Origin of the sequence: Paraburkholderia sp. EB58 (genome assembly GCF_050436665.1) — a bacterium.
Taxonomy (GTDB): Bacteria; Pseudomonadota; Gammaproteobacteria; order Burkholderiales; family Burkholderiaceae; genus Paraburkholderia.
The window spans coordinates 56,767-153,361 of the sequence record NZ_JBNDMQ010000021.1; the positions used below are offsets into that span (position 1 = coordinate 56,767).

At 63.2% G+C, this 96,595-nt stretch carries 87 protein-coding genes, 1 pseudogene and 2 riboswitches (1 of these 90 cut by a window edge); of the genes and pseudogenes, 48 read left to right on the plus strand and 40 right to left on the minus strand.

The window, feature by feature from the left end:
• The 6 genes from P3T40_RS27215 to P3T40_RS27240 form a co-directional block, all read right to left on the minus strand.
• Positions 1-122, minus strand: partial view of an ABC transporter permease gene (locus P3T40_RS27215; protein ID WP_429270807.1) — the beginning only. It extends 805 nt beyond the left edge of the window; 122 of the gene's 927 nt are visible here — the first part of the coding sequence; the start codon lies at positions 120-122; the stop codon falls past the left edge of the window.
• Positions 115-1,230: an ABC transporter permease gene (locus P3T40_RS27220; RefSeq protein WP_429270808.1), complete on the minus strand. Its 1,116-nt coding sequence runs from the start codon at positions 1,228-1,230 to the stop codon at positions 115-117. Before P3T40_RS27220 ends, P3T40_RS27215 begins: the two co-directional genes overlap by 8 nt.
• A 36-nt stretch (positions 1,231-1,266) precedes the next feature.
• Complete coding sequence (locus tag P3T40_RS27225) at positions 1,267-2,364, minus strand: BMP family ABC transporter substrate-binding protein (protein ID WP_429270809.1); 1,098 nt, start codon at positions 2,362-2,364, stop codon at positions 1,267-1,269.
• Positions 2,365-2,391: 27 nt separating this feature from the next.
• Complete coding sequence (gene atzF, locus P3T40_RS27230; protein ID WP_429270810.1) at positions 2,392-4,260, minus strand: allophanate hydrolase; 1,869 nt, start codon at positions 4,258-4,260, stop codon at positions 2,392-2,394.
• A 429-nt stretch (positions 4,261-4,689) separates the two neighbouring features.
• Positions 4,690-5,796, minus strand: a complete 1,107-nt coding sequence (locus tag P3T40_RS27235; RefSeq protein WP_429270811.1) for an FAD-dependent oxidoreductase — start codon at positions 5,794-5,796, stop codon at positions 4,690-4,692.
• A gap of 147 nt (positions 5,797-5,943) precedes the next feature.
• Positions 5,944-7,050: a porin gene (locus tag P3T40_RS27240; RefSeq protein WP_429270812.1), complete on the minus strand. Its 1,107-nt coding sequence runs from the start codon at positions 7,048-7,050 to the stop codon at positions 5,944-5,946.
• 297 nt (positions 7,051-7,347) lie between these two features.
• On the opposite strand from P3T40_RS27240, the gene P3T40_RS27245 reads away from it, so the two are divergent.
• The 3 genes from P3T40_RS27245 to P3T40_RS27255 all read left to right on the plus strand — a co-directional run bounded on the left by P3T40_RS27245 (position 7,348) and on the right by P3T40_RS27255 (position 12,251).
• On the plus strand, positions 7,348-8,679 hold the full coding sequence (locus P3T40_RS27245; protein ID WP_429270813.1) for an AAA family ATPase: 1,332 nt from the start codon (positions 7,348-7,350) through the stop codon (positions 8,677-8,679).
• 5 nt (positions 8,680-8,684) lie between these two features.
• A complete protein-coding gene (locus P3T40_RS27250) occupies positions 8,685-10,418 on the plus strand; it encodes a cobaltochelatase CobT-related protein (protein WP_429270814.1) in 1,734 nt (577 codons plus the stop codon).
• Positions 10,419-10,625: 207 nt separating this feature from the next.
• Positions 10,626-12,251: a methyl-accepting chemotaxis protein gene (locus P3T40_RS27255; protein WP_429270815.1), complete on the plus strand. Its 1,626-nt coding sequence runs from the start codon at positions 10,626-10,628 to the stop codon at positions 12,249-12,251.
• A 179-nt stretch (positions 12,252-12,430) separates the two neighbouring features.
• On the opposite strand, the gene P3T40_RS27260 is transcribed toward P3T40_RS27255, so the two are convergent.
• Together P3T40_RS27260 and P3T40_RS27265 are read right to left on the minus strand one after the other, a co-directional pair.
• Positions 12,431-13,264, minus strand: coding sequence for a class II glutamine amidotransferase (locus P3T40_RS27260; RefSeq protein WP_429270816.1), 834 nt, complete (start codon positions 13,262-13,264; stop codon positions 12,431-12,433).
• 118 nt (positions 13,265-13,382) lie between these two features.
• Entirely contained in the window at positions 13,383-14,051 is a 669-nt protein-coding gene (locus P3T40_RS27265) for a MarC family protein (RefSeq protein WP_429270817.1), read from the minus strand.
• 416 nt (positions 14,052-14,467) lie between these two features.
• On the opposite strand from P3T40_RS27265, the gene P3T40_RS27270 reads away from it, so the two are divergent.
• Together P3T40_RS27270 and P3T40_RS27275 are read left to right on the plus strand one after the other, a co-directional pair.
• Positions 14,468-14,683, plus strand: coding sequence for a DUF3311 domain-containing protein (locus P3T40_RS27270; protein WP_429270818.1), 216 nt, complete (start codon positions 14,468-14,470; stop codon positions 14,681-14,683).
• Positions 14,680-16,161: a sodium:solute symporter family protein gene (locus tag P3T40_RS27275; RefSeq protein ID WP_429270819.1), complete on the plus strand. Its 1,482-nt coding sequence runs from the start codon at positions 14,680-14,682 to the stop codon at positions 16,159-16,161. Before P3T40_RS27270 ends, P3T40_RS27275 begins: the two co-directional genes overlap by 4 nt.
• Before the next feature lie 35 nt (positions 16,162-16,196).
• Here P3T40_RS27275 and cobM read toward each other — a convergent pair whose 3' ends face one another.
• From cobM to cbiE, 5 genes are all read right to left on the minus strand, one after another.
• Entirely contained in the window at positions 16,197-16,928 is a 732-nt protein-coding gene (gene cobM / locus P3T40_RS27280) for a precorrin-4 C(11)-methyltransferase (protein WP_429270820.1), read from the minus strand.
• Positions 16,929-16,999: 71 nt separating this feature from the next.
• On the minus strand, positions 17,000-17,725 hold the full coding sequence (locus P3T40_RS27285) for a cobalt-precorrin-6A reductase (RefSeq protein WP_429270821.1): 726 nt from the start codon (positions 17,723-17,725) through the stop codon (positions 17,000-17,002).
• 98 nt (positions 17,726-17,823) lie between these two features.
• The gene (locus tag P3T40_RS27290) at positions 17,824-18,183 is read right to left on the minus strand and encodes a type II toxin-antitoxin system VapC family toxin (protein ID WP_429270822.1); all 360 of its coding nucleotides are present in this window, start codon (positions 18,181-18,183) and stop codon (positions 17,824-17,826) included.
• 32 nt (positions 18,184-18,215) lie between these two features.
• On the minus strand, positions 18,216-18,452 hold the full coding sequence (locus P3T40_RS27295; RefSeq protein WP_429270823.1) for a type II toxin-antitoxin system Phd/YefM family antitoxin: 237 nt from the start codon (positions 18,450-18,452) through the stop codon (positions 18,216-18,218).
• Between the two features lie 82 nt (positions 18,453-18,534).
• Complete coding sequence (gene cbiE, locus P3T40_RS27300; protein WP_429270824.1) at positions 18,535-19,785, minus strand: precorrin-6y C5,15-methyltransferase (decarboxylating) subunit CbiE; 1,251 nt, start codon at positions 19,783-19,785, stop codon at positions 18,535-18,537.
• An 84-nt stretch (positions 19,786-19,869) separates the two neighbouring features.
• Positions 19,870-20,079, plus strand: a riboswitch (cobalamin riboswitch).
• Between the two features lie 118 nt (positions 20,080-20,197).
• On the opposite strand from cbiE, the gene cobG reads away from it, so the two are divergent.
• From cobG to cobJ, 4 genes are read left to right on the plus strand one after another with little or no spacing between them, the layout of a single operon-like run.
• Positions 20,198-21,709 (plus strand): precorrin-3B synthase, encoded by a 1,512-nt coding sequence (gene cobG / locus P3T40_RS27305; RefSeq protein WP_429270891.1) that lies wholly within the window; start codon positions 20,198-20,200, stop codon positions 21,707-21,709.
• Positions 21,702-22,328 carry a precorrin-8X methylmutase gene (locus P3T40_RS27310; protein ID WP_429270825.1) on the plus strand — a complete coding sequence of 209 codons (627 nt, stop codon included), beginning with the start codon at positions 21,702-21,704 and terminating at the stop codon, positions 22,326-22,328. Before cobG ends, P3T40_RS27310 begins: the two co-directional genes overlap by 8 nt.
• On the plus strand, positions 22,329-23,060 hold the full coding sequence (locus tag P3T40_RS27315) for a precorrin-2 C(20)-methyltransferase (RefSeq protein WP_429270826.1): 732 nt from the start codon (positions 22,329-22,331) through the stop codon (positions 23,058-23,060).
• Positions 23,057-24,811, plus strand: coding sequence for a precorrin-3B C(17)-methyltransferase (gene cobJ / locus P3T40_RS27320; RefSeq protein ID WP_429270892.1), 1,755 nt, complete (start codon positions 23,057-23,059; stop codon positions 24,809-24,811). Before P3T40_RS27315 ends, cobJ begins: the two co-directional genes overlap by 4 nt.
• A 44-nt stretch (positions 24,812-24,855) precedes the next feature.
• Here the strand turns inward: cobJ and P3T40_RS27325 are convergent, their stop codons facing one another.
• Positions 24,856-26,109, minus strand: a complete 1,254-nt coding sequence (locus tag P3T40_RS27325; RefSeq protein WP_429270827.1) for an MFS transporter — start codon at positions 26,107-26,109, stop codon at positions 24,856-24,858.
• A gap of 103 nt (positions 26,110-26,212) precedes the next feature.
• Between P3T40_RS27325 and P3T40_RS27330 the strand changes: the two genes are divergently transcribed.
• Both P3T40_RS27330 and P3T40_RS27335 read left to right on the plus strand, forming a co-directional pair.
• Entirely contained in the window at positions 26,213-27,097 is an 885-nt protein-coding gene (locus tag P3T40_RS27330) for a LysR substrate-binding domain-containing protein (RefSeq protein WP_429270828.1), read from the plus strand.
• Positions 27,098-27,219: 122 nt separating this feature from the next.
• Positions 27,220-28,155, plus strand: a complete 936-nt coding sequence (locus P3T40_RS27335) for a flagellar brake protein (protein ID WP_429270829.1) — start codon at positions 27,220-27,222, stop codon at positions 28,153-28,155.
• A gap of 126 nt (positions 28,156-28,281) precedes the next feature.
• Here the strand turns inward: P3T40_RS27335 and P3T40_RS27340 are convergent, their stop codons facing one another.
• From P3T40_RS27340 to cobW, 4 genes are all read right to left on the minus strand, one after another.
• A complete protein-coding gene (locus P3T40_RS27340; protein ID WP_429270893.1) occupies positions 28,282-28,848 on the minus strand; it encodes a vWA domain-containing protein in 567 nt (188 codons plus the stop codon).
• A gap of 98 nt (positions 28,849-28,946) precedes the next feature.
• Positions 28,947-30,029 (minus strand): ATP-binding protein, encoded by a 1,083-nt coding sequence (locus P3T40_RS27345; RefSeq protein WP_429270830.1) that lies wholly within the window; start codon positions 30,027-30,029, stop codon positions 28,947-28,949.
• Positions 30,026-33,844: a cobaltochelatase subunit CobN gene (gene cobN, locus P3T40_RS27350; RefSeq protein WP_429270831.1), complete on the minus strand. Its 3,819-nt coding sequence runs from the start codon at positions 33,842-33,844 to the stop codon at positions 30,026-30,028. The genes P3T40_RS27345 and cobN overlap by 4 nt, the downstream gene beginning before the upstream one ends.
• Before the next feature lie 6 nt (positions 33,845-33,850).
• Entirely contained in the window at positions 33,851-34,930 is a 1,080-nt protein-coding gene (gene cobW, locus P3T40_RS27355; protein WP_429270832.1) for a cobalamin biosynthesis protein CobW, read from the minus strand.
• Between the two features lie 135 nt (positions 34,931-35,065).
• Positions 35,066-35,333, minus strand: a riboswitch (cobalamin riboswitch).
• A gap of 156 nt (positions 35,334-35,489) precedes the next feature.
• Here cobW and P3T40_RS27360 point away from each other — a divergent pair.
• From P3T40_RS27360 to bluB, 4 genes are read left to right on the plus strand one after another with little or no spacing between them, the layout of a single operon-like run.
• Complete coding sequence (locus P3T40_RS27360; protein WP_429270833.1) at positions 35,490-35,921, plus strand: cobalamin biosynthesis protein; 432 nt, start codon at positions 35,490-35,492, stop codon at positions 35,919-35,921.
• Positions 35,918-36,520, plus strand: a complete 603-nt coding sequence (gene cobO, locus P3T40_RS27365) for a cob(I)yrinic acid a,c-diamide adenosyltransferase (RefSeq protein WP_429270834.1) — start codon at positions 35,918-35,920, stop codon at positions 36,518-36,520. Before P3T40_RS27360 ends, cobO begins: the two co-directional genes overlap by 4 nt.
• Before the next feature lie 2 nt (positions 36,521-36,522).
• A complete protein-coding gene (locus P3T40_RS27370; RefSeq protein ID WP_429270835.1) occupies positions 36,523-37,824 on the plus strand; it encodes a cobyrinate a,c-diamide synthase in 1,302 nt (433 codons plus the stop codon).
• Entirely contained in the window at positions 37,808-38,464 is a 657-nt protein-coding gene (gene bluB, locus P3T40_RS27375) for a 5,6-dimethylbenzimidazole synthase (protein WP_429270836.1), read from the plus strand. The genes P3T40_RS27370 and bluB overlap by 17 nt, the downstream gene beginning before the upstream one ends.
• Positions 38,465-38,499: 35 nt before the next feature.
• Here bluB and P3T40_RS27380 read toward each other — a convergent pair whose 3' ends face one another.
• The 8 genes from P3T40_RS27380 to P3T40_RS27415 form a co-directional block, all read right to left on the minus strand.
• Positions 38,500-39,111: a DUF4136 domain-containing protein gene (locus P3T40_RS27380; protein ID WP_429270837.1), complete on the minus strand. Its 612-nt coding sequence runs from the start codon at positions 39,109-39,111 to the stop codon at positions 38,500-38,502.
• A 34-nt stretch (positions 39,112-39,145) separates the two neighbouring features.
• Positions 39,146-41,569 (minus strand): CHASE2 domain-containing protein, encoded by a 2,424-nt coding sequence (locus P3T40_RS27385; RefSeq protein ID WP_429270838.1) that lies wholly within the window; start codon positions 41,567-41,569, stop codon positions 39,146-39,148.
• A 17-nt stretch (positions 41,570-41,586) separates the two neighbouring features.
• The gene (locus P3T40_RS27390) at positions 41,587-42,954 is read right to left on the minus strand and encodes a FecR domain-containing protein (RefSeq protein ID WP_429270894.1); all 1,368 of its coding nucleotides are present in this window, start codon (positions 42,952-42,954) and stop codon (positions 41,587-41,589) included.
• A 56-nt stretch (positions 42,955-43,010) separates the two neighbouring features.
• Complete coding sequence (locus tag P3T40_RS27395; protein ID WP_429270839.1) at positions 43,011-43,709, minus strand: response regulator transcription factor; 699 nt, start codon at positions 43,707-43,709, stop codon at positions 43,011-43,013.
• Between the two features lie 437 nt (positions 43,710-44,146).
• Positions 44,147-44,566, minus strand: coding sequence for a hypothetical protein (locus P3T40_RS27400; protein WP_429270840.1), 420 nt, complete (start codon positions 44,564-44,566; stop codon positions 44,147-44,149).
• A 240-nt stretch (positions 44,567-44,806) separates the two neighbouring features.
• On the minus strand, positions 44,807-45,316 hold the full coding sequence (locus tag P3T40_RS27405; RefSeq protein WP_429270841.1) for a DUF1697 domain-containing protein: 510 nt from the start codon (positions 45,314-45,316) through the stop codon (positions 44,807-44,809).
• Positions 45,313-48,645 carry an SNF2-related protein gene (locus tag P3T40_RS27410; protein WP_429270842.1) on the minus strand — a complete coding sequence of 1,111 codons (3,333 nt, stop codon included), beginning with the start codon at positions 48,643-48,645 and terminating at the stop codon, positions 45,313-45,315. The genes P3T40_RS27405 and P3T40_RS27410 overlap by 4 nt, the downstream gene beginning before the upstream one ends.
• A 235-nt stretch (positions 48,646-48,880) precedes the next feature.
• Positions 48,881-49,690, minus strand: coding sequence for a DeoR/GlpR family DNA-binding transcription regulator (locus P3T40_RS27415; RefSeq protein ID WP_429270843.1), 810 nt, complete (start codon positions 49,688-49,690; stop codon positions 48,881-48,883).
• Between the two features lie 259 nt (positions 49,691-49,949).
• Between P3T40_RS27415 and P3T40_RS27420 the strand changes: the two genes are divergently transcribed.
• Positions 49,950-52,430 carry a GcvT family protein gene (locus tag P3T40_RS27420; RefSeq protein WP_429270844.1) on the plus strand — a complete coding sequence of 827 codons (2,481 nt, stop codon included), beginning with the start codon at positions 49,950-49,952 and terminating at the stop codon, positions 52,428-52,430.
• A gap of 20 nt (positions 52,431-52,450) precedes the next feature.
• On the opposite strand, the gene P3T40_RS27425 is transcribed toward P3T40_RS27420, so the two are convergent.
• Together P3T40_RS27425 and P3T40_RS27430 are read right to left on the minus strand one after the other, a co-directional pair.
• The gene (locus P3T40_RS27425; protein WP_429270845.1) at positions 52,451-52,996 is read right to left on the minus strand and encodes a cytochrome b; all 546 of its coding nucleotides are present in this window, start codon (positions 52,994-52,996) and stop codon (positions 52,451-52,453) included.
• The gene (locus tag P3T40_RS27430) at positions 52,993-54,081 is read right to left on the minus strand and encodes a catalase family peroxidase (RefSeq protein WP_429270846.1); all 1,089 of its coding nucleotides are present in this window, start codon (positions 54,079-54,081) and stop codon (positions 52,993-52,995) included. The genes P3T40_RS27425 and P3T40_RS27430 overlap by 4 nt, the downstream gene beginning before the upstream one ends.
• A gap of 241 nt (positions 54,082-54,322) precedes the next feature.
• Between P3T40_RS27430 and P3T40_RS27435 the strand changes: the two genes are divergently transcribed.
• The 6 genes from P3T40_RS27435 (at position 54,323) to P3T40_RS27460 (ending at position 57,908) form a co-directional block, all read left to right on the plus strand.
• Positions 54,323-55,204 (plus strand): anti-sigma factor family protein, encoded by an 882-nt coding sequence (locus P3T40_RS27435; protein ID WP_429270847.1) that lies wholly within the window; start codon positions 54,323-54,325, stop codon positions 55,202-55,204.
• 218 nt (positions 55,205-55,422) lie between these two features.
• Positions 55,423-55,941 (plus strand): sigma-70 family RNA polymerase sigma factor, encoded by a 519-nt coding sequence (locus tag P3T40_RS27440; RefSeq protein WP_429270848.1) that lies wholly within the window; start codon positions 55,423-55,425, stop codon positions 55,939-55,941.
• Positions 55,938-56,783, plus strand: a complete 846-nt coding sequence (locus P3T40_RS27445) for an anti-sigma factor family protein (RefSeq protein ID WP_429270849.1) — start codon at positions 55,938-55,940, stop codon at positions 56,781-56,783. The genes P3T40_RS27440 and P3T40_RS27445 overlap by 4 nt, the downstream gene beginning before the upstream one ends.
• Positions 56,784-56,827: 44 nt before the next feature.
• Positions 56,828-57,082 carry a type II toxin-antitoxin system HicA family toxin gene (locus P3T40_RS27450; protein ID WP_429270850.1) on the plus strand — a complete coding sequence of 85 codons (255 nt, stop codon included), beginning with the start codon at positions 56,828-56,830 and terminating at the stop codon, positions 57,080-57,082.
• Complete coding sequence (locus P3T40_RS27455; RefSeq protein WP_429270851.1) at positions 57,079-57,411, plus strand: type II toxin-antitoxin system HicB family antitoxin; 333 nt, start codon at positions 57,079-57,081, stop codon at positions 57,409-57,411. Before P3T40_RS27450 ends, P3T40_RS27455 begins: the two co-directional genes overlap by 4 nt.
• Before the next feature lie 188 nt (positions 57,412-57,599).
• Complete coding sequence (locus P3T40_RS27460; protein ID WP_429270852.1) at positions 57,600-57,908, plus strand: hypothetical protein; 309 nt, start codon at positions 57,600-57,602, stop codon at positions 57,906-57,908.
• 294 nt (positions 57,909-58,202) lie between these two features.
• On the opposite strand, the gene P3T40_RS27465 is transcribed toward P3T40_RS27460, so the two are convergent.
• Together P3T40_RS27465 and P3T40_RS27470 are read right to left on the minus strand one after the other, a co-directional pair.
• Entirely contained in the window at positions 58,203-58,376 is a 174-nt protein-coding gene (locus P3T40_RS27465) for a hypothetical protein (protein WP_429270853.1), read from the minus strand.
• A gap of 1,205 nt (positions 58,377-59,581) precedes the next feature.
• Positions 59,582-60,558: pseudogene (locus P3T40_RS27470) on the minus strand (IS3 family transposase); the annotation flags it as partial.
• Between P3T40_RS27470 and P3T40_RS27475 the strand changes: the two are divergent.
• Genes P3T40_RS27475 through P3T40_RS27485 form a run of 3 tightly spaced genes read left to right on the plus strand, consistent with a single transcriptional unit; the run spans position 60,511 to position 62,172 of the window.
• On the plus strand, positions 60,511-61,200 hold the full coding sequence (locus P3T40_RS27475; RefSeq protein ID WP_429270854.1) for a sigma-70 family RNA polymerase sigma factor: 690 nt from the start codon (positions 60,511-60,513) through the stop codon (positions 61,198-61,200). The pseudogene P3T40_RS27470 and the gene P3T40_RS27475 overlap by 48 nt on opposite strands.
• A 4-nt stretch (positions 61,201-61,204) precedes the next feature.
• On the plus strand, positions 61,205-61,786 hold the full coding sequence (locus tag P3T40_RS27480; protein WP_429270855.1) for a tetratricopeptide repeat protein: 582 nt from the start codon (positions 61,205-61,207) through the stop codon (positions 61,784-61,786).
• Positions 61,783-62,172, plus strand: a complete 390-nt coding sequence (locus tag P3T40_RS27485; RefSeq protein ID WP_429270856.1) for a hypothetical protein — start codon at positions 61,783-61,785, stop codon at positions 62,170-62,172. The genes P3T40_RS27480 and P3T40_RS27485 overlap by 4 nt, the downstream gene beginning before the upstream one ends.
• Positions 62,173-62,312: 140 nt before the next feature.
• Here the strand turns inward: P3T40_RS27485 and P3T40_RS27490 are convergent, their stop codons facing one another.
• Positions 62,313-63,179, minus strand: coding sequence for a helix-turn-helix domain-containing protein (locus P3T40_RS27490; RefSeq protein WP_429270857.1), 867 nt, complete (start codon positions 63,177-63,179; stop codon positions 62,313-62,315).
• 196 nt (positions 63,180-63,375) lie between these two features.
• On the opposite strand from P3T40_RS27490, the gene P3T40_RS27495 reads away from it, so the two are divergent.
• Positions 63,376-64,275, plus strand: a complete 900-nt coding sequence (locus P3T40_RS27495) for an NAD(P)H-binding protein (protein ID WP_429270858.1) — start codon at positions 63,376-63,378, stop codon at positions 64,273-64,275.
• Between the two features lie 191 nt (positions 64,276-64,466).
• On the opposite strand, the gene ribA is transcribed toward P3T40_RS27495, so the two are convergent.
• Positions 64,467-65,114, minus strand: coding sequence for a GTP cyclohydrolase II (ribA, locus tag P3T40_RS27500; protein ID WP_429270859.1), 648 nt, complete (start codon positions 65,112-65,114; stop codon positions 64,467-64,469).
• A gap of 302 nt (positions 65,115-65,416) precedes the next feature.
• Between ribA and P3T40_RS27505 the strand changes: the two genes are divergently transcribed.
• Positions 65,417-65,857, plus strand: a complete 441-nt coding sequence (locus P3T40_RS27505) for a CBS domain-containing protein (protein WP_429270860.1) — start codon at positions 65,417-65,419, stop codon at positions 65,855-65,857.
• Between the two features lie 175 nt (positions 65,858-66,032).
• On the opposite strand, the gene P3T40_RS27510 is transcribed toward P3T40_RS27505, so the two are convergent.
• Both P3T40_RS27510 and P3T40_RS27515 read right to left on the minus strand, forming a co-directional pair.
• Positions 66,033-66,386 carry a DUF4148 domain-containing protein gene (locus P3T40_RS27510; protein WP_429270861.1) on the minus strand — a complete coding sequence of 118 codons (354 nt, stop codon included), beginning with the start codon at positions 66,384-66,386 and terminating at the stop codon, positions 66,033-66,035.
• 287 nt (positions 66,387-66,673) lie between these two features.
• The gene (locus tag P3T40_RS27515) at positions 66,674-67,306 is read right to left on the minus strand and encodes a DNA-3-methyladenine glycosylase (protein ID WP_429270862.1); all 633 of its coding nucleotides are present in this window, start codon (positions 67,304-67,306) and stop codon (positions 66,674-66,676) included.
• A 340-nt stretch (positions 67,307-67,646) separates the two neighbouring features.
• Here P3T40_RS27515 and P3T40_RS27520 point away from each other — a divergent pair, with 340 nt between their 5' ends.
• Entirely contained in the window at positions 67,647-68,003 is a 357-nt protein-coding gene (locus P3T40_RS27520) for a BON domain-containing protein (protein ID WP_429270863.1), read from the plus strand.
• 59 nt (positions 68,004-68,062) lie between these two features.
• Here P3T40_RS27520 and P3T40_RS27525 read toward each other — a convergent pair whose 3' ends face one another.
• Entirely contained in the window at positions 68,063-69,217 is a 1,155-nt protein-coding gene (locus P3T40_RS27525; RefSeq protein WP_429270864.1) for an acyl-CoA dehydrogenase family protein, read from the minus strand.
• Between the two features lie 207 nt (positions 69,218-69,424).
• Between P3T40_RS27525 and P3T40_RS27530 the strand changes: the two genes are divergently transcribed.
• Positions 69,425-70,507: a calcium:proton antiporter gene (locus tag P3T40_RS27530; RefSeq protein WP_429270865.1), complete on the plus strand. Its 1,083-nt coding sequence runs from the start codon at positions 69,425-69,427 to the stop codon at positions 70,505-70,507.
• A 19-nt stretch (positions 70,508-70,526) separates the two neighbouring features.
• On the opposite strand, the gene P3T40_RS27535 is transcribed toward P3T40_RS27530, so the two are convergent.
• Positions 70,527-71,402 carry a LysR substrate-binding domain-containing protein gene (locus P3T40_RS27535; RefSeq protein ID WP_429270866.1) on the minus strand — a complete coding sequence of 292 codons (876 nt, stop codon included), beginning with the start codon at positions 71,400-71,402 and terminating at the stop codon, positions 70,527-70,529.
• Between the two features lie 500 nt (positions 71,403-71,902).
• Here P3T40_RS27535 and P3T40_RS27540 point away from each other — a divergent pair, with 500 nt between their 5' ends.
• The 7 genes from P3T40_RS27540 to P3T40_RS27570 all read left to right on the plus strand — a co-directional run bounded on the left by P3T40_RS27540 (position 71,903) and on the right by P3T40_RS27570 (position 78,383).
• The gene (locus tag P3T40_RS27540) at positions 71,903-72,997 is read left to right on the plus strand and encodes an ABC transporter substrate-binding protein (protein WP_429270867.1); all 1,095 of its coding nucleotides are present in this window, start codon (positions 71,903-71,905) and stop codon (positions 72,995-72,997) included.
• Positions 72,994-73,989, plus strand: a complete 996-nt coding sequence (locus P3T40_RS27545) for an ABC transporter permease (RefSeq protein WP_429270868.1) — start codon at positions 72,994-72,996, stop codon at positions 73,987-73,989. The genes P3T40_RS27540 and P3T40_RS27545 overlap by 4 nt, the downstream gene beginning before the upstream one ends.
• Complete coding sequence (locus P3T40_RS27550) at positions 73,986-74,855, plus strand: ABC transporter permease (RefSeq protein ID WP_429270869.1); 870 nt, start codon at positions 73,986-73,988, stop codon at positions 74,853-74,855. Before P3T40_RS27545 ends, P3T40_RS27550 begins: the two co-directional genes overlap by 4 nt.
• A gap of 70 nt (positions 74,856-74,925) precedes the next feature.
• A complete protein-coding gene (locus P3T40_RS27555) occupies positions 74,926-75,999 on the plus strand; it encodes an ABC transporter ATP-binding protein (RefSeq protein WP_429270870.1) in 1,074 nt (357 codons plus the stop codon).
• Between the two features lie 74 nt (positions 76,000-76,073).
• A complete protein-coding gene (locus tag P3T40_RS27560) occupies positions 76,074-76,910 on the plus strand; it encodes a transporter substrate-binding domain-containing protein (RefSeq protein ID WP_429270871.1) in 837 nt (278 codons plus the stop codon).
• 70 nt (positions 76,911-76,980) lie between these two features.
• Positions 76,981-77,724 carry an amino acid ABC transporter permease gene (locus P3T40_RS27565; RefSeq protein ID WP_429270872.1) on the plus strand — a complete coding sequence of 248 codons (744 nt, stop codon included), beginning with the start codon at positions 76,981-76,983 and terminating at the stop codon, positions 77,722-77,724.
• Positions 77,725-77,726: 2 nt separating this feature from the next.
• Positions 77,727-78,383, plus strand: a complete 657-nt coding sequence (locus tag P3T40_RS27570) for an amino acid ABC transporter permease (protein WP_429270873.1) — start codon at positions 77,727-77,729, stop codon at positions 78,381-78,383.
• Between the two features lie 4 nt (positions 78,384-78,387).
• On the opposite strand, the gene P3T40_RS27575 is transcribed toward P3T40_RS27570, so the two are convergent.
• From P3T40_RS27575 to P3T40_RS27585, 3 genes are read right to left on the minus strand one after another with little or no spacing between them, the layout of a single operon-like run.
• Entirely contained in the window at positions 78,388-79,680 is a 1,293-nt protein-coding gene (locus P3T40_RS27575; protein ID WP_429270874.1) for a cytochrome c, read from the minus strand.
• Positions 79,681-79,694: 14 nt separating this feature from the next.
• Positions 79,695-81,986, minus strand: coding sequence for a molybdopterin cofactor-binding domain-containing protein (locus P3T40_RS27580; protein ID WP_429270875.1), 2,292 nt, complete (start codon positions 81,984-81,986; stop codon positions 79,695-79,697).
• A gap of 1 nt (position 81,987) precedes the next feature.
• Positions 81,988-82,443, minus strand: coding sequence for a (2Fe-2S)-binding protein (locus P3T40_RS27585; RefSeq protein ID WP_429270876.1), 456 nt, complete (start codon positions 82,441-82,443; stop codon positions 81,988-81,990).
• A 289-nt stretch (positions 82,444-82,732) separates the two neighbouring features.
• Between P3T40_RS27585 and P3T40_RS27590 the strand changes: the two genes are divergently transcribed.
• The 10 genes from P3T40_RS27590 (at position 82,733) to moeB (ending at position 93,261) form a co-directional block, all read left to right on the plus strand.
• A complete protein-coding gene (locus P3T40_RS27590; protein WP_429270877.1) occupies positions 82,733-83,131 on the plus strand; it encodes a hypothetical protein in 399 nt (132 codons plus the stop codon).
• A gap of 522 nt (positions 83,132-83,653) precedes the next feature.
• Positions 83,654-86,200, plus strand: a complete 2,547-nt coding sequence (aceB, locus tag P3T40_RS27595; RefSeq protein ID WP_429270878.1) for a malate synthase A — start codon at positions 83,654-83,656, stop codon at positions 86,198-86,200.
• Positions 86,201-86,240: 40 nt separating this feature from the next.
• Positions 86,241-86,504, plus strand: coding sequence for a MoaD/ThiS family protein (locus P3T40_RS27600; RefSeq protein WP_429270879.1), 264 nt, complete (start codon positions 86,241-86,243; stop codon positions 86,502-86,504).
• A gap of 41 nt (positions 86,505-86,545) precedes the next feature.
• A complete protein-coding gene (locus tag P3T40_RS27605; RefSeq protein ID WP_429270880.1) occupies positions 86,546-86,785 on the plus strand; it encodes an acyl carrier protein in 240 nt (79 codons plus the stop codon).
• A 31-nt stretch (positions 86,786-86,816) separates the two neighbouring features.
• On the plus strand, positions 86,817-87,914 hold the full coding sequence (locus tag P3T40_RS27610; protein WP_429270881.1) for an acyl-protein synthetase: 1,098 nt from the start codon (positions 86,817-86,819) through the stop codon (positions 87,912-87,914).
• Complete coding sequence (gene fabI, locus P3T40_RS27615; protein WP_429270882.1) at positions 87,911-88,678, plus strand: enoyl-ACP reductase FabI; 768 nt, start codon at positions 87,911-87,913, stop codon at positions 88,676-88,678. The genes P3T40_RS27610 and fabI overlap by 4 nt, the downstream gene beginning before the upstream one ends.
• Before the next feature lie 12 nt (positions 88,679-88,690).
• Entirely contained in the window at positions 88,691-89,470 is a 780-nt protein-coding gene (locus P3T40_RS27620) for an SDR family NAD(P)-dependent oxidoreductase (protein WP_429270883.1), read from the plus strand.
• Complete coding sequence (locus tag P3T40_RS27625) at positions 89,467-90,888, plus strand: AMP-binding protein (RefSeq protein ID WP_429270884.1); 1,422 nt, start codon at positions 89,467-89,469, stop codon at positions 90,886-90,888. The genes P3T40_RS27620 and P3T40_RS27625 overlap by 4 nt, the downstream gene beginning before the upstream one ends.
• On the plus strand, positions 90,885-92,111 hold the full coding sequence (locus P3T40_RS27630; RefSeq protein ID WP_429270885.1) for an acyl-CoA reductase: 1,227 nt from the start codon (positions 90,885-90,887) through the stop codon (positions 92,109-92,111). The genes P3T40_RS27625 and P3T40_RS27630 overlap by 4 nt, the downstream gene beginning before the upstream one ends.
• A 22-nt stretch (positions 92,112-92,133) precedes the next feature.
• Complete coding sequence (moeB, locus tag P3T40_RS27635) at positions 92,134-93,261, plus strand: molybdopterin-synthase adenylyltransferase MoeB (RefSeq protein ID WP_429270886.1); 1,128 nt, start codon at positions 92,134-92,136, stop codon at positions 93,259-93,261.
• 29 nt (positions 93,262-93,290) lie between these two features.
• On the opposite strand, the gene prpR is transcribed toward moeB, so the two are convergent.
• A complete protein-coding gene (prpR, locus tag P3T40_RS27640; protein ID WP_429270887.1) occupies positions 93,291-95,231 on the minus strand; it encodes a propionate catabolism operon regulatory protein PrpR in 1,941 nt (646 codons plus the stop codon).
• Positions 95,232-95,441: 210 nt separating this feature from the next.
• Here prpR and prpB point away from each other — a divergent pair, with 210 nt between their 5' ends.
• On the plus strand, positions 95,442-96,335 hold the full coding sequence (gene prpB / locus P3T40_RS27645) for a methylisocitrate lyase (protein ID WP_429270888.1): 894 nt from the start codon (positions 95,442-95,444) through the stop codon (positions 96,333-96,335).
• Between the two features lie 30 nt (positions 96,336-96,365).
• Positions 96,366-96,595, plus strand: a 230-nt coding sequence (locus P3T40_RS27650) for a citrate/2-methylcitrate synthase (protein WP_429270889.1), incomplete at its 3' end; no start/stop codon positions are given.

Genomic DNA, 96,595 nt, shown 5'->3' on the forward strand with positions numbered 1-96,595 from the left:
CGACCGCCCTTTTCCGTCAGGCATTCGCCGAGACTCACGAACAGATACGGCGTGCTTACACGAATCGCTCCGGCCAACAAGGAGAGCAGAAGGATCACAACCGGCGAGTGCATATCAGGCATGAGTCTTCTCCAGTTGCACCGGCACTTCGGTGACGGCCAGCGCCTGCAGTTTCACGCGCCAGGCCACGATGCGGCCGCCCAAAGCCTCCCAGGCGAGCAGGTTGGCGAACAGCAGGCCCTGCAGCACGAGCGTGGTCGCGTCAGGCAGATCCAGGCGCCGCTGCAGCAGACTGCCGCTCGCTTCAATGCCACCAATCAGGACTGCGCACAATACGATGGCCAATGGGTTTTGCCGCGCGGCGAAGGCGACCAGAATGCCGCTGTACCCATAGCCCGCCAACAGCGACGCATTCGCGCTGCCCTGCACCGCGGCCACTTCGAACATCCCCGCCAGACCCGCTGCGGCGCCGCCCATCGAACAGGCCGCCAGCGCCAGCATGCCGACCGGTAAACCGACCAGGCGCGCCGCGCGATTGCTGCCGCCCACCACGCGCATGGCGAAGCCTTTGGTGCTGTGCCTGACGAACACCCACGCGGCGATACACGCCACCACGCCCCATAGCAGACCCCAATGCACCTCCAGGCCCGGCAACGAGCCGATCGTCATCGCGTCGGGCACCGGCAGCGTGGAAGGCTTGTTCAGGCTCGCCGGATCGCGCAGCGGTCCCTCCACCAGATGCTTGAACAACGCGATTGCGATATACGACATCAGCAGGCTGCTGATCGTCTCGTTGACGCCGCGCCATTGCCGCAACGCGCCGATCGCACCAATCCAGATGCCGCCCGCGAGCATGCCGGCCACGGCCATCAGCGGCGTGGCAATGAGCCACGGCGTGCCCGCCGGCAAGCACTGCGGCACCACCGCGGCAGCCAGCCCGCCGAGTGCGAGCGCGCCTTCGCCGCCAATCACAATCAGGCCGACCTGGGCCGGCAGCGCCACGCACAACGCCGTCAACATCAGCGGGGACGCGCGCAGCAAAGTGCTTTGCCACGCAAACGACGAGCCGAACGCACCCTGAAAGATGAGCCCGATCGCATCGAGCGCCGGCGCGCCCTGCAGCAGCAGGAACAGCCAGAAAAGCAACAGCGTGCCTACCAGCGCACACACGGTAGGCAACGCTGGCAGCGCGCCAAGCATCAGCCGGGCAGAACTCGCATTAGGACGCATGGCCGCTCCTTGAAAAACCTTCGGACTGCGAACGCATCAGATCTGGCCCACCACACCCGAGACCAGGTAGTTCATGCTTTCGAGCGTGTAGTCGGTCTGGATGTGAGTGGTGCCGTCCGCGACCACCACGCCACCCTTGTTGTCCTTGATCGGCCCTTTGAAGATCACGAATTCGCCCGACATCATTTTTGCTTTCACGCCGTCCGCGTTCTGGCGCGCGTCAGGCGTCACCTTCGCGCCATAGGCCGACATCTTCACGAAGCCTTCCTTCAGGCCGCCGCGCAGCACGTTCGGTTGCGGCTTGCCGGTTTGCGCGCCTGCCACTAGCTCCTTGTACGGCGTGGCCCAGTCCCATTCCGCGCCGGTCAGATAACCTTTGGGCGCGAGCGCGGCCTGGCTCGCGTGGTAACCGCAGCTCATCGCGCCGCGCTTCTCGGCGGTTTCGATTACGACCTTCGGCCCATCGACGTGACAGGTCAGTACATCGCAGCCCTGATCGACCAGGCTGTTGGCCGATTCCGCTTCCTTGACCGGCATCGACCAGTCGCCCGTGAAAATCACGTGCGTGGTGATCGAAGGATCGACCGACTGCGCGCCGAGCGTGAAGGCGTTGATGTTGCGCAGCACCTGCGGAATGGGTTTCGCGGCAACGAAGCCAAGCTTCTTGCTCTTGCTCATATGCCCGGCGACCACGCCGTTCAGGTACTGGCATTCGTCGATATAGCCGAAATAGCTGGTGATATTCGACGGGTTGCCCTGCTTCCACAGGCCACCGCAGTGCGCGAAGCGCACGTTCGGATATTTGGCGGCCATTTTCAGCACATGCGGATCGAAGTAACCAAACGAGGTCGCAAAGATCAGGGTCGCGCCGTCCTGCTCGATCATCGCTTCCATCGACTTCTGCACCGCGATGGTCTCCGGCACGTTCTCTTCTTCGACCACCTTGACGTTGGGCAGCGTCTTGATCACGTTGGCGGCCTGGGCTTGGGCCTGGTTATACCCATAATCGCCGCGCGCGCCGACGTAGATCACCCCGACGGTCAGTTTGCTGGCAGCGAATACCGATTCGAATGGCAGCACCGCACCGAGCGTCAGCAGGCTGGCATTCTTAAGAAAGTGGCGACGATTGCTCATGGCGTATCCGGTCTCGTGTGGTTGACGTTAGGAAGAAATAGCAGCGGAGTTGGGTGCGGCCAGGCTTGCGAGGTAGGCAAGCCAACCGCCGAAGTGCGTAATGTCGAGTGCGCCTGCTGACGCCGCGATGGCCGCGGGTTCGCAGATAAAGCCCTTGACGCTGAGGCCATTGGCGAGGCGCACCGTGCCGATGCCAAGCGGTGCCGGCACTTGCGCGACGAGTGCGCCGAAGAGGCGCAGCGGCACTTGCCAGAGCTCGACCGCGATCGGCCTGTTGGGTGCTGTGGCGTCGTTTTGATGATCTGGCATCCTAACCAGTGCCGGCTTGGGCGGTGTCGTGCCGGCGAGTGCAAACAACCGATAGTCGGGCGTGGTCTGAGTGGCTTCGATGAAACGCGCCCCCGCCTCGAGCAGTTGCCCATTCAACGGCTGGCCGCGCAGATGCGCGCCGACCACGGCGAGCGTGATCGACGGTTCATCCGTCGGCAACGGGCGCTGTTGCAGGTCGGGCGCGTGCACGTCATCGAAGAAAAGCGCCTGGATCTGGGCGCCCATCACGGCCAGCCGATGGTCCGCGCCCGCCGGCGCGATCAGCGTGACGCCGGCCGGCAGGCCGTCGCTGCGCCGTACACCCGGCACCGCGAGGGCGCACAGGTCGAGCAGGTTGACGAAGTTCGTGTAGTAGCCAAGCTGGCTGTTAAGCTCGACCGGATTGGCCTTGACGGCCGCGATGGTCGGATGCGTCGGCGTGGTGGGCACGATCAACACGTCGATGTTTTCGAACACCGCCTCTGCCTCGCGCTTGAGCTCGGCGAGCCGGTATTGCGCAGTGAAGGTGTCGACCGCGCTGTACTGATCGGCCTTCTCGATCACACCGCCCACTACCGGGTCGATCGCGTCGCGATGCGTGGCGAAGAAGTCGCCCACCGCGGCGCGGCGTTCGGCGACCCACGGGCCGTCGTAGAGCAGCGCGGAGACCTGGGTGAACGGCGTGAGGTCGATCGGCGCCGGTTTGGGTGCAAGATGCTCGCGCAGTGTGACGAGCGTCGTGTGGAAAGCGTCGGCGGCGAGTGTGTCGCCGTAGAACTCGGCACGGGCCGGCACGCCGATACGCAACGGCCCTGCGCTCAAACCAAGTGGCGGGACCTGGCGCGAGAAGCTATCCAGCGGGTCGAAGCCGGCCAACTGACTCAGTACTGCCCAGGCGTCGGCCACATCGTGCGCGAAAATCGATACGCAATCGAGGCTCTGGCAGGCCGGCACCACACCACGCTTGCTGACCAGCCCAACTGAAGGCTTCAGGCCCACGAGCTCATTGAAGCCCGCTGGAACACGCCCTGAACCGGCGGTATCCGTTCCCAGCGAAAACGCCACGCAGCCTGCCGCAACGGCGACCGCCGAGCCTGAACTGGAGCCGCCCGAGACCCGTTCGGGAAACTCGACCTGGCGCACGGCGCCATAAGGCGAGCGCACGCCGACGAGGCCGGTCGCGAACTGATCCAGATTGGTCTTGCCGATCAGAATGGCGCCCGCGTCGAGCAGGCGCTGCACGACGAACGCCGACTCCGCCGGCGTGTAGGCGAACGCGGGACACGCGGCCGTGGTGGGCATGCCCGCTACGTCGATGTTGTCCTTCACCGCGAACGGCACGCCGAACAGCGGCGCGCGCTCGAACAGCGCCGCGCCCGCTTCGGCCTGCAGGGCTTCGAGTTGCGCGGCACGGGCGTAGAGATCTTCGGCGCTGACGCGATGGATCCAGACTTCGGGGCGATCGACGGCGTCGATGCGCTGCAGCGTTTCTTCGACGTATTGGGTCGGCGTGAGCGCGCCCGACGCATAGCGCGCGGCGAGCTTGCTAATCGAACAAGCGGTGCGGTTGGTACCAGTCTTAGTCATGAGTTCAATCTTGAATACAAGTTTGAACTCACATAGCAGATCTTATGCCAATTGAACGATCGTGCGCGTGTTTGAAGGCGCAGACGCTTATGCAGCGGGCATCTGCGGCGCATAGGCCTGTGCGGGCGGCGACGCGCGGTGGCGGTTTTCACTGGCCAGGCGACGGCCTATGTTTGTGCGTCATTCCCCAGAACAGGGCGAGCGTGAACCGCTACGGAACGTCCGGTGGTTATCGTCTGAGGATTCGTTCTGGGCCTCCGGCCCCAGAACAGGTCGCTGGACTGACTCGCGCTGCGGCCTCCCAGGCAAGAGTGCGCGAGTCTGGTACGCACGCGCCGAGGAAGCCGGTCGGATACGTCGTTGGGCCGACGCTGCAGCGCGCGGCGCTTGCCGCGAGCCATCTTCTGCGACCGGCCGCAGCTAACGTAGTCAGCCCTGCTCCGCGCTCGCCGCCACACGTGCCGCCAGTTTGGCGTCGTAGCTCGAATGCACATGCACGCGTTTCTGCTCCGGATACGCGTACGTATAGGCCTTGCGCAACGCCAGCGACGCCTCATGGAAGCCGGACAGAATCAGCTTCTGCTTGTTCGGATAGTTGGCGATATCGCCCACCGCAAAGATGCCGGGTCGCGAGCTTTCATAGTTCGAGGTATCGACGTCGATGCGCCCGGCGTGCAGGCTCAAGCCCCAGTTCGCGATGGGCCCAAGGTCCGCGACGAGTCCATACAGTGCGACGACATGTTCCGCCTCAATCTGTGTGGCGCCGCCCACCTGGCGGATCTCGAGCGATTCGAGCTTGCCTTCGGGCGCATGCAACCCGGCTATCGCGCCGACCATGAACGTCATCTCCCCTGCTTCAACCGCGCGCCGCATCTTCTCGACGCTCGAATCCACCGCACTGAAGCCATTGCGCCGATGCACCAGCGTCAGCTTGCCCGCAACCGTTCGCAGGGCGAGCGCCCAGTCGAGTGCGGAATCTCCGCCGCCTGCGACCACCACGGTCTTGCCGGCGAAATCGTCGAGATTGCGCACGCTGTAATGCACATGACGCCCTTCCAGCGGCACGGCCTCTTCCAGCGCGAGCCGCTGCGGGGCAAACGCGCCATTGCCGGCGGCGAGCAGGATGGCCGCCGCATCGAACTCGAGGCCCTCGCGTGTTTTCACCGTCCAGCGGCCGTCAACGCGCTGCTCGACCGTGTCGACCCGCTGGCCGAGGTGAATCGGCACATCGAAGGGCCGGCATTGCTCCAGCAGCCGCTCGACCAGTTCACGTGCGGTGCACGAGGGAATGGCGGGGATATCGTAGATGGGCTTGTCCGGGTACAGCTCGATGCATTGGCCACCCACCTCCCCGAGCGCGTCGACGATCTGGCACGACAGGCCTATCACGCCAGCCTCAAACGCGGCGAACAGTCCAACGGGACCCGCGCCGACGATCAGGACGTCGGTGCGGATCGGTAGCGTCGAGGTATGCGGTGCAAGTGGTACCTGTAGTGCCTGAGGTGCATCTGACGACGGAGCAGCTTCGGAAGTCATTCGGTGTCCCTGGTGTTGAGCATGCCTAGGCGCACATCAGCATCCATATGCGCCTATCAGCCCACCCACCATACAGACTCAACCGCATCCCGGCAACGAAGACACCACGAGCGGTGTGGACAGCGCCGCCTGCACCGCTCGCTGCACTTAGAATAGATGCATGATGCCGACGTACGCACCAGTCTGCGATTCGCCTTGCAGCGGGCTCGTGCTGCCCGTGCCTTCGCGCGGATTGGCGAGTAGCGAGAAGTTGGCCGTCTTGCTGTTGTCCACGTAGGCGACCGTGCCGTACAGGAAGGTCCGTTTGGTGAAGTTGTACGTCGTGCTGAGCGTGTACATCGCCGCGTGACCGGACGGATCGTGCTGAGCATCGCCGCCGCCATCGCCCACGTCCACGTAGAAGCCCGCTGCCGTCATCGCCCACGCCGTATTCAGGTTGTACGTCGCCCCCAGCCAGTAGTAATTGGCGCTGTCTGCGAGACCGACCGGCGTATCCGGCGCTGCGAAGTGGGTATAGCCCCCCTGAATCTTGATCGAGTCGAAGTGCACGTTCGCGCCGACGAAGTACTCGCGCGAGCTCGTGAAAATATTCGTCATCTGGCCGTTGTTGTCGCGCAGTTCATCATAGATGCCGCGCAAGTCGAGCAGCGTCGAGTGATACGAGAGCATCACGCCGTCCGAGCGGCCGAATTCGCCCGGTGCGCCGTTGTTGAAGCCGTTCGCCTGGTTGCCGAATGCATATTGGGTCTGCACATCGAAACCTGCGAACACCGGGCTGTGATACTCAATGTTGTTGCTGGTCTGCTGCCAGTTGCGGCCGCGCACGAGCGAGGCGGTCGAAAACGCCTGCTGGACCATCGGGTCGAATTCCCAGACACCGTCGCTGTCGATGAACAGGTTGCGGCCCGCCTGCAGCGTGCCCCACTCATCGCTCTTCAGGCCGGCGAACGCACGACGAGAAAACAGCCGGCCGCCGCTCGTCGTGCCGTTCTGAATCTGCAACCCCGTTTCCAACGTGAAGATGGCGTTGAGCCCGCCACCCAGATCCTCATTGCCCTTGAAACCCAGCATGCTGGTGCCCCAGTCGCCCCCTTCCGCGCTCCAGCTACTGGCGGTGACGCCGTTGCCAGTGGTGACGTGATTCACATACTGGACGCCGCCATCGATCCGGCCATACAGGATGACGCTGCTTTGTGCATGCGCCAGAGGGCTTGCCACCAGCAAGGTGGCTATCAATTGATTCCGTAGTCTCATTTGTTTTGCCCTATGCCGCCCGATCAAGGCTTGAATTATTCGGATTGCTTGAATGCTGTGAAGCAGCGACCTCAGACCGCTTCCTTTATAGCAGCGGGAAACGGCTCGAACTATAGGTGAATGAGCTATGACAGTATATTTCGTTTGGTGCAAATGTCATTTGCCTCTCACGATCTCGACGCACGTGCCGCGATGATGCGTGGCGCATGCGCCGACTTGCCTGCGCCGCGTGACGTGTCCGCGATAAGATAGGCGCTTGCTCCCAGCCGACATGGCTGAACCTGATGGCACGCTCCGATGAACGCCCCTGAATTGACCGAACTCGAACACCTTGGCCTGTACCTGCGCAACACCGATACCGGCACCGAATGGTGGCGTGTCACCGTCGCGGATAGACCACAAACCTATCGCCTCGAACACGGTATTGAACAGGCACAAGGCAACGCGTCCGTCGATATCGATCTGGTGGTGGACGCGGAGAACCTGCGCGCGAAGCTGAAGAAATGGCATCGCGAAGGTTTTGTGTTCGAGGCACGCGGCGCGGCGCCCGAAGCCGATGCGCGGCAGCGCGCTGCGTTTATGCCTGCGTTGCAACGTGCGGCAGCGGCGCGGCGCAACGCGGGGCGCGCGGGATTCGAGGCCCACGCGAGTTCCGGTCCGGGCTCGGGCCCGACCTCTGCCTCGCACGAGGGCCGCTTGAACGCCGTGGGCGAACCAGGCAGTGCGAACGCAACGAATGCTGCGGCTACAACAGGTCACTCGGTCCGTATCGGCGAAATCGAGGTGCCTTGCGGCGCGCCCGGCCCATTGGTGCCGCGCGTCAATCCGGCTTACCTGTTCTCGGAGCGCTTTAACGACATCGTCGAAGATATCGTCGAGAACAAACGCGTCATGCTGATCGGGCATACGGGTGCGGGCAAGACCAGTCTGATCGAACAGGTCGCCGCGCGTGCGCAGCATGGCGTGGTGCGCTCGAACATGAACGGCCAGACGACGGTAGGCGACTTCGTCGGCTTCTGGACCGTCAAGGGCGGCGAAACGCTCTGGGTGGACGGCGTCCTGCCCACCGCGATGCGCGAGGGGCTCTGGTTGATCGTCGATGAAATCGACTTCGCCGAGCCATCGATTCTCGCGGCCCTCACCGCGGTGCTCGAACCGCACGGGCGGCTCACCTTGAAGGAAAAAGGCAACGAGGTTGTCGAGCCGCATCCCGCGTTTCGCCTGTTCGCCACTGCGAATGCGGTCGGTGCTATGAGCCAGTTCCGCCATCTGTACCAGGGCGCGAATCTGATGAACGAAGCGTTTCTCGACCGCTGGCGTGTCTATCTGCTCGACTATCTGTCGCCAGCTGAGGAAACCGACGTGTTGGTGCGAACGCTCGCCCCATACATGACGCATCCACTCGCCGCCACGCTTGCAGCGATCGCCGCCGATTGCCGTGCCGCGTTCGCGCGCGAGGATCTGTCGAGCGCGTTCTCCACCCGTCGGCTACTCGACTGGGCCGAGTTGATGCTGCGCACCGGCAATCCCGAGCGCGCGGCTGGCCCCGCCATCTACGCCAAGGTCAGCCCCGAAGACGCCACGCTGATCCGCGGCATCATTCGCCATCACATCGCCCCCGCCGGGTGAGCGCGATGCACACGGCGCGCGACGCCCGGGGGTTCGAGTTCGAGTCCGCGCTCAGCAAGATTGCGCGCGTCCTCACGGGGCAATACGGCGTGACGGTCGTTTTTAGTCCTGATGGACCGCGAGTCGAGCGCGGGCGCATCGTGATTCCGGACTACGAAGTGCGCGACAGCCTCTCGACCGATGTGCTGGTCGGCTATCTCGACCTGCTGGTCGCACGAGCCAAACATTCCACGCTTGCCCAACTCGAAGCCCTGCCGCAAGGTGTGGCGACTAATCTCGCCCAGGTCATCGAAGACCGGCGCGTGTGCGCGCGGTTGCTCGAGGAATATCCGGGCGCACGCTGGTTTATCGGCAAGCTCAGAGCGCATGCCGCGGTGCGCACGCAGCAAAGCTGGAATCGTCTGCGCTGGCGCGACCGTTTCATTTGGCGTGTGGAGCGTGCGCTGTGGGACGAGCCCGTCATCGGCGCAGAAGCGAGTCAGTCGCTCTCCGCAGCGTTGGTGGCCACACAGGATCTGATCGAACGGGCTAGCCGCAGCCGTTCCACGGCGGACAGCATCTCAGCGGCGCAGGAGATTCTCGCGCGGGTCCGGGCGCTGTCAGCGGGAGAGGTCAACAACATGATGTTCTCCGTGGGCACCGCCGAGGACATCGATACCGAGCCGCTGCGCTCGTCATTCGATTCGTTCGAAAGCGACGGTACCCGCGCGAGCGAAGAGAGCGCGGCGCCCTCTGACCCGAGCGGCGCCGCCGAAGCGCTGAACGGGGCCGGCATGGGTCACGCGCTGGCCGATGCTCAGCCGTCCGCGGGACGTGCCGACAGCACGGCGCAAACGCTGCGCGCGTCAGAGCGGATGGTGATGTCGATTCCGCTCGCTACCGAGTTCGACGTCGTCAACGACCAGACCGGTCTCGGCGACGCCGTCGCATGGCGCGAACTGCGCAACGAAGCGCGTGCGGAAACCGCCCAGCTCAAGGAAAAACTCGAACGCGCCCTAAGCGCGGACGAGCGCACGCGCTGGCGGCGCGAGCAGGAACGCGGCGAAATCGACCGGCCGTCGCTGGCCAAACTCGCCACCTCGCCCGGCTATCGCACGCCGTTCAAAGTCAAGCGCGCGACCAAAGGGCGCGACGTCGCCGTCACCTTGCTGATCGACCGCAGCGGTTCGATGGCTGGCCGCAAGATCGAACTGGCGCGGCTATGTGCGGCTGCGTTGGGCGATGCGCTGACGCAGTTGGGCTTCGACTGCGAAGTGCTCGGCTACAGTTCGATCGAGTCGGCGCAGATGAAGCTACTCTACGAGCGGCAACGGGCGGCCGGGGTGGATCTGCGCCGCTACAACCGCCTCGTCGAACGGCTCGATCTGCAGATCTACAAACGCTTCGGCTCGGCGGAGTTGAGCGGCCTCACCGGCATCGACTGCGGGCATGAAAACCCGGATGGCGAGGCGCTCGCCTGGGCGGCGACGCGGCTCGCGGATCACGCTGCCGAGCGGCGCATCCTGATGGTGTTCTCGGACGGCTATCCGGCCACCGGCGACGGCGACCCGCTCGTGTTACGCAGCGACCTGCGTCAACGGGTGGCCGCGATCCAGAAGACCGGCATCGAACTGGTGGGCGTGGGTGTGCTGACCGATGCCGTGGAAGCTTTCTATCCGCACAACGTCGTGGTGAGCCGGCTGGCCGAACTGCCGTCGACGGTGTTTTCCGTGCTGAGTTCGATGCTGTTGAAGCGTTAGCGCGCCGCGGCGCGCGGCAGCGCAACATTTCGGATCCCTTACGCTTTCCCCACGGTGTCCCGCGCCTGCGGGCCATCGTCCTGCGTCCCGCGTCGCCACTACCAAGGGTTTCACTCTAGCTATCCGCAGCCCCATGATGCCGATAAAGAGCAAGAGGGCCACGTGCACATGGCCCCACGCAATGAACAAGCACCTCACGGAGTGTGGATGCGCAAGCTCGGATTCAAACAAAAGCTCTGGCTGCCGCTGCTGGTCAGCCTGACCGCCCTGCTGCTGGTGTCGGTATCGGCGGCTTACCTGTCCTACGAAACGCGGATTGAAGAGCGCAAGAACGATCTGGTCAACGTGGCGCATATCGGTTTGTCCATTGTCGAGGAGTACGCCGCACTTGCACGGGCCGGCACTCTCACCGACCAACAGGCCCGCCAGCAGGCGCTCGCCAGGCTGCGCGATATCCGTTATGGTGAGGATGGCTACTTTCTCGTCATCAACTCGCAGCCGCGGATGGTGATGCATCCCATCAAGCCCGCCATGGACGGCAAGGACCTGAGGGACGCAGCCGACGCCGACGGCCGCCACCATTACGTCACCTTCGCTTCAACTGCTCAGGCGCCGCAAGGCGGCTTCGTCGACTATGTGTTTCCGCGGCCGCACGTCACGCCGGCCAGGGCGGTCGACAAGCTCGGCTACGTGGTGCGTTATGCACCGTGGGACTGGATCATCGCAACCGGCGCGTATGTGGACGATATCGATGCCGCGTTCCACACCTCGCTTTACGCGGCGGCCGGCGTGTTCCTCGTGCTGGCGGTGCTGCTTGCGCTGCTCGTGGCGTTCACCAACCGCAGCATCGAGCGCACGATAGGTGGCGATCCGCGCTATGCCGCCGAGGTCACCGAGGCAATTGCGTCCGGGAACCTCGCCATTGCCATCCGCACCCGCAGGAACGATACCGACAGCCTGATGCAGACGATCCGCCGCATGCGCGATGCGTTGCGGCGCACGATCAGCGAGATTCGCGGCATCGCCGACAACGTCGCTGTCACCGCGCGCGAAATTGCCAACGGCAACGCCGATCTGTCTGCGCGCACTGAAAGCCAGGCCGCTGCGTTGCAGCAAACGGCGTCGAGCCTCGAGCAGATGACGTCGATGGTGCATCAGACCGCGGAAAACGCCCGCAGCGCAAGCGAGCTCGCGACCAACGCCGCACAGATCACTGACCGAGGCGGCGCGATGGTCGTGGACGTCGTCGCGACGATGCGCGACATCTCAGGCGAGTCGCAGAAGATGGTGGACATCATTGCGGTGATCGAAGGCATCGCCTTCCAGACCAATATCCTCGCGCTGAACGCCGCCGTCGAAGCGGCGCGCGCCGGTGAAGAAGGCCGCGGCTTCGCGGTGGTGGCGAGTGAAGTGCGCAACCTGGCGCAGCGCAGCGCGGCTGCCGCCAAAGAGATTCGCGGCCTGATCCACAACGCGGTGGGCAAAGTCGGCGCGGGCGCCGAACTGGTGGAAAAAACCGGTGCGGCGATTCAGGAAGCGCAAAGCGCGATGGCCCGTGTGACCAGCATCGTGCAGGAGATCGCCTCGGCAGTGGCCCAGCAGAGCGCAGGCATCGAGCAGATCAACGTGGCCGTGACGCAGATGGACAACGTCACGCAGCAGAATGCCGCCCTCGTCGAACAGGCGGCCGCGGCGGCGCAGTCGTTCGACGACCAGGCGCGCCAGTTGCAAGCGGCGGTGGCCGCGTTCAACGTGGGCGAGCTCTCGGCACCGGCAAATCATGCCGCTCACCGGCAAGGCATGCGCCCAATCCGATTGCACACGGCCAGTTGAAGATCCCCACACCCGTTGCGGCTTTATCGCGCTGTATCCTCTGACCATACTGCCTGCACGACCTGCCGGTACGCACCACGATGCGCTGCTGACCTTCTACGCAGGCGGTCCCGCCGTACGCAATGCACTGGTGTTGCTAAAGGAGGTCTTCGACGACGACACGGCGCGCCGCCACGCCGTCAGCCCAGATGCGGATTGAACGGGTACTGTTCGATCTCGCCGCCGCGCGCGACCACTGCCGTGCTCTCCGGAATCTCCTTCCACCAGCCGGGCAGATCCACCAGCGGCTCCGACAGGACGAGGAAGGCATCGTCGCCGGCCGCCGTGATACGGGAATCGTGCGGATACAACTCGTGCAACTGGTGGAACGACGAACTGTGGAATAGCGAACGCGACTCGCGCTCGCTCGAGTAGCGCACGGAGATGATCTGCTCGCCGTCTGTCGCACACACCGTCATGTTCAGCGGCTGCTCGATGCCATTTTTGCGGCCGGTGGCCTCGACGAAGGCCACCATCCGCTCCAGTGCGGTAACCGGTGTGAGTTCCAGACCGAAGGTCAGCGCGAGAAAGAACAGCACCTCGGAATCGGTTGAGCCTTCGATGGACGCAAACAGTTCGGGCTTGATCGCCAGCATCAGTTCGCGTCGGACCAACGGGTATTTGCGCACGAGGCCGTTATGGACGAACAGCCAGCGCCCATAGCGAAACGGGTGGCAGTTGGTTTCCTGGGCGGGGGTGTCGGTGGCCGCGCGAATGTGCGCGACAAACATCGGCGAGTGAATGGCGCGGGCCGCTTCGCGCAGATTGCGGTCGCTCCACGCGGGCTGCATGCAGCGGTAGCGAAATGGGATGTCGGTAGGAAGTCCGTACCAGCCGATGCCGAAGCCATCCCCATTGGTAGTGGTCTGGCCGAGGCGTGAATGCAGGCTTTGATCGATCAACGAGTGTTTGGCGCGAAACAGCACCGTCTCGAGCTGGACGGGGTTTCCGGTGTAAGCCAACCAGCGGCACATGAGATACCTCCTGTTAGCGCAAGCGTGGCCAAGCGATCTGCGCCTGCGCGTCCTCTAGCCGATTTTTTCGCATCCTATCATTGGCAGTTGACGATGACATTGCAGGCGGCCAACCCGCTTACTTAGGCGGCAACTGCGCAATCGGAATCAGGAACTCGGAGAAACCGGTCAGTATGATCTGCACGCCAATGCACAGCAGCAGAAACGACGATACCCGCATTGCGACCTTGGTCCCTTCCACGCCCAGGTAGCGGGCAAAAATCACAGCGCGGCTATACGTGATATAGACCACCACCGCCACGATGAGCGAAATCGCGACCGAAGCGATGCTCGACAGCACGAACTCCGACAGCTTGTGGGTCCGGTTGGCATTCAGCGCAATGGCCGTGGCCACCGAGCCGGGGCCGGTGGTCAACGGAACGGTAAGCGGGAAGAACGCCCTGGAGGTCGCATTTTCCGCATCGACCCGCTTGACGGGGGTGTCGGCAGGCGGCGTATCGGGCGCATTGAGCATGTTCCAGCCGCTCACAGCGACGGCGAGGCCGCCGCCAATGCGCAGCGCCTCCATGGAAATGCCGAAGAAATGCAGCACGGGTGTGCCAAAAAAGAATGCGACGAGCAGCACGCACAGCACGTTGATGGCGACCTTGCGCGCGAGCGCCGTGCGTTCTTCAGTGGTAAGCGATGCAGTCCGGTCCAGAAAGACGAAGGCGATGCCGAACGGATTGATGATGCTGATCAACCCGACAAACCCAAACAGAATATCCGCGATCAGACTTTCCACCATGTTTTGCGATCCGCGTCGATCGACGGCTGATGGGTTCCCGCTGGGACGCGATGAGCCGTCGGTTGTTGTCTGGCTGGACGGGGGCCTGCGCCCCACCCAGATGGATCCACCGTTGCCGCGCGGGCGGCACCCGTTGCTGCGGATACCCGTGGCCCCAGGATTCTCGCACGTCGAATCATATCGCGGCGCGGCATTTGTACGACACCCTCCGCGCAGCGAGTTTGTGGCGCAATGCAACATTGCGTAGCGGTTCAGCGAAGCGGGCGGGGATCGCGCTGCGCGGATGTACGGTCCACAACGGTCAACCTGCCTACATCTTTTTGACGACCTTTACGGAGCGGACCTATCTGTCATAAAGTCGGGACGGAAGACCAGGCTTCACCAGACGCACCCACCCGTTCGAGGAGTCGCTCCACATGTTCCTTCGCTTTCTCGCCGTGCTGCCGTTCATCGGGATTCTGCTCGGCATTCCGTTCGTCAACCGCGTCGAGCCGCTGGTGCTGGGCATGCCGTTCGTACTCGCCTGGATCGTGCTGTGGGTGATCCTGATTTCGGTCATCATGGCGGTCATTTACCGGCTCGACCCCACCAACCGTCAGACCGCCGTCGATACCGAAGAGGCCCGATCATGAGCAGTGCTCTCGTTATCATCGCCGCCGTCACGGTATTCGCACTGTACCTCGGGCTGCGAGCCAAGCGCGGTCACGACATGAGTCTCGAACAATGGACCGTCGGCGGCCGCAGCTTCGGCACCGCGTTCGTGTTCCTGCTGATGGCGGGCGAGATCTACACCACTTTCACCTTTCTGGGCGGCAGCGGTTTCGCCTACGGCAAGGGTGCGCCGGTCTATTACATCCTCGCGTATGGGTCGCTCGCCTACATCCTGTCGTACTGGATGCTGCCGCCCATCTGGCGCTTCGCGAAAGCCCAGCGGCTGGTCTCGCAGCCGCACTTCTTCACGCGCAAATACGATAGCCCGGCGCTCGGCGTGCTGGTTGCGCTGGTCGGCGTGGCCGCGCTGATTCCGTATCTGGTGCTGCAACTGAAGGGACTCGGCATCATTGTCGCGACCACTTCGTATGGCGCGATTTCGTCAACCTCGGCGGTCTGGATCGGCGCCGCGGTGGTGACATGCTACGTGATCGTCTCGGGCGTGCGGGGCTCGGCGTGGAACTCGGTCGTCAAGGACACCTTGATTCTGGCGGTCGTGCTGTTTCTCGGCATCTATTTACCGATCCATTACTACGGTGGACTCGGTGACATGTTCCGTACCATCGACGCGGCGAAACCCGGCTTCCTCACCTTCCCCGCCAAGGGTTCGAGCGTGGCCTGGTTCCAGTCGACCGTGCTGCTGACCGCGCTCGGGTTCTTCATGTGGCCGCATACGTTCGGCTCGATCTTCACGGCGAAGGACGAACGCATTTTCCGCCGCAACGCGATGGTGCTGCCGCTCTATCAGTTGATCCTGTTGTTCGTGTTCTTCGTCGGTTTTGCGGCCGTGCTGAAAGTGCCGGGCCTGAAAGGCGGCGATATCGATTTGTCGCTGTTCAGGTTGTCGCTGCAGACCTTCGATCCGTGGTTTGTCGGCGTGATCGGCGGCGCCGGCGTGCTGACCGCGCTGGTGCCAGGTTCCATGATCCTCAACACGGCCTCCACCCTGCTCGCTAACGACGTCTACCGCGGCATGCTAAAGCGCGACGCAACCGACGCGACCGTCACGAAACTGGCACGCATGCTGGTGCCGGTCGTGGCGCTGGTGGCCGTGGCCTTCACGCTGCATGGCGGCGAGACGATCGTTGCACTGCTGCTGATGGGCTACAGCTTCGTCACGCAGCTTTTCCCGGCCATGGTGTGCAGTCTCGCGCCACGTAACCGGGCAACCAAACAGGGGGCGTTCTGCGGCATTCTGGCCGGCGTCGCCGTGGTGGCTGTGACGACGCTGATGCACCTCAGCATGGGCCAGTTGTTTCCGTTCCTGCCGGATGCTGCCAAGGACGTGAATATCGGTTTCGTCGCGCTGGCCTTGAATATCATCGTGTTCGTGGTCGTAAGTGCGGTCACCCAGCCGCGCTCGAGCGAACAACCTCACGCGCAGACGCACGTGCATTGAGAAGCGGGCGGGGCCATCGTTGGCCCCTGCCCCGTCTAGCTGCCGGCTTTCGCGTATAGCGTCGAATCCGCAAACCCTTCCGCAGCCAGCACACGCCCCACCAGAATGAGCGCGGTTCTTTCGATCTGGGTTGTCTGCACCTTGGCGACGATATCGGCCAGCGTGCCGGTGACCTTCTCCTCATCCGGCCAGCTTGCCCGATAGATCACCGCAATCGGGCAATCGTCGCCGTAGTGCGGCCGCAGTTCATCGACGATCCGAGCCAGATGCCGCACGCCGAGATGAATCGCCATCGTCGCACGATGGCACGCCAGATCGCCTAATTGCTCGCCTTCCGGCATGGTCGTCTTGCTGGCGAAACGCGTGAGGATCAGGGTCTGCGACACATCAGGCAAAGTCAGCTCGCAACCGAGCACTGCTGCGCATGCGGCCGTCGCGGTCACGCCGGGCACGATTTCATAGGGAATCTGCAATTCCCGCAGGCGGCGGATCTGCTCGCCGATGGCGCCGTATAAGGACGGGTCGCCCGAATGCACCCGCGCTACGTCTTTGCCGTTGTCATGGGCCTCTTTCAGGAGTGCGATGATTTCGTCCAGATCGAGCTCCGCCGTATTCACGATCTGCTCGGCGGCATGCCCTTCCAGCACGGCAGCCGGCACCAGCGAGCCGGCGTACAGAATGACCGGACAACTGCGCACGAGGCGCTGCCCCTTCACCGTGATGAGCTCCGGGTCGCCTGGACCCGCTCCGATAAAAAACACCGTCATGCTTACTCCGTGATTCGATAGTTCGATGCGCGTGCCTTGCCATTCGTCATGGCAACGCGCGCTGGAAACCGTCAGGGTATTAACCTTCGCAGTACGTCCACCAGATCGGTGGGACGCGTGAACTCGCGCTCGACTGAGGGCAAGTCCGGGCGCCGCAGCATGATCACTGGCAAGCCGCGCTCGCGTGCGACTTCGAGCTTCGCGTCGGTGGCGCTGCCGCCGCTGTTCTTGCTGATCACGACGTCGATCTGGCTCGCGCTGAACAAGGCGCGTTCGCCCTCGGTGGTGAAAGGCCCGCGTGCGTCAATGATGCTAGCCTGTGCGTTGCCCGGGTGAGCGTCGAGGCAGCGCACGGTCCAGTACTGATGCGCAGGGATTTCGTCGAGATGCGCGAGGGCTTCACGACCGAGCGTGAAGAGCGGACGCGAGAATGGTTCCATTGCCCCGATCAACTCGGTCCAGGTGTCGACCATGCGCCAATCATCGCCCTTCTGCGGCTGCCAGGCTGGGCGGCGCAATGCCCAGCACGGGACGTCCGCAGCGCGGCTAGCTGCGAAGGCGTTTGCACTGATCTGCGCGGCATAAGGATGTGTGGCGTCAACCAACAACCCGATGCACTCGTCGCACAGGTAGCGGGCGAGTCCTTCAGCGCCACCGAAGCCGCCGACACGCACGGCACAGGCAAGATCGGACGGCACCTTGCCGAGTCCGGCGAGGCTGTAGACGTGCACAGGTCCGAGTTGACGCGCGATCTGCAACGCGTCGCCGGTGCCGCCGAGTAGGAGAATGCGGGTCATGTTGCTTCAGATCGCGCAGGAAATGTGTTCGTGCCAGTCAGTGAAATTGAGTGCGGCGGCCACGCGACCAACGCTTCGATCGGGTTCGCGTACCTTGGTCACCAAACAGTTTTTACGTGCGCGTACGCTCGAATCTTTTGATCCTTCGTCACCAATGGTGCGGCCAGCTTGCGCGCGGTTGCCACGATCATTCTATCGGCAGGATCCTTGTGGAACACACCCGGCAGACTTACGGACTTCGTTGCAATCTCTGCGTCAATCGGGACAATGCGGACGGACTCTATAGCAGAGACGGACGCGAGCCAGCTACCCACGTCCATCGACAAAACAAGCTTTTCGCATTCGACAGGCATGGCGATTTCCCAAGCCGAAATCGCCGAGACGATGATTTCACCGCCGGCCAACTCGCGGTCAGTAACGTTCTTCGCCTTTCTACTCAGCGTTGGGTCGCCAGACACCGATCATACCAGCGCATGCGTGTCCAAAACGATCACTGCAACGCCTCCCAATCGTCCTCTGCTACGGAATCCGTTGGGTTGTCGTAACGCACCACTGAGCCGCGCAACACATCCAGCGGGTTGCGTTCCGCCCCCCGATAGGGCCGCACTTCAAGCGCAGGTTTGCCATGATCGGTGACGATCACGCTTTCGCGCGACGCTTCGATTTGACGGAAAAATTCAAGCGCCTTTGCCTTGAATTGGGATTTCGATACCTGCTTGCCTTCCATGGTTCACCTATAGTCATCTGACCATAGTCATACTTATAGCAAAGATGGCTAGCCGTATGTGGTGTGCCATCCTTGAATCGGATCAGGCGACGTTTACTGATTCTCCCGCCAGACCGCTCGGCTGCTCGCCACAGGTCTTGCCGACTTCAAGCAGCGTGATCGGCAACGCCTGCCGCCACGTATCGAAGCCGCCAAGCGGCTGCGCCTCGGCCAGCGCAATGCGCGTGAGCGTGCCGCCGTGCTGCGCACGCCACGCGACGAGCGCCGCCTCCCCTTGCAACGTGACCGCATTGGCGACCAGCCGGCCGCCCGGCCGCAACTGCGTCCAACAGGCATCGAGCACACCCGGCACGGTTACGCCACCGCCGATAAAAACCGCGTCAGGCGCAGCCAGGCCCTCAAGCGCCTCAGGCGCCCTGCCCGCGACCAGTTGCAAACCCGGCACGCCGAGCGCGTCGCGATTGTGTTCGATGAAGCGCTGGCGTTCCGGATGACCTTCAATGGCGATCGCCCGGCACGCAGGGTGCGTGCGCATCCATTCGATCCCGATCGAGCCACTGCCCGCACCGACATCCCACAGCAGTTCGCCTGGCGTCGGCGCAAGTCGCGCAAGCGTGATGGCGCGGACATCGCGCTTGGTCAACTGGCCGTCGTGGCGAAACGCGTCGTCGGGCAGACCCGGCGTAAGCGGCAACCGCGGCGCGCCGTCAGCGGCACAGCATTCCAGCGCAACCAGGTTCAATGCCGCCACCGCTTCGCCCGACCACGCGTCGGCGCGGCCACCGAGACGGCGTTCCCGCTCGCCGCCGAGGTGCTCCAGCACGATCATGCGGGTCGCGCCGAAGCCGCGCGAAGTAAGCAGTGCAGCCAGTGCAGCGGGGGTGGCGCCATCGGCGCTCAAGACGAAGAGCCGCGCGCCAGCGTGCAAATGGACGTTCAGCGCGGCAAGCGGCCGACCCACCAGCGAGACCACCGTCACATCCTGCAACGGCCACCCGAGGCGCCCCGCCGCCAGCGACAGCGACGACGGTGCGGGCAGCACGCGCATTTCACCGGCCGGCAACTGACGGGCAAGTGTCGCCCCCACGCCGAACAGCATCGGATCGCCGCTTGCGAGCACGCAAACCGGCGCGTCGCGCTGGGCCAGCACAGGGGCGATATCGAAGGGACGAGGCCATGCTTCGCGCCGCGCCGTGAGACGCGCGGGCAGCATCGCCAGATGCCGCTCGCCGCCGAATACCACGGCCGCGTCGAGCAACGCGCGCCGTGCAGGGCGCCCCAAACCGGCAAAGCCGTCATCGCCGATGCCCACCACGGTCAGCCATGCCGGCATGAATCCATCCTCATACTTGATCTTAAATTGACCGCTGCGGCACGCCAATCAAGGCCGCAGCATCGTTGTGCTATTCGAAAAAAGGCATAATACCGTGTCGCCGGTGCCCTTCGGGGCCTAACAGGGAACACAGAGCTACTGTGGCTGCCCCCGCAACTGTATGCAGCGAGTCCTCGCCATGTTCTGCGCCACTGGGTCAACTGGCCTATCCGACCCACGGATAGCCAGCCCCGGGAAGGCCAGCGCGGACCACGACCTGCCAGCCAGGAGACCTGCCGGCCAGACTGTTCGTGCAAGCCTTCGTCGGGCGGGGTGTACCGATGCCGCAGCATGTCCTCTTCACAGGGATGCTCGGACCGTCGCGCGACGCTAACCCGGTGCTCTCTTGACTCACGCTTCGTCCTCCTCCGTCATGCCTGTTGCCGCTCGCCCCTCGGCTTGCCCGGGCTTGCTGCGCATCGTCGCGGCGCTCGATGGCGGCATCTGCCGGATCAAACTGCCGGGCGGCGTGCTGCGGGCCGCCCAGGCACGCGCGATTGCGGAGGCGGCCGAGCAGCATGCAACGGGCGTGATCGAGGTCACTAACCGGGCGAATCTGCAGATACGCGGCGTGCTCGCTGGGCATGAGGTGGCGTTGAGCGAGAAGCTGATCAACGCCGGGCTCGGGCCGCAAACGGGGCTATATGATGCGTTGAGTGGCGAAGTTGCTGAGCCTGCGGCGTCTAGTGTGTCTGCCACGTTTCCTACGTCCGCCACGTCTTCTCCGTCTGCCACGTTTGCTACGCCCGCCACGCCTACTGCGCCGGCGGTAATTGCAGCCTCGACCGCAGACGATGTACGCAACCTGATGATCAGCCCGAGCGCGGGCCGCGATCCGCAGGCACTGTTCGATACTCGCGCGCTCGCCGGCCAGATTCTCGCGCTGTTGCAAAGCGAGCCGCGTTTCGCTGCACTGTCGCCGAAGTTCGCGCTGCTGCTGGATGGCGGCGAGCGGCTGGCGATGGTCGAGCATCCGCATGATGTCTGGCTTGCGGCGATGGCGGCACATGATGGTGTGCGCTTCGCGTTCGGGCTGACGGGATGTCCGCCTGTAGCGCGAGCAAATTCCGGACGTACCCGGCTACATCCGGCGCTCGACACAGCCGCACTCGGGGCAGTCCTGCCCTCACAAGTGCCCGCGCTGGTCAACGCACTACTGCACACGTTCCTCGACCTCGCCGACCCAGACCACACGCGGATGCGGCACTTGCTCGCGGTTCAACCTGCTGAAGCAGTCTTGGAGCGCGCCCAGACATACCTCGATTTCCCGCTGTTCCGCGAGCCCACACTTGCCAAATGGCGCCGCGCGCCCGCTGACGCCTCGCTGCGCTTCGGCGCCCATCCGCAACGTATCGCGGGCACGTGGCAAGTGGGCGGCCAACCGCCGCTCGGCCGTCTCGATGCCGCGACACTGCGCGCGCTCGCAGCCATCGCCGAAGATTCAGGCGACGGCACACTGCACATGACCCCATGGCAAAGCGTGCTGCTGCCCGACGTCGCCGACGACGCTACGGCATCAGTACTCGCCCGCCTCACCGCACTCGGTCTCGCTTGTCAGCCCACCGATCCGCTCGCGCGTCTGATCACCTGCGCCGGCTCAACCGGTTGCGCCAAAAGCCAGGCCGACACCAAAGCCGACGCGTTACGCCTCGCCGCCCTGCTGCCTGCAGCCGTCGAGCAAGTGCATCTGAGCGGCTGCCCACGCTCATGCGCGGCCGCACATCGTGCGCCGTACACACTGCTGGCGGTGGCGCCTGACCACTACGACCTTTATCGACGCGACGACGACCCGCCCGGCTTCGGCCAGTGCGTCGCGCACCATCTGACGATTGAACAGGCCGCCGACGCACTCGCGCGGCTGGCCCGGAGCCCTTTTGATGCTTGATTACATCCGCGACGGTCAGGAGATCTACCGCCAATCCTTCGCGACGATTCGCGCGGAGGCCGACCTTTCGCGCATCCCGGCCGATCTGGAAAAGCTCGCCGTGCGCGTGATTCACGCCTGCGGCATGGTCGACGTGATCGACGACTTGCGCTTTTCCGCAGGCGCTGGCGCAGCGGGTCGCGCGGCGCTCGCAGGCGGTGCGCCGATTCTGTGCGACGCACGCATGGTCGCCGAGGGCATCACACGCGCGCGTCTGCCTGCGGACAACAAGGTGATCTGCACGCTCGGTGACCCGTCGGTGCCCACCATGGCGCGCGAACTCGGCAATACCCGCTCGGCGGCTGCGCTCGAACTGTGGCGGCCGCACCTGTCGGGCAGCGTGGTGGTGATCGGCAATGCACCGACCGCGCTGTTCTATCTGCTTGAGATGCTCGACGCCGGCGCGCCGCGCCCCGCGCTGATTCTCGGCTTCCCAGTGGGCTTCGTCGGCGCGGCGGAATCGAAAGCGTTGTTGGCCGAAGATAGCCGCGGCGTACCCTACGTGATCGTCCAAGGGCGGCGCGGCGGCAGCGCAATGGCCGCCGCCGCAGTCAATGCACTCGCTTCGGAGACCGAATAAATGACCGCACAGGGACGTCTGTTCGGATTGGGCGTCGGCCCCGGCGATCCGGAGCTGATCACGCTGAAGGCGCTGCGGCTGTTGAAAGCGGCGCCCGTGGTTGCGTATTTTGTCGCGAAGGGCAAGAAAGGCAACGCGTTCGGCATCATCGAGGCGCATTTGAGTGATGCGCAGGAACATCTGCCGCTGGTCTATCCAGTGACGACAGAGGCGCTGGAACCGCCGCTATGCTATGAGGCGATCATTGCCGACTTCTATGACACCGCTGCAGAAGTCGTCGCCGCGCACCTGGACGCAGGCCGCGACGTTGCGGTGATCTGCGAAGGCGACCCGTTCTTCTACGGCTCGTATATGTATCTGCACGACCGGCTCGCGGCACGCTTCGAAGCCGAAGTGGTGCCTGGCGTGTGCTCGATGCTCGGCGGCGCGGCCGTGCTCGGCGCACCGCTGGTGTATCGCAATCAGAGTTTGTCCGTGCTGTCCGGCGTGTTGCCGGAGGATGAATTGCGGCGGCGCCTCGCCGATGCGGATGCCGCGGTCGTGATGAAACTGGGCCGCAATTTCGACAAGGTGCGCCGCGTGCTCGGCGAACTCGGACTTGCGGACCGCGCCTTGTACATCGAACGGGCGACCATGGCGAACCAGCGCATCGTGCCGCTCGCCGAAGTCGATCCGATGGCTTCGCCATACTTTTCGCTGCTCGTCGTGCCGGGGGAAAAATGGCAAGGATGACGCCACCGGCCATCGTCATTCTGGGCGCAGGGGCGCTTGCCACTGCCCGGCGTGTGCAGGCGTGCTATCCAGGGGCTCAGGTGCATGCATTGCAGGGCCGAGTCGAAGCTGACGTGGCCTATGCGGAGCTCAGTGCGCATCTGCGCGAACTGTATGCGCGCGGCACGCCGATTGTCGCGCTATGTGCGGCTGGCATTGTGATTCGCTGCGTGGCGCCGTTGCTGGCCAACAAGGGCGTCGAACCGCCGGTGTTGGCCGTTGCGGAAGATGGCAGCGCCGTGGTGCCGTTGCTCGGCGGACTGGCGGGCGTGAATGTGATGGCGCGTGAAATAGCCGCTGCGCTCGAGGTCGCGCCGGCGATTACCACGAGCGGTGAATTGCGCTTCGGCACCTGCGTGCTCAATCCTCCCGAAGGCTATGCGCTGGCGAGTCTCACGCAAGGCAAGCGCTTCGTGTCGGACATGCTGGCTGGCGAAAGCACGCGCATCGAAGGCGATGCACCTTGGCTCGATGATGCGCAGTTGCCGCGTGCGAGCGAAGCAAGACTAGCGATTCGCGTGACGCCGAAGGCTTGGGATGGTGGCGCGGATGAGTTGATCATTCATCCTCGAAGTGTGGTGGCGGCGGTGAGCGCTTCTGGCGAGCGTATTGCTGAAGCGGTCCTCGCAGCGCTGCAGGCACATGAGCTGGCGCCGCTTTCGCTCGCGGCGCTGCTTGCGCCTTTGGACAGGATGGGCGATGGCGCTCTTATCGGAGCCGCTAGTGCGTTGGGCGTGCCGCTGAGGTTTGTCGAGGCTAACGGAGGAAATGGCGTGCTCCGCGCGGCGTATCCCGCCCACACAATCACCGAGGCTGCGCGGCGCCTACTTGAGACCGCCATGCGCGTACCCTACGCAACGCTGCAAGATGACGCCAACGCGGATATGGCACTGGCGTTGAGCCGGATGCCGATTGACCCGAATACGCTCGGACAGGCCCGCGGCAGTCTCACCGTCATTGGTCTCGGCCCCGGTAGTGCGGAACTAATGGTGCCAGCGGCACGCACGGCACTGACCGAGGCCACGGATATTCTCGGTTACGAAACCTACGTGAAGATGGCCGGCCCCTTCCGCGCCGATCAGCAATTGCATTGCACGGACAACCGCGAAGAAATGCAGCGTGCACGACATGCGTTCGAACTGGCGAGTGCGGGTGGTGCGGTGGTGGTGGTTTCGTCCGGCGATCCGGGCGTGTTTGCGATGGCCGCAGCCGTGCTTGAAGCGCTCGATACGTCCGATGATGTACGCTGGGGTGCGGTAGAACTGAACATCGTGCCCGGCGTTTCCGCCGCCATGGCGACTGCCGCGCAAGCGGGCGCGCCGCTTGGACACGATTTCTGCATGCTGTCGCTCTCAGATAACCTTAAGCCGTGGTCGATCATCGAAACGCGTTTGCGCCACGCAGCGCAAGCCGACCTGGTGATTGCGTTCTATAACCCGATCTCGCGCGCGCGGCCTTGGCAACTGGATAAGGCGCTCGATATCGTGCGCGAGTATCGTGCGCCGGCGACGAAGGTGGTGCTCGGGCGGGATATCGGCAGACCGGGCTCTTCGCTTAGGACCACCACGCTTGGTGAGTTGCGCTCAGCGGATGTCGATATGCGCACGATGGTTATTCTCGGGTCGTCAACGACACGCGGGTTTGCGCGTGGCGCGCAGGGTGAGTGGGTATATACGCCGCGGTGGTATCCCCAAACCGCGGCTGAGAGCTGAAGCCTGAGCGGAATCTCGCCGACGGGCAAATGACCTCCACCGGGTTATCGCCCCATCTGCGCCCCGCGCACAGACTCCACCACCCTGCTCCTCGCCTGCGGCCAGAAATACCAAACCGCCCCAAGCACCTGCAACACCCCAAGCACGGCCCATGCGGTCAAATGCGCCTCGACCGGATAGTGCGCCCCATCCGCCGTCATCCGCGCCGGATACAGGCTCAACATTGCACCCACTCCGGTCTGACACAAAAAGATCAGCACGAACATAACCAGTGTGAGTGTGGTGTTCACACGGCCCATCAAATGGCTGGGGAAGTGTTCGGCCAGCACGGCATAGCTGAGAATCCCCGAGCCGCCGAAGATACCGTAAGCAGCCCACAGCCACACGTTAGGCACCGGCACGCGGGCCATTATGGCGCCCTGCACGCAGATGAACAGCAGCATGCCCACACCCGAAAACGCAGACAGGCTCACGCCATACTGCTCCAGCCGGCGCGCGACCGCGCCGAAACCCACGCAACCGGCCATCATCGCCAGCGCCACAACTGAGACCAGCGTAGCTGTGGCGTGCGCATTGAGGCCGATGACATCGCGCATATACGGCGCCATCCACAGCGATTGCATCGCATAGAAGACCCCTTGCGCCATGCCCGACAGCGACGCAATCTTCCAGAATACGCGGCTGCGCAGCACATGGCCCACGCCGCGCAACTGCTCGACGAGTCCTGCTTGCCGGTGAGTATTCGCGGCGTCAGGCGCGCCGAACCAGATCGCAGCCGAGGTCGATACGGTCACGGCCGCGAGGCCAAAACAGATCACACGCCAGTCCGTAAAGCGCAGCAGAGCGTTCAACGGCGAGCCCACCACGACGCCACCAAACCCGCCCACCGCCATCACCAGCCCGTTGAGCAGTGGTAACCGATGTACCGGGAACCACTGCGCCAGCGCCTTGAACGCACCGCCCAGGCACACCGAAACCCCAACGCCGATCATCAGCCGCCCGGCCATCAGGCCTGCGAGGCCGTGCGCCATGCCAAACACGGCGGCTCCAGCAGCCGCCACCAGCAGTAACAGCGCCGAGACCCGGCGCGCGCCGAAGTGGTCGAGCAGCACGCCCGCCGGCAGTTGCGCGCCCGCGAAACCGAGGAAATAGAGGCTCGTCAGCACACCGAGATCCGCCGCCGACAAGCCGATGTCATGCGCCATAAACGGCGCGAATTCGATATTGATGCCGCGGTAGACATACGAAATGAAATACCCGCAGGCGAACAGGGCGAATACGCGCAACCCTTTGGACATGGTGAGCAACCTGAGCAAGTGAATCGGGCACTCATTGTCCCGGCCCGCGATACCAATGGCCAACGAAACGTTTTTGCCGGTATTGTGAGTAGAATTTGACATCATGTTCAAACCGCTCCCACCCTTGCAGGCGCTCCGCGCCCTGGAAGCAGCCAGCCGGCATCGCAGTTTCACGCGGGCAGCCGACGAATTGAGTCTGACGCACAGTGCGATCAGCCATCACCTGCGCAATCTGGAAGATGCGCTCGGCACCCCGCTGTTTCGCCGGGTGGGCGCGCGCATGATCCCCACCAGCGCGGGTGCGCGTCTGGCCGAGCGCGTGCGCCTCGGCCTCGCGGAGATCGACGACGCCCTCACCGAAGCGCGGGCGGGCGACCGGGGTGGCGCGGTGCGCCTGGAAGTCAGTGTGATGTCGGATCTGGCCGGCAACTGGTTGATCCGCCGGCTCAACGGCTTTGCGGCGCTGCAGCCGCATATCGAGCTTATGCTGCGGGTGCATGCCCAACTCGTGCCGCCCGACCCCTATACCGTCGATCTGGGCATCTGGCATAAACGGGTCGATGAGCCGGGTTTCGTTTCCCACAAGCTGATCGACGACCAGGTGATTGCAGTCGTCAGTCCGTCATTGGTGGCGCAGATTGCCAACTTCCGGGTCGTGGACACCCCGAAACTGCCGATGCTGCGCTTCGCCCACCGTTCCTGGCGCGACTGGCTCGAGGCCGCCGGCCTGCCTCTGCAGGAGCCGACGTTCGGTCCTATCTTCGACAGTCCCGACTCGCTGCTGCAAGCGGCCATTGCCGGCCAGGGCGCAGTGACGGCGCGGCGCCTGCTGGTACGCGATGCAATCCAGTCAGGCACCCTGATGCAGATCGGCACGGTCTGCGTGCCGGCGAATATGGAGTATTTCGTGAGCTGGCGCGAACATCATCCGCGTGAGGCCGAGATTCGGGCGTTTTATGAATGGATGCGGGAGCAACTGGCGGGATGAGTGGATCACAAATCGTCGTAAAGCGATTTGTGCGGTATTTTCGACATGATCAAATAAAGCATTAAACTTTTCGGTAATCCTGACGTTAATACTGGTTACCCGCTATTCGCTACCAAAAACCAATGAACGATATCGTGGAATTGCCCGTTGGGGCAGCGCCGGCCGCGCTGAGCTTCGACGCCGTACCCGTCGGCACGCCGCTCGACTGGCCTATTGTCGACAGCGACGGAACGCTGCTGTTCGATGCCGGCGCGATTCTGGTCGGCGTCGAGGAGCGCAAGTTCCTGTTCGACAACTTCCGCCCGCAACGCGGCGACGCCCCTGATGCGCCCGGCTCCGCGGGTTCGCCCGGCGCGGACGGAGCGGCCAAGCCCGACACGTCGGACCCGCTGTCCGTCAAGGACATGCATCTGGCAATCGGCGCGCTGATCGGCGTGCGCCAGCATATAGGCAGCACCGCGCCCATGCATCCTTGCCGCATCATCGGCTTCGCGCCGAATGAAGCGTTGTTCGCCACGCCGCCGCTCTTTGAAGGAAAACACTTGCCGCTCGGCGTAGGCGAAAACGTGGAGATCGTGGCGATCGCCAGCCAGGCGGTGTTCCGCTTCGTCTGCACGGTCGAAGCGATCTGTCAACTGCCGTTCGACTATATCGTCCTGTCGAAGCCCGGCGTGATCCGCCGCCTGCGCGAGCGCAAATCGATCCGGGTGCGCGCGCGGCTCCCCGTGCGCTACGGCATCGGCGAAACGGGCGAATCGTACGAAGGGCTCGGCCTCGCGAAGGGGATCAGCGCGCTCGGGATGTCGTTAACGGCGTCGTGGCCGCTCGGCCAGGTCGGCGACCGCCTGCGCGTCGCCTACCACCTCAAGTCCAAAGACCTCGACAGCCACGTCGAAACCAGCGCCGTGATCCGGAACGTGCAAAAGGGCGCGCCCGGCCAGCCGGCCGTGCACGGACTCGAGTTCGACCGGCTCGACACGGCGCAACAAATGGCGATGAAAGCGTTCGTCTTCGACAGGCAAGACGACGTCCTCTACTGGAACAGCGAGCTCAAGTAAGGGCATGGGCTCACGACCTGGCGGGGCAGCAGCGTCGGCGCTGGGCGCCGCCCGCCGTCCGCCGTTAGGTCCGCATACACGCCGAAGCGAAGATGGCACGTCCATACGAGCGATGGCATGCGCTGCCTAGCCGATCAGCTCTTCCGGCCTGACGCAGCTCGCGCCCCACGCCTGCGCGAGTTGCGCGCAGCGCCCAAGCCGGATTGCACCTCGCTCGAAGTCCACGAATACCACCTGGTCCGCCTCGCTGGGCCGTATCGGTATGTCGCCACTGCGGCCATCGGTCAGCACCCACAGCCAGCGTTGCTGCAGCGGTTTGCGGCGCGCGGCGAGTTCCAGCAGTTGCGCGGCCTTGCGCACGCCCGCGGCCAACGGCGTTCCGCCACCGCCACCGAGCGGCTGCAGCCAGCGTTCGTTCCACCAGCGCGGCACCGCAGGCCCGAAGCGGACATCCACCCCGGTGCCGCCAAAGCACATCAGCGCCGCATCGGCGCGCGCCTTGCTCGCGCGGTCGAATAGCGCGACTAGCAACCCTTTGGCGAGCGCTAGCCGCTGGCCCGCCAGCATCGAACCAGAGCAGTCCAGCAGAAAGCAGTGCAGCACACTGCCTTGCGGCGCCGTCGGCACGAAACGCAAGTGCGCGGCGTGCAGAGGCGCCTGGCGCTTCGCGGCGAGCGTCGCTGGCCATGCAATCCGTTGACCCTGCCCTTTGCCGCGCGCTGCCGCCCCACCCGCACCTTTCCGCCATCGAAAACCGCTGCGCAAATCAGCGGCGGCGCCCTTCCGATGGCTCAGCGTTTTTTTGCGTTGAGCGGGATCACACCTTTGACCCGGGTCGTGCCGGTCGGCTCAGGCGGTAGATAGCCCCACTCGCTATCGCCTGTCGCGGCAGCGGGCACGGCCGCGTCGGGTGGCACAGCGCCTGCACCGTCGGATTCGCGCGACAGCGACTGGGCCGACGCATCAGCCTGCGGCGGCGTTTCGCGGCTATGCCGGCGATGCAGCAGAACTGCTTCGGCCACCTGATCGACATGCTCCGTTGTCACCGTCTCTGCCTGTTCAAGCGCGGCCAGCGCACGCGCGGCGCGCAGCATCACCAGATCGGCACGCAGCCCATCGACGGCGGCCGCAATGCACAACGCGCTGACATGCGCATGCACGGCGGCGTCGAAGCCGAATCCTGGCAATGCCGCACGCGCGGCACGGATCCGCTGCACGTGCAGCGCCTGCTGCTCCGCGTAGGCGGCACGGAATGCCTGCGGATCGAGATCGAAGCCGAGTCGCGCCTTGACGATCTGCTGCCGCACGAGCGGGTCGAAGCAGTTCTCCAGTTCAACCATCAGCCCGAAGCGGTCGATCAGTTGCGGCCGCAACTCGCCTTCCTCCGGGTTCATCGTGCCGATCAGCACGAAACTCGCTTCGTGGCTGTGCGAGATGCCGTCACGCTCGACCGTGTTCATGCCGCTTGCGGCTGCATCGAGGAGGGCATCGACCAGCGCATCGGGCAACAGGTTGACTTCGTCGACATACAGCACGCCGCGATGCGCCTTCGCCAGCAAGCCCGGTGAAAAGCGCACGGCGCCGTCCCGCAGCGCGCTTTCGATGTCGAGCGTGCCGATCAACCTGTCCTCGCTCGCGCCGAGCGGCAAGGTCACCAGTTGCCCTTCGGGCAGCAGTTCTGCCAGCGCCCGCGCCGCGGTCGATTTGGCGGTGCCGCGCGGACCCGTGACCAGCACGCCGCCGAGACCCGGATCGATCGCGGCAAGCAGCAAAGCCTGCTGCAACGACGCTTGCCCGACCAGCGCGGTAAACGGGAATGCGGGCGGAATTTCGGGCCGCGCCGGTGTGTTGCGAAGCTCGGTCGCTACGTTCATGGTCGTGTTCCTTCGATGGCCTGCTCGCTCGCGAGCAGATGCTGTTCCACTTGCGCGCGATAGTCGCCCGGTGCCTGCCATAGCCCGCGTTGCATCGCTTCGAGCAAACGCTCGCAAATCGAATGCAGCGCGTGCGGATTGTGCTTCTGCAGAGAGTCGCGCGTATCGGCGTCGTTCAGATACGCATCGGTCACCAACGCATATTGATGGTCGGCAATCACGCGCGCGGTCGCATCGTAGCCGTACAGATAGTCGACCGTCGCCGCGATTTCTGCCGCCCCTTTGTAGCCGTGGCGCTTCACGCCGTCGAGCCACTTCGGATTGACCACGCGCGAGCGGATGACGCGGGCGATTTCCTCGTGCAGCGTACGCACGCGTGGCACGTTCGGATTGCTATGGTCCGCGTGATACACGTGCGGCTGATTGCCAGCCAGATACCGCACGGCTGCGACCATGCCGCCCTGAAACTGATAGTAATCGTTCGAATCGAGCAGATCGTGCTCGCGGTTGTCCTGATTCTGCAGCACCACGTCCATGGCGGCGAGCCGCGTGCCGAACGCCTGGCGCGCTTCCTCGCCAGCGCGTTTCTGGGTGTAGGCGTAGCCGCCCCACGCCTGGTAGGCGTTGGCCAGATCAGCGTCGGTCTGCCATTGCTGGGTGTCGATGATCTCCTGCAAGCCGGCACCGTAAGCACCCGGCCGTGCGCTGAACACCCGCCAGCCGGCGCGTCTGCGCGCCTCGGTGGCATCCATGCCGCGTGCGATCAAGGCGTCGCGTTCGCGCAGCACGCGCGCGCGGATCGGGTTCACGTCCTCCGGTTCGTCGAGTTCGGCGACTGCCTGTACGGCGGCATCGAACAGATGCATCACATTGGCAAACGCGTCGCGGAAGAAGCCAGATACGCGCAGCGTGACGTCGATGCGCGGCCGGTCAAAGACTTTCATCGGCATGATCTCGAAGTCGGTCACGCGATGGCTGCCCGGTGCCCATTTGGGCCGCACGCCGAGCAGCGCCATCGCCTGGGCGATATCGTCGCCGCCGGTGCGCATCGTTGCCGTGCCCCATACGGATAGGCCGATTGCTCGCGGATAATCGCCATGCTCCTGCAGATGACGCTCGATCAGGTGCTGTGCCGATTTCAGGCCCAGCGACCAGGCGGCTTGGGTCGGAATGGCACGCGTATCGACCGAGTAAAAGTTGCGTCCTGTGGGCAGAACATCGGGCCGGCCACGCGATGGCGAACCGCTCGGGCCAGCCGGTACGAAACGGCCTTCGAGTCCCCGTCTGAGGTGTCGCATTTCTTCCGGGCCACAAGCGTCGAGGCGCGGCAGTATGTCGGTGCGCAGGCGCTCGAGCACGAGTTCGGTTTGCGGCAACGTGCCTGCAGGAGGCAGCGTTACGTGCGAGTCCGGCTTTGAGCCTGACGCGCCGCCACACATCGCTCCCAGCATGGCAGTCGCGAGCAGTTCCAGTCGCTCCCGCGTATCGCCGTTGTGGCGCCACGGCGCGTCGCTGACCTGCAGCAAGACTTCCGGACACGGACCACCCCACACCGCCGCCCAATCCGCCGACAGCGGATCAAACAGATGATCCATCTGCAGATCCCGCGCCAGCGCATCCACCAGACCCGCTTTGCCGTCGCGCCCGTCGCCGACCGGAAAGCGCCCCAGCGCCAGCAGCGTATCGCGCCGCTGCACGCCCTCGGGCGACCGGCCAAAGGTATGCAGACCGTCGCGGATCTGCGCCTCTTTCAACTCGCACAGCCAGGCATCCACGCGAGTGAGCAGCGCGTCTTCCGCATCCTGCCCGTCCGGCACTTTCATGCTGAGTTCGTCGTGCAGACGGTGTTCGACAATGGTCGCGAGAATCGTGCGCCTAAGCAGTTTCGAGCGGCGCGGATCGACCATCAATGCTTCGTAGTACTCGTCGACCTGGCGCTCGAGATCCTGCAACGGACCATAGCTTTCTGCGCGCGTGAGCGGCGGCATCAGGTGATCGATAATCACCGCCTGCGCGCGGCGCTTCGCCTGACTGCCCTCGCCCGGATCGTTGACGATAAACGGATACAGATGCGGCAGCGGCCCGAGAATCAGATCGGGCCAGCAGGCGTTGCTCAACGCTACGCTTTTGCCCGGCAGCCATTCGAGGTTGCCATGCTTGCCGACGTGCACCACTGCGTCGATCCCGTACTGGTGACGCAACCAGAAGTAGAACGCCAGATACGCATGTGGCGGCACAAGGTCCGCGTCGTGATAGCTGGCGTAGTCGCCCTGCTCGCGCGAGCGCGACGGCTGAATGCCGACGAATACCTGGCCGCAGCGCCAGCCTGAAATCATGAAGCGGCCGCGCCTTAGAGTCGGGTCGTGCTCCGGCGGACCCCAGCGCGCGTTCAAGGCGTCGCGCGCCTCAGCAGGCAGGCGCGCGAAGTGCACGAGGTAATCGTCGAGTGCGAGGCTTTGTAGTGCCGGACGCAGATCGCGCACTACGGGGTCGTTGGTGACGCCCTCGGTCAGCTTGCGCAGCAAAGCGTCGCCGTCCGCGGGCAAGTCGCCCACTCGGTAACCCTGGTCGGCCAGCATCTCGAGAATACCCACCACCGAGGCCGGCGTATCGAGCCCCACGCCATTGCCAATGCGCCCTTCGCTCATCGGATAGTTGGCGAGGATCAGCGCGAGCTTCTTGTCAGCGTTGGCGAGGATGCGCAAGCGGCACCAGCGGCGGCTCAATTCTGCGAGGAAGCCGATCCGCTCGTGATCGGGCTGATAACGCACCACGTCCACTTCGGTATGCGGACAACGGTACGCAAGCCCCTTGAAGCTGATCGCCCGCGTAATGATGCGGCCGTCCACCTCGGGAAGCGCGATATGCATGGCGATGTCGCGCGAGTTGAGTCCCTGGTTGTCCTTGACCCAATCCTCGCGATTGCCCCCGCTCAGGATCACCTGCATCACGGGTGCATCGCCTGCGAGTGCGAGAGGTTCGGGGTCGTCGATGGCGGTGGCCGCGAATGCGGTGGTATTCAACACGAGCGCGACATCATGTTGCGTGCACAACTGTTGCAAAATCTCGCGGCTCATGGCGTCTTTGAGCGAGGTCAGCGCAATCGGCAGCGGATTCAGGCCCTGCGCTTCGAGTGCCTCGATCAGGGCGTCGAATACCGCCGTATTGGCGGCCTGCAGATGCGCCTTATAGAACAGGATCGCGACGACCGGCGCGTCGGCGCGCCAACGCGCCTGCCATTCGGCGATCGTCGGTATGTCGCGATCAGGATGATAGAGCGTAGCCGCCGGCAACACGCGCGGCGGCGCCGGCTCACTCCCCCAGCCGAGCGAACGGTAGGCGATGCAACGCAGAAACGCCTCGGCATTCTGCGCGCCGCCTTCCCGCAGGTAGCGCCATAGCTGATGACAAAGCGCGGCATCCGCAGTGCTGCGCGCGAGCAGGTTCGGATCTTCCTGCAGGTCGCCCGAGAACATCGCCAGCACCTGATGCTTGCGTGCCGCAAGCGCGACGACCTGCTCGATCCCGTACGGCCAATACGCTTCGCCGCCCAGATGATCGACCACCACGATCCGCGCATGCTGCAACACGTCCTCGACATAGAAATCGACCGAGGCTGGTTGCCGCAGGTAAGTGACATTCGCGAGACGCACGCTTGGAAAGCCATCGCCTAGACGCGGCACGGCGCTGGCGAGCAGCGACAGCGTCGTGTCGGCGGAACTGAGCACCACGATCTCGGCGGGCCGCTGATCGATGCGGATGACACCTTGGGTGTCGTCGACGAAGCCACCCGGCGTGGTGCGCAGCAGATGCATGATCGATTACGCCTGTTGCGCTTCGGTGTTCAACGCAGCGTCGAAGGCGCGTTGCAGTGCGGGCTGATCGAGATCCTCACCGATCAGCACGAAGCGGCTCTGCTGCGTTTCGCCCGCTTGCCAGCGGCGGTCGAAATAGCTGTCGAAGCGACGGCCCACGCCCTGAATCACCAGACGCATCGGCGCGCCGGGCAAGGCAGCAAAGCCCTTCACGCGATAGATCGTGTTGCTTTCCACGAGGCTTTGCAGCGCGGCAATCACGGCCTCGCGCGATGGCGCCTGGGCCTGCACCACCACCGAATCGAACTCGTCGTGATGATGGTCCGCGTCCTCTGCGGAGCCATGATGATCGTGGCGCAGATGAATCGTCGCCTCCGAGGCCGCTTCGAGGCCGAACAGCGTGTGCAAATCCAATTGGCCCATATGCGCGCGCACCACCTTGACCTGCGACGGAATCTCTTCGCGGATCAATGCTTCGACGGCGCCTTGCTGCGTGTCGTCGAGCAGATCTGTCTTGTTAAGGATCACGAGGTCCGCAGCGGACAACTGATCTTCGAACAATTCGTGCAGCGGCGACTCGTGATCGAAATTCGGATCGGCCTTGCGTTGCGCGTCTACTGCCGCCGGGTTGTCGGCGAACTGGCCGCTTGCGGCTGCGGGGCCGTCAACCACCGTGACGACCGCATCCACGGTAAAGCTGTTTTTGATGGCCGGCCAGTTGAATGCCTGCACCAGCGGCTTGGGCAAGGCGAGGCCCGAGGTTTCGATCAGCACGTGATCGATCTGGTCGCGGCGTTCCACCAGCTTTTCCATCACCGGGAAGAATTCCTCCTGCACGGTGCAGCACAGGCACCCGTTGGCGAGCTCGTACAACCGGCCTTCGGTCTCATTGCCCTGTTCGTCACAGCCGATGCCGCAACCTTTGAGGATTTCGCCGTCGATGCCGAGTTCGCCGAACTCGTTGACGATCACCGCAATGCGCTTGCCGCCTGCTTGTTGAAGAATGTGCAGCAGCAGCGTGGTTTTGCCGCTGCCGAGGAAGCCCGTCACAACGGTGACGGGGATTTTGCGCATGGGGTTCTGCATGGTAATTCCGTCGAAAGAGATGGCCGATTCATGGGCACGGGAATTGAACAGACGAAACGCGGGGACGGAAAACGGCGTTGCAGCAGCAACGGGAACGTGTAATGAAGTCATGGACGACACGCCGCATCCCCGCGGCGCCAACCCTCTTCCCTGGCCGGTATCCGGGCTGGCGAAAGCGCCGCTTCCCCTTCCCAGGCGAGTGATTTCTCGCCCAGTGGTTGCATGCATGCGCGACCTTGCGCGCAGGCACTGAAGCCGGCTCTGCACCGCTTGCGCGATGCCTTCGCTTACCGTTGCGGGGGCAGCACAGGTTGGTCCGGTCTTGTGAAAGTGGACGCCCTGTTTCCCGTTTAACTGCGTGCGCGGGAACGCGCACACGAGCACCAAAGTGCCTGGGAGTTTAGGCCTGCAAGCCCCGTGCGTCAAGGAAACGGGGCGGGCGACTGCGAGCATGGCTTGTGCTATCGTATGCCCGCGTTTGGTGCCCGAGCTCGGTGCCGGCGCATGTTGGCGCACGTGCAGTTGAACGGGACACAGGATGCGTAATATGGGGCACCGCATGACCCAAACCGCCTCACTCAGCATTGGTATCGGCTGCAGGCAGCACACCTCTGCAGACCAGATCTCAGCCGCCGTCCATGCGGCCCTGGACGCCTATCCGTTCGAAGCGATTCGCTGCATCGCGACCATCGAATCCAAGGCGCAGGAACCCGGTCTGCTTGAATTTTGCGCGCGTCACGCGCTGCCGTTGCTAACCTTCAACCGCGCCGAAATAGCTGCCGTGCCTGCGATTCCGACACCTTCCGCCGCCGCCCGCGCGCATCTCGGCGTAGAGGGCGTCTGCGAACCGTGCGCCCTGCTCGCGGCGCCAGGCGCCCGCCTGATCGTGCCAAAGACGGTGCTCGACGGCGTCACCGTCGCGATCGCATCGAGCGCATGCGGCACGGCATCCCAAACCTTAGAATCCAACGACCTACAGGACCTTCCATGAAAACCGATCCCGAATCGCATCTGCGCATGACCCAGCGGCGTCGCGAAGGCCACGAGAAAAAGCAGGCCGAAGCGACCATCGAAAAGGGCCTGCTGATCGTCAACACCGGTACCGGCAAGGGCAAAACCACCGCCGCGTTCGGCATGGCCGTGCGCGTACTCGGCCACGGCATGCGCCTTGGCGTCGTGCAGTTCATCAAAGGTGCACTGCACACGTCAGAGCGCGATTTTCTGGGCAAAATCGCCAACTGCGATTTCGTCACGATGGGTGACGGCTACACGTGGAATACCCAAAACCGCGATGCCGATATCGCCACCGCCCGCAAAGGCTGGGACGAAGCGCGCCGGATGATCGAAAGCGGCGAGTATCAGATGGTGATTCTCGACGAACTGAACACCGTGCTGAAGTACGAATATTTGCCGCTCGACGAAGTGCTGTCGGTCGTGAACGCGCGTCCCGAGATGCTGCATGTGGTGATTACCGGCCGCCACGCGCCGGATGCGTTGATCGAAGCGGCCGACCTGGTCACGGAAATGCGCATCGTCAAACACCCGTATCGCGAGCAGCACGTCAAGGCGCAGCGCGGCGTGGAATTCTGAGCATGCCGTCCTGTCCCGCTCTGTTCATCAGTGCGCCGGCTTCCGGTCAAGGCAAGACCACGATTACGGCCGGCCTTGCCCGCCACCATCGGCGGCAAGGGCGGCGCGTGCGTGTCTTCAAGACCGGCCCGGATTTTCTGGACCCGATGATCCTCGCACGCGCAAGCGGCGCACCGGTGCTCTCGCTAGACCTGTGGATGGTCGGTGAAGACGGCTGCCGTGAGCTGCTTGCGCACGCGGCAGCCGAGGCTGATCTGATCCTGATTGAAGGCGTGATGGGGCTCTATGACGGTACGCCGAGCAGCGCCGATCTCGCCACCGCGTTCGGTGTGCCGGTAGTGGCAGTCATTTCCGCCAAGGCGATGGCGCAGACCTTCGGCGCGGTCGCCTTCGGTCTCGCGAACTTCCGGCCGGAGGTGCCGTTTCATGGCGTGTTCGCCAACCGCGTTGGCTCGGCGCGCCACGCGCAGATGCTTCAGGAGGCGCTGCCATCCGGGCTGCGCTGGACCGGACATATTGCCAGCGCCGACGAAATCGAACTGCCGGAGCGGCATCTCGGATTGCATCAAGCGGGTGAAGTCGACGATCTCGATGCACGGCTTGATCGTGTAGCCGACGCGCTCGCGCAAACGCCGCTCGCCGAGTTGCCGTCGGCGGTGCAATTCCGCGCACCATCGGAGCGTCGCGAGTTACCGCGTCTGCTCGATGGCAAGCACATTGCGATTGCCCGTGATGCAGCGTTCTCCTTCATCTATCCGGCCAACGTCACGCTGCTCGAAACATTGGGCGCGCGGGTCAGCTACTTTTCCCCGCTTGCAGACCAACCCGTGCCGGAAGCCGCGGACGCGGTCTATCTGCCTGGCGGCTATCCCGAACTGCATGCACAGACGCTCTCGCGCAACGCCCTGACCGCGGAAGCGATCCGCGCGCACGCGGCGGCCGGAAAACCCGTCGTCGCCGAATGTGGCGGTATGCTCTACCTGTTCGAGCAGCTCACCGACACCCAAGGCTCGACCATGCCAATGCTCGGCCTGCTGCCGGGCCATGCGACGATGCAGACCCGCCTCGCCGCACTCGGTATGCAACAGATCGACAGCATCCATGGGACCATGACCGGTCATACGTTTCACTACTCGAAGTTGACGACAACGCTGACGCCGCACCGGACGGCCACTCGTCCGCAAGACGATGCGCCCGGCGAGGCCGTATTCCGTGCCGGCCCGATCGTCGCAACTTATATGCACACCTACTGGCCTTCCAACCCGGCCTTCGCGGCCGCCCTGTTCCATGGCGAAGTGTTTTAACGATTCTGACCGCGAGGCCGTCTACCGCGCCATCTATGAACGGCGCGATATGCGGCACTTCGTGCGCGACCCGGTCGACCCTGTTGTGCTTCGGCGTTTGCTCGATGCGGCGCATCACGCGCCGAGCGTCGGCTTCATGCAACCGTGGCGCATTACGCGCATCACCGACTCGGCGCTGCGTGCTGCGTTACACGAGACGGTGGACCGCGAGCGGCTCGCGACCGCCGACGCGCTCGGCAAACGGCGCGACGAGTTCATGAAACTCAAGGTCGAAGGAATGCTGGAGTGCGGCGAACTGCTGGTGATGGCCCTGATGGACGGCCGCGAAAAGCACATCTTCGGGCGCCGCACGTTGCCGGAGATGGATCTCGCCTCGGTGGCCTGCGCGATCCAGAACATGTGGCTGGCGGCGCGCGCTGAGGGTCTCGGAATGGGCTGGGTGTCGCTGTTCGACGTCGACGCTGTGCGCACCCTGCTGCATATGCCGGGCGGTGCGCGTCCGGTGGCGATCCTATGCCTTGGCCATGTCGACCAGTTCTATGCGGAACCGATGCTCGAAACCGAGCGCTGGGCGCGCCGCGTACCGCTTGCTGACTGCGTGTTCGAAAACCGCTGGCCTGAGGAAAGCAAGCCGGAATAATCCGGCGTCAACGGTTTGATGCGGCGCGCAGACAATCAAGGCTGCACCGGCTTGATCGACACAACCCGCGGCCCATCGCCCGCAGCGTCCGCGCGCAGTTTCACGCGCCAGTCCGGATGATCAGCGAAGGGGAATTGCGCCAGCGCGCTCTTCACCAGATACGGAATCGCGTGGAGCGGATCGGCGTCATGATCCTGGCTCACGACGCTCACCTTGTAGACCTCGTGACCATTGGTCTGCTCGAAGAAGCGCAGCGTCAACGAGTGCTTATACGAGTGGCGGCCAAACAGCGAAAACGGGGCTTCGCCGGAGCTGCCGCACCCGTCTTGCTGCACACAATCCGCCGAACCGACCCCAACGGTAGCAAGCCGCGTGTCGTAAGCAATCGACAGCAGATAGTGCGCGCGCTGCTGGGCGACGTCAGCGAAACCATACTTGCCGAGTTCGGCGCGGATCAATGTTTCGTATTCCGTATGATCCGGATTACCGTCCTGTAACGGCGAGCGTGCCAGCGCATAACTGTGCTCGCCTTGCATTGGGGTATCCGTGGGCGACGCCCGCACGTCGGCGCTGACGCCAGCACATCCTGTCAGGCCAACGGTCAGGGTTGCTGCGATCAGCGCAGCGCATATCAGCGTGGCTCTCATCGTTTTCTCGCTTCTAAAAAATGCAGGATATCCATCACGCTTGCGCAAGCGGCGTGTCGTCGAGGGCCGGCAGCAACACGGTAAAGGCGGTGCCCTGGCCTGGTGCGCTGACCACCTGCACATCGCCCCCATGCCGCGTCACGACGGTTTTGACAAAGGCCATCCCGAGGCCCGCGCCGCCGGTGTCCGGCTGCTCGGCCTCGTGAAAGCGCCGGAAGCGCTGAAACAGCCGGCTCTGCTGTTCCAGCGGAATCCCATAGCCCTGGTCGCGAATCGTACATTGCACGCGCGCCGGCAAGCCGTTCACCGGCCCAATCGTGCAGGTGATGCGTGACTCGGGCGGACTGTATTTGACTGCGTTGTTCATGATGTTGACGAGCGCCCGCGTCATCAGCGAGCGGTCGGCACAGATCCAGTAGCCGTCATCGCCCTCGGCTGCGGTCTCCATCTGGATCTGCTTGGCGTGAGCCTGTGGCCAGACTTCGTCGCTGGCGTCGATGGTCAGTTCGCTGAGGCTGACGGGTTCAAGCAGATAGGCTTGCGACTCCGCTCGCGCCAGTTGCACGAAATCGTCGGCAAGCGTGAGCGCACGCCGCGAGTAGCGTGCGATGCGTTCAAGCAATTCATGCACGTGGTCCGACTCGATCCGGGCCCGTTCGATCTCCACCAGCGCCAGAATCGACGCCTGTGGCGAGCGCATGTCGTGCGACAGCAGCCGCAACGCGTCCTCGCGCTGCCGCTCCGCTGCGTGCAGCGCCGATACGTCGACGAGGCCCGCGATCCAGCCGGTCACCTCACCTTCTTCGTTGGTGCATCTGGCGTAGCGCAGCAGGTGGTCGCGCTCGGCCAGGTCGCGCACTTCGATGCCTTGTGCCATCAGATCGGCGAATTCGAGCCGCGCCGGATCCAGGATCGCCGGCCAGTGCGTGCGCGCCCGCGTGTCGTGTTCCGCATCGCCTTCGGTGCCGGCGTCGGTTGTCTTCACGAAGGCCAGATCGCCTAGCACCTCGCGCATCAGCCGGCCCTGCGGCATGACCGAACCGAGGCGCTCAAAATGCGCGGTCGCCGCATGATTGGCGATCAGGACGATGCCGCGCACGTCGCTCACCAGAATCGGCTCGGGCACGCTATCGAGGCTGTCCCAGACAAAGCGCTTCATGTCCTGCACGCGCTGCGCGGCCTGCGCCATCAGCGCCATGTGCTGTTCCAGCACGTCGCCGCCGAACTCGCGGCGACGCTGCGGCGTTTCCGGTAGCAGGTGTGGTTCATCGGCGAGCCGCTGCAGCTCTTTGCGCAGATACGCCATGGTCATTTCGAGCCGCCGCCAGTTCCAGATCGGATACACGACAATTAGCCCAACCACCGCCGGCGCCGGTGACATCCATAGCCGCGCGCCGTACAACAACGCGGCGCTGCCACCGGTGATGAGAATGCATAGCCCTATGGTCAGCAACAAGGAACGCCGCGGCGACAGTACAAGGAAGCCGGCCAACAGCGCGGCAAGCGGCACCAGCGAGACGAGGAACAAAGGCAGCGCCGCAACCGGATCGATCGCACGGCCGGTCAGCAGCGTATCCAGCACGTTTGCATGAATGTAGACGCCCGGCAGCGGCCCCAGTTCGCCCGAGACCGGCGTCGCAAAGCGGTCGTACAGGCCCGAAGCGGTCACACCGACCAACACGATGCGGCCGCGCAACTGCTCGGGCCGCACCTCGCCCGCCACAACGCTGGCGAACGACACATGCGAATAGTTCGTGGCATTCAGACCGAACGGAATCAGGAAACGCGCTTCGTCGACCTTCTCCAGACTGCGGTCGCGCAGACCAGCGAGTCCCACGACGGGCGGCGAAAGCTGGATCGCGCCACTCCGGAGAGCACGCCAGACCGGCACCATCAGTTGCGGCCAGCGCGAATGCGCATCACCCTCGAACAGCGCGACGCTGCGGACGATGCCGTCGCCGTCGACTTCCAGATTGATGTGACCGAGCCCGGCCGCCGCTGCCGTAAGAGGGGCCACCGGCTTCACGACGACCCGTTCACCGTCGCTGTCCTCGGCGCTCAGCAGTACCGGCAGATAGGTGGGACTCAGGGCGATCGCGTGGGCGAGTTGCGCGTCGTCCGCAGCGGCCTCGGTGAAGAGCACGTCGTAGATCACTGCCGCCGGCTTCGCCTTGGACAACTGCGTGAGCAGGCTCGCATGCACGCTACGCGGCCAGGGCCAGTGGCCGAGCCGCTCGATGCTGGCGTTGTCGATTTCGACCACCACGATATCGGAGAGGACCAGCTGCGAATGCAGCGCGAGGAAGTGGTCGTAGACCAGATGATCGATGCCCGCCGTCCAGCGGCCGAGCGCACTCAGAAGAATGACCGCAATGCCAAGGCAGCCGAGCGCGCCCCATTCGAACAGGAAGCGTCGGCCAGCCGGCCGCCCAAGTCGTGCACGCGGATCAAGGCTCATGCGTGGGGATTAGAGTCCTAACGGGCAAGCGTGAACGACCGGATCGAGCTGCCCTTCTCGTAGAACCGGCCGTTTTCGAACTGCTCGGCGATCACGGTCCAATAATAAACGCCACGCGGCAGGTCCGTCACCACGATCTCGCCGGCCGGCAGGTCGGGACGGTCGAGGATCGGATTGCGCAGGTCCGGCGTGGCAGCAAGGACGAAGCGAAAGCGCGTCTCCACGCCCGGGCGGCTCGCGAACCAGCGGAACGTGTAGTCGCGCGTGCCGGGATGCGGCGTCGCCGATGCGGACAGACTTAACTGGCGTCGCTCGAAGCTATAGGTCTGCGGCAGGCCTTCAAGACCGTTGTGATCGATCGCCGAGATGCGCACGAAGTACGTGCCGTCGCGCAGATCGCCGAAGTCGGCATGCGGCGCACTCACCGGCAGATCGCGGATCAGGTCGAGCAGGTCCGCGTCACGCGCAATCTGCACGCGATAGCCGGCCGCGTGGCTGTCCGGCAAGAGCTCAAACGCGACGGTCTTGCTGTCCTGGATCTTGCCGGGATCGGTCAAGGCCGGTGCGGGCAGCAATTCGATGGGCGCGCCGATTGCGCCGCTCGCGCCCGAGACATTGCCGAAGTGAGCCGACACGAGTTGCTCCGAAGCCTGCAGCGGCACGCCCGGCGCCGGCACAGGTGCGCTGCCCGGATCCACCCCGACCGCACCATCCAGCACTTCGACGGCCGTCTGCTGCTGGCCGGCGTCATAGTTCACCCGAAAACGCGTGCCACGCACGCCCGCCACCACGGACGGCGAACGGATCTGGAAGCGGTCGTCCTTCTTGGTGGCATGGGTGACTTCGCTGTCGACCTCACCGTGTTGCAAGTCGATTACGCGGTCGGAGGCACCCGTCAATACCGTCTGGCGCAGCTTGCCGATCTCGATCATGCCGTCCTGCGGCACGCTCACGTGCGAACCGTCCACCAGTTCCAGCGTCGCGAAACCCTCATGACCGGTACGCACGCGATCGCCTTCGCCAAGCATCATGCCTGGCGCAAGCGGCGTGTAGGGGCCCGTGCCGAACGCCCGCTCAACCGGCCCGCTCGTCGCCAGCACCCGCGCGGATTCGCGATCCTGGCGCAGCAACGCGGCCGGCAGTTTGATCTGGATACCCGCTTGCAGATGGCGCGGCGCGGGGACCTTGTTCAGACGGCTGAGTACCGCCCAGTCGTGCGGATCGCGCAGGAAGCGCGCGGCGATTTCATACAGCGTATCGCCCGCCACGGTCGTATAAGGCACGGTGACGATCGGCACGCTGTCCCGCTTGTGCGCGTCGGCCAGCGCGGGCGCGAGCCCGAGCGCCGCGAGGAGATACGGCGCGCACGGCACGAGACACGCCAGCGCACGGCGCGCGCCGGCCGCCGGCAGACAAACCGGCAGCGTGGATCCGGACAAGCTCACGCATCCCCCTTTTCGATGCGCTCCAGCCGGTATCCATAGCCATAGATCGGCGTCAGGCGATAGCCGTTTTCAGGCCGCAACCCCAGTTTGCTGCGCAACATCGAAACGTGGGTGTCCATGGTGCGCGACGGGATTTCGGTGGCCTGCTTCCAGATCACATCCAGGATATGGGCGCGCGACAGCGGCCGGCACAGGTGCTGGAACAGCAGCAGTGCCAGGTCGAATTCCTTTTGCGTCACGGCCACCGCGGTGCCGCGTACCACGACGTGCTTGGCGCTCAGATCGAACTCGTATTCGCCGAACACTTCCTTCAGCGCGGTCGTGTTGAGCTGATAGGCGCGCCGCAGCAGCGAACCGACGCGCGCCAGCAAGACGCCCGCCGATACCGGCTTGACGACGTAGTCGTCCGCCCCCGTATTGAGGATCGACGTGATGTCGGTCTCACGGCTGCGGCTCGTCATGAACAGCACCGGCAAGCGCTCGGACAGGCTCTCGCGCACCCAGCGCAGCACTTCTTCGCCCGACATATCCGGCACATTCCAATCCAGCACCAGCAGATCGAAGGTCTGGCGCCGGAGTTGGCGCACCAGCGCGCGGCCCTCGGCATAGGCATGGCAGATGTGGCCAGCGGCCGAGAGCGTTTGACACACCAGATCGGCCTGAGCCGCATCGTCATCCAGGACTGCAATTCTCATAACACCCCGCAATGCAACACCGTTATTCGTATCTGGATGGCCGGTCATCGATTCGATTCGGCGCGGCCCGGATACACCGCGCTACGACGCCCCTTTGCCTTTAAACGCCACGTGCGCATTCCGCGCGCTGACCTTCGGGCAACGGACTCCTCCATCGACAACGCTATTTATCGATTATTGGCCGCGCACCAAAAACGCCTGTTTAAAACAGGTATCCGATATATCTCAAAAATGGCGCGCAATTTGCCCAGTCACGTAAAGTGAATAGGCATTTTCATCATAATCGAAAACGGCCATCCCCTTCCGAATGCCATCCTCCTGCCATCCGGTTTCGGCTCAACGCTTGACCCTGTCTCTCAGGTTTTTTATACGGTTTCTTGAGACCTTCAACGGGCTGTACAACTGGTCTCGCTCACGCAGTGATGCTGTGGCCCCGTCTAACCTGTCCTGGCGGGCGCAAGGCGCTGTGCCTCACGCTTACCATCCTCATTGTTATCGTCTTCCTGCGGCTTCAATTGACGGTTCAACGCCGCCTCGAGATGAATCCGCACGTGTTCCCAGGCACTGTGTGCATAGTCCGGCTGCCCCGCCGCCCAATCCTGGGCGAGCGCGAACACGCGACGCACCGTTGCCGCACAGGCGCTCAGATCGCCCGTGCCATGAGCTTCCGATTGACGCAGCAATTCCGCGAGCCATGGCATGTCGACAGCACACGAGTCCGCGTAGGCTTCGATCGCCGCGCGCGCATGGCGGTCGCTCGTCAGATCGGGCTCGATGCGCTGCAAGCGCTGCCCAACCTTGCGCTTCCGCTCGTTCGCCTTGAACGGAATGCGCGTCGTGCGCGGTCTAAAAAACATCCAATCCCTCGTTAAGCGGCACAGCATCTGTCACGCTATTGCCGCCCAGCGCGATGCAATTCGCATACTGACTCGTGCGTCGCGCGCCCGAGTGTGGACAAATATTTACATTCCGTCGAGACAGTATAAGAACAGTCTCAATTTAAATCGTTTAAAGATTGTTAGATCGGTTTCGATCTGTGTGTGGCAGCGCGCACACGCGTGTGTTGAGGCGGGAAATGCTTTTGCTACGGGAGATTACTAAGCGGCTGCCCACTCGGCGAGGGTTGCCACCGTGTTCATGTTGCGTGCGGTTCCAGTTTTGGCGTTCGCAATCTTCAGTTTTGATTTGGCTATTCCGTTGCCGTAATGCACGTAAATTTCGCGCACTCCGAGCGCGATTTCTTCGGTCTGCTGGCCGCTTACACCGCTCAAGGTATCCGCAGGCGGCACTGAGTCGAGAAAGATTGCGACCGTTTGGTTCGGTGCGGCGGATTTGAACGGATTGGCGTCGAGTACGGCGGCGAGTTCCGCGGCGGTTCGGATCAGAACGCCGACCGGCTTGCCCGCGTAGGTCTCAAGAGCGCTCTCCAGCTTCTTCTTGACAGCCGTTTCAGACAGCTTGCTCGAGAAGACGACGTTGCCGCTCGCAATATAGGTGCGCACGTTGGCAAAGCCAAGAGACTCGCACATGGCCCGAAGCTCGGCCATCGGGAGTTTGCCGGTGCCGCCGACATTCACGGCGCGTAACAAAGCAACGTAATGGGTCATCGTCCACTCGCCCTCGCAATCTCCGGCATTGGCGCAAACAACGCATCTAGATCATCATCGGAGAACTTAACCGTTCCCGCTGCGTCCTCAGACAGGATGCTGTCGGCCAGCGCCGCCTTTTTCTCCTGCAGCCGGACAATCTTCTCTTCGATGCTGCCCGCCGCGATCAGTTTATAGACGAACACGGGCTTGTCCTGGCCAAGCCGATGCGCACGGTCCGTTGCCTGATTCTCGGCCGCCGGGTTCCACCACGGGTCGTAGTGAATCACCGTGTCCGCCGCCGTGAGATTCAGACCCACGCCGCCCGCTTTCAGACTGATCAGGAACAACGGCACCTCGCCGCGTTGGAAGCGATGCACGGGCGTGGCGCGATCGGTCGTGTCGCCAGTCAGCGTAACGTACGGGATAGCGGCCTTATCGAGCGCGGCCGCGATCAGTTCCAGCATGCCGGTGAACTGCGAAAACAAGAGCACGCGCCGGCCCTCTTCGATCAGCTCCGGCAGCATCGCCAGCAGCAGTTCGAGTTTGGCCGACTCCTTGACGCGTGCCGCTTTTTCCAGCTTCACGAGACGCGGATCGCAGCACACCTGGCGCAGTTTGAGCAACGCATCCAGCACGATGATGTGACTACGGGCGAGCCCCTGAGAGTTCACGGCTGCACGCACTTTCGCCTGCATCGCAGTACGGACGATTTCATAGAGGTCGCGCTGCGCCCCTTCCAGATCGACAGTACGCACGATGGTGGTTTTCTGCGGCAGTTCTTTCGCCACCTCGTCTTTGCGGCGGCGAAGCATGAACGGACGAATCCGCCGTGCCAGCAGTTCGCGCCGGACACCATCGCCGTTGCGTTCGATGGGATTGCGCCAGCGTTTGGTGAAGTCCTTCTGCGTGCCGAGAAAACCCGGCAGCAGAAAATCGAACTGCGCCCACAATTCGCCGAGGTGATTCTCGAGCGGCGTACCAGTGAGGCATAGACGGTGCCGCGCCCGCAGGTCGCGAATCGCAGTCGCCGATTTGGTGGTGGCGTTCTTCACATACTGCGCTTCGTCCAGAATCAGCAGGTGATACTCGTGCTCGGACAGCACCGCGTGGTCGCGCCACAGCAATGCATAAGTGGTGAGAATCAGTTCGTGCTCGCCGATCAACTCGAAGCGCTCCTTGCGCTGCGGCCCGTTCAGATCCAGCACCTTCAGGTCCGGCGCAAAGCGGCGTGCTTCCTCTCGCCAGTTGTGAACCAGGGTGGTCGGCACGACGATCAGCGCCGGACGGTCGAGGCGCCCAGCCTCCTTCTCCGCCAGCACGTGGGCCAGCGTCTGAACCGTCTTGCCGAGCCCCATGTCATCGGCCAGGATGCCGGCCAGATTGTGCTCGCGCAGGAACTGCATCCAGCTCAGTCCCTGATGCTGGTACTCGCGCAACTCGGCCTGCAGCCCGCGCGGCACCGGAGCCTCCTTCACACCGGCGCCATTCTGCAGACGCTGAGCCAACTGACGGATCGAGTCGTCACCCTGAAATTCCCAGCGGCCCGTGTCGTTCAGGGCAGCAAGGCGTCCCGCATCAAGCTCAGGAATCCTGATGTTCTCGTCGCCCTTCCAGCTCCCTAGGCCGTCGAACAGATCGACCAGCACGCGCACCACCGGTTTTAGCCGGCCGGCGCGCAGGCGCAAGCGCTCGGCGCGGTCGGTGGTCAGGTCGATCTCTTCTTCGTCGTCGATCGTTTCGAGCGCGCCGCCCAGCCAGCGCCGGTCGCGCCGGAACAGGCCCGCCAGCAGCGGTTCCAGGCGGACCGTGCGATCGCCCAGCGTGATGCCCATCTCGAGGTCGAACCAGCCATCGCCGGCCTGGCGCGCGGTGCCTTCGATCGCGTCGATCTCGATCACGTTATGACGGAATGTCGGCGCCATCGTCACGCGCCAGCCTTTGCTGTCGAGCGCGGGCACGGCTTCGTCGACGAACTCGGGCCATGCGTCGACCTCAGGTAACGCGAGCAGCGTCTCCGGCAGTGCGTGCCGCGAATACGCGCCGCTCGCCGGCACCACCTGCAAGCCGGTCTTGCGCAACTCGAGCAGGCGTTGCTTTTCGGTATCGTAGCGGCGCCGGATGTGGATCACGTTGCCGCCCGGGAGCGGCACCAGGGTGGCGTGGCTTTCCGCCTTGATGCTGACGCCTTCGTAGTCGAAACTGACCGCGGCAAAGTCCAGCAGATGGCTGCGCTGCGCAGCCTTGCCGACGCCCAGCGCAGCCATCGGCAAGGTGTTGAGCGCCAGCACGGGCACCGGTTCGGCGTCGATCACGCGCACCTTGGTGGTGTCGAGCGCAGGCGGCAGGGGCAGATCGGGCGCGACCTCGCGCAGCACGGCCGCGACCAGCGGCGCCTCCGCGAGCGAAATGGGCGGCATCGACAGGTAATCAGGCAATTGCTGGAACGGTAAGGAGAGCTCGACGATCCCGGCTTCGCCGGCGTCTGCGTCGACGTACCAGACCGGCTCGGTCGCCAGCACCATCGCGGCCGGCGGATCGGTGCGCAACACCGGCCTCAGACGGTCATCCGACTGCGCTTCCCATTCGATATGGCCCGCCCGTGCCGCTCCCATCGATAGCGGGCGAGGCGCGCCTCGCGAGGCACCGTCGGCGGCCAGGGCTGGAAACAGTCGACCGGTTGCGATCAATTTATGCAGCACGTCACCGCCGTTCGCGCCGCGCAAAATGAAATGCCCGTGATTCTCGCGCGAATGGCCGAGCCACAAGCTACGCAGGATCACCAGATCGTCGTCCGAAACGAATTTGGGTGGTTTGATCAGCGCTGCTTCGACATTGCTCCACGGCTCGTCGATCGCGCGGACCTCGCCATCGGCACCGAGCCGCGCCTTGAACAACTGGATCTCGTGACGCTGCTGAAAGCGCGACCAGCCCAGCCGATAGGCGAGCGCGTGGGTGGCCGCTGCGGTTGAAGGGATTTTGCCGGGCGCGCCGGACTCAGCATGGCCGGCATGGGCGCGAAATGTCTCCAGCCACCTGACCAGCTCGGGACGCACGCCGGACTGCGCCCCGGCCTCTTCCAGGCCAGCAATCAGCAGGGCCGCCATGTGCTTGCACTGGAAGCCGACCGGGCAGGAACAATCGCCCTCTACCCACAGGTCGTCGCCGACGTCATGAAACTGGATATCCACCACATAGGGATGGCGCTGCGTGCCCTGCACTTCGCCGCTCAGGGTGTTGTTTTCCCAGTGCAGATTGGAGACCGCATCGACGTAATCGCGCGCCTTGGCGACGGTCCTGGCCCCTAACCACTTCGTAATATCTTCTCGATCATAGAAAACTGACGACATCCGGGTGACCCATCCATGCGTGTTCTGGCGCGCGGCGACGATGCGGGTTGAAGGATTCGGCGGGCGAGGCATCCCCGCTTATGACCTGGCGTCCTGTTCCCGGCTGCGTTTGCCGCTGATAGCCGACTATTTTCGCATGTGTCGAAAAACGCTGTTGGGCGGGGTTAGGCGGCGGGTGGCGCAAAATCCGGCCCGTGCGGTTGCGAGCGCTTCCGGCTCGCGATGGCGGGACTGTTCAGGTCGTCACGCCCGCCGGATCATCCACGACAGGCGTCGCGGACGCTGGCGCACCAAAGCTCACTTCCAGGTCCGCAGCCGCAAACACCTGCGCGAGCGCCGGCGACGGCGCCTCGTCGGTGATCAACAGGTCCACTGCATCGCACCCAAACGCGTGTACCAGCGCGCTGTGCCCGAACTTGGCGTGATCGGCCACCACGACCCGCCGCTCGGCCTGCGCAAACGCGGCCAGGGAATAGGAGACGTCGTCGGGTTGCGCATCCATGAAACGGCCCTGCGCGTCGACCGCCGTCACCGAGACGATCGCGTAGCGCACGTGAAACTGGCGGATGAACGCCAGCGTGCTCTCGCCGAACGCCGCGGCGTCGTCGGCGCGCAATTCACCGCCCGCGATGAACACGCGGTTGTCGTTGCGCGGCGCGAGCGTGCGGGCAATTTCCGCGGAATTGGTGACGACCGTCAGCCGCGACCGGGCACACAGCGCGTTGGCGATATGTACGCAGGTCGTGCCGCCGTCGAGTATCAGCGAGTCGCCATCGCGCACCAGATCGCATACGCGCGCCGCAATGACCCGCTTCGCCTCGAGGTTCTCCTGCATGCGACGCTGAAACGGCGGCTCGTCGAGGCGGTCCGGCAACATCACCCCGCCATGCACCTTGAGCAGCACACCTTCCGAGATCAACGGCTTGATGTCGCGACGGATGGTTTCGTCGGACACGGCGAAGACTTCGGCCAGCTCAGTGATCGTGCAGGTCTGCTGCGCCCGCACAAGGCGCAGGATTTCAGATTGGCGTTGGGTTGAAAACATACGGGATGCGGGAGGATCAAGGTGGCGGTCAGTCTAGCAAACGCGCTGTCGCAGGGAAAGTCGTTTCCACAAATTCCCACGAGAGTCAACAGAGACTGGACAAAGGCCTGCGAAGGCCGTGCTGCAGTTGATTCACGCTCTCCTCGGTTCCGCAAGGCAATGAATTTTATGTGACAGTGTTGCGTTTTGCGGTCTTTTGTTGCAATCTACGTCCACACATTTCCACGCATATCAACACGCACCAGTCAAAATCCAACCCATGTCTACATCTATTCCCCAACACGCCCGGGTAGTCATCGTCGGCGGCGGCATCATCGGTTGCTCCGTGGCGTATCACCTGACGAAGCTGGGTTGGACCGATGTCGTCCTGCTCGAACAGGGGCAACTGTCCTGCGGCACGACCTGGCACGCTGCAGGCCTCGTGGGGCAATTGCGCGCCCAGGAAAGCATGACAAAACTGATCCGCTACTCCACTGCGCTTTACGCCGAACTGGAAGCGGACACCGGCCTCGCCACCGGCTGGAAGCAATGCGGCTCGCTCTCGGTCGCGCGCACGGCGGAGCGGATGACGCAACTCAAGCGCACCGCGGCCGTCGCCCGGGCCTACGGCGTGACGTGTGATGTCATCGGCCCGCAGGAAGCCGGCGAACTCTGGCCGGTGATGCGCACCGACGACCTGCTCGGCGCAGTCTGGCTGCCTGGCGACGGCAAGGCCAACCCCACCGATCTGACCCAGGCCCTCGCCCGCGGCGCCCGCACGCGCGGCGCGCGGATCGTCGAAAACACGCGTGTCACTGCCATCCACACGCGGCAAACGCCAGGCGGACGCGAGGTAAGCGGCCTCGCGTGGCGCAACAAGGACGGTGCCGAAGGCACGATCAACGCGGAAATCGTCGTGAACTGCGCGGGTCAATGGGCGAAGGCCGTGGGCCGCCTGTGTGACGTCACGGTGCCGCTGCATTCGGCCGAGCACTACTACATCGTCACCGAGCGCATTGCCGGCGTGCACCCCGATCTGCCGGTCATGCGTGACCCGGACGGCTTCATCTACTTCAAGGAAGAAGTAGGCGGCCTCGTGATGGGCGGCTTCGAGCCGAACGCCAAGCCTTGGGGCATGAACGGCATCCCGGAGAATTTCGAATTCCAGTTGCTGCCCGACGATTGGGATCAATTCCAGATCCTGATGGAAAACGCCTTGCAACGCGTACCCGCGCTCGGCACCGCGCAAGTCCGTCAGTTCTATAACGGACCGGAGTCGTTCACGCCCGATAACAACTTTATCCTCGGTGAGGCGCCCGAACTGCGCCACTTCTTTGTCGGCGCGGGCTTCAATTCGATGGGCATCGCATCGGCCGGCGGCGCCGGCATGGCGCTGGCCGAATGGATCGTCGCCGGCACGCCGACCATGGACCTGTGGCCGGTGGATATCCGGCGCTTCGCGCGCTTTAACGGCAACGACACGTGGCTGCATGACCGCGTGAAGGAAACGCTTGGGCTGCATTATGCGATGCCCTGGCCGAACCGCGAGCTCGATAGCGCGCGCCCATTCCGCCGGTCACCGCTTTACACGATGTTGCGCGACGCAGGCGCGAGCTTCGGCAGCAAGATGGGCTGGGAGCGGCCGAACTTCTTCGCGCCGAGCCCAGCGGAAGCGAAGATCGAGTACGCCTTCGGCCAGCAGAACTGGCTGCCGTGGAGCGGCGCCGAACATCGCGCTTGCCGCGAAGGCGTGGCGCTGTTCGACATGACGTCGTTTTCGAAATTTCTGGTGAAGGGACGTGACGCCGAGAGCGTGCTGCAAGGCATCGTCACCAACGATGTTTCGGTGCCGACGGGCACCACTGTCTATACGGGCATGCTCAACGAGCGCGGCACCTACGAGTCCGATTTCACGCTGACCCGCCTCGCCGACGATCAATACCTGATCGTCACCGGCTCGGCTCAAACCACACGCGATTTCGACTACATCGAGAAGTCGATCCCGCACGACAAGCGTTGCACGCTGGTCGACGTCACCGGCCAGTACGCGGTGCTGGCCGTCATGGGACCGCGTTCGCGCGATCTGCTGCAGAGCATTTCGAAGGCTGACTGGAGCAATGCGGCGTTTCCGTTCGGCCAGAGCCGCGAAGTGGACATCGGCTACGCAACGGTACGCGCTACGCGGCTGACCTACGTCGGTGAGCTGGGCTGGGAACTCTACGTACCGGTCGAATTCGCCGCCGGCGTCTATGAGACCTTGCATGCTGCGGGAAAACCGTTCGGGCTTCTAAACGCGGGCTATTACGCGATCGATTCGCTGCGGATCGAGAAAGGCTACCGCGCATGGGGCCGCGAACTGACGCCGGATTCGAATCCGTTCGAAGCGGGTCTGGCGTTCGCCTGCAAGCTGGACAAGGAGATCCCGTTCCGTGGCCGTGAAGCTTTGCTGAAACTGCGGGCAGAGCCGCTGCGCCGGCGCATGGTCGTGCTCACCGCCAACGGCGCCGCCGACCGCATGCTGTGGGGCGGCGAAGCGATCCTCCGTGACGGCAAACCGGTGGGCTTCGTCAGCTCGGCGGCCTTCGGCCACACGTTCGGCCGCCCGGTGGCGATGGGCTACATCAACAATCCGGAGGGTGCGGCTGATGCAGCGTATCTGACGAGTGGCCGCTATGAGATCGACGTCGCCGGCGATCTGTTGCCCGCGACCGTTCATCTGAAGGCGCCGTACGATCCGCGCTCGGAACGCGTGAAAAGCTGAACGGGCCGCCCGCGCGGTTTTCACGCGCGACCAGCGCCGCGCGCCATGCTCGAAAACACTCCATCGCGCCGGATCAGTCCATGAAACAGCGCGGCCGCGAGATGGCCCAGCACGGTCAGAAACAACGCCAACGCCAGGTACGTGTGCAACGCACGCAGCAAGGCGTAAAGCTGGACGTCATGCGGCACGATCGGTGGCAGGTGAATCGAACCGAACATCGTCACCGGATACCCCGCGGCTGACAGCATCGCCCAACCTACAAGCGGCATGGCCAGCATCAGCGCATACAGCACCAGATGCGAAAGTTTGGCGACGAATCGCTGCAGCACAGGCATGTCGTCCGGCAGCGGCGGGCTGCCGCGCTTAAGCCGCACGGCAATCCGGAGCAGCACCAGCAGCAGTATCGCGATGCCGAGCGGCCTGTGAAGCGCGATCAACGTATTGTGTGCTTGCGAGACTGTCGCAACCATACCGATGCCGACGAACAGCATGATGAGGATTGCTAACGCCATCGTCCAATGAAGCAGTCTCTGGACGGGGCTGAAATGTGAATGCGTCGGCGTCATGACCGATCTCCGTTTTGCTGCGGGTGATGCAGATTGGGATTGAGCGCTTCTTCGCGAGTGCGCCGGTTATACGAAAGCGAATAGGCCGCCGAACGTGCGGCAAGCAACGGGTCGTCCGAAGTTCGGATGCCCGCGGGCAATACCGTCGGATCGAAGTTGACGTCGCGGCAGGAGCCGTCGTCCTGCGAGGTCTCATGGTCGATTGTGAGTGTGCCGGCGTCGATCTGCTGCCGGGCAGCTGGCCACATTTGCGTGGCGTCGTTGGTCGGATCGCCAGGCGCGGCCACCGTCACGATCAGGTGCCAGCGCAGCGGGCCGCTCTGCAGACGCTGCTCGAGATCGGCGTCCAGAAAATTCTTCTCGGCTTTTTGCGCGTCGGTGATCGGCGCGAACAGCGTTTCCGGGACCATTGCCCAACGTACGGCGTGCGACTCGCCATCGGCATCGACGAAGCGGAAAGCATTCACGCTGTAGTACGCGCCGTTTGCGAAACTGGACGACGGGGGATGCCCCTTCACCCATGCCTGAAACGGCTGCGTTTCCGGATTGGCCGCGTAAAACGCCTTGAGCACAGCGGGGTCTGGCTTGCCCGTCGCCGATTCAGGCTTCGCCGCGACCAATTGCTGATAGAACTGCTCAGGTGTACGAACCGGGAACACCGGAACCGAATTCATGCCGGTACGCCATTGCTCGCCATCATGCTGCGTGAACATCAGAGCGAGGCTGCGGATCGGCACGCTGGTGTCGGGCGCAGACGGATTGCCGCCCGGAATCGCAAAGCGGCCAATGACCGGGGTTCGCCCCGCCGCGAATACGCCCGCGTTCGAGAGCGCCGCAGCGTTGCCGTTGCTGTCGAAGTAGCCGGCTACGCACACGCCTTTTGCATGGTTACGGCGAAAGCCCGGATGAGTACCGTTGTCCGCTTCGAAGGCGCTGATGATGCGGTGGGTGGTCAGGCGCTGCGGCGTGAGCCAGCCGGCCACGTAGGCGAAACCACCTGCCATGGCCACCACGACGGCGCCGATGGCGGCGAGCCGGCATGGCACGCAGAGGGGCGCGGGCGGTGGGAATGAGGGCTTGTTCACAAGGACTCCTTTGGCTTTTTGAGGCTGTGTACTGGCAGCAAACACAGGGGCCAAAGGTTTATTCCTGGCTGAAGCGAATTCGTGGGATGGTGGCGGATCCAGCCCATCACAGCGAAAGCACGTCATGGCGGCATGCCCCCGCGTGCGCCCGGCTGCGCCGTTTTCGTTGTTCATAAATGTGGAATAAACGGCTACAGGATCGTGTTAGCGGGTGAACAGACAATCTCCTGGCACGAACACCATGAAACCGATCGATCCGCGGCACGATCCGCCGCTCTCCGAAACCGATATCCAGGCTTATGCCGACGGCTTTCTTCCGCCCGAACGCGCCGCCCATCTGCGCCAGTACCTCGGCAAGCGGCCGGGCGAGGCTCGCCGGGTGGCCTTTTACGGCAAGTTGAACCAGCAGATCCAGGATAGCTTCGTGCCGACCGACGAGCCTTTGCCGCCCCCCTTGGTGTCCGGCAAGGCACTCGCCCGTAGTGCGCCCGGCCGGTGGCTCGAACGGTGCATCCGGGCGGCCATGCTGCGTCCGTTGCGCAACTTGCTGGCGTTGATGCTCGCGGTTGCTCTGGCCCTGCTGGCCGCGAGCGGCTGGATGGCTGCGTCACAAGTGTCCGAGGAAGCGCTAAACAACGCCGCCGTCATGGCGCTGGCGCAGGCGACCGACGGTCACCTAAGCGCGCCGGCTGGATCGCCTCATGGGGTCAGCGCAGGGGTCAGTGCGGCAGCGACCGGCACGACAGCGCCCGCTACCACGGCCTCCGGCCCAGCGGCGGCGCTGGCAGCAGCGCCCGCCCCGCTCGACGTAGCGCCGGACGCACCCAATCTAGCCCCAGTCGGCATGCACCTGGTGAGCTATCGGACGCTCAAGCTGGGCCCATTGGCACGCGCCGCTGAATATGTCTACTTGAACGCCGAGGATCAGCCAGTGGTACTGCTCGTGGCACGCTCGCGATCGGTCACCGCCCAAAACCAGTGGGGCGCGCAGCGTGTGGGCACGCTACGGCTCCTGATCTGGAACGCGCACCACCACCGCTACGTGCTGGCCGGCGCGGCCGACGCGCGCGGCCTGATGAGCGCCGCCGACTTGATGACCATGCGCTACGCAAAGGCTGAATAAGCAACTTATTTCCGCTGACGCCTATTTCCGCCCAGGTTGCCGGCGGGAATAAAATGGCAACAGGCGTGTTTGCACCTGAAACGCCGTCGTGCGGCCTTGTGGGCGTCCGACGCAGCACCTCTCCTAGGAGAACCCCGGTCCGCCCGAGGTTCTCTCGCCCCCCGCGGGGGAAGCCCGGCGCGAAGCGGCAGGCCTGGAGGCACTCACTGGTAAAGGCAATGGACATCCGTGACGAATTAATGGAGCACGTCCCGCGACTGCGGCGCTACGCAAGAGCGCTGATAAACAACCGGGACTTGGCCGACGATCTGGTGCAGGACACGCTGGAACGCGCATTGGGACGTACGGCACTGTTTCAGGCCGGCACCGACCTGCGCGCATGGCTGTTCACGATCATGCACAACGTCTTCGCGAACCAGGCGCGCAAGGCGTCGGTGCGGGCCGTGCACGTGTCCGTGGACGACGACAGCGTCTCCGAGAGCGAATTCGCGGTGGCGTCCGACCAGACACGTTCGCTGGAAATGCGCGATCTCGACTACGCGTTGCAGCGCCTGCCCTCCGAGCAGCGGGAAGTGGTGCTGCTGGTCGGACTGGAAGAAATGAGCTACGCCGACGTGGCGCTCGCGCTGGACATTCCGATCGGCACAGTGATGTCGCGGCTGTCACGCGGGCGTGAGCGGCTTAGGGCTTTGATGGCGGGCACACAGCCCGGAGCGAAATTACAGGTGGTGCGATGAACGAACAAATCACTCCGATCGGCGAAGAAGAGCTTCACGCGTACGTGGACGGCACACTGTCCGACGAGCGCCGCGCCCAGGTGGAGCGCGCCCTCGAGCAGAACCCGGAACTGGCCTCGCGGGTCAGCGACTATTTTTCACTGAACAATCTGTTTCATGAGCGCTATGACCGCGTGCTAAGCGAGCCGGTGCCCAAGCGGCTGCAACCGCCGGCACCCAAGCGGCGCTGGCTCGATGCGGCGAACTGGCCGCAATTCGCGGGGATGGCGGCGGCGCTGGTGCTGGGTGTCGGCATTGGTGTGGGTACGCAGATGGGGAAGGATGTGCCGGGCACGATGCCGACTTCCATGGGCATGGGCAGTAATCCTTCGGATACGCGCCCCGTCAGTGCGGATGCGTCGGATGGGCTTGCGCGGCAGGCTGCGGTGGCGCACGTGGTGTATATGCCCGCAGTACAGGTGCCGGATAGCACCGGCACGGACCAGGATCAGGATTTCGTGCAATGGCTGTCGAACAAGCTCGGCACCGATGTTCATGCGCCGCTGCTCAAAAAGAGCGGGTTTGAACTGAGCGGCGGGCGGATTCTGCCCGGGGCGGACGGTCCCGTTGCGCAGTTCATGTATCGCGGACCCGGGGATGAAAGGGTGACGCTGTGTATCTCGCACCGGAAGGTGAATTCGAATACCACCGCGTTCAAGCTGTATCAAGATGGGCCGGTGAACGTGTTCTATTGGGTTGATGGGGATTATGGGTATGCGGTTTCGGGCGGGATTGATCGCAAGATTTTGCTGCAGCTTTCGCATGATGTTTATGCGCAGTTGACGGCGGTGAAGGGGGGGTAATGGGGGGTGTTGCAATAGTACCATTAAATGGTACTATTGCTTCCATGAAGCGAGCCCACATCCGAACCCTCGAACTGATCTTTGCGCACCCTGTTTCGGCCAACGTGAGATGGTTGGACATCGAAGCGCTGTTTCTCGAACTCGGCGCAAAGATCACGGAACGCGAAGGCTCACGGATTGCGGTTGTACTGTTCGACCAGGTACAGGTCTACCACAGGCCACATCCCCGGCCCACCACCGATAAGGGCGCGGTGGCCAGCATCCGCAAATGGCTCGAATCGAACGGAGTCAAACCATGAACATCCTCACCATCAACAATCATCGCGCCGTCATCAGCTATGACCCGGACACCGATATGCTGCGCGGCGAGTTCCTCGGCCTGAACGGTGGTGCTGACTTCTATGCCAGCGATATCCCCACCCTGAAGGTTGAAGGCGCCAGGTCTCTGGCAACGTTTCTCGAGGTCTGCGAAGAGAACGGCATTGATCCGGTCCGCCACTTCTCGGGCCGCTTCAATGCCCGCATTGACCCTGAGCTACATGCTCGTGCGGTCGAGACTGCCGCGGCTGAGGGAATCAGCCTCAACCAGCTCATTGAGCGCGCTATTGAGCACGAAGTCAGGACGTGAGCGAGGGGTTCAACGCCGCGCATTAACGGGTTTTGAATCTCACACGCGAGCGACATGATCAAGCGCGCCAAGGTCGACCGTGTAATGCCCCTTTTAGGGGGAAGGACCGCGTAAACAAAGCGCGGGCAATGAGTGTTACCAGCACTCACTGCCCGCTGACCACAACCAACTCATTGAGGGAGTTGACCATGGGTAACATCAATCTTAAACCACGTCGCGCATGCGCCGAGCCTCCGACGAACATTTCCGTAGAACTTGAGGAAGCGCCCGGCACAGGCAACCCGCAGGAACAGCGCAGACGCGTCGCCTTTCCGTGGATGCAGGTCACCGACGCAATGCTCGAACAGGTGGGCTTCCTGCCCGGCCAGCGCGTTATGCTCAGCGTTGATCACCGGCACGGCAAGATCACCCTTTCTCTCGATCGCGACTATACGATCGCAGGCAGACCCATGACCAGCGAGCAGATCAGACAGCGCGGCGGCCTCAGGATCGACTGATCCAGATACTCCGTTAAAAACCCAAGGGCCGCTTCCGCGGCCCTTGGGTTTTATCTTATGTTCAGCCCTCCTGCAATCACGAGCCCATAATCTCCAACTCACTCCACAGTGGCGCCAAGCTTATCTCTTCCATATGCGTTCCAAAGTCAACAAACGGTGCAACCCCGATGTCCTCAAGTGAGAACCAGGTAGCCTCACACTCTTGACACACAAACAGTACCGCCCCTGTCTTCTTGATCTTTGCCTTGGCAATATCGCCTTGCTCGCATCGGGGACACAGCATTTCTAAACTCCTTACTTGCTAAATGGATAAGCGGTAATGATTTGGTTGGTACCAGGTCGAACAATAATCTTGATATTGGTTTCGCCAGCAGTACCAATCGTACGCCCCATAGAAACAACATAAGCACCGGGATCATTCGGCAACGGGCTTCCTTTTGCACGCCATGCCTCGTCAACTACTCCCAATACCTCTTTTCGATCCACACTGAAGACACTGTGAGTCGTCTTGCTGGGATTCGGCACAGCATGGTCAAGTACGTGTTGAACTCGATTCCCATGAACGGAGCCAGGACCATAGTCAAGACCGGCAGGAGTTGTCCAAGTGCGAGTGCTCTTCGCAAAGGTTAGCTCGACACCTGAGATTGACCCGGTTCAACGGACAGATTTGCAGTTGGGTTTAGTGTGATGTTGAACCTCCCGGGAGTGTTGAGTCGCGGGTTGTCCACGGCCGGGCGGCGGGTCGCCTGTCACGACCATGGCGCTGCCCGGCGGTGGGCAACCCGCGCGGCGATGACATTTGATCCTGCGAATGCAGGTTTTCGAATTCGAGCGGCGAGCAATAGCCGATACTGCTATGCAGGCGGCGTATGTTGTACCAGCCTGTGCGACACGTGTCGCCGTCCGCCGGACGTAAATCGGCAATGTAGTGGATGGCAAAGTCTGTTTCTGTCTTGTCACGCGCGGCTTGACGTGCCGTGACCTGCCGTACGACCGGCAGTTGCCTACCTGGACGTGCGTGACTGGTAACGGTCGGGTGCGAAGCTCCAGGGACAACGTCTCGTCGAAAGACGTCATCACTGGCGACGGTGAGTGACGACGCTGCAAGCCGCAATGCGGCGTGGGGGCCAGGCAAGTTCCGCATGCGCAACAGATGTGAACCGTTGATAAACCTCGTAAACAACAACGGGCCGAAGCGGCTTATAGGCCCGAGCCAAAAAGGCACGCAGCTGGATGCTCCTTTGGGTTGTAGGAGCACGTCGTCACAATGCTGCCGGGGAAAAGACGGGCGCTAAACGGACAGGCCCACTGCGAGGAGAAGTTCAAATTGCATCTGGGTTGGCAGGAACGGGAACGTGGTAAGCCCGATTCTCCGCCATCGGTCTGAAGCCGGACCCGTGGCAGGTGAGCCGTGAGGCAAGCTGTTGGGGGAGCGGGTAAGAGAACGCGGAAAAAGCGAATGCCGGGCTGTAGCCGCCCGGACACGGGTTCAAAATTTGCCCCGACCTGAAAGGGTGCTGACTTCCGTGTGGTGCAGCTGTCGCAGACGCGCACCTGAGGTCTCATGAAAGGCAGCTTGAGAGTGGCCGGCGCAAGCTGGTTCAGCGCCCTTCACCTGAGTGATCAGGCAGACCGACGACGCGAGGGTTTGCGAAGGCCTTGTGCGGTTCGGGCTAGGCCGGCGTCAGTGCGACGCTTAACGCTGTGCTCGAGCCGTATGCGGGGAAACTCGCACGTACGGTTCTTCGGGGGCTCCGTGTCCGCAAGGGCACGGGGCTACCCAATTCCAGAAACCAGAAGATGCGTGCGCGGGCCTGCTCGTGGGTCGCGAAGTGTTCCCGCATCAGCAGCTCCGTCTCGAGCGTGCCGAAGAATGATTCGCACATGGCGTTGTCATAGGCGTCGCCGGCAGTCCCCATTGACGGCTGCACGCCAGCCTCGCGGCAACGCCTCCCGAAGGCAATGGACGTGTATTGACAGCCCTGGTCCGAATGATGGATCACCCCCTCGGGACGCCGCTGCAGCAACGCCATGTCCAGTGCACGCAGCATCAGTTCGGTGTACAGATGGGTTGACATTGCCCAGCCGACGACGCGGCGGCTGAATACATCGAGCACCACCGCCAGATACAGGAACCCTTCAGCGGTCGGCACGTATGTGGCGTCTGCTACCCACAGCACATCGCGGGCGTCGGCGCTGAAGTGCCGGCGCACCAGATCGGGGGCACGGCGTGCACCTGCGCGTTGCCGCGTGGTGTGCGGCCAGCGCCGCCGGCTCGCGCCACGCAGGCCAGCCATGCGCATCAGGCGCGCCACCCGCTTGCGTCCCACGTGCATGCCTTCGCGTGCCAGCTGCGCATGAATACGTGGTGCCCCATACGTGCCGCGCGAGCTCGCATGCAGCGTACGGATGCGCGCGAGCAACTGTGCGTCACCGCATGCGTGTGCCGAAGGCTCCCGTACCAGCCACGCGTAATAGCCGCTCGTGGAGACCCTGAGCAGCCGCGCCATCGTGGCGATGGGCCAGCGGGCCCGGTTCGCTCTCATGAATCCGTATCCTTCGGCGATACGGCTCCCGTCTCCCGGGCAAACCAGGCCGCTGCGTGAGAGAGTATGTCGCGCTCCATCTTCAACTGCCGGTTCTCGCGGCGCCCTACGCCCGCGCGATCGCCGCCCAACTTTATGCCGGACGACACCGCGACGATGTCGAATTCAAGGATTTTCTGCAGTTGGCCTGCGTTGGATTGCTCGAGTCGATCGACCGGTTCAAACCCGACCGGGGTGTTTCGTTCCGGACGTTCTGCACCCCGCGCCTTAGGGGCAGTGTACTGGCAGGAATCACGCGACTAAGCGACGGCCAGGAGCAGGTCTCATTGCAACGGCGCATGCGTCGTGAACGCGTTATCTCTCTTGAGCCGGAGCCCGAAACCACCGATCGGTCACACGACACCTTTCAAACGCTTGCCACGCTCGCGGTAGGACTGGCGATAGGTTTCCTCCTCGACGATACCGGTCTGGTCGAGGATTGCACTTCAAAGCCGACGCCGTACGGCAACGCCTACCAAACCATTGCATGGCGCCAGACCCGCGAGCGATTGCACGGTGCGGTCGGTCAGTTGGCGGAGCGAGACCAGAAGATCATTCGCTACCACTACTTCCACGGACTCGCATTTGAACAGATTGCCGACATCTTCGGATTGACCAAGGGTCGCATTTCGCAATTGCATCGTGCGGCGCTTCTCGAATTGCGAGCCCGGATCGGCGAGACCCAACATTTATTTGCCGTAAGTTAGGACTATGACCATCGAATCCAATTCGTCCAACCAGTGCAGCGACAACGTCATGTCGTCGATCATGCAAGCCATCGGGGACGGCGACGAGAAAGCGCTGGGGGTGTTGAACAACACGCTTGCAGACTGGCCGTTCGACTACCGGCTATGGTTTCTTAGAGGTGCCATCTATGCCAGCGAGGGGCGGCATAGCGAGGCCCGAAGCGATTTCTCGCGGGCTATCGAGCTTTCACCCGAATTCCACGTAGCGACTTTCATGCTGGGTCTGCTTGATCTAGTCAGCGCACGCACTTCGGAGGCCGCCGCTACCTGGTCGACGTTAGATCAGCTCGCTGAGGATGATCCTTTGCGGGTCCTGAAGCGCGGCTTGCTCAGTCTTGCCCATGACCAGTTCGACGTCGCGCTCGAAGAGCTTGATCGGGGTCTGCTGCTGAATCAGCAATACCCATTGATCAATTCATATATTCGCAGTGTGATCGGGCAAGTCACCGAGCACGCACGGCAACAGCAGCGCGCGGTCCTGGACGCGCAACCGCATCAAGGCCATCTGCTGCTCTCCGGCTACCATGGCAATCAAACACGTCATTGACATTCACCGCCATGGATCCTATTTCCACGCTCAATCAAGTGATGTTGCTGCTCCGCCAGCAACTTGCCGAAAAATCGCAGCGCCGGGAGCGTGCGTCCTCACGCCCACGGACCGTAGCGTCGTCACGGCGTGGGCCGGCATCGCCGCAAGACCGGCCCGACCATGCCAGAGATGCGATCCATGCGCAGATCGAGACCCTACGAGCCGCAGGCGTAAGCGCAGAACGCCAACTGTTTCGCGTTGCAGTCGAGGGGCTCCTCCTTCGCGAATTCGGGGCCGAAGTCGGCAATGATCCGGCATTCCAGCAGATGGGTGATTGGATCTGTGGCTGCCTCGACGAAGAGCCGCATACCCGTGAGATGCTGCGTAAGTTCATTGACAGCTGAGCCGCGCGCTTAGCCCCTCCTACCACGTGGGAACTACGATACGTCTGATCATTCGGGTACGGATTGTTACCCATGCCTGGTGAATGAGTGAAAAACGGCATTCGTCATCCCGACTGCATCGGCCGTATCAGGACCTCGTTTCACCCACCCCTCACCAACTCCCGCGGCGTCACCCCCAACACCCGGCCCATCCAGCGCGCCATATGGCTCTGATGCGCGAACCCGGTCTCCAACGCCACCTGACTCGCGCTTAACGCGCCCTGCAACAACAACGCCCGCGCCCGCTCAACGCGCCTTTGCACCACATACTGATGCACCGGCACACCTAGCGTCTCCCGAAACAGCACCTTGAAATGCGGCGCACTAAGGTCCGCCAGCGCAGCGAGTTCGCTCAACGTAAGACGCTGCTCCAGATTGCTTTCGATGAACTCAACCACCCGCGCGGCCATGCGCGGCGCGAGCCGTTTGCTGCGCTTACCCTCGAGCGCCGGCGCCCCATCGGCCAACCGCACGATCATCGCCGTGCCGAGGCTCTCCGCGTAGAGCGGATCGGACACCTCATCGGCTTCGAGCTCGGCGCGCAATGCCCACGCCAGATGCTGAAAACGCGCATCGCGCATCTGAAACTGTGGACGGATCTGCGCCTGGCTCTCACGCAACGCCATCTGTTCGAAGGTCCTGCGCACGAACGCGTCGGCAAACCACACGGTGAAGATCGTGCAATTGGACTCGTCGGCCCATTGACCGTCGAGTCCCGCGGGGATCACGTCGGTGTCGCCCGGCGATTGGAGGCGCACATGGCGCCGCTCGTCGCAGAGGCAATGAGCCTTGACCGGCGTGCCGATATGAATGCCGATGCGGTGATGTTGCTGCGCCGGAATCCGGTGCACCCCCGCCGCCACACTGAACAGCTCCGCGCCGAAGCCTTGCCAGCCGAGGCCGGCGCTCGATCGCAGACTGATGCGGGTGCCCGAGTGCGGCGTGGGAATCGGTATCACAGCGTTCATTGCGAACCCCTCTCGAATGACGACAGACGTGCCTGCATTGTGCGGTGTTTTGCTGGTCGCTGCAGGACCTGTCCCATCCGTGACGCGAAAGAGCGCGAAAACAGTCATCCGGATCTGCTCATGGCAATCCGTCCCTGCGCGTCCCGCGCATTGCGCGCTTCTATGATGGGGACACCCTACCCACAAGGAGCGCAACGTGTTCGTCGTTTTTGGAGCATCAGGCAATGTAGGAAACGCCACCGCGGTCCGCCTGCGCGAGGCCGGCCGTGCGGTGCGCGCCGTGGTTCGCCTTGAGCAGCAAGGCGAGCATCTTGCGACGCTAGGCTGCGAGATCGCGATAGCCGAACTCACCGATCGCGCGTCCGTCGCCAAAGCAATCGAAGGCGCGGACGCCGTGCAAATTCTCTGTCCGGTCCCGCATGCCGACCATCACCCGGCCAACACCATGCGGCACATGATCGACATCGCAGCCGACGCGTTGCGGGCCAATCCCCCGCCGCGGATATTGGCGCTGTCCGACTATGGCGCAGAACTGGATCGCGACACCGGCATCACGCTGCTGTTTCACGAGCTCGAAGCGCAGTTAAGGCCCGTCACGAGCCATCTGACTTTCTTGCGCGCGGCGGAGCATATGCAGAACTGGGGCCGCGTGGTGCCGGCCGCGCTTGCAGCGGGAGCATTGCCGAGCCTGCATCATCCGCTCGACAAGCTGTTTCCGACAGTCGCCGCGCAGGACGTGGGGCGGCTCGCCGCCGACTTGCTGATGGACAACGACCCTGACGGCGAGGTCTCGCCGCGGATCGTCAGCATTGAAGGGCCGCAGCGGATCAGCGCGCTCGATGTGGCGCGCAAGCTCAGCGAGCTAAGCGGGCGCGCAGTCGCGGCGCAGGCGTTGCCGCGCCAAGCCTGGACGGCGATGCTGCTGCGCGCTGGACTCAGCTTTAATCACGCGCAGTTGATCACGGATCTCTACGACACGCATAACGATGGCCGCATCGATGTCGAAGCGGGGGTGGGTGAACGCCGTTTCGGGACCACGCCACTAGCGGAGGTCTTGGCGTCGATCCTGCCCCGTGTCGAAGCTGCCGCGAGCTAAACGGGACTGGCTGGCCGCTATCAACTTGAGCAACTGCTCAACGCAATACCGGATAGCAACGACGACTTCATTTACTTTTGATTGTCGCTTGTCGCCCGGGGCCGCGATGCTGCAATAGCGCGATATACGCCGCGATAACACCCCTCAGCCGCCCCACTCCGGGCCGGCTGAGGCGGATGCCTCACTGGGCCTCACTCGTTCTCGTCGAAGTAGTGCCCAAACTTGACCTGCTTGGTGCGGATATAGCGCTCGTTTTCCTCACGCATCGGAATCGCCAGCGCGACCCGCTCGCACACGGGAATGCCGTGTTCCGACAAAGTGTCAAACTTCTTCGGATTGTTGCTCATCAGCCGCACCGAGGTGACTTTCAGCGTACGCAGAATGCCGGCGGCCGAATCGTATTCGCGCGAATCGTCGGGCAAGCCGAGATCGAGATTGGCCTCAACCGTATCTCGCCCCTGCTCCTGCAACGCGTAGGCGCGAATCTTGTTCGACAGGCCGATCCCGCGCCCTTCATGACCACGCAGATACAGCAGCACGCCGCGGCCTTCGGCGGCGATATAGCGCAGCGCGAGGTCGAGTTGCTCGCCGCAATCGCAACGGTACGAGCCGAGGACGTCGCCGGTCAGGCACTCCGAATGCAGGCGCGTGAGCACCGGTTCATTGTCTGCGACGTCGCCCATCACGAGGGCGAGATGTTCCGCGCCGCTGTCGCACACGCGAAAAACGTAGGACGTGAAGGTCCCGTACCGGGTAGGAAGCGTGGCGACCGCGTCGAGAATGACGCATTCGCCGTTATGTTGACCGTCTGCGACAGACGGAATGTGAGGCGTGGGCATGGCGTTAGGCAAAGGCACTGACATGAACCCGTGAACAACCGGGGATAAAGTATGGAACTGGAGTTTACCGCTAATCGGCCTCGCACACTTGCCGGCGCGTGCTCCACGTCGCAACGGGCACCGGCCGACAAGGCCCGGTGCGCCAGTCAGTTGGGTAAAAGTTAGCCACCAGAGTTCGCCACCAGGCACCAGGGATTTGCCCATGAGTGCCCGATGCGCGTGCGCCGCCTATACTGGAAAAGCCTTCCATTACGACCGCACGTCCTGTGCCGACGTGCTGCACTGCGAAACGGAGCCGCTCCATGACAAGCGTTGCGCAACTTCTCAAATCGAAACCGAATCAAGGCGTCTTTACCGTTGCGGCGGACGATTCCGTCTACGACGCGATCAAACTCATGGCGGAAAAGCAGATCGGCGCGCTGGTCGTGACCGATGGCGACAGCATCGCCGGCATCATCACCGAGCGCGACTACGCACGCAAGGTCGTGCTGATGGACCGCGCGTCGAAAGCCACGCCCGTGCGGGACATCATGAGCAAAGCAGTGCGTTTCGTGCATCTGGACCAGACCACGGATGACTGCATGGCGCTGATGACCGAACGGCGCATGCGCCATCTACCGGTCATCGATCAGGACAGGCTAGTGGGAATGGTCTCGATCGGCGATCTGGTGAAGAACATCATTGCTGAACAGCAGTTCACCATCCAGCAACTCGAGTTCTACATTACGGGCGAGCATCCCTGAGCCGTTCCCGCACGGCAGCAAGCGTCGCAGAAGCAAAAAAAGCCCAAGCCATCCGGTTTGGGCGAAGCTACCTTGCGGCAGCGGAGGTTCCTGCGATTCGTTTTAATCAGGATATGCCGCATGCATCGATTGCAGCGGCATACGCCTGGTTATGCGTCTGAATGTGTTGGCCGGATTAGTGGCCGAAGTAAATCCCCTGATTCCGTACTGCCGGCTGCATTGTTTGCATCGTGCCCGAGGCCGACGAACCGGCCGTCGACGGACCATAGCCGCTTGTATCGGCGACGGGCTGTTGGGCTACCGGCGGGTTTTCCGCCTGGACGCGCCGTTCAGCAGCCTGGATGTCGGCCGGGTAGTTCGGGTCGTTGGAGTCAGAAGGGTTGTACCCGGCCTGTTCCAGCTGGATCAACTGGTTCCTGACCTCAGCACGCGTCATGGGTTGCTGGCTGGTATCCGCGGCCTGAGCGAACGCGGCGACAGGAGCGGCGAGGATTGCTGCGACAGCAACAGCTTGAATGAGCGACTTCATGATGGCTTCCCTCCAGATCTGGTTTTTTGACTTCGCTTGACACAACATGTGAAAAGCGGGTAGTTCCAGTCTAGTCAGCGCATTCTCAAGGGAAAACCCTTAATTACGAGATATATATTTGCGAAAATCGCAAGGGTGTTGGGGAAACCCGAGCAAAACTCCGACGACCTGACACCTTTAACGTAGTAATTGCCAATTTCGTAATATTTGAAAGCGGACCGTCAAGCAATTCCCTTCACGGTCGGTCGTCTAGGCCGCAAAGCGCCCCGCCGTGGTGCGCGAAGCGCTCAGATGGAGGCCGAAGTGGGCTGCATCAGAAGCTTGCGGGGCCCGCTGACGAACGGGCTGCCAGGCACATAGAAGCGCAGCAGCTCGTGCATTTCACGCGACAAGCCAATGCGTTTGGTGACGGCAACCGGTATGTCCTCCGCTTCGATCTTGCCGATCCAAAGACCGCGCCCCGCACACAGATCCACTCCGTCGAACGCGAGCCCAATGCCGAGCGCAGTCGAGAGGCGGCCCGGTCCACGGGCGAGATCGCGCAGGCTCACGCCGGGGCGGCGCGCCTCCATCAACGCGAGACCCTCAAGCGGTTCGATGGCGCGAAACAGAATGCCGGCGCCCGTTCCCTCAGCCTCGCTCGACATGTTAAACATGTACGAGACGCCATACGTGAGCCGCACATGAGCATGCCCGCGAGCAAGAAACATCGCGGCGTTATAGGGCCGCCGCCCGACGAACGCATAACTGGTCGAATCGCCGACCGGATAGGCCTCGGTCTCCACGATCCGCCCGCTCATGCGCCCTTCCGGCACGTCGTGCACCACGTATTTGCCGACCATGTAGCGAGCCAGCTCAACCGTATCGACCGGCAAGTCTTCACGGCGCAATGGAATGATCGGGAGCAACGGCTGTGTCATAGATACGTACGACGAAAAAGTTGTCTGCTCAACGAAAAGCGGGTAGCAAAGCCGCGCAATGACTGACTCTTTGTTGCGATTGCAAGGCAATCCGTTGTATCAAAGCAGCATTTCCCCACACGCTTGCGTTCATAATTCTTTCAGTTAGAGTATTGTTACATTCCGGTCACCCGCACAGCCCTTGCAGGCTTGCATGTGCCTCGGCCCGCTTGATCAGCAGACAGGTTTGCATCACTCGCAGCAACGTTTCACCCAGCTTTGATCCCGAAGTACCCGTTGGTGCAATCCTGCGGTTCCCTCCGGAATCGTGACGAATCATGACAACAGGAGAAACTTGAAAATGAAAGCATTCCAGGCAATCAAGGTCATCGGTGGCGCGCTCATCGTCATGGCATCCCTCAACGCCTATGCACAAAGCAGCGACGCAGCCGCATCCGGCGCCATGTCAGCCGCTCCGAGCGCCAAGTCGACCAAGGCATCTAACCGCGCCCTGCAACGCGCCGTGCGTAAGACCCTGTCGAGGACGAAGGGTGTGGACGTCGCCAATATCATTGTCCGTGCACGTGGCGGCGCAGTGACGTTGGAAGGCTCGGTGCCTGATCAATCGCAAGTCGATCCGGCCACGCAAGCCGCTCAAAGCGTACCGGGCGTAACCTCGGTGAAGAACGACCTGACGATCCGCGCGATCGGCCAGTAAGCGCATCAGGCCGGGCGCAACCCTGGATCACCAAGGGTTGTGCCCACTTCATCAAACAATCAGCCTTCGAAACTGCGCTGCATTTCACGCGCAATCACAATCTGCTGGATCTGCGTCGTCCCTTCGTAAATGCGGAAGAGGCGCACGTCACGGTAGAACCGCTCGATCCCATACTCGCTCATATAGCCCGCGCCGCCGAAGATCTGCACCGCACGATCCGCCACGCGTCCGCACATTTCCGTCGCGAACATCTTCGCGCATGAGGCTTCGTTCGTGACCCGCTCGCCCGCATCGCGGCGGCGCGCCGCATCGACGATCATGCAGCGCGACGCGTAAATCTCCGCCTGGCTATCGGCCAGCATGGCCTGGATCAATTCGAATTCGACGATCGGCTTGCCGAACTGCTTGCGCTCCATGGCGTAGCGCAGCGCGTCCGCCAGCATGCGTTCGGCCGCCCCCGTCGCAACGGCGGCGATATGCAGGCGGCCCTTGTCGAGCACTTTCATGGCCGTCTTGAAGCCGACCCCCTCTTTTTCGCCGATCAGATTCGCCACCGGCACGCGGCAGTTGTCGAAGATCACGTCGCAGGTATGGGCGCCCTTCTGGCCCATCTTGCGGTCGATCTTGCCGAGCGACAGTCCCGTCGTACCTGCTTCTACGACGAACGCGGAGATCGCACCAGCGCCTTTCGCGGTGGGATCGGTGCGCGCCATCACGGTGAAGAGGCCCGCCTCCGGCGCGTTCGTGATGAAGCGCTTGGTGCCGTTCAGCACATAATGATCACCGTCACGCACGGCGGTCGTTCTAAGCGAAGCGGCATCGGAACCGGCTTCCGGCTCAGTCAGGCAAAACGAGCCGATCAGTTCGCCCGATGCAAGCCGCGGCAAATACTTCTCTTTTTGCGCGGACGTACCGTCAATGACGATACCCGTCGAGCCGATCCCGTTGTTGCTGCCGATTGCCGAGCGAAACGCCGGTGAGGTCTTGCCGAGTTCCATGGCCGCCAGCACTTCCTCTTCCATGGTCAGGCCGAGGCCGCCGTACTCTTCCGGCAAACATAAGCCGAACAAACCGAGGTCCTTCATTTCCTGCAATAAGGCAGCGGGAATCTGATCGGTTTCAGCGACGATTTCCTCATTCGGCACCAGACGTTCACGGACGAAACGGATAATGCTGTCGAGCAACAGATTCAGGGTTTCCTGGCTTCGAATCACAACGTCTCCTTCAAACTCGCGTTCGCTATGGGTACATATTCGTTATAGTTTAATGTACTAGCGCGTATTCCTGATTCATTGCATCAAGTTGCATCCATGCTGCGGATGCAATGGGCAGAGGCTTTTCAGAATGATTCGGCCAGACATTCCTTAGCGTCGGCACGCCTCACTCTCACACCATAAGCATTAAAAACAAGGAACGACCGGATGACGACAACATCGCCTGTGCTGCCTCACTGGACCATTGGCTCGCCCATCGCCGCCTGGATCATTCTGGGCGCCGCTTATGCACTGCCGGGACATGGTGTCCTGCTGGCATTGGTTGGCGTCGCGCTGGCCGCCGCTGTGTTCGCCGCCGTGCATCATGCAGAGGTGGTCGCACACCGGGTCGGCGAACCGTTCGGCACGCTGGTGCTGGCGGTAGCCGTCACGGTGATCGAGGTCGCACTGATCGTTTCGGTGATGCTCACGTCTGGCCCCGAGAAAGCCGGCCTTGCGCGCGATACCGTGTTCGCCGCGGTGATGATCGTATGTAACGGCATCGTGGGCATCTGTCTGCTGGTGGGCGGCATCCGCCATCGCGAACAGGACTTTCAGGCGCGCGGCGCCGCCGCAACGCTCGCCGTGCTCGCCTCGTTGTCGGTGTTGACGCTGGTGATGCCGAATTTCACCACCACCCGTGAGGGTCCGTTGCTGTCATCGTCGCAACTGGCGTTTGCGGGCGTCTCGTCTCTGGTGCTGTACGGCGTGTTTGTGTTCGTGCAGACGGTGCGCCATCGCGACTATTTTCTCGCCGCCACGCCCGACGAAAGCGTTCATGCCGAACCGCCAAGTGTCATGCAGGCGCTGCTGAGCGGCTTGCTGCTGCTGGTGTGCCTGGTGGCTGTGGTGCTACTCGCCAAACTGCTCTCGCCCACGGTCGAAACGGCCGTGCAGAATATCGGCGCGCCGCCTGCGGTGGTGGGCATTGTGATCGCGGCGCTGGTGTTGTTGCCCGAAGGTCTGGCTGCGATTCGGGCGGCGCGTGCCGACCGTTTGCAGAACAGCTTGAATCTGGCGCTCGGTTCGGCACTCGCCAGTATTGGTCTGACGATTCCCACAGTAGCCGCGGTATTTCTGTGGACGGGTCAGCCGCTCGTGCTCGGCATCAACGGCAAGGAAATGGTCATGCTGATGCTGACCTTGGTAGTTGGCACCCTCACACTGAGTACGGGACGCACAACGATTCTGCAAGGGGCCGTGCACCTGTCGCTGTTTGCGGCGTATCTGTTTCTGTCGTTTGCACCGTGAGGTGGCGCACAGTTCACCTTCACTCGGTCCAATGTTCCGTAATCCACTCACGGAACAGATTGACCTTCTGCTGATGCGCGACGCAATCCGGATAGACGAAGTAATAGCGCCACCCCGTCATCAATACCGTATCGAACGGTCTTACCAGCCGCTTCGCGGCCACGTCCTCGTCGATCAGCGCAAGGTCGCTGATCGCGACGCCAAAGCCCTGTAAAGCCGCGTTGGTCGCCAGATCGAGCGTGTCGAAGCTCGGGCCGTGACCGGCGTCGATATCACGTGCCTCGACGTGATCGAGCCACATCTTCCAGTCGCGATGGTCGCGGGTCGGATGCAGCAGGGTGTGGCGCGCCAGATCGGCGACGCTATCGAGCGGTTTATCGTTGAGCAGTTCCGGCGCGCAGACCGGCGTCAGGCGCTCTTCGAAGAGCGGCACCGCCTGTACGTCGGCGCCCGGCGACGAGCCGTAGATGATCGCGGCATCGAACGGCTCGATCTGGAAGTCGACATCGTGCTGCCAGGTGGTGGTGATCTGCACGTGCAGGTCCGGATACTCGGCCTGAAATTGCATGATTTTCGGTAGCATCCAGCGCATCACGCAGGTCGGCACCTTCAATGCCAGATCGGTTCGCTGGCGCGTGAGGCGCAGCGAGATCTCCTCGATCCGCGCGAAGCTCTCCTTCACCGCCGGCAGCAGCAATTCGCCTTCCGCCGTGAGCGTGAGGCCCTTCGCCTGGCGTTTAAACAGCGGAAACTTGTAGTAGTCCTCAAGCGCGAGAATTTGCCGGCTAACCGCGCCTTGCGTGAGGCAGAGATGATCGGCCGCACGCGTGAAGCTGCGGTGCCGCGCAACGGTCTCGAAGATCTGCAGCGCGTTGAGCGGGGGGAGTCGTCGCATGAGGCTGGTCCGGGTATCAGAAAAATGCATTGCGAGGGCATGCAGCCGACGGGCCGCTCACCCTCAGTGAGCCCCTCAGCATAAGCGATCAAAAAAACTTCGCGTCTCTTTTCGCCCGCAAGCCGCATGCGCTGTGCTCATGCAGTGACGCCTGAACCGTCCTTCGATCGCTCCTCTCAGATTGTCAATGCACTGGAACAGGGCAAGCACGTCGCCGATCGCACCACATTTGAGCTTTCCTCATACCTCGCGTTTCAGCTTACGAGCGTCGCGCTCTGGACGTAAACCCGGACCTCACGCCCGCTCGGGGATTCGGACCGCTCCAGCGCACCCTCACGCCAAGCGCTTGCCGCTTCGCGCATGAGCCTACGTCATGGCGTCCATGCAGAGATTTCGTTTGTTAGGTGATTTTGGCAAACCTACAGTGCATCCACCCGCAACGCGTTCGCACGGCATGACTCGCGCGAAAAGTTGCTCTGTTCAACCAGGGAGAAACGCTCATGCAGAACATCAAACATGGCAGACGGCAAGCCATCAAGGCGCTCGGCGCTGCGCTGGCGGCTTCGACGCTGCCGATGCCGTTCGTCAATCTGAGGGCGCAGGAGCAGAACTTCTCCGGCAAGACATTGCGTCTTTTGACCTGGTCCGACGATACGGGCGCCGCGGCCCTACGCAATATCGCCGCGACCTTCACCGCCAAAACCGGCGCCAAGGTGATCGCCGACCGCGCCGACGGCACCTCCGGCATGGTCGCCAAGGTCAAGGCCGCCGGCGACCGCCCGACCTACGACGTCATCACGCTCGCGGGCGTGGGCGCCTCGGGCCTGGGCGATGCGGGTCTGCTGGTCAAACCCGATCTCGACAAGCTGCCGAACCTGAAGGACGTCGCGCCGCAATACCGCACCGGGGCGGACGGCTTCGGCGTCGGCTATCTGCTGTGGTCCGATGGCCTGATCTACAACACCTCGACCGTCAAAACCGCCCCGGCATCGTACGAAGCCCTTTGGGATCCGAAGTACGCCGGCCGCCTGTTCCTGCCGCCGCCGGAATGGGCCGAAGCGGTCGACCTTGCGATCATCGCCGCGAAAATGTCGGGCGGCTCGCAGCAGAACATCGACCCGGGCTTCAAGAAGCTCGCAGAACTGAAAGAGCGAGTGATGACGCTCGGCGAGAACCCGAACCAGGTAGCCGATCTGTTCCGCACCGGTTCGCTCGATATCGGCGGCATCTATTCGCCGGCTTTCTTCCCCGACCAGATTCGCAAGCCCGAGTACAAGATGGGCGTGACCTACGGCATGAAGGAAGGCTTCGCCACCCAGTTGATGTTCACGGTGATCCCGAAGTCGCATCCGGGCGACAGCGATCTGATTCACGCCTTCATCAATCACTCGCTCGATGCCGGCGTGCAAGGCCGCATGGCCGCCGATGTACTGAACGGCCCTGTCAATTCGAAGGCTGTAATCCCGGCCGAAAGCCGCGCGTTCGTACCAAGCCCGAAGCAGATCGCGGAAAAGGCCGTCCTCCATGACGACAAGGCGTTGGCTGCGGTGCAAGCGGCCTGGATCAAGCGCTATACCGAGCTCTTCTCGGCATGACCACGATGCCGGCGCCCTCTTCGCGGCGCGCTTCCCGGACCTCAGGTGTGTCCGGCATAGCGGATGCACCGGGAGCCTCGGGCACCGATGGCGCCGATGGTGCTCCCGACGAGCCGGCTTTGGCTGTGCCTGGCGCCGCATGGGCGAAGGCGCGGCCGTGGCTGCTGCTGGCACCGATCCTCGTGTTCCTCGCCGTGCTCGCGGCAGCGGCCCTCGTGGTGCTGCGGATGAGCTTCGGCACCCAGGGCAGCGAGTGGCACGGCTTCACGCTACAGAATTACGAGGACCTGGCCGATAGCTACTTCATGAAGTCCCTCTGGATCACCTTGAAGCTGGCGTTTCAAAGCATGGTCTGCGCGGTGCTGCTGGCCATCCCGGTTGCGCTGGCAATGGCGCGCACCGAGTCGCGGCTCGCGCGGCGCCTGCTGCTGGCGGGCGTCCTGCTGCCGCTGCTCGTCAATCTGTTGCTGCAAGGCTACGGCTGGCTGGTGATTCTCGGACCGGCCGGTTTGCTCAATCATGCGCTGCTCGCAAGCGGCCTGATCGAGCGTCCCGTGTTGTGGCTGTACCGCGAGCACGGTGTGCTGCTTGGGCTGATCCAGACGGCGTTCCCGCTCGCCGTGCTGCCGATGTCGAGCGCCATGCGCGCGGTGTCGCGCTCCTATGAAGAGGCAGCTGCCACGCTGGGCGCCACCCGCTGGCAGATCATGCGCCATGTGATGCTGCCGCTGGCGATGCCCGGTCTCGTCTCCGGTGCGTTGCTGGTGTTCGCCTATAACGCCAGCGCGTTCGCCGTGCCGTTACTGCTCGGTGGGCGCCGCGTGCCGATGCTCGCCGTGCTGGTACATGACCAGGTTGCACCGTTGCTGAACTGGCCGGCCGCATCGGCCTCCGGTGTGGTGTTGATGGTCGCCACGCTGACGGTCATGGCGCTCTCGCAGAGTCTCGTGCGGCGCACCCAACGTCTCGATCCCGAGGAACCGTCCGCATGAGCACGCCCGCCCTCCCCAACCGGCTGCGCACGCTGCGCCTGCCGACCACCATGCCCGGCCGGCTCGGCAAGCCAGCGGCGCTGCTCGCCGCTGTCGTCCTGTTCCTCGCCGCGCTGCCGATCCTGACGATGATCACCATGTCGTTCAGCGCCTCGGACACGCTCGAATTCCCGCCGCCCAGCTACAGCCTGCAGTGGTATCGCGCTGCGTGGCATAGCTTTGTCGCGCCCGACTCGAGCGATGTGCTGTCGATGGGCAGCGCGCTCACCACCAGCCTGATCGTCGCCGTCTCGACGATGATCATCGCCACGCTCGTCTCCGTGCCCGCTGCCTATGCGCTGAGCCGCTACCGGTTTCGCGGCAAGCCGGCGGTCGAACAGCTGGTGGCGTTGCCGCTCGTCTATCCGCTGGTGATGCTTGGGCTCTCGCTGCTGCTCGTGTTCAACGCGTTACCGGTCGAACTCGGCGTGTTCCGTCTGATCATTGCGCACGTGATTCTGGCGCTACCGTTCACGGTGAAGAACTGCGCCGCGTCGGTCGCCTCGATCGGACCGGAGTTCGAGGAAGCCGCCTGCGTAATGGGGGCGAGCCCGCGCCGAGCGCTCATCGACGTCGTCTTGCCGTTGATGCGCCCCGGCATTCTGGCCGGCATGCTGTTCGCGTTCATCATCTCGTTCAACGAATTCACGGTGACGTTTTTCCTCTACGGCATCAACACGATGACGCTGCCCGTCTGGCTCTACAGCCGGACGGTGTCGTCGCTTGATCCGACGGTTTTTTCGTTCGCAGTCTTCATCGTCGCGATCGATTTCGCGCTGATCTGGCTGCTCGAAAAACTGATTGGCGATGAGGGCGTTGCGCTTTGATGCCGTGCCTTGTTACCTCGTGCGTTGCTGTTTTGATCCCTTTGCGATTGTGGCCTAGCGGGAGCCCCTCATGACTCATCTGACATTGCAGGCCGTGACCAAGCGCTTTAATGCCGCCTATGCCGTCGACCACGTCGATCTGAGCGTGCCGGACGGCAAGCTGGTCTGCTTCCTGGGCCCGTCCGGTTGCGGCAAGACCACGTTATTGCGCATGATCGCCGGGTTGGAGACGCCCACTTCCGGCAGCGTGAACTTTGCCGGCCGCGACATTACACACTTGCCCGCTAACCAACGCGATTTCGGCATGGTGTTCCAGTCGCTCGCGCTGTTTCCGCATATGACGGTGGCGCAGAACATCGCCTATCCGCTGCGCCTGCGCAAGACGGCCAAGGCTGCACAAAGCCAGCGTGTCACGGAACTGCTCGAACTGATCCAGTTGCCGCATATGGCGAACCGGCCGGTGACGCAACTCTCCGGTGGCCAACGGCAACGCGTGGCGATTGCCCGCGCGATCGCATCGTCGCCGAAACTGCTGTTACTCGATGAACCGCTTTCCGCGCTCGACGCCAAACTGCGCGAGGCCATGCAGGTGGAAATCCGCCTGCTGCAACAGCGTCTCGGCATCACGACGATCATGGTCACGCACGACCAGCGCGAAGCCATGACCATGGCCGATGAAATCGTCGTCATGGAGAAAGGCCGGATTGCGCAGGTGGGCAAGCCGTTGGATATTTATCGCGATCCGGTCAACGAGTTCGTCGCGGACTTCATCGGCCTCGGCAATATCCTGCCCGTGACTTACGATGGTCAGGGCGGCGTGAACCTGCCGGGCGGCCAGCAGATCCTCGTCTCACAGTCTGCGCGCGCGCCGGAGTCCGCGTCGGACATTCGTCTGTTGATCCGCCCGGAAGATGTCTGCGTCAGGACCACCTCGGCCGATGCCGGCCAGAACCGGCTAAGCGGCACGGTCACCTTCATCCGCGACGTCGGCGCCTCGCTCGAAGCGACCATCGATTGCGCCGGCTTCACGTTGACCGCCGCCACCACGCCGCGCGAAACGCCAGGCCTTGTGCTAGGCATGCCGGTGTTCGCGGAGTTGCCACCTCACGCGTGCAAACTGATCGCGGCTCGCGTACCGCACTAAAGGCGCCGCCTACCGAGTTCGTACCGCGTTGACCTATATAAGTTGATACCCACGTTTTCGACAGAGGAACGACCATGACCACATCCGAATCATCTGCTCTGCGCGCCGGGCGTGCCCAGCGCATCCTCGCGACATTCGCCACCACGCTGGCGTTCGCCGGCGTCGCCGCACTATCGGCTTTCGTGGCTCCTGCCGCCCATGCCGACGCGCTGGATTCGATCGCCAAGTCCGGCGTCGTGCGGATCGGCGTGTTTGAAGACTACCCGCCGTTCGGCTCCATTGGCCCGGACATGAAGCCGGAAGGTTATGACATCGACGTCGCCAACCTGATCGGCAAGGCACTGAACGCGAAGGTCGAACTGGTCCAGGTGACGGGCGACAACCGCATGGCCTACCTCGCCGACCACAAGGCCGACCTACTGCTTTCGGTCGGCGAGACGCCCGAACGCGAGAAGGTCATCGATTTTTCGCAGCCGTATGCGCCGTACTATCTGGCGGTCTTTGGTCCGAAGAATTTACCCGTCAAGAACGCCGGCGACCTCGCCGGCAAGACCATTTCTGTGGCGCGCGGTACGCTGGAAGATCTGAGCGTCACCAAGATCGCGCCGCCGAGCGCGACCATCAAAAGATTCGACGATCCTAACGGCGCAATTTCGGCATTTCTTTCTGGTCAGGTACAGTTGATGGTGGTCGGCAACGACGTGGGAGCGACGATCCTCGCGCGTCATCCCGCCAACGATCCCGAGCAGAAGTTCGCGCTGTTCAGCTCGCCCGATCACGTCGGCCTGAACAAGAACGAGCCGCGCCTGAAGCAGAAAATCGACGAAACGATTGCCCGCGCCCGCAAGGACGGCACGCTGAACACGATTTCGAAGAAATGGCTGCGCGCGCCGCTGCCGGCCGATCTATAACTTTTTATGTCCGGATCAACCGGATTGACCGGTTACCGGATGGAGTCCGATTCACGATGAGCGGCATGTCATGAGTTATGCGTTCGATTTCAGCGGCTTCGGCATCTACGTCGGCATGCTTGCACGCGGTACAGCCGTCACCTTGGGGCTCACCGCGGTGTCCACCGTGCTGGGCGGACTCGTGGGCATTGGCGGCGCCAGCGTCGCCGTGGCCGGACCGCGTTGGGCGCGCACGGTGGTTGCGGCGTATGTCGAGCTGATCCGCAATACGCCATTCATCGTGCAGTTGTTCTTTGTGTTCTTCGGCTTGCCTAGCCTCGGCATTCATATCGACGAGGTGCAGGCCGCGATTCTGGCGATGACAGTCAATCTCGGCGCCTACGCGATCGAGATCGTGCGCGCCGGCATCGAGTCGATTTCGCGCGGCCAGGTCCAGGCGGCGCAGGCGCTCGGCCTGCACGGGCGGCAGGTGTTCCGCTACGTCGTGTTGCCGCAGGCGCTGGCGAACGTGTTTCCGTCGTTGCTGAGCCAGGTGCTGATCGTGATGCTCGGCTCGGCCGTGGTGTCGCAAATCTCCGTGCCGGACCTGACTTACGCGGCGAACTTCATCCAGTCGCGCAACTTCCGCTCGTTCGAAAGCTACGTGATCATCACGGTGACCTATCTGGTGCTCTCGATTGTGTTGAGGCAATTGCTCAACTGGCTGGGGCGTGGCCTGTTTGCCGGCCGCATGCCGCACCGGCCTGACGAACCGCGCGGCTGGCGGCTCCTGCTCGCATGGTGCGGCGCCCGCACCATCACCACGGAGCGCTGATCATGGTCGAATTCACGCTGTGGGATATCGCCCGCAATCTGTTGCTCGCCGCGCGCTGGACCGTGCTGCTTTCGCTGATCGCATTCGTGTGCGGCGGACTGGTGGGGCTTGTGCTTCTCGCGATGCGCGTCTCGCCGCTGCCGTGGTTACGGCGCGTGGTGTCGGTATACGTGGAACTGTTCCAGGGTACGCCGTTGCTGATGCAACTGTTTCTGGCTTTCTTCGGTTTGCCGCTGTTAGGCGTAGACGTCTCGCCGTGGACGGCGGCCACCGTCACCTTGACGCTTTACACCAGTGCCTATCTCGTCGATATCTGGCGTGGTTGCGTGGAGGCCGTGCCGCGCGGACAGTGGGCGGCGGGCGCGAGTCTCGGCATGGCATTCAGCCAGCAGTTGCGCTACATCGTGTGGCCTCAAGCCAAGAAAATCGCCGTTGCGCCGACGGTCGGGTTTCTGGTACAGGTGGTGAAAAGCACGGCGCTGACGTCGATCATCGGCTTCACCGAACTGACCAAGACTGGAACGATGATTACCAACGCGGCGTTCCGGCCGTTTCCGATCTATGGGATGGTCGCGCTGATCTACTTCGCGATGTGTTTTCCACTCACCTGGTATGCGCGTGCGTTAGAGAAACGGCAGAAGGTGGGGCAGCATCGGTGAACCCCTACCGCGCCGCCTGAGTCGATTTCCTCAGCTTCGCCACTTCATCCACCGTCACCGCCGGCGCGCCGTTATTCCATCCGGCCCGCACGAACGTCAGCACATCGGCGATCTGCTTGTCGTTCAGCACCGGCGCGTATTTCGGCATCGGATACGGCGCAGGAATGCCCTGAATCACCAGATCGTCGGTGCCGTTCAACGTGACGTTGATCAGCGACGACGCATCGTGCTCCAGCACATTCGGATTGCCCGCGAGCGGCGCCAGCATCGGCGCAAAGCCTCGGCCATCCACCCCGTGACAATGCATGCAGTACTCCGTATAGACACGTGCGCCGGCATCGTTCGCCGGACGCGTCAGTGATACCTTGGTCGCCTGTGCATCATACGAATACGGCGGAGCGCCCGTCCCGCCCGCGGCCGGCAACGATTTCAGATAGCTCGACATCGCGGCGATATCCGTGTCGTTCGTGGCCTGCGTGCTGTTGTTGATCACGCTGGTCATCGAGCCGAACGCCGACGCGTGTGCATTCGCGCCAGTCTTCAGGAACGCTGCAAGATCCGCCTCCGACCAGCGCCCGAGCCCCACGTTATGCTCCTGGGTCAGGTTGGCGGCAAACCAGCCGTCGAGCGGCCCACCCGTCAGATACGCGCTGCCGCTCTCGTCCAACGCTTTCTCCTGGAACGCGATGCCGCGCGGGGTGTGACATGAGCCGCAGTGTCCGAGCCCCTGGATGATATAAGCGCCGCGGTTCCAGGCCACGTCCTTGCCCGATTTGTCCTGATATACGCCCTTCTCCAGGAACACCACGTTCCACAGCGCCAACGGCCAGCGCATGTTGAGCGGCCATGGAATATCGGACTTCCGGTTAGCCTGCTGCACCGGCGCCACGCCGCTCATGAAGAACGCGTACAGCGCTTTCACATCGTCGTCCTTGACCTTCGCGTACGACGGATACGGCATCGCCGGATACAGGTTGTGACCGTCCTTCGCCACGCCCTCGCGCAACGCCCGGGCAAAATCTTCCTCGGCATAACGGCCAATCCCGGTGTCGGGATCGGGCGTGATATTGGTGCTGTAGATCTTGCCCATGGGCGTCAACATCGGCAAACCGCCTGCGAATGGCTTGCCTTTCGGCGCCGAATGGCACGCCACGCAATCGCCGAGTTTCGCCAGATAGGCGCCGCGCTGCACCAATGCGTCATCCGCAGCATGCGCGGGTGACTGCATCGCAAACGGCAGCGCCAGACCCAGCGTGTAACCCAGCGCCGCGCCGAAAACCTTCAGTGTCTTGATCATGATCGGCCTCTCGGTCAGGCGGTTTGCAGTTGGCTGCCGACCGGCAACTGCCGAAGGCGTTTGCCGGTCGCGGCGTAGATCGCGTTCGCCAGAGCCGCCGCCAGGGCGGCCGTGCCCGGCTCGCCGATCCCACCCGGCGCCTCGGTGCTCTTCACGATATGCACGTCGATGGTCGGCGTCTGGTCGATCCGCAGCATCCGGTAATCGGTGAAGTTGTTCTGCTCGACGCGACCGTCCTTGATCGTGATCTCGCTGTACAGCGCCGCCGTGATGCCGAAGATGATCCCGCCCTGCACCTGCGCCTCAATGGTGTTCGGATTGACCGTCATGCCGCAATCGACCGCGCACACCACGCGGTTTACCGTCACCTCGCCCTGATCGACGGTCACGTCCGCGACCATCGAAAAGAAGCTGCCGAACGCATGCATCACCGAGACGCCGCGGCCTTGCCCCTTCGGCAAAGTCGTGCTGCCCCAACCGGCCGCCTGGGTCGCGGTGTCGAGCACGTTCAGCGCGCGAGGCGTCTTGCCGAGCAGGTCGCGCCGGTATTTCACCGGGTCCGCCTTGGCTTGCGCGGCGAGTTCGTCGATGAAGCTCTCCACCACGAAGGTGCTGCGCGTCGGACCGACGCCGCGCCAGAACGCAGTTGGCACTGTGCGCGGTTCCTGACGCACGTAGTCGATGAGCTGGTTCGGCAGGTCGTACGGAAGGTCAGACGCCACTTCCACCGCGTCCGGATCGATTCCATGCTGGAACGCGGGCGGCGCAAAGCGCGCCAGAATCGACGAACCGACAATGCGGTGCTGCCACGCAATCGGTTTGCCGTTTGCGTCGAGCCCGGCGGAGATCTTGTCGTAGTAGTACGGCCGGTACATGTCGTGCTGGATATCTTCCTCGCGCGTCCAGAACACCTTGACCGGCGTGTTCACCTGCTTGCCGATCTTCAGCGCCTGGGTCGCCATGTCGAACTCCAGCTTGCGCCCAAAGCCGCCGCCGAGCAGATGGTTGTGCACCGTGATCTTCTCCGCCGGCAGACCGGTGACTTTCACGGCGGTGTCGACGATGCGCGTCGGGACCTGCGTGCCCAGCCAGATATCGCAACCGTCGGGGCGTACATGCACGGTGCAGTTGACCGGTTCCATGGTGGCGTGAGCGAGGAACGGTTGCTGATACACGGCGTCGATGCGCGTCTTGGCGTCTGAGAAGCCCTTCGACACATCGCCGTCCTTGCGCGCCACGGCACCGTTGCCGTGGTCCGCTGCCGAGGCGAGATCGTCAACGATCTGCTTCATCGAGAGATTCGCACCTGCGCCTTCGTTCCAGGTGATCACGAGCGCCGCGAGGCCGCGCTTGGCGGCCCACGTGTGGTCGCCGATCACGGCGACCGCATTGTCCGCCTTGACGACCTGGCGCACGCCGGGGATCCTCTTCGCGTTGGTGTCGTCGACGCTGCCAAGCGTGCCACCAAACACCGGACACGTCGCGATGGCCGCGTAGACCATGTCCGGGACCCGCACGTCGAGGCCGAATATGGCCGTGCCATCCACCTTCTCCGGCGAATCGAGCCGCTTGACCGAGGTGCCGATGATCTTGAAGTCCTTCGGATCCTTTAGCGGCACATTCTGCGGCGCCGGCAACTTCGCCGCGGCGTCGACCAATTGACCGTAGCCGATGCTGCGATTACTCGCTGCATGAATGACCTGTCCCGCCTGCGCGTGGCAGCTTGCCGGATCGACCTGCCACTGCTGCGCCGCGGCGTTGATGAGCAGCACGCGGGCCGTTGCCCCGGCCTTGCGCATCGGATCCCATGCGTAACGGATGGAGGTTGAGCCGCCGGTCAACTGACCACCGAGCAGCGGATCCTTGAATAGTTGCTCGTTCGGCGGCGCATGGTCGAGCGTGACCATGTCGAGCGGCACCTCGAGTTCTTCTGCGATCAGCATCGGGATGGATGTATAGACGCCCTGCCCCATCTCGACCTTCGGAATCACCAGCGTGACCTTGCCCGTGTTATCGATCTGGACGAACGCATTCGGTGCGAACACGCCAGACGGGCCGGGTTCGCTCGCGTCCCCGCCGATCACCGATTTACCGGACGGCGCCTGCTCCTGGTCTTGGCCCTGCCCCTGGCTTACGGCAGGCAAGCTGAAACCGAGCAGCAGGCCGCCGCCCGCCGCAGCACCCACGGTGGCGCTAAACTTCAGAAACGTGCGGCGTGAGAAGCGCGGGTTAGCTATAGCCGGGTCGATGTCCGGGGCGGCGTCCGCCTTGGCGCCGGCTTGCGCATCGATCAATCCTTGCGACATGTCAGGCCTCCTTTGCCGCTTGCTTGATCGCCGCGCGAATGCGGTTATAGGTGCCACAGCGGCAAATGTTGCCGGCCATGGCGGCGTCGATATCCGCATCGGTGGGATTGGGGTTCTGCGAGAGCAGCGAGGCCGCGGACATGACCTGTCCGGACTGACAGTAACCGCACTGCACCACGTCGATCTGCCGCCAGGCCTGCTGCACCTTCTTGCCGGCGGGGGTCTCGCCTACCGCTTCGATGGTGGTGATCTTCTTGTCACCGACGGCCGCCACCGGCAAGACGCACGAGCGCACGGCCGCCCCATCCAGATGCACCGTGCAGGCGCCGCACTGGGCAATGCCGCAGCCGAACTTCGTGCCTGTCAGGCCGACCAGGTCACGCAAGACCCACAGCAAGGGCATGTCGGGCGGCGCGTCGACGGTGTGGGTCTGACCGTTGATGTTGAGCGTTGTCATCGGGACTCCGATTGCGGGTTATTGTTTATTTGTGCGGTTTGTACAACGACGTCGAACTAAACTAGTTGGCTTCGCCGAATTTATTCGGCAGGCCGGTCTAATGTGCGGTGATGCTGTCACGCTGTTCGAGTAAACGACAAATGCCGGGGCCGTGACGAGCCAGCGGCATGAAGTGTGAGGCGAACAAATTGTAGCTTCGGATTAAAAAGTTTGTCGCTAACGTGTTCCCCTGTGTCTGTGGGGCAATTTTGTTAGCATGCCCTTGTATCCATCCCTCAGGAGTTGAGCTATGACCGAACAGCAAGCCATCCAATTCCTGTCCGAGGTTCGCCGGCCACTGCTGGCCTTGCACAAGGCGATTCTCGATCACGAACGCGCTGCCTATGAAAAGGAATTCGGCCCGGCGACGCCGGCGGCGTTCCTGCAGGTGTTGATCAACGGTTCGGGGTTCCGCTGGCTCTCGCCGCTCTCCACGGTGATCGCCGACGTCGACGAAACCCTCGACGACAAGAAGGCCACTGAGGTGGACAGGATCGGCGCAGTCGAAGCAGTGGCTGGCCTGTTTTCGTCTGACCTGCCTAACAATGTGTTTCTGCCACGTTACCTGCCGCTGTTGCAGGCGAGCCCGGAGATCCTGCATGAGCATGGGCGGGTTTCGCAGGTGCTGCGCACGCTTGAGGCGAAGTAAGCGCAAGCGGTAAGCGGTAAGCGGCAAGCGGCAAGCGGCGGGCGGCGGGCGGCGGGCGGCGGGCGGCGCAGCATTGCCGCCCACCGTCTCCTTTCCATATCTCTTCCATCTCCCCGCCTCACTCCGCCTTAAATCATTCAGATGCCTTTTGCATCAGTAAAAATCATTTCTGCACTCAAAATAATAATTTCGATTCAATGATATTTAGAAATTGAGATATCGGTTAGCTAACTTAATAAAGCTCAGTCAGACCGCCCCTTTTTTATGGACTTGAATTTACCAAAAGTTAGATATACATATATTGAAAAGGAATTTAGCGATGCCTCAGTGACCTGTTCATTGTGAACAGGTGTTCGCATGCAAAAACAAACCTTAGCATCGGGAAAGTGCATAACTTCGTTTGTAGATCACACTGAATGAATAGCGACTGGTTGGTCAGAGATCCCTGCCGCAACAAGGCCGGACGAGCAGCTTTTTACCTTGCGTAAAGGCCACAGTGGAAACGGACACGCGAACTTTTTTGTGGAGTTCAGCTTGGTTACTCAAACTCACGCGGCTTGCGTTATTGAAAGCGAAGCGGCACAGCAGTTTCCAGATGTTCTCTCTGCAGAAGCAGTGGAATTTGTCGCCGCATTAAATTGTGAATTTACGCAACAGCGCCGGCATATTCTTCAATCCCGTCAACAATATGCTCGTGGTCGGCAGCGCGGCGAATCCTTCGACTTCCTGAGTGCCACAGAAGGCATTCGCAACAACCCGGACTGGCGCGTTCCTGCTCCGCCGAAAGACCTCCTTGACCGGCGAGTGGAAATTGCCGGTCCGGCCGACAAACGAAAGATTGTCATCAACGCGCTCAACGCTCACGCGCAAGTCTGGGTGGCCGACCTCGAAGACGCCTTGTCGCCCACCTGGCGCAACGTGCTGGCGAGCCAGCGTAACCTGCGCGACGCGGTTGCCGGCAATATCACTTACGTCGATCCGCTGGGCAAGCTGTATCGTCTCGAAGACCGCACTACCGCGATCGTGGTCCGCCCACGTGGTTGGCATATGCCGGAGGCGCATCTGCTGATCGACGGCGAGGCGGCTGCAGCCAGCCTGGTCGATTTCGGCCTGTACTTCTTTCATTGCGCCCGCCAGCAAATAGCGCGCGGCAGCGGCCCCTACTTTTACCTGCCCAAACTGGAGAACCACCTCGAGGCGAAGCTCTGGAACGACGTGTTCGAATTCTCCGAGGACTGGTTTGATATTCCGCGCGGCAGCATCCGCGCAACGGTGATCGTCGAACACATCAATGCTGTGTATGAAATGGACGAGATTCTGCACGCGCTCGGCCCGCATGCAGCCGGTCTGACGGCAGGTCGTTGGGATTATCTGTTCAGTATTGCCAGGGAGTTCAGACATCGGCCTGACTTCGTTCTGCCCGACCGCTCCGAACTGACGATGGACCTGCCCTTCATGCGCGCCTATACGGAGCTCCTGATCCGCACCTGTCATCGACGCGGCGCGCATGCGCTGGGCGGCGTCTCCACGCAGATTCCCGACCGGCACGACGCCGAGGCGCGCGCCCGTGCCATCGAGGCGGTCCGGCGCGACAAGGAGCGCGAGGCCGTCGAAGGTTTCGACGGCACCTGGGTAGTTCACCCGGACCTGGTGCCGGTCTGTCACGCCGCTTTCGATCGGGTACTCATCGGCCGCGCACATCAAATCGAGCCGCCAGGCGGTGGACGCGAAATTACGGCCGCGCTGCTCGCGGCTGCGGACCGCATCGATGCCCCGGTCACCGAATACGGCTTGCGTTCCAACATCGCGGTCTCGATCCGCTATCTGGAAGCGTGGTTGCGCGGCAGCGGATCGGTCAGGCTGTTCGGGCTGATGGAGGGGGTTGCGACCGCCGAGATTGCCCGCTCGCAAATCTGGCAGTGGCTGCACCATGGCACACGCCTGCACGACGGCCGCCGTGTGACCCGCGAACTGGTGCGCGCCATGCTTATTGAGGAAATCGAAACATGCCGTGCCGGCTCGGCCGGAGACCGCTCAGCGCACGCCTTCGAACAGGCCAAAGCCCTGTTCGAAGAGGTCGCCATGCACGAAGACTTCCCGGATTTCCTGACGCTCCCGGGCTACGTCCGTTTGAACCGGATGTCGTCAGCCACGCATGAGGTGGTCCCGGTAGCGACAGTATCGAGCACGACAAACACAGCAGGCCGACCGGCCGCCGCCGTCGTCAAAGCGGTTCGGCAAACCCGCTTTACGATCCCCTGCAGCAGCGGCATGTTCACGCATTTGCAGTTGAAGCCGCGCGTCGCGTTTTCATTCGGCTTCCTGGGCTGGTCGGCATGGCTGGTCGAGCACGCCGTGTCACATGCAGCACTCATTCGCGATCACGCAACCGGTTTCGTGCCGATCGGTCTTGAGATCGAGTATCTGCAGCCAGCGACCTTCTATGACTGCCAGTCGCTCAACGTCACGACCGCAGTAAGAACCTGGAACCCGCGGCGTTTCCATAGCCTGCAGGACGTCGACGTGCTGCTCGCGACCGAGCACGGCGCGCCCGTGGCACGCATCCACCTGCAGGAAGTGTGCGTGCGGATCGATTCGCCGGACACGCTCGCCGCCGCGCCGGGACGCGTGCCGTCGGAGCTGGTCGACTGCCTGCTGGACACCTCCGGCGAAATCGACGAGCGGCCGGTATTGCTGAATCGCGGCGCCTCGCGCGTACCGGCTGACGCAGAGGTCATCGCCGAATCGCGGCACGAGTTTGTCGTCTATCGCCACGCCTGCGAAGTGGCCGACCAGTGGTATTCCGAGCACGTGTGCGACTACATCGGCGAAAGCCGGGAGGCCATGGTCTTCGAACTCATGTCGAAGCAGCCGGAGCTCGTCGCCGGCCTCAGCAAGCGGATCGAGCGGATCAGCATTGGCTTGCGCCGCCCCTACATGTTGTTCGACCGCGGTCAGGTCCTGACCCGGGCTTACCGGATGGGCAAGGAAATCCACTTCGTTCATCAACTGCTGACCGCCTCGGGTGACTCTGCCGGTGACGCGATCGAAGTGTTCGCCGCGGCATAACCCTGGAACTCCATGGAACCCCTAAAACAAGGAGCGAATCATGACCTTCCTGTTTTCCGGCTCGTTGCTCAGGTATGTGGGCTACCGCCGCCGGATCGACTATGAAACCGGCACCCTTGCGGCCGCCTTTGGCGTGCTCTTCTCTGATTACCCCGACCTGAAAGGCTTGCTGACCCAGCCGGACGGCAGCTTGCGCAGGACGCTGCGTCTCGCGATCAATAACGAAGTGGTGCGCAGCGATCTGGCTCGCCCGCTCGCGGCGGAAGATGCCGTCGAGATCATGACGGCCATCGCCGGCGGTTGAAGAGCCGGCTGATGCGAGGACCCACCCAAGGAGGATCTGCGATGTCGCTCGACACAAGACTGCGGTCGGTATTCGATACGGTGCTGGAACTCGATGCCCGGCTGCCTGACTCAGCGCTGCGTTATCAGGAGACGCCGGGTTGGGATTCGCTCGGCGCCGTGTTGCTGATCTCGGCGATCGAAGACGAATTCCACGTTGAGATCAAAACCGAGCAGGCCTTGAAGATGGACACCTTCGAGGCTGCCGCGCACCTGCTCCGCGATCTCGGCGCAGCAGATTAAGCCCGCCGCGCAAGCGCTTCCGGACGCCATCATGAATCATGCTTTGCAACCCAACCAGGCGGTGCACGAGGCCGCGCTACTGCCACGCCTGATCGGACTGGTCGATCATCATCGCAGCGCTTGCCCGGCCTACGCACGCGTGCTGGATGCAATCGGACACGGCCCGGCGCGGCGCTATTCGCAACTCGAAGAACTGCCCTGGCTGCCCGTGCGACTATTCAAGGAACATCCCCTCATCAGCACTCGCAGTGAACCGGTGGCCGAACTCACCTCTTCAGGCACCACGGGCACGGGCTTCAGCCGGATCGCGCTGGACCGGGACGCGGCCGACCGCCAGCGTCTCCTGCTCACCGCGACGCTCGAAAAGCTGACTGGTCCACGGCGTCTGCCGCTGCTGATTATCGACTCGCCCTCGGCGGTCCGCGAGGAGCGCTCGTCGATCCGCGGCGCAACGGTGCTTGGTGTGATGAACGTTGGACGCGAACACATCTTCGCGCTCAACAGCGAACAACGCATCGATGCGGACGCAGTCGAGCGTTTCCTGCAACGCCACGGTCACGCGACTTTCCTGGTGTTCGGTTTCACGTCGTTGGTCTGGACACAGTTCTTCGCGTTGGCGCAGGTGCGCGCCTTCGACCTGAGTCATGCGTTGTTGCTGCACACAGGAGGATGGAAAAAGCTCGCTGACAAGGCCGTGTCCCCGCAGGAATTCCGCACCCGCTTTCGCGACGCAACGGGCCTCTTCCGATGTCACAACTTCTACGGCATGGTCGAGCAAGGCGGCACGATTCATGTCGAATCGGCCTCAGGTGATGGCCTTTATTGTCCGGACTTCGCCGACGTGATCGTGCGCGATCCGCACACCTGGGAAGAAGCGGCCATTGGCACGCCGGGCGTCATCGAGGTGCTGAGCGCCGCGCCGCGCGCCCATCCCGGTCACGTGCTGCTGACCGAAGACAGGGGCGTGATACTCGGGATCGACGACGGCGAGTGGCCCGGCAAACGCTTCGCAGTACTAGGCAGGCTCGCACGCGCGGAACCTCGCGGGTGCGCGGATACACGGCCTGAAACGCTGCCAGAGGCCCTGACAGCAGCGCTAAGCGAGCGTGGCGACGGAGCCCAGCCATGAGCGGCCTGCTCGAAGGCAAGCGCCTGCTGATTACGGGCGTCATCAATCATGCTTCGATCGCCTTTGCGGTCGCCAAACTGGCACAGGAGCAAGGTGCGCAAATCGTGCTGACCGGCCACGGCCGCGTCCATATGGTCGAACACACCGCCAGACGGCTGCCACACCCGCCGCCGGTCATCGAACTCGACGTCACGCAAGCCGGGCAACTCGCCACACTGGCCGAGCGCATACGCCTCTATATGCCGCGGCTCGACGGTGTCCTGCATTCGATCGCCTATGCGCCGCCAGCCGCTATCTGCGGCGACTTTCTGGCCGCGACGTGGGCCGACGTCGCGACGACCTTGCAGGTGTCGGCGTACTCCCTGCAAGCGCTGGTCGCAGCCGTACTGCCCTTGATGGACCGGGGCGGCGCGATCGTTGGGCTGGATTTCGACGCGTCGCTCACCTGGTCCGGCTACGACTGGATGGGCGTGGCAAAAGCCGGACTGGAATCGAGTATGCGGTATCTGGCGCGCGATCTGGGCGCCCGCGGGATACGCGCCAACCTGATCGCGGCCGGTCCTCTGCGCACCGTTGCCGCTCACGGCGAGCCGCGCTTCGACGACATCGTCGCCGCATGGCAAGGCCGGGCGCCGCTGGGCTGGAATCCGGCGGATGCGAGCGGCGTCGCGCGGGCCTGCGTGGCGCTGCTGTCCGACTGGTTTCCTGCCACCACCGGCGAAATCGTGCATGCCGATGGCGGCTTCCACGCAGTAGGCGCCTGACGACATGCAGCTTTGAGACCCGCGATGAACCCAACACTTTCCGACGGCCTGCTTTTCAGCAATCGCGTTGCCCTGGTAGTGGGCGGCACGCGCGGCATCGGCGCGGCCTGCGCGCGCATATTGGCATCAGCGGGCGCCACGGTCGTGCTGACCGGCACGGACCGCGCACGAGCCGAGCGCGAAGCGCAGCACCTCGCCGCCGACTACGGTGTCAAGGCCGCGGGCATCGCGCTGAACCTTAACGACTACGCTTCTATCGGCGCCACCATCAAATCGATCGCCGCCGAATATAACGGCATCGACGCCCTGGTGTTAAGCGCGGGTGTCATGCAGAGCACCCCGCTAGGATTGACCGCGGAATCCGTCGCGCGACAGGTACTCGACGTCAATCTGCTCGGCGCCATTGAAGTACTGCAGGCCTCGGCAAAAGTGATGATGCGACGGCGGCGCGGCGCGATCGTCCTGCTCGCATCGCTAGTGGGCGAGCGCGGCGCGGCAGGCCAGGCGGTCTATGCGGCAAGCAAGGCAGGGATCGCCGCGCTGGCCCGATCCGCCGCCAAGGAACTCGGCCCGCTCGGCATCCGCGTGAATGCGGTAGCGCCGGGGCTGATCGAGACCGATCTGCTGGCGAACCTGCCCGCCGACGTCATCGCCACACGTTGCGCGCAGACATCGTTGCGCAGACTGGGCAGCGCCGCCGAGGTGGCGACGACGATTCGCTTCCTGCTCAGCGACGACGCATCCTTCATCACCGGACAAGTGCTGGGTGTCGACGGAGGACTGACCCTATGAATTCATTCGGCGTTCAGGCGCGCCTGATCGAAGCCGCAAGCGGCCGAAGCTGGAGCGGCCCCGGCCTGGAGGCGTATGTCCATGCAATGGAAAATGAGCTGCGCACGATGCCGGCCGGCCTGCTCCTGCTGCCCGCGCCCTGGACCATCGACACCGTATGCCGCTATCTCGCCGCATTCCGCCAACACCGGCCGCTCGCGCTGCTCGATCCACAAATCGATCTCGGCACGCTCGAGGAGCTGATTGTGCGCTTCGAACCGGCAGGTCTGTGGCAGCCAGGCCTCGAGCAGCTCCCACCAGCCGGCTACCGGAACACCGCTCACGGCTGGATCAGGCAAACGTCCGCCGCGGCGGTCAGCCCCGATCTGGCGTTGCTGCTGACCACCTCCGGTTCAACCGGCGCAGCACGCATGGTTCGGCTATCGCGTCAGGGTGTGCTCGCCAACGCCACAGCCATCGTGCAAGCGCTTGGCATTACGGCTCAGGAGATCGCGCCCACCAGCTTGCCGTTTCATCTGGGCTATGGCCTGTCGGTGCTCAACAGCCACCTGCAAGCCGGCGCCACCCTCGTGGTGACCGCCCATCCTGTGATCGGCGGAGATTTCTGGGCCATCGTCGACGCCTATCGTGCGACCTCGTTCGCCGCGGTCTCTCATACCTATGAATTGCTCGCGCGTTTGCGCTGGACACCCTCGGCGCACCGCAGCCTGCGTACACTAACCCAGTCCGGCAGCCGCATGCGTCCCGATCTGATCGCGCAGATAGCAGAGGACATCGGCCGCGAGGGAGGCCGCTTTCATCTCATGTACGGCCAGACCGAAGCCACGGCCAGGATGGCGGTCCTGCCCGCGCACCGGATCGCCGACAAATCCACCTCGGTTGGGCTCGCCGTCCCCGGCAGCCGGTTGTCAATCCGTACCGAATTGGGCGAGGAGACCTGCGAGCCCGATCTGTCCGGCGAGGTCGTCTTTCGCGGACCCAGCGTCATGATAGGTTACGCCGATAGCGCCGCCGACCTTGCCCGCGGCGACGATCAGGGCGGCGTGCTGCATACCGGCGACATCGGCCACTTCGACCACGAGGGTTACCTCCATCTGGAGGGCCGTCTCAAGCGGATGGCCAAACTATTCGGTATGCGTATCAATCTCGATGCCGTCGAACGCCTTGCGACCGAAGCCGGCGCCGAAGGCCCGACCGTGGCCGTCGCGCCGAACGACGAGGTGATCGTGCTGTGGTGCGAAAGCGAGACCGAACCGGGACGGCTGGACACGATCTCCCGGCAGGTCGCCGAACGTTTGCGCGTGAACCGTCACGGCGTGCTTGCTCGCAGCATCGAGAAACTTCCGCTGCTGTGCAACGGCAAGATCGACTACCGCGCATTGACCCAGGCTGCGGCAGTCAGCGAGGCGCCGCGATGATCCGGCCACTGTTTCCACCGGCGGCACTGCTCGAGGCGGCTGCATTGCTTGAGTCACTGTGCGATTCGCGAGACGAAACTGCCTTGCAGGTCGGCGACGAGCGGATGCTCGATTTTTTCGACGCGGTCGGACAGCGTCTGCGCACGCCCGCTTATGCGCGGCGCTACCCGGAACTCGGACCGCTCGGGGTCTACCTTCGGCGCGGCCATCTTGGCACAGAACTGGCGCGGATCGAGGCCGGGCAACGCTGCCTGCGATTCCCGCTCGGGCTGGTGTTTCACGTCGCGCCGGGCAACGCCGATACCGTGTTCGTCTATTCGTGGGCACTCGCCGCGCTGGCCGGCAACCGCAATATCGTGCGTGTGTCGGACCGGGGCGGCGACGCAACGCAGGCCGTGCTCGCCGTGCTGAACGAGGCGATGAAAGAAGCCGATCCGGTGGTGGCCTGTACACAGCGAATCGTGAGCTACGACCATCGCGACGAGGCCACCACGGCGGCCCTGTCAGCCGCCTGCGACTTGCGCGTGTTGTGGGGCGGCGATCAGGCGATCCGCGAGATTCGCCGCTCACCATTGCGGCCTGCCGCTCGCGACCTCACCTTTCCCAATCGCTCATCGTTCGCGGCAATCTCGGCCGAGGCATTTCTCGCCGCCCCTGTAGCGGAGCGCAAGCGCGCTGTAGAGGCCTTTCATTCGGATGCCTATCTGTTCGGGCAAGCGGCTTGCGCGTCGCCTGGAACCCTCTTCTGGGTGGGTGCCGAAGCGAACGTGGTCAATGCACAGGCCTCGTTCCTGACGCTGCTGACTGAAATCGTAGAGGACCGCGGACCTCGCATGGATGCTGCGATGGCGATCCAGAAACACGTCGCCACCTATGGTCTCGCCGCTGAAGGCATCGCCGACGCAGTACGCTTCGCCGGCAACGAGGTCGCACTGGTGCAACTCGCCGCACCGGTTCGTCTGCCGCGCCGCTGGCTCGGCACGGGCACCTTTGCGCAAGTCAGACTGGCTTCGCTCGACGAGCTTGCGCCCCTGTTGCAGCGGCAGGATCAAACCCTCACCCATTTCGGCTTCACGCCCGACGAAATGCTGTGCGTGGCCCAACGCCTCGGCGGACGCGGTATCGATCGCATTGTGCCGTTCGGACGGGCCCTTGAATTCTCCACGGTCTGGGACGGCTACGACCTGCTGCGCGAATTCACCCGCCTCGTCACCGCGAGCTGACCATCTTTTGCGGAGTGCCATCATGAAACCCGCCATTTTTGAACTCAGCCCTAACGATGCCTATGAACGCCAGCGCAATGGGGCGTTGCTGGTCGATGTGCGCGAAGATGGCGAGCGCGCGGCAGGCATGGCGGAGGGCTCAATAGGTGTCAGCCGGTCGCGGCTCGAAACCGATACCGCCGCCTGGTTGCCGGACCCGGCCGCGGAAATCCTGTTGATCTGCGCGGCCGGCGCGCGCTCGCTGCAATGCGCCGGCGTGCTTCAGGGCCTGGGCTACGAGCACGTCTACTCAGTCAACGGCGGCACCAAGGCTTGGCAAACGGCTGGCTTGCCGATGACCGAATCGACCGCCGACGCGGATTTCCTCGAACGTTATTCGCGCCATCTGCGCCTGCCCGAGATGGGGCTGGACGGGCAACGCAAGTTGGCCGCGGCCCGGGTGGCGCTAATCGGCGCGGGCGGCCTCGGATCGCCCGCGGCGCTGTATCTGGCCGCTGCTGGAATCGGCACCATCAGGCTGATCGATGACGATGTCGTCGATCGCAGCAACCTGCAGCGGCAGGTCGTGCACCGCGATGCCGATGTGGGCGCGCCCAAGGTTGAATCCGCTTGCCGGACCTTGCACGCGCTCAACCCGCACGTTGCCATCGACGCGCAGCGCACGCGCCTCTCGGCCGCCAATGTGGAGCGCCTGCTGGCCGGGCACGACGTGGTAATTGACGGCTCCGACAATTTTTCCACGCGCTACCTCTTGAACGATGCCTGCGTGCGGCTCGGCGTGCCGATGGTCTACGGTGCGGTGCAAGGTTTCGATGGACAGGTCAGCGTATTCTGGCCGGCGCATGAGGGTGGCAGTTGCTATCGCTGCCTGTTTCCGGAACCGCCCTCGCCGGAGTTCGCACCCAGCTGCTCCGAGGCCGGTGTGCTCGGGGTGCTGCCGGGCGTGATCGGACTGTTGCAGGCCACCGAAGCCGTCAAGCTGATTCTCGGCATCGGCGAGTCCTTGTCCGGCACCTTGCTGCGCTTCGACGCGCTGGGCATGCGCTTCGACCGGCTACGTCTTGAGCGTGACCCGGTCTGCCCGCGCTGCGGCGAGGGTGTCAAGCAGGCGGACTACATGGATCTACCGGCAACCTGCGCGGCGCATTGAAGCGTGACAGTCGTATTGACTACACGCCCTCACCCAGCCGCATTCAATTTCCGCCACAGCGTCGTCTTGCTAATGCCGAGTGCCTCGCAAGCCTGATCACGGTCGCCATTGAACGCCTCCAGCGCCGCGCGAATCTCATCGGCCTCCACCCGGCGGCTACGCTGACGCAGCGTCAATGCCGCATCGTCCGTTGCCCCTTCAGACCGCTCGAACAGTTCGGGCGCAATCGACTGCAATACCTCGTTCGTCAACGCCGCGTCGCCCGAGTCCGCCAGCTCCACCGTGATCCGCTCAATCACGTTCTGCAGTTCCCGCACATTACCCGGCCACGCATGGCGGCTCAGCGACTCGCTGATATCCGCAAGCACGCTCAGCGCATCGCGTGTGTTCCGAATGCGCCCCGCCAGACGCGGCTCACGACGCGCCGCCTGAGAGAGCAATTCAGCCGCGAGAGGCAGGATGTCCGAAAGCCGTTCGCGCAACGGCGGCAAACCAATGTTCAGGATGTTCAACCGGTAGTAGAGGTCAGTGCGGAATTCGCCGGCCTCCACGGCGGCCGTCAACGCGCGATGGGTCGCCGCCACGATCCGCACGTCGATCCGCGTCGGCTCCGTCGAACCGAGCCGCACCACTTCGCGCTCCTGCAGCACGCGCAGCAAGCGGCTTTGCAACGGTAGCGGCATTTCGCCAATTTCATCGAGAAACAGCGTGCCACGGTGTGCTGCTTCGATCAGCCCCGCCTTGCCACCGCGCCGGGCGCCGGTAAACGCGCCCTCCTCGTAACCGAACAACTCACTCTCCAGCAACGCCTCTGGAAACGCGCCGCAGTTGAGCGCAACAAACGGAAAGTCGCGCCGCGCGCTCAGACGATGCAGGCTCTGCGCGACCATTTCCTTGCCCGTGCCGCTCTCGCCGCGAATCAGCACGGTGGCATCCGACTTCGCATAGCGCTGCACGAGTTGCCGGACGCGCTCGATCGCAGGACACGCCCCCACCAGATCATCGAGCCGGTAGCGCGCCACAAACTGTTGCGCGCGCTGCCGCGAACGCAGCGTGCGATCGAGCCGCTCCACCGCGCGCGACTCCTGAAACGTCAGCACGGTGCCCGTCGTCACGCCGTTATCGACCAGCGGCCCCCGATGCACGACATAGCTGATGCCGCGCAGCGTCTCGAGCGACTCGCCCTCCGCATCGGGTACGGCGTCGACCAGATCGGGCGCGAGTTCAAGCAACGGGCGACCCACCGCCGCAGCGGGCTCGATGCCGAGCACGAGCGCAAGACGCTGATTGATGGCTTCGACGCGGCCTTGCGCATCGAGTGCCACCACGCCGTCACGCAAGTGCTGCAACACGTTGTCGAGACGGTGCCGCCGCACCGCTTCTCCCCAGGTGGCCTGGGCGACTTCGAGCGCGGTATCGAACGCAGCGCGCACCGAGGCGCGTGAATAGAGAAACACAGATTCCATGCCGGCCTGCGCCGCCAGATCCGTCACCAGCCCCGGACCCACAATCGTCTTAACGCCGCGATCGCGCAGATCGAGCACACATGTCTCCGCGTCCTGCGCCGACTGATACGCCGCGAACACCACGTCGATGCCGTAGGCCGCCACGAAGCGGCGCACTTCGGCAGGCGTGTCGCCATAAGTCACGAGCGCCACTGGGGAGGCGTCGCGCCGTGCGCGCGCCAGCGCATGCATCACGTCGAAACCGGTCGGCGTGATCAGCACCACAGGCACGTCGACCCGCGCCTTTAGGTAGGTGCCATTGGAGCCGGCCGCAACTACGATGTCCGGCCGGTTCTTGCCCGCGGAAGCGATTTCGTTGACCGCGTCCTCGTAGCCGCGCGACACCAGCCGCAGATCGGCGCGGGCGTCATATTCGTCCGCGATATCGCGGAACAGGTCGCGCAGTTTCGTGATGCCGATAGCCCAGACGCGGGGCCGCGGGGCGGGTTCAAGAGGTCGGTTCATGGGGGCCAGGTGCCTTCGGTGGCGCGTAGGACTGAAAGATAGTCCATTATGAACTTATGATTTCATTTGTGAAATCAATAATTCCACTTATGAAACAAAATGACTACCAGGCTATCGCGCAAATCCACGGGTAATCAATGACTTAACGGCGTATGCCTTGGCTGGCCCGCTCCTTGCACTAAAGCCTCCCAACTTCACCAGGAGACACCCTTGAGCGCAGCAAAACAACCCGTCAGCGCCGGCGCGAAATTCCGCACGGCGGTCGCAGAAGGACAGCCGTTGCAGGTTGTCGGCGCCATCACCGCCTACGCGGCGAAGATGGCCGAAGCCGTCGGCTTCAAGGCAGTTTATCTGTCCGGCGGCGGCGTCGCCGCCAACTCGCTCGGCATCCCCGACCTCGGCATCAGCACGATGGACGACGTCCTGATCGACGCCCGCCGCATCACCGATGCCACCGGCCTGCCCCTGCTGGTCGATATCGATACCGGCTGGGGCGGCGCGTTCAACATCGCCCGCACAGTGCGTTCGTTCATCAAGGCCGGCGTCGCTGCCGTCCACCTGGAAGACCAGGTCGGACAGAAGCGCTGCGGACACCGTCCCGGCAAGGAAGTGGTCGCTAAAGAGGAAATGGTCGACCGCGTGAAGGCCGCCGTCGACGCCCGCACCGATGACCAGTTCGTCATCATGGCGCGCACCGACGCGGCCGCGGCCGAAGGCATCGACTCCGCCATCGAGCGCGCCGTTGCCTACGTCGAAGCCGGCGCGGACATGATTTTTCCGGAAGCGATGCAGACGCTCGACGACTATCGCCGCTTCAAGGCCGCCGTCAAGGTACCGATTCTCGCGAACCTGACCGAGTTCGGCTCCACGCCGTTCTTCACCACTACCGAACTGCGCGACGCGAACGTCGATATCGCGCTGTACTGCTGCGGCGCGTATCGTGCGATGAACGCAGCGGCACTCAATTTCTACGAGACGGTGAAGCGCGACGGCACGCAAAAGGCCGCCGTCGAAACGATGCAGACGCGCGCCGATCTGTATAAGTATCTTGGCTATCACGCGTACGAGGACAAGCTCGACGCACTGTTCGCCGCACACAAGTAACCCGCATTCCAGGAGTAAGAGGACGACACCATGAGCGAAGCAGATAACAGCGCGCCGGCAACCGGCGCATTCAAACCGAAGAAATCCGTGGCGCTGTCAGGCGTCACGGCGGGTAATACCGCGCTGTGCACGGTCGGCAAGACCGGCAATGACCTGCACTACCGCGGCTATGACATTCTCGACATCGCCAGCACCTGCGAATTCGAGGAAATCGCCTACCTGCTGGTGCACGAAAAGCTGCCCACGCAGGCTGAACTGAC

Coding starts and splice junctions, on each gene's coding strand:
- P3T40_RS27220 (WP_429270808.1), bottom strand. CDS start 1,230: ATGCGTCCTAATGCGAGTTCTGCCCGGCTGATGCTTGGCGCGCTGCCA.
- P3T40_RS27225 (WP_429270809.1), bottom strand. CDS start 2,364: ATGAGCAATCGTCGCCACTTTCTTAAGAATGCCAGCCTGCTGACGCTC.
- atzF (WP_429270810.1), bottom strand. CDS start 4,260: ATGACTAAGACTGGTACCAACCGCACCGCTTGTTCGATTAGCAAGCTC.
- P3T40_RS27235 (WP_429270811.1), bottom strand. CDS start 5,796: ATGACTTCCGAAGCTGCTCCGTCGTCAGATGCACCTCAGGCACTACAG.
- P3T40_RS27240 (WP_429270812.1), bottom strand. CDS start 7,050: ATGAGACTACGGAATCAATTGATAGCCACCTTGCTGGTGGCAAGCCCT.
- P3T40_RS27245 (WP_429270813.1), top strand. CDS start 7,348: ATGAACGCCCCTGAATTGACCGAACTCGAACACCTTGGCCTGTACCTG.
- P3T40_RS27250 (WP_429270814.1), top strand. CDS start 8,685: ATGCACACGGCGCGCGACGCCCGGGGGTTCGAGTTCGAGTCCGCGCTC.
- P3T40_RS27255 (WP_429270815.1), top strand. CDS start 10,626: ATGCGCAAGCTCGGATTCAAACAAAAGCTCTGGCTGCCGCTGCTGGTC.
- P3T40_RS27260 (WP_429270816.1), bottom strand. CDS start 13,264: ATGTGCCGCTGGTTGGCTTACACCGGAAACCCCGTCCAGCTCGAGACG.
- P3T40_RS27265 (WP_429270817.1), bottom strand. CDS start 14,051: ATGGTGGAAAGTCTGATCGCGGATATTCTGTTTGGGTTTGTCGGGTTG.
- P3T40_RS27270 (WP_429270818.1), top strand. CDS start 14,468: ATGTTCCTTCGCTTTCTCGCCGTGCTGCCGTTCATCGGGATTCTGCTC.
- P3T40_RS27275 (WP_429270819.1), top strand. CDS start 14,680: ATGAGCAGTGCTCTCGTTATCATCGCCGCCGTCACGGTATTCGCACTG.
- cobM (WP_429270820.1), bottom strand. CDS start 16,928: ATGACGGTGTTTTTTATCGGAGCGGGTCCAGGCGACCCGGAGCTCATC.
- P3T40_RS27285 (WP_429270821.1), bottom strand. CDS start 17,725: ATGACCCGCATTCTCCTACTCGGCGGCACCGGCGACGCGTTGCAGATC.
- P3T40_RS27295 (WP_429270823.1), bottom strand. CDS start 18,452: ATGGAAGGCAAGCAGGTATCGAAATCCCAATTCAAGGCAAAGGCGCTT.
- cbiE (WP_429270824.1), bottom strand. CDS start 19,785: ATGCCGGCATGGCTGACCGTGGTGGGCATCGGCGATGACGGCTTTGCC.
- cobG (WP_429270891.1), top strand. CDS start 20,198: ATGCCTGTTGCCGCTCGCCCCTCGGCTTGCCCGGGCTTGCTGCGCATC.
- P3T40_RS27310 (WP_429270825.1), top strand. CDS start 21,702: ATGCTTGATTACATCCGCGACGGTCAGGAGATCTACCGCCAATCCTTC.
- P3T40_RS27315 (WP_429270826.1), top strand. CDS start 22,329: ATGACCGCACAGGGACGTCTGTTCGGATTGGGCGTCGGCCCCGGCGAT.
- cobJ (WP_429270892.1), top strand. CDS start 23,057: ATGACGCCACCGGCCATCGTCATTCTGGGCGCAGGGGCGCTTGCCACT.
- P3T40_RS27325 (WP_429270827.1), bottom strand. CDS start 26,109: ATGTCCAAAGGGTTGCGCGTATTCGCCCTGTTCGCCTGCGGGTATTTC.
- P3T40_RS27330 (WP_429270828.1), top strand. CDS start 26,213: ATGTTCAAACCGCTCCCACCCTTGCAGGCGCTCCGCGCCCTGGAAGCA.
- P3T40_RS27335 (WP_429270829.1), top strand. CDS start 27,220: ATGAACGATATCGTGGAATTGCCCGTTGGGGCAGCGCCGGCCGCGCTG.
- P3T40_RS27345 (WP_429270830.1), bottom strand. CDS start 30,029: ATGAACGTAGCGACCGAGCTTCGCAACACACCGGCGCGGCCCGAAATT.
- cobN (WP_429270831.1), bottom strand. CDS start 33,844: ATGCATCTGCTGCGCACCACGCCGGGTGGCTTCGTCGACGACACCCAA.
- cobW (WP_429270832.1), bottom strand. CDS start 34,930: ATGCAGAACCCCATGCGCAAAATCCCCGTCACCGTTGTGACGGGCTTC.
- P3T40_RS27360 (WP_429270833.1), top strand. CDS start 35,490: ATGACCCAAACCGCCTCACTCAGCATTGGTATCGGCTGCAGGCAGCAC.
- cobO (WP_429270834.1), top strand. CDS start 35,918: ATGAAAACCGATCCCGAATCGCATCTGCGCATGACCCAGCGGCGTCGC.
- P3T40_RS27370 (WP_429270835.1), top strand. CDS start 36,523: ATGCCGTCCTGTCCCGCTCTGTTCATCAGTGCGCCGGCTTCCGGTCAA.
- bluB (WP_429270836.1), top strand. CDS start 37,808: ATGGCGAAGTGTTTTAACGATTCTGACCGCGAGGCCGTCTACCGCGCC.
- P3T40_RS27380 (WP_429270837.1), bottom strand. CDS start 39,111: ATGAGAGCCACGCTGATATGCGCTGCGCTGATCGCAGCAACCCTGACC.
- P3T40_RS27385 (WP_429270838.1), bottom strand. CDS start 41,569: ATGAGCCTTGATCCGCGTGCACGACTTGGGCGGCCGGCTGGCCGACGC.
- P3T40_RS27395 (WP_429270839.1), bottom strand. CDS start 43,709: ATGAGAATTGCAGTCCTGGATGACGATGCGGCTCAGGCCGATCTGGTG.
- P3T40_RS27400 (WP_429270840.1), bottom strand. CDS start 44,566: ATGTTTTTTAGACCGCGCACGACGCGCATTCCGTTCAAGGCGAACGAG.
- P3T40_RS27405 (WP_429270841.1), bottom strand. CDS start 45,316: ATGACCCATTACGTTGCTTTGTTACGCGCCGTGAATGTCGGCGGCACC.
- P3T40_RS27410 (WP_429270842.1), bottom strand. CDS start 48,645: ATGTCGTCAGTTTTCTATGATCGAGAAGATATTACGAAGTGGTTAGGG.
- P3T40_RS27415 (WP_429270843.1), bottom strand. CDS start 49,690: ATGTTTTCAACCCAACGCCAATCTGAAATCCTGCGCCTTGTGCGGGCG.
- P3T40_RS27420 (WP_429270844.1), top strand. CDS start 49,950: ATGTCTACATCTATTCCCCAACACGCCCGGGTAGTCATCGTCGGCGGC.
- P3T40_RS27425 (WP_429270845.1), bottom strand. CDS start 52,996: ATGACGCCGACGCATTCACATTTCAGCCCCGTCCAGAGACTGCTTCAT.
- P3T40_RS27435 (WP_429270847.1), top strand. CDS start 54,323: ATGAAACCGATCGATCCGCGGCACGATCCGCCGCTCTCCGAAACCGAT.
- P3T40_RS27440 (WP_429270848.1), top strand. CDS start 55,423: ATGGACATCCGTGACGAATTAATGGAGCACGTCCCGCGACTGCGGCGC.
- P3T40_RS27445 (WP_429270849.1), top strand. CDS start 55,938: ATGAACGAACAAATCACTCCGATCGGCGAAGAAGAGCTTCACGCGTAC.
- P3T40_RS27450 (WP_429270850.1), top strand. CDS start 56,828: ATGAAGCGAGCCCACATCCGAACCCTCGAACTGATCTTTGCGCACCCT.
- P3T40_RS27455 (WP_429270851.1), top strand. CDS start 57,079: ATGAACATCCTCACCATCAACAATCATCGCGCCGTCATCAGCTATGAC.
- P3T40_RS27460 (WP_429270852.1), top strand. CDS start 57,600: ATGGGTAACATCAATCTTAAACCACGTCGCGCATGCGCCGAGCCTCCG.
- P3T40_RS27480 (WP_429270855.1), top strand. CDS start 61,205: ATGACCATCGAATCCAATTCGTCCAACCAGTGCAGCGACAACGTCATG.
- P3T40_RS27490 (WP_429270857.1), bottom strand. CDS start 63,179: ATGAACGCTGTGATACCGATTCCCACGCCGCACTCGGGCACCCGCATC.
- ribA (WP_429270859.1), bottom strand. CDS start 65,114: ATGCCCACGCCTCACATTCCGTCTGTCGCAGACGGTCAACATAACGGC.
- P3T40_RS27505 (WP_429270860.1), top strand. CDS start 65,417: ATGACAAGCGTTGCGCAACTTCTCAAATCGAAACCGAATCAAGGCGTC.
- P3T40_RS27510 (WP_429270861.1), bottom strand. CDS start 66,386: ATGAAGTCGCTCATTCAAGCTGTTGCTGTCGCAGCAATCCTCGCCGCT.
- P3T40_RS27515 (WP_429270862.1), bottom strand. CDS start 67,306: ATGACACAGCCGTTGCTCCCGATCATTCCATTGCGCCGTGAAGACTTG.
- P3T40_RS27520 (WP_429270863.1), top strand. CDS start 67,647: ATGAAAGCATTCCAGGCAATCAAGGTCATCGGTGGCGCGCTCATCGTC.
- P3T40_RS27530 (WP_429270865.1), top strand. CDS start 69,425: ATGACGACAACATCGCCTGTGCTGCCTCACTGGACCATTGGCTCGCCC.
- P3T40_RS27535 (WP_429270866.1), bottom strand. CDS start 71,402: ATGCGACGACTCCCCCCGCTCAACGCGCTGCAGATCTTCGAGACCGTT.
- P3T40_RS27540 (WP_429270867.1), top strand. CDS start 71,903: ATGCAGAACATCAAACATGGCAGACGGCAAGCCATCAAGGCGCTCGGC.
- P3T40_RS27545 (WP_429270868.1), top strand. CDS start 72,994: ATGACCACGATGCCGGCGCCCTCTTCGCGGCGCGCTTCCCGGACCTCA.
- P3T40_RS27550 (WP_429270869.1), top strand. CDS start 73,986: ATGAGCACGCCCGCCCTCCCCAACCGGCTGCGCACGCTGCGCCTGCCG.
- P3T40_RS27555 (WP_429270870.1), top strand. CDS start 74,926: ATGACTCATCTGACATTGCAGGCCGTGACCAAGCGCTTTAATGCCGCC.
- P3T40_RS27560 (WP_429270871.1), top strand. CDS start 76,074: ATGACCACATCCGAATCATCTGCTCTGCGCGCCGGGCGTGCCCAGCGC.
- P3T40_RS27565 (WP_429270872.1), top strand. CDS start 76,981: ATGAGTTATGCGTTCGATTTCAGCGGCTTCGGCATCTACGTCGGCATG.
- P3T40_RS27570 (WP_429270873.1), top strand. CDS start 77,727: ATGGTCGAATTCACGCTGTGGGATATCGCCCGCAATCTGTTGCTCGCC.
- P3T40_RS27575 (WP_429270874.1), bottom strand. CDS start 79,680: ATGATCAAGACACTGAAGGTTTTCGGCGCGGCGCTGGGTTACACGCTG.
- P3T40_RS27580 (WP_429270875.1), bottom strand. CDS start 81,986: ATGTCGCAAGGATTGATCGATGCGCAAGCCGGCGCCAAGGCGGACGCC.
- P3T40_RS27585 (WP_429270876.1), bottom strand. CDS start 82,443: ATGACAACGCTCAACATCAACGGTCAGACCCACACCGTCGACGCGCCG.
- P3T40_RS27590 (WP_429270877.1), top strand. CDS start 82,733: ATGACCGAACAGCAAGCCATCCAATTCCTGTCCGAGGTTCGCCGGCCA.
- P3T40_RS27600 (WP_429270879.1), top strand. CDS start 86,241: ATGACCTTCCTGTTTTCCGGCTCGTTGCTCAGGTATGTGGGCTACCGC.
- P3T40_RS27605 (WP_429270880.1), top strand. CDS start 86,546: ATGTCGCTCGACACAAGACTGCGGTCGGTATTCGATACGGTGCTGGAA.
- P3T40_RS27610 (WP_429270881.1), top strand. CDS start 86,817: ATGAATCATGCTTTGCAACCCAACCAGGCGGTGCACGAGGCCGCGCTA.
- fabI (WP_429270882.1), top strand. CDS start 87,911: ATGAGCGGCCTGCTCGAAGGCAAGCGCCTGCTGATTACGGGCGTCATC.
- P3T40_RS27625 (WP_429270884.1), top strand. CDS start 89,467: ATGAATTCATTCGGCGTTCAGGCGCGCCTGATCGAAGCCGCAAGCGGC.
- P3T40_RS27630 (WP_429270885.1), top strand. CDS start 90,885: ATGATCCGGCCACTGTTTCCACCGGCGGCACTGCTCGAGGCGGCTGCA.
- moeB (WP_429270886.1), top strand. CDS start 92,134: ATGAAACCCGCCATTTTTGAACTCAGCCCTAACGATGCCTATGAACGC.
- prpR (WP_429270887.1), bottom strand. CDS start 95,231: ATGAACCGACCTCTTGAACCCGCCCCGCGGCCCCGCGTCTGGGCTATC.